The sequence below is a fragment of the Rhizobium phaseoli genome, from assembly GCF_010668805.1.
GTDB lineage: Bacteria > Pseudomonadota > Alphaproteobacteria > Rhizobiales > Rhizobiaceae > Rhizobium > Rhizobium phaseoli_A.
On the sequence record NZ_WUFT01000001.1, the window covers coordinates 1 to 113,502 of the forward strand.

Genomic DNA, 113,502 nt, shown 5'->3' on the forward strand with positions numbered 1-113,502 from the left:
GGCCCATGAGCCCAAAACAACGAAGGAGAAACGCAGGACCTTGACCACTACGACCAGCACAAACGATACCTAAAGGCGGGTCACTTCTCGGTGGAAACGCCGGGTCAGCTCTCAGTGGAAATCAACAACCGGCCCTTTCGCACCAATCCTTCAAGAGCTTCATGGCCCGCTTATCGTCTGCCAACGTGCGAGCCTTGACGTGTGACATCGCCAGAAACTTCTCGTGATGAAGGTCGATTGGTGTTCTGTGCCCGCGCGCCAATTGAGAAAAATCCGTAGCGAGACGTAAGCGATCGTGGTCGAATACTTCAATGCCATCCGCGTCAATGGCGATCGGTCGACCTGCAAGAGACTCCGCCTGCCAATCGATCTCCTCATCTATCTCGTCTCGCTGCGTCGGATCGAAAGCACGCTTACGCTCGTCGGCAAACCGAACGGCCTGCTGCATTGCCTGCTCGCGGCTTACTGATCGGGCGGCCTCTAACGAGAGCGATGGGTTTTCCACATGTGCGATGGTGGCTTTGAGGTCCGCTATGACATCCCATTTGAGCCGGTTCGCTTCTTTGAGGCTGTCTGTCCCGAGCGATTTCTTCAGTTTGGTGCCAAGTTCCGCACGCAGCTTTTTCGGCACGTTCACTACAACGCGCCACTGGTTGCCATGAAGTTCCAAAAACATGCGATCAGATGAGAACGCCAAGAATGCCTCCGAGTACCCAGGAAAGTACCCACATCTAGTCCCACAGGTGTCTGAATTTCAATAATTATTTGACATAGAAGAGAGATTTCTTGGGCGGGGTTGTCTCCCGCTTAGCTCCACCAGCCTACGCTCTTCGAGCTTCGGCTCGGCAAGCCGGAAGGCTTGACGCGACGAAGGCGAGAAGGAAGCGAAGGCTGCCGCGCCGAAGTTGCGAAGCAACGTAGGCGGGCTATGATACTTCCATGAAGTATGTCTACATCCTCCATAGTGTCGAATTTCCAGATCGCTATTACGTTGGCGTGACCGGCGACCTGAAATCGCGCCTGTCAAAACACAACGCCGGAGCGGTCTCTCACACCTCGAAATATGCCCCTTGGTCGCTTAAGACCTATCTCGCTTTCTCCGACGAGGCGCAGGCCTTTGCTTTCGAGAAGTATCTGAAGTCGGCTTCGGGCAGAGCTTTCACAAAGAAACGACTCTAACCTCCCCGCGTCGCCCCCGGCAGGCCGCTACCACAGCCCGCCGGCGCCTCGCGCTTACATCTCGACGATAGCGGCTGTCACCCGCTTCACCACCGGCAGCACCAAGAGCAGGACGGGAAAGGCGATTGTCCAGGAAAGTGCCCAAGCGGAGGGCCACATGGCAAGGGCCGGCGCGGTCAGGCCCTGTACTCGCAGGATGCTGATGGCCGAGACGACTGATGTCATCAGCAGCGACAGAATGAGCGGCATGACGACGGAATTGTAACGTTTGGGAAGTTTGCCTTTGGGCATTTTGATCTCCGTAAGATGCCGATCAGAACAAATGCGCAGCGCCGACCGGCGGATTGCGCGTTGATTGACGTAAACGCTTACGGAGCTTCGATCTGAAGCAACCCTGTCTCTATGGCCGAAATTGTCTTGCCGTTCAAGTCCAGCTCCACTCCCGCCTGGTCGTCTTTGCCAATTCCTCAATGAAAGGAATTATTCTTGTTGCCGCATCTCAGCGATTCGGCCCCAGGACCCTTGAGCAATGACCAGAGCAAGACGCCGCCGTCTCATTCGCACCCGACGGACCATGACCGGGATTGGCCTCGTCGGCTCGATTTCTTTTCTGGCCGGCATGACCGATGCGACCGGCCTGCTGCTGACCGGCGATTTCGTTTCCTTCATGACCGGCAATACGACGCGGGCGGCGCTGGCCTTGAGCGAGGGCAATCTTTATCACGCGGCGGTGCTGGTCTCCGCCATTCTCGTTTTCGTGCTCGGCAATGCGGCCGGCATCGTCATCGCCCATGTCTCCGAGCGCCGCATTTTCGTGGTGCTCGGTTGTGTCGGTCTCGTCCTGGCGCTCGCCTCGGTGATGACGATGCAGGGCCTGTTGCTCGCCCGCTTCTACATGATCGTTTTCGCCATGGGCATGGTGAACGCCGCCGTCGAACATATCGAAGGCTTGCCGATCGGGCTGACTTATGTGACTGGCGCCTTGTCGCGTCTCGGCCGCGGTATCGGCCGCTGGATCATCGGCGATCGCCATATCGAATGGACGATCCACATCGTGCCCTGGGGCGGCATGGTGCTCGGCGCGATCGCCGGCGCCGTGCTGACGCGGCAGACCGGCGCGCAGGCGCTGTGGGCGGTCTCCCTCTTCGCCATGGTGCTCGCACTTGCCGCGATGTTCATCCCCCGGCCGCTTCAGCGGCGCTTCAACCAGAAGATCGCACCGCATCGATCGGCCGTCGCGCGGGCGAAATAGAGCCGTCGCATTCCTGTTACCGTCGAATCGGATAGGAAGGGCCGCCGCCCATACTCAAGGAGTAGGTCTTGTTCCTGATTTCGAAGCTTGTCTGGATTTTCGCGCAGCCGCTGTCGCTGGCATTCTTCCTCGTCTTCCTTGCCTTGCTTGCCGGCCTGTTGCGCTGGCGCACCTTGGGTATCCTTAGCGCAACGGGTTCGGCGCTCATCCTCTTCGTCACGCTCTACACCACGGCCGGCAACCTCATGATGCAGGGCCTTGAGCAGCGCTTCGCCAAGCCAGCCGCCGATCCGGAGAACCTGCAATGCATGATCGTGCTCGGCGGCGCTTTCGAAAACGAGGTGAACACGGCGCGCCACGGCATAGAATTCAACGCAGCCGCCGACCGCTTCGTCGAAGCCCTGCGGCTCGCGCAGAAATTTCCGCAGTCGCGCATTCTGGTGTCGGGCGGCGACGGCTCGCTTTCGGGCATCTATGAAGGCGATGCGGCGGCATCCGAGCGTTTCTTCCCGCTCTTCGGCGTCGGCAGGGATCGTCTGATCGAGGAGAAGCAATCGCGCACCACCTTCGAAAACGCCGTCAATACCAAGGAATTCCTTGCAGGCCAGGGGCTTGCCAATTGCCTGCTGATCACCTCGGGTTTTCATATGCCGCGTTCCGTCGGCATCTTCCGCAAGCTCGGCATCGATATCGTGCCCTGGCCGACCGATTATCGCACCGACGGTGAGGTCAGGCCGGGGTTGGATTTCACCCAGCCGAACCTCAATGCGCAGAACATGGCGACGGCGATCCGCGAATGGTACGGCCTGGTCGGCTATTATCTCGCCGGCCGGACGTCGGCGCTCTATCCGGGCTGAGTTACTTTTTTGAAATGGTAACGAATTTCGTGCCGCGCACGCGCGCCGTCACGGTGCAGGGATCGCCTTCGGTGCGGTCGCAAAAACGCGGATGCATCTTCATCGCCAGCACCATGTTGCCGAAGCGCTGGACGAAGTCGTAGCCATAGATCTGCGCCGTCGCGATCATGAAATAACCGCCTTCCGCCACCTGCAGATAAAAATTATAGGTGCAGCCGTCGTCATTGCACTGCGGCCCCTTCTGCCCATCGCAGGTCAGCTGGCCCTCGTTGACCACTGCATCGGTCAGGCCGTCATTGTTGATGTCCTGCCGGATGATGAAGCCGTCGGAAAATTCGGCGGTCTTGCACTGCTCCTGGAAATGTTTCTTCTCGTAGATCTCCGGATCGGAAATCAGCGATTGCTGGCCGAAGGCGACAGCCGGCATGACGAGCAGCAGGGCGATATTCAGAACGGCGAGCACCAGCGGTTTCACGGCTTTCCTCATTTGGATAAAAGGCTCTGCAGCCTGATGCATGTCGCCCGAATGTGTGCGGCGGATTTGGGACGACGGCATGCATCGAATAAAGACTTCGGCTTTATGGCGCCGCCGCCTTGCGCCGCCCTTGCCATCGTGGTTCTTTCGGCAAAAACATAAGCCGGTTCCGGGGTCCGCATGTCCTTGCTCGTCTATCTCGATTATGCCGGCATTGCGCTGTTTGCCGCGACAGGCGCGCTTGCCGCCTCGCGCAAGCAGTTGGACCTGATCGGCTTTCTATTTTTCGCCATGGTGACGGGAACGGGCGGCGGCACCGTGCGCGATATCGTGCTCGGCCGCGTGCCGGTCTTCTGGGTGCTGAACCCCGGCTATATCCTCGTCTGCTGCGCCATGGGCGTCGTCGTTTTCTTTACCGCCCACCTGCTGGAATCGCGCTATCGGCTGCTGATCTGGCTGGATGCGATCGGTCTTGCCGCCTATTGCGTGCTCGGCGCCGCCAAGGGCCTTGCCGCCACCGGTTCGCCGACCATCGCGATCGTCACCGGCACGCTGACGGCGACCTTCGGCGGCATTCTGCGCGATCTGATGGCAAACGAGCCTTCGGTGCTGCTCAGGCCGGAAATCTACGTCACCGCAGCCCTGATCGGCGCCGGTGTGTTCACGCTCGCCAATGGCCTGGGAATGCCGCTCTATCTGGCGTCTGCCTGCGGCGTCGTGGCGGCCTTTGCGGTGCGCGGCGGAGCCTTGTGGTTCGGCTGGACTTTTCCGACCTACAGGCACAAGCCCGGCCGGCATCCCGACGATGTGATGTGAAGCGGCGGCGTCGTCAGCCCTGCTTTGCCCGCAGGCGGATCACCACGTCGACATGGGCGATTTCCATCCCCTCCGGCGGCTCCGGCAGGTTGGCGATCGTCAGGTTGCTGACGGGAATATCGAGCACCTCGTTTTCGCCTTCGACGAAGAAATGGTGGTGGTCGGAAACATTGGTGTCGAAATAGGTCCTGGCGCTCTCGACGGCGAGAACGCGGATGAGACCGGCTTCGGTGAACTGATGCAGCGTGTTGTAGACGGTTGCCAGTGACACCGGCACGCCGGCGGCAACAGCCTCCTCATGCAGTTCCTCGACGGTCAGATGCCGGTCGCCCTTAGCAAACAGGAGGTCGCCAAGCGCGACACGCTGGCGGGTGGGGCGCAGGCCCGCGCCGCGCAGCCTTACCTCTATGGCGATCGGGAGTGCACCCGTCATCAAAACCAACTCCGGTTATTCCTGCATAAATCAATCATGTTTCTTCAAGCGGTATAACTTTTGCACCGGAGCCTTTCAATAGTTCAATGGGGACAAGAGCCTGATAAACGCGGCCAAAACGGGCTTTTGACGCAAATAGGTCTGGTCGCAGCCCTGGCCTTCCTGTATGCGACCACCAAATAATAGCGCAAGCTTGGTCCGAGACCGTGAATGAAGCTGCCTTGCTCGTGCTTCATTTTCTGAAGAACTTGGACTACACCACATCCATGGGCTCACGCGGGAGGGAAAAGAAACTTTATGACGACCAGACAGTCCAGCTTCTCGTACGACGAACTCATCGCCTGCGCACATGGCGAGCTGTTCGGGCCCGGCAATGCGCAGCTTCCCCTGCCGCCCATGCTGATGGTTCACCGCATCACCGATATTTCCGAAACGGGCGGGACCTTCGACAAGGGATACCTCAGGGCCGAATACGACGTACGCCCTGACGATTGGTATTTTCCCTGCCATTTCGAAGGCAATCCGATCATGCCGGGCTGCCTCGGCCTTGACGGCATGTGGCAGCTGACCGGTTTCTTCCTGGGCTGGCTCGGCGAGGCAGGCCGCGGCATGGCGCTGTCAACCGGCGAAGTGAAATTCAAGGGCATGGTCCGGCCGCAGACGAAGCTGATCGAATACGGCATCGACTTCAAGCGTGTCATGCGCGGCCGTCTGGTCCTCGGCACGGCCGACGGCTGGCTGAAGGCCGACGGCGAGACCATATACCAGGCGGCCGATCTTCGCGTCGGTCTCTCGAAAGACAAGACGGCCTGAACCGTATCTCAAGCGGCTCACGAAACAAAAAAGGTTTGATCAGATGAGACGGGTAGTTGTCACGGGTCTGGGTATCGTGTCCTCGATCGGAAACGACGCCGCCGAAGTCACCGAATCCTTGCGGCAGGCAAAGTCGGGTATCTCCTTCTCCAGCGACTTCGCCGAGCACGGCTTCAAGTGCCAGGTCTGGGGCAGCCCCAAGCTCGGTTCGGCGGAGCTAACCGAACTGGTCGATCGCCGCGCCATGCGCTTCCTGTCGCAGGGCGGCGCCTGGAACCATGTCGCCATGAAGCAGGCACTTGCCGATTCCGGGCTGGAAGAGAAGGACTACGCTCAGAACGAGCGCACCGGCATCATCATGGGCTCCGGCGGTCCGTCGACCCGCACCCTGATCGAGGCGGCCGAGATCACCGTGAAGAACAACAGCCCGAAGCGCATCGGCCCCTTCGCCGTGCCGAAGGCGATGTCCTCCACCGCATCGGCCACGCTCGCCACCTGGTTCAAAATTCACGGCGTCAATTATTCGATCTCGTCGGCCTGCTCGACATCGGCGCATTGCATCGGCAACGCCGCCGAGATGATCCAGTGGGGCAAGCAGGATGTGATGTTCGCCGGCGGCCACGAAGATCTCGACTGGACGATGTCCAACCTCTTCGACGCCATGGGCGCCATGTCCTCCAAGTACAACGATACGCCCGATACCGCCTCGCGCGCCTATGATGTCAACCGCGACGGTTTCGTCATCGCCGGCGGCGCCGGCGTGCTGGTGCTCGAGGAACTGGAGCACGCCAAGGCCCGCGGCGCCAGGATCTACGCCGAAATCGTCGGCTACGGCGCAACCTCGGACGGCTACGACATGGTGGCCCCCTCGGGCGAGGGCGCCATCCGCTGCATGCGCCAGGCGCTCGCCACCGTCAAAGGCGATGTCGACTATGTCAACACCCACGGCACCTCGACGCCGGTCGGCGACAGCAAGGAAATCGGCGCCATCCGCGAGGTATTCGGCGCCAAGATCCCGCATATCCAGTCGACCAAGTCGCTAACCGGTCATTCGCTGGGTGCAGCCGGCGTACAGGAATCGATCTATTCCCTGCTGATGATGCAGCATGGCTTCATCGGCGAAAGCGCTCATATCTCCGAGCTCGATCCGGAATTCGAAGGCGTGCCGATCGTGCGCAAGCGTATCGACGATGCGAAGGTCGACATCGCTCTCTCCAACTCCTTCGGCTTCGGCGGCACCAACGCCACGCTGGTCTTCCAGCGCTATAACGGATAACAACATGTCGGGAATCATGCAGGGTAAGCGCGGCCTCATCATGGGCGTCGCAAACAACCATTCGATCGCCTGGGGGATTTCAAAAGCTCTCGCCGCACAGGGTGCGGAACTCGCCTTCACCTATCAGGGCGATGCGCTGGGCAAGCGCGTCAAGCCGCTGGCTGCCGAAGTCGGCTCGGATTTCGTGCTGCCCTGCGATGTCGAGGACGTCGCCTCGGTCGATACCGTGGTCGACGCGATCAGCGAGCGCTGGGGCAAGCTCGATTTCATCGTCCACGCCATCGGCTTTTCCGACAAGAACGAGCTGAAGGGTCTCTACGCCGATACGACGCGGGAGAATTTCAGCCGCACCATGGTCATTTCCTGTTTCTCCTTCACCGAGATCGCCAAGCGCTGTGCTCCGTTGATGGAAGACGGCGGCGCGATGCTGACCTTGACCTATAATGGTTCGACGCGCGTCATCCCGAATTACAACGTCATGGGTGTCGCCAAGGCAGCGCTCGAGGCTTCGGTGCGTTATCTCGCCGCCGATTACGGTGCGCGCGGCATCCGCGTCAACGCCATATCGGCCGGCCCGATCCGGACGCTGGCCGGCGCCGGCATCTCGGACGCTCGCGCAATCCTCTCCTGGAACCAGCGCAATGCGCCGCTGCGCAAGACCGTGACCATCGACCAGGTCGGCGGTTCGGCCCTCTACCTGCTTTCAGACCTTTCCGCCGGCGTCACCGGCGAAATCCATTTCGTCGACGCCGGCTTCAACGTCACCTCCATGCCGACGCTGGACGCGCTGCGCAGGGCGGACGTCGACTAGCTGCTACCTCGATTTGAAACTCAAAAGGCCGTGCGCAGATGATGCGCACGGCCTTTTTTCTTTCGACCGATGAAAGGGAAAGGTTCGAGGCCTGACCCTTACTTCTTCGCCCACAGCACCTTGAAGCGGGCGTTGCGGCAGGTTTCGCCGCTTTCCCTGAAATTCGCCGACAGAACCGGCTCGTAGGGCAGGCCGCGATTGGCGACCAGCATCAGGCGGCCGCCGCCGCGAAGCGCGGATGCGGCGGTCTCGATCATTGCCTGGCCGAGCGCCGGATCGGCGGCGTGCCCTTCGTGGAAAGGCGGGTTCATGATGACGAGATCGTATTTGTCCTTGACCGGCTCGCCCGCCAGATCGTGCCAGAAGAAGCGCGCAGGCGCCTTCGGGCAGTTCTCCGCCAGATTACCCCTCGCAGCCTCCAGAGCCGCGTGATCGGCCTCATAGAGGTCGAGGCGGGTCAATCCACGCGATCTCTGCGCCATCTCGACGGAGAGATAACCCCATCCGGCGCCGAAATCCGCAACGTCGCCGGCAAAATCCTGCGGCAGCCGCGAGGCGAGCAGTTCCGACCCGGCATCGATCCGGTCATGCGAGAACATGCCGGCAGTCGCATGGAAGCGGCCGTCGACGCGCGCCGGCGCCTTTGCCAGCTTGGAGACGATCTCGTCGGCATCGGCAGGGCGGCCGAACCAGAAGGCGACACCGTGATATTTCGGCATATGGTCGATTGCGAGGTTGAAACCTTCGAGGCGCTTGCGCAGCGGCTGGATGCCGTCTTCCTTGGCGCCGGCAACGACGATCAGGCCGCCGACCCGCGTGCGGGCGATTGCCGCGGCGAGATTGGCCTCGTTCTCGCCCTTGTGCTTCGTGCAGAGCACCAGGGCGGCATCGTAGTCCTCGCCGTCGATCTCGGGCTTTGCTTCGATCCGCTGCGCCAGCAGCTGCCGGTAGAGCGGCCGGAAGCCCTGGACGGCGCTGAGCGAGGCGGCAAAGCCGTCCGGCAGCGCAAAGCCGGCCTCGGCGCCGAGGAAGAGCACGCGCTCGCCCTCGCTGGGCGCCGCGACTGTGCCGCTGGCAAAGGGATGGAACAGGGTCTTCAGCGTCTCGCGGCTCATGGGTCTCGTCTCGTTAAAAGCATGTCGCGCAAAAGTGTTGAGCGGTTTTGCGACCACGACATGCGCAAAACCAGGATACAAAAAGGGCGCGGAAGAATTCCCGCGCCCGGAACTAAATCTGGAAGGCGCGGCTTATTCGGCCGCTTCTTCCTTCTTCTTCTCGTTCGGGATCTCCTGGCCGGTGGCCTGGTCGACAACCTTCATCGACAGGCGAACCTTGCCGCGTTCGTCGAAGCCGAGCAGCTTGACCCAGACCTTGTCGCCTTCCTTGACGACGTCCTGCGTCTTGGCAACACGCTCGGAAGCGAGCTGCGAGATGTGAACGAGGCCGTCGCGGGCACCGAAGAAGTTGACGAAGGCGCCGAAGTCGGCGGTCTTGACAACCGTGCCTTCGTAGACCTGGCCGATCTCGGGCTCGGCAACGATCGAGTGGATCCACTTGCGGGCCGCTTCGATCTCCTTGCCGGAGGAGGAGGCAATCTTGACGGTGCCGTCGTCCTCGATGTTGATCTTCGCGCCGGTCTTTTCGACGATTTCGCGAATGACCTTGCCGCCGGAGCCGATGACTTCACGGATCTTGTCGACCGGGATGTTCATGACTTCGATGCGCGGAGCGAATTCGCCGAGCTGGCCGCGGCTTTCGGTGATGGCCTTCGACATTTCGCCGAGAATGTGGGCGCGACCGCCCTGGGCCTGGCCAAGGGCGACCTTCATGATCTCTTCGGTGATACCGGCGATCTTGATGTCCATCTGCAGCGAGGTGATGCCGTCGGCGGTCCCTGCAACCTTGAAGTCCATGTCGCCGAGGTGGTCTTCGTCACCGAGAATGTCGGAGAGCACGGCGAAGCGATCGCCTTCCAGGATCAGACCCATGGCGATACCGGCAACCGGCTTTGCCAGCGGAACGCCGGCGTCCATCAGAGCGAGCGAAGTACCGCAGACGGTCGCCATCGAGGACGAGCCGTTCGACTCGGTGATTTCGGAGACGACGCGGAGCGTGTAGGGGAACTGCTCAGGCGTCGGCAGCATCGGACGGATCGCGCGCCATGCGAGCTTGCCGTGGCCGATTTCGCGGCGGCCCGGGGAGCCCATGCGGCCGGTTTCGCCAACCGAGTAGGGAGGGAAGTTGTAATGGAGCAGGAAGCGCTCCTTGTACATGCCCGTCAGGCTGTCGACATACTGCTCGTCTTCGCCGGTGCCAAGCGTGGCAACGACGATCGCCTGCGTTTCACCGCGGGTGAACAGCGCCGAACCATGGGTGCGCGGCAGGAGGCCGACTTCCGAAACGATCGGACGAACGGTCGACAGGTCGCGGCCGTCGATGCGGCTCTTGGTGTCGAGGATGTTCCAGCGAACGATCTTCGCCTGCAGGTGCTTGAAGACGGCGCCGATGACTTCGGCGCTGTACTTGGGCTCGACGCCTTCGGGGAAGAAGTGAGACTTGACCTTTGCTTTGACGGCATCGACGGCTGCATAGCGATCAGCCTTCTGGGTGATCTTGTAGCCTTCGCGCAGTTCAGCTTCAAAATGCTTGAGCATTTCGGCTTCGAGTTCGGAATGGTCTTCCGGCTGGAAATCACGCGGTTCCTTGGCGGCAACTTCGGCGAGCTTGATGATCGCGTCGAGAACCGGCTGGAAGCCCTTGTGGCCGAACATGACGGCGCCGAGCATGACGTCTTCGTTCAGTTCCTTGGCTTCGGACTCGACCATCAGAACGGCGTCGTAGGTGCCGGCGACGACGAGGTCGAGGCTCGATTCGTCCATCTCGTCGAGATGCGGGTTGAGAACATATTCGCCGTTGATGTAGCCGACGCGCGCACCGCCGACCGGGCCCATGAAGGGAATGCCGGAGAGCGTGAGCGCTGCAGACGCAGCAACCATCGACAATACGTCGGGATCGTTTTCAAGGTCGTGCTGAACGACGGTCACGACGACCTGCGTGTCGTTCTTGTAGCCTTCCGGGAACAGCGGGCGGATCGGGCGGTCGATCAGGCGGGAAACCAGCGTTTCCTTTTCAGACGGACGACCTTCGCGCTTGAAGTAGCCGCCGGGGATCTTGCCGGCTGCGTAGGTCTTTTCCTGGTAGTTGACCGTCAGCGGGAAGAAGTCCTGGCCGGGCTTCGGAGCCTTGGCGGAAACGACGGTGGCGAGAACCACGGTTTCGCCATAGGTGGCGAGAACCGCGCCGTCGGCCTGACGGGCGATTTTGCCGGTTTCGAGCTTCAGCGGCCGGCCGGCCCACTCGATTTCGACTGTGTGCGTATTAAACATGACTTGTCCTTCAATGCGGGAGCACGCGCCATCGCCGATATCAAGGCGCAGCGCACAGTCGACCGCAAATAATGTGACGTATCACGGGCAAGACAACGGGAGGCTTTTCATCCTTGGGTTCCTCGATAAATCCGAGGTTCCCTGAGAAAACCAGGCCAAAGCCTCGAGAAGCCTTGGCCGAAAGCATCCGGCAATCCTGCCCCATGACAGGTCAACGGTTGGTTTGGCAGAACCGGCCCATCCGGGTCCGCCGGTCTTTTCCACCGCTTGAAGATAGGGCGCGGCTGGAACATTTCATCGGGAACCATGTCCCGAAACAGATCCGGCGGGCACTCCGAAAGCGCCCGCCGGACAATCTTAGCGGCGGATACCCAGGCTGGAAATCAGCTTGGAATAGCGGCCTTCATCCTTCTTCTTGAGATAATCAAGAAGCGAGCGGCGGCTCGAAACCATCGTCAACAGGCCACGGCGGGAATGGTTATCCTTCTTGTGGTCCTTGAAGTGTCCGGTCAGGTTGTTGATGCGTTCGGTCAGGATCGCGACCTGGACTTCCGGAGAACCGGTATCGCCTTCGACGGTTGCGTATTCCTTGATCAGCGCAGACTTGCGCTCAGCAGTGATCGACATCGGGTGATCCTTTCTAAGAGAGGAGATAAAGGTCGCCAAAAGCCGGGATGTCGTCCAGCTTTGGCCGTGAATGCGAGCAGGCGAACCTGACGCTGGCGCTGCCTATAAACCAAATAAGCAGCAATGGAAAGAGGGGAGCTCCCGCGGCGGTTTTCAGCGGCCCGCCATGGCCTCGCGGATCATTGCATCGTAACCTGCAGGATCCTGCAGCATGGCGAAATGGCTGGCGTCTTTCAGGATCACGAGCTTTGCGCCCGGAATTTCTTTCGCCATCATTTCAGTATGGTCGAGCTTCACCGCCTCGTCATGGTCGCCGATGGCGAGCGTGACCGGCACCGTGATCTTTCCAAGGTCTGCTGCCGTCCAGCTCGGCTGTGTCGCCCACATCTCCGAGATCTGGGTGACGAAGGCGTCGTACTCGTTCGGTGTCGGCGACAGCTTCCGATAATAGTCGCCGGCGACGGCGATGTAGTCGTTGAAGGTCTTGTTGCTCATCACATCCGGCTTTACGCCGTCGATGGTGACGTTTGCCGCCTGGGCGATGACGCGCGTCAGCTTTTCCGGATGGTTCATCGCCATGTCGATGCCGATGATGCCGCCGTCGGACCATCCCACAAGCGTCACCTTGCCGATCTTCAGATGGTCGAGAAGCGCGACATAATCTGAGGTCATCAGATCGTAGCCGAAGGGCTGCTGGCTGCGCGTCGAGCGCCCATGCCCGCGGCTGTCGGCAACGATGACCAGATGATCCCTCGCGAAATTGGCGATCTGATGACCCCAGACCTCGGCATTTCCAAGACCGCCATGGATGAAGAGGATCGGGTCGCCTTCACCATATTCGGCGTAATACATCTTGATGTCGTTCACATCGGCCATGCCGCTTGTCTTCGGCACGGGCATTGCAGGAAAGGCCGGGAGCTCGGCCCAGCGCTCGGCGGATTGGGCGCCGGCAGCAGTGAGGAACATCGAAAAGAACGTCAGTATTCCGATAGCGATTACGCGCATGGTCTTCCCCTCGGGCCGCCATGGCCCCCTCGGGCCGCCATGGCCCGAAAGGAAGATATCGCATCGTTATCGACAGGCAATCGCCTTCGCGAACAATCAGCTCAGCCGAAAACGCGCTTCGGGCGAAACTCGCCCTGGCCGATCTCGCCGATCGCGATCAGCCTGCCGCGGGCCGTCGCATAGGCTTCGCTTTCGGCAATCGGCGCATCGCGGCCGCGCACGAGGATCGGATTGCCCATCTTCAGCCGGTGCGCCTGGTCGTCGTTGATGACGAGATGGGGAAGGGCCGACAGCGCCTCGCAGGTGTTGATCAGCAGCGCATCGAGGGCCGCAAGCCGCTCGTCCGAATCTTCGATCGCCTCCAGCGCCACGAGGTCTGCGAGCGGCACCATGGCCTCTTCCGCAAACGGCGCGACGAAGGTGCGCCGCAGCCCGGACACGTGGCCGTAGCAGCCGAGTTCCCGGCCGAAATCGCGGGCAAGCGCCCTGACATAGGTGCCTTTGCCGCATTCGACTTCGAAATGCGCGGTATCGGCATCCGGGCAGGCGAGCAATGTCAGCCGGAAGATATCGACTTCGCGCGAGGGGATTTCGACAACTTCGCCTTCGCGCGCCAAATCATAGGCGCGTTCACCCGATATCTTGATCGCCGAAAACTGCGGCGGTACCTGGCTGATGGTGCCGATATAGCTGGGCAGGATATCGCGGATCTGCTGTTCGCTCGGGCGCGTGTCCGAGCTTTCGGTCACGTCGCCCTCGAGATCGTCCGTCGCGCGCTCCTCGCCCCAGCTGACCGTGAATTCATAAATCTTGCGGCCGTCCATCACGTAAGGAACGGTCTTCGTCGCATCGCCGAGCGCGATCGGCAGCATGCCGGAGGCGAGCGGATCGAGCGTGCCGGCATGACCGGCCTTTTGCGCCTTAAAGAGCCACTTGATCTTGGAAACGGCTTCCGTCGAGCCGAAATCCACCGGCTTGTCGAGGATCAGCCAACCGGAAATCGGCCGGCCCTTGGGTTTGCGTGGTTTGGACATGCGTCTCTTCTGTTTATTGTTCGTCATTATCGCCGTCGAGGTCGCGTTGCACCTCGGGCGAACGCAGCAGCTCGTCGATTTTCTTGTAGTTGTCAAAGCTGGTATCGTCGCGGAAGCGCACCTCCGGCATGTATTTCATCTGCCGAAGCTGCTGCCCGAGCCTGCCGCGGATATACCGCGCATTCCGGTTCAACGCCTCGATGACGATGCTGTGGTCGGATACGCCGAGCGGCGTCACATAGGCGGTGGCCATCTTGAGGTCGGGCGACATGCGCACTTCCGAGATCGAAATCACGGTCGCTTCGATGACGTCGTCGCGCACTTCGCCGCGCTGCAATACCTGGGTGATCGCGGCGCGAACCTGTTCGCCAACGCGCAGCATGCGCTGCGAAGGCGCGGAAGAAGTCGATCTGGTCATTGTTATCTCTATTCGCCGATGCGGCTGGGAATCGAACCCGTCAAAGGAGAGCGTCCATGAACCTTTTGGCAGAAAAGGTCAAGTCGCAGGTACCCGAAAGCCATCCGCCGGCTGGCGAATGGCTTTCGGAAAGCTGATGCTGCGCTTCAGGCGCGGCGGTTTAGAGCGTGCGCGTGATATGTTCGACGCGGAAGCACTCGATGACGTCGCCGGCGCGCATATCCTCGTAGTTTTCGAAGGCCATGCCGCACTCCTGACCCATCGGCACTTCGGACACTTCGTCCTTGAAGCGCTTGAGGGTCTTGAGCTTGCCTTCGTGAACGACGACGTCGTTGCGGATGAGGCGGACGCCTGCGCCACGCTCGACCTTGCCTTCGACGACACGGCAACCTGCGACCTTGCCGACCTTGGTGATGTTGAACACCTCGAGGATTTCGGCATTGCCGATGAAGGTTTCGCGGCGTTCCGGAGATAGGAGGCCCGACATCGCTGCCTTCACGTCATCCACCAGGTCGTAGATGATGTTGTAGTAGCGGATTTCGATGCCTTCGCGCTCGGCGAACTGACGTGCCTGCGTGTTTGCACGAACGTTGAAGCCGATGATGGCGGCGTTCGACGCTTCGGCGAGCGAGATATCCGACTCGGTGATGCCGCCGGCGCCCGAATGGACGATGCGGGCGCGGACCTCGTCGGTACCGAGCTTCTCCAATGCGCCGGCAATCGCTTCGATCGAGCCCTGCACGTCACCCTTGATAACCAGCGGGAACTCCTTGATGCCGGCGCTCTGGCGCTGCATCATCATCTGTTCCAGCGAACCGCGCTGTCCCGACTGGCGGGCAGCCGCCTTGTCGCGGGCAAGACGCTGACGATATTCCGAGATTTCGCGGGCACGGCTTTCGCTTTCGACGACGGCGAACTTATCGCCCGCCTGCGGCGTGCCGGAAAGACCGAGAACCTCGACGGGGGTTGCCGGACCGGCTTCCTTCACATGGTCGCCCTTGTCGGTGACAAGCGCGCGCACGCGGCCCCAGACGTCGCCGGCGACGATGATCTGGCCCGGACGCAGCGTGCCCTTCTGGACAAGCACGGTCGCGACCGAACCACGGCCGCGATCGAGCTGGGCTTCGATGACGGTACCTTCAGCAGTCCGGTTCGCGTTGGCCTTGAGATCGAGAATTTCCGCCTGCAGCAGGATCGCCTCGAGCAGCTTGTCGAGGTTCTTGCCGGTCTTGGCCGAAACTTCGACGTCGAGCACTTCACCGCCCATGGATTCCACGAAGACTTCGTGCTGCAGCAGCTGGTTGCGGACCTTCTGCGGATCGGCTTCGTGCTTGTCGACCTTGTTGATCGCAACGATGATCGGGACACCGGCCGCCTTGGCGTGGTTGATCGATTCGATCGTCTGCGGCATCACGCTGTCGTCGGCTGCGACGACCAGGATCGCGATGTCGGTCGCCTGCGCACCGCGGGCACGCATTGCCGTGAAGGCGGCGTGACCAGGCGTATCGATGAAGGTGATCTTCTGACCGTTCTGCTCCACCTGATAGGCGCCGATATGCTGCGTGATGCCACCGGCTTCGCCGGAAACTACGTTGGCATGACGGATGGCGTCGAGCAGTGAGGTCTTGCCGTGGTCGACATGGCCCATAATGGTGACGACGGGCGGGCGCGAAACCAGTTCGCCATCCTCGTCGGACACGTTGAAGATACCGAGTTCGACGTCAGATTCCGACACGCGCCTGACGGTATGGCCGAATTCGCCGGCGATGAGTTCGGCAAGGTCGGCGTCGATGACGTCGCCCGGCTTCATCATCTGGCCTTCCTTCATCAGGTACTTGATGACGTCGACCGCGCGTTCGGACATGCGCTGCGACAGTTCCTGAATGGTGATGGTCTCTGGCAGAACCACCTCACGGGAGATCTTCTCGCGGGTTTCCTGCATCTGACCGCGGCGGAATTTCTCCTGCCGGCGGCGCATCGCCGAGAGCGAACGCCCGCGGGCATTGTCGTCGCCGTCGACGTTGGCAGTGGAGATCGTCAGCTTGCCGCGACGACGCTCTTCATCTGTCTTCGGACGCGTGGTGACCGGCTTTGCCGGTTCCGGGCGAACGACACGGCCACGGACCGGACCGCTGCGCGCGGCACCCCGATCTTCTTCTTCCTTTTCGTCGCGACGGCCGCGAACGGCGCCGGGAACAGCAGCGCCCGCTGCCGGACGGGCAGCAGCCGGTGCTCCGGCCGCATCGGGCCGGCGCACAGCAGGTGCCGACGATGCGGTTGGCTGCGGGGCGTCGGCGCTTGCTTCGGCCGGAGCCGGCGCTAGGGCTGCTGGTTCAGCAACGGCGGCGGGTGCCTCAGCCTGCCGGATAGCCTCTTCAGCGGCCCTGCGGGCAGCTTCCTCCGCTTCGGCTGCCCTACGGACAACCTCTTCGGCGGCACGGCGCTTTTCATCCTCGGCGCGGCGGATCGCATCCTGGGCATCACGCGCCTGGGCGTCGGCAAGCGCACGGCGGCGGGCGTCCATTTCCTCCGGCGACAGATGGTTCAGCACCACCGGACGCGGACGATCGTTCTGGCGCGGCGCCTGGTGGGACTGCTGCGGACGTTGGTTCGTCTGGCTGTTGTTGCCCTGCTGGATCCGCGGTGCCGGTGTCGGCTGCTGCGGGCGCGCCTGCACAGGCGCAGGCGCCGGTTCGGCAGCACGCACAGGGGCCACCGGAGCGGCAGGTGTGATCGGCTTTTCGTCTTCCGGGCGCATCGGGCGCCGCTTGCGGGTCTCGACGACAACCGCCTTGGTGCGACCTCGACCCATATCCTGGCGAACGGTGCCCTGGCTCATCCCCGATGGTTTCAGGGAAAGCGTCTTTTTGCCCGTCACGCTGATTGTCTTGTCGTCGTTACTATCGGTCATTCGTTCCCGTTCCTTCGGACAGGGAGCGATGACTAGATCAGACCCTGTCGTTCAATACTGTCGATCAATGAGGATGCGACCGGCCGATGCCGGTGACCGCCTCATTGTTTTTGCCGGCCAGCGTCGCCCGCTGCTGCCCGGGACTGACCGCCAATACGGTACTGTTCGAGCATCTTTGCGCGCTTCACTACACCCTCACCCGCCTGCCCCGCAAGCACTGCGGCATGGATAAAAGCATTCTGGCCCATCAGGCCTTCCATTTCGCTCTCCGAGAAGAGACGGAAGGAAGGTATCTCCTCCTCGGTCTCCATTCCGAGGTGCCAGGCCTTGCGGGCCTGGTCGATTTTTCGGACGCCGTCGTCCGCTGCATCAGTCGCATGGAACACCGCAAGCGCTGCCCCGCTTCTGACTGCGGCATCCACTTTCGAGGATCCGCTGACGAACTGGCCGGCTTTCCGCCCCATGTTCATCATCTGCATCAATTGCGCCGCGAGCAGCCGATCGACGCTCGCGCCGAGATCGTCCGCCGCCTTCACATCCATTTTCAGCGCGCGGGCGAAGAGTTTCTTCGCCACTGCCCTGTCGACCAGCGACCGGTCGATCTTCACCCAGCATCCGCGTCCCGGAAGCTCGCGCTTCAGATCGGCGACAATAGTTCCATCGGGAGCGGCAACGAAGCGGATCAGCTCTTCCGGCGATCCGCTTTCGCGCGTCACGATGCACATGCGTCCGTTCACGTCATAACCTGCAAGATCGTCGTCCTCATCAGGGAGAGCGTCCGGCTCATGCGCGGTCATCATACTTCCTGTTCGGCTTCGGTGACCTCTTCTTCGGTCCCCTTAGCCAGGTCCTCTTGCGTGATCCAGCCGGCCGAAAGGCGGGCCTGGACGATCATCTGTTCGGCTTCGACGCGCGAGACGTCGAACTTCGAGAACAGGCCTTCGAACTTCTTCGTTTCGCCGTTCTTGCGTTCCGACCAGCCGACGAGGTCGTCGGCGGCACAACCAGCAAAGTCCTCGATCGACTTGATGCCGTCTTCGCCGAGCGCCACCATCATCTGGGCGGTGATGCCGTTGATTTCGCGCAGCTCGTCCTGAACGCCGAGCGCCTTGCGCTTCTCGTCCATCTCGGCTTCGAGACGCTCGAGGAATTCGCGGGCACGCTGCTGGATTTCCTGCGCCGTCTCTTCGTCGAAACCGTCGATCGAGGAGATTTCGTCGAGATCGACATAAGCCAGTTCTTCGACCGCGGCAAAGCCTTCAGAGGCCAGAACCTGGCCGACCATTTCATCGACGTCGAGTGAATCCATGAACAGGTTGGTGCGCTCGTTGAATTCCTTCTGGCGGCGTTCCGATTCCTCGGCCTCCGTCATGATGTCGATGTCCCAGCCGGTCAGCTGCGAGGCGAGCCGGACGTTCTGGCCGCGGCGGCCGATCGCAAGCGACAGCTGCTCGTCGGGAACGACGACTTCGATACGCTCGGCATCCTCGTCGAGAACCACCTTGGCGACTTCGGCCGGCTGCAGGGCGTTGACGACGAAGGTCGCCGGGTCCTGGCTCCACGGAATGATGTCGATCTTCTCGCCCTGAAGCTCGCCGACGACCGCCTGAACGCGCGAACCGCGCATACCGACGCAGGCGCCGACCGGATCGATCGAACTATCGTTCGAGATCACGGCGATCTTGGCGCGCGAGCCCGGATCGCGGGCGACCGACTTCACCTGGATGATGCCGTCGTAGATTTCAGGCACTTCCATGGTGAACAGTTTCACCATGAACTGCGGATGCGTGCGCGACAGGAAGATCTGCGGGCCGCGCTGTTCGCGACGGACATCGTAGACATAGGCACGGACGCGATCGCCATAGCGGACGTTTTCGCGCGGGATCATTTCGTCGCGGCGGATGATGCCTTCGCCACGGCCGAGATCGACGATGACATTGCCGTATTCGACGCGCTTGACGGTGCCGTTGACGATTTCGCCGACGCGATCCTTGAATTCGTCGAACTGGCGGTCGCGCTCGGCTTCACGCACCTTCTGCACGATCACCTGCTTGGCGGACTGTGCGGCGATACGGCCGAAATCCATCGGCGGCAGCGGATCGGCGATGAAATCGCCGAGTGCGGCGTCCGGATTGCGGTCGCGGGCAAGCTCCAGCGGGATCTGCGTCGAATAATCCTCAGCCTTGTCGACGACTTCGAGCAGGCGCTGAAGACGGATTTCGCCGGTCTTCGGATTGATATCGGCCCGGATGTTGGACTCGGTGCCGTAACGGGAGCGTGCCGCCTTCTGGATGGCGTCGGCCATTGCGGCCAGCACGATCTCGCGGTCGATGACCTTTTCGCGCGCCACTGCATCTGCGATCTGCAGAAGTTCGAGCCGGTTCGCACTGACTGCCATTGTCTTGTTTCTCCGTCTTTACTCCAGGGTTCCCGTCCCTGTAGCGGTCTGTTGATCGGTTATTCCTGGTCGTCCGCTTCGTTCTGGTTGGCGGCCTCGGCTTTCGCCAGCTTGTCGGCGCGCAACGCGTCGCGGATCAGGTCGTCGGTCAGAATGAGCTTCGCATCGCTAAGCGCCGTGAAGGGAATGGTGACCTTCTGCTCTTCCCCGTAAGCGACCTGGTCACGCTCGAGCGTGAAACCATCGACGCCTGCTTCGACGATCTTGCCGCGGAAGCGCTTGCGATTGTCGATCAAGATCGACGTCTCGCATTTCACAAGGTGGCCCTGCCAGCGGACGAAATCGGATTTCCGCACCATCGGACGGTCGATGCCGGGCGAAGACACTTCGAGATGATACTCTTTATCGACCGGATCTTCCACATCGAGGACAGGAGAAATCGCCATCGAGACTTCTTCGCAATCCTGAACCGTCATCGTCCCGTCGTTGCGTTCGGCCATCACCTGCATCGTCACGCCGTTCTGGTTCAGCATACGGACGCGGATAAGCCGGAAGCCGATGCCGATGAGGACGGGTTCGATGATATCGGCAAGACGCTGGTCGAGCCCGGTTTCGGTAATCAGCCGCGGCTCAAGTTCGTTGCCTGCGTTTGTCATGTCCGACAAGCGGTGCGCTCCTCGCAATTTGATGCTTTTTAGGGATCGCGCTAATAAAAAAGAGCGGGTCCTTGCGGCCCACTCTTCATCAAGCGATCAAGAATTTGAGAGCCATATAGTCGGGTTTTTCCGAAATTGCAAGGTCTGCGGCTGATTCCGCCAATTCGTGTCGGGCGACGCCGGCGGGCCTATGGCCAGCGCCGATCTTGCGCATATATTGCCGTTGCGGCGCAATAACAAAAGCGGAGAAATCGTGGCCTACACTTCGTCGACATTGGCGCCTCTGCGGCACGATACCTACCGCACCATCTGGTTCGCCAGCCTGTCGTCGAATTTCGGCGGCCTGATTCAGGCGGTCGGTGCTGCCTGGATGATGACGACGATCAGCGCCTCGGAGGATATGGTCGCGCTGGTGCAGACCTCGACGGCGCTGCCGATCATGCTGTTTTCGCTGATATCGGGTGCGCTCGCCGACAATTACGACCGCCGGCGGGTCATGCTGACGGCGCAATGCATGATGCTGACGGTCTCGGCTCTGCTGACGATCTTCGCCCTTCTCGGCTGGATCACCCCCTGGCTGCTGCTCTTCTTCACCTTCCTGATCGGTTGCGGCACTGCGCTCAACAATCCCTCCTGGCAGGCCTCGGTCGGCGACATGGTACCGCGCGCCGATCTGCCGGGCGCCGTCACGCTGAACAGCATGGGGTTCAACATTACCCGCAGCGTCGGCCCGGCGATCGGCGGCGTTATCGTCGCCGCAGCCGGCGCCGCTGCGGCTTTCGCGGTGAACACCGTGAGCTACCTCGCGCTGATCTATGCCCTGCTGCGCTGGCGCCCAGGCACGCCGGTCTCGACCCTGCCGCGGGAGGCGCTCGGCAGCGCCATCTTCGCCGGCCTGCGTTATGTCTCAATGTCGCCCAATCTCGAAAAGGTTCTCCTCAGGGGCCTGCTCTTCGGCATCGGCGCCAGCTCGATCCTGGCGCTGCTGCCGATCGTCGCGCTCGATCTCGTCGGTGGCGGCCCGCTGACCTATGGTTTCATGCTCGGCGCCTTCGGCATCGGTGCGATCGGCGGCGCCGTGCTGAATGCGCGACTGCGTCAGATGCTCTCCAGCGAGATGATCATCCGCCTGTCTTTCTCCGGCTTCGCGCTGAGCGCCGTCATCGCCGCCTTCAGTCCAAGCGCTATGCTTACCTCTGCCGGACTGCTCGTCTCCGGCGCCTGCTGGGTCTCCGCACTCTCGCTCTTCAACACCATCGTCCAGCTGTCGACGCCGCGCTGGGTTGTGGGACGCGCGCTGTCGCTCTACCAGACCGTTACCTTTGGCGGCATCGCCGGCGGCAGCTGGCTATGGGGTATTGCCGCCGATCGATACGGCGTCGCTGATGCGCTGCTGATGTCGTCGGTCGTGATGTTGCTCGGCATCGTCATCGGCCAGCGTTTTTCCATGCCGGCCTTCGCCTCGCTCAATCTCGATCCGCTGAACCGCTTCACCGAGCCGGCTCTCAGTCTGGACATCACGCCGCGCAGCGGACCGATCGTCATCCAGGTCGACTATGAGATTGGAGATGACGACCTGGCCGAATTCATGGAGTTGATGGGCGAACGGCGCCGTATCCGCATCCGCGACGGCGCCCGCAACTGGGCGCTGATGCGCGATCTCGAAAATCCCGGGCTGTGGACGGAAACCTACCATACGCCGACCTGGGTCGAATACATCAGACACAACCAGCGGCGGACGCAGGCCGATGCCGAAAACACCGACAGGCTGCGCGCGCTTCACCGCGGTGAAGGCCCGCTGCATGTTCACCGGATGATCGAACGCCAGGCGATCCCGCCCGGTGACGATGTCTTCCACAAGGCGCCGATCGATCTGCATCATTGAGAACAGCCATGCATAACTTCAGGCTTGCCCGCCAATCCGATCTTGCCGCCATCGTCCGGCTTCTGGCCGACGACGATCTCGGCGGCACCAGAGAGATCGTTTCGGATGCCGTCGACGCGCGTTACCTCGCGGCCTTTGCCGCGATCGAGGCGGATGCCAATCAGCTTTTGGCCGTTGCAATCGATGCGGCCGATCGGATCGTCGGCTGCCTGCAGCTGAGCTTTATTCCCGGCCTGTCGAGGACAGGCATGTGGCGCGGCCAGATCGAAAGTGTGCGTGTCGCAAGCGATCGTCGCGGCTCGGGCCTCGGCGCAGAATTCATCGAATGGGCGATCGCCCAATGCGCCGCGCGCGGCTGCGGTATCGCGCAGCTGACATCGGATAAGACGCGGGCGGATTCGATCCGCTTCTATGAGAAGCTCGGTTTTGTCGCCAGCCATGAAGGGCTGAAGCGCACGCTCTGAAGCGGATTACTTCAGCTTGCCCTTCATCGTCGCTTCGGGAAAGCAGGTCGGCTTCATGCCGTTTTTTGCCTGCCACTGGCCGATCGAACGCCGGGTCTTGTAGCCTGGCAGACCATCGGAGCCGCCGACATCGTAGCCCTGCCGCTCCAGTGCTTTCTGCATGGCGGCGACATCCGAGCGCAGCATCTTGCCGACATCGCCCCATCGCCCCTGGAAGGGGCCGCCATTATCGGCGATCCGGTCGGCGAGATTGCCGATGTAAAGCGCGTAGAGATCGGAATTATTGTATTCCTTGATGGTGTAGAAATTCGGCGTGACGATGAATTCAGGCCCGTCGCGGCCGGCCGGCACCAGCATCATGCCCTCAGCCTTCATCTCGCCCGAGGGAAAACCCTTGCCGGAGATGCGCTCGATGCCGAGCGAGGCCCAGTGCGACAGCGGCTTTGCGAGATCCGGCCCTTCCTGCGCGCAGGAGACCGCCTCAGGTATCGACACCTCGAAGCCCCAGTCGCGGTCGCGCTGCCAACCTTTCTTGACCAGGAAATTGGCGATCGAGGCGAGCGTATCCGGCACCGAGGTCCAGATGTTGCGATGGCCGTCACCGTCGAAATCGACGGCATATTTCAGATAGCTGGTCGGCATGAACTGCGGCTGGCCGAGCGCGCCCGCCGAAGAACCCTTGAAATCGGCGGGCGTCACGTCGCCGCCGTCGAGAATATGCAGCGCCGCCACCAGCTCGGTGCGGAACATCTCCTTGCGCGTCGACATGAAGGCCTTGGTCGCCAGTACCTCGACCGCCGAATTCGGGATCTTCGCCGCGCCGAAGCCGGTTTCCCGCCCCCAGATAGCGAGCACGATCGAACCCGGCACACCATAGGTCTTCTCGATCCGCTTCAGCGTCGAGCTATATTGCGCGGCAAAGCCGCGCCCCGTTGCGGCAAGCCTCTTCAGATGGTCCTCGTTGAAATAGGGACCGGGCGAGGAAAATTCCGCCTGCGTCTGCTTCTGCTCCTTCGGCGGCGGGAAACCGGGCGGGGCGAGGTCGGGCAGGTTCCAGTTCAGCGTGATGCCGGAGAAGGCGGCCTGGAAGGTCTTCTCCGAAATGCCGTTTGCCTTCGCCTCCGGCCACAGGTCCTTCTGTACCCAGCTCTCGAACTGCGCCTCGACATCGGCTTTCGATGGGGCTGCGAGGGCGGGGAGGGGGATGAGAGCGAGTGTCAAAGCAAGTGCGCATAGTCGCAGCCGTCGTGGAACACCCCCCTCTGTCCTGCCGGACATCTCCCCCACAAGGGGGGAGATCGGCAAGAGGTGCGGGCTTCCGACAATCTTGGTCGTCAGCGAAGCGGCTTCGGCCAATTGTAGTCGTTGATCAAGGCAAGAGGGCGCTCCCATCCGATCTCCCCCCTTGTGGGGGAGATGCCCGGCAGGGCAGAGGGGGGTATCTTTCGGCATACGCAAGCCTTTCATATCACCGTCCGTGCCCGAAGTGCTGCGGCCAGAGTGCCCTCGTCGAGATAATCGAGTTCACCGCCAACCGGTACGCCATGCGCCAGCCGGGTGATCTTCACGTTAAGCCCCTGCAACTGGTCGGTGATGTAATGCGCCGTCGTCTGGCCCTCGACGGTGGCGTTGACCGCGATGATCAGTTCCCGGATGCCGCCTTCGCCGATCCGGTCGATCAGTCCGCGAATATTGAGATCGTCGGGCCCGATCCCGTCGAGCGGCGACAGCGTACCGCCGAGCACATGATAGGCGGCGTTCATCGCCCCTGCGCGCTCCAGCGCCCAGAGGTCCGATACATCCTCGACGACGATGATGATGGATTGATCGCGCTGCGTGTCGGTGCAGACGGTGCACGGATCGACCGTATCGACATTGCCGCAACGCGAGCAGATCTTCACCTTGTCATAGGCCTCGCCCATCGCATTCGACAGGGGCCCTAGCAGCTGGTCCTTCTTCTTGATCAGATGCAGCGCCGCCCGGCGCGCTGAGCGCGGCCCGAGGCCCGGCACCTTCGCCAGAAGCTGGATCAGTTTTTCGATTTCGGGGCCGGTGACTCGTTTTGCCATGCGCCGTTCTTAACTGATATGGAACGAAAACGGAATCGCGGAAGAATCGGCCGTCTCATGAAAATCCTGGCGCTGTGCACCGGCAATCCAGAAAGACTGCCGGGCAAAAGCTATAAGACCGGCATCTTCAAACATGCCGTCAACGGCGCGGTAATGATCGATGCCCAAGGCCTTGTCGGTGATGCGATCTGCAACCGCAAACACCACGGCGGCATCGATCAGGCGGTTTATATCGAAGGATCACTGACGCTCGACTGGTGGAGCGGTGAGCTCGGCCGGCCATACGAACCCGGCACTTTCGGCGAAAACATGGTGATATCAGGTCTCGACAATCGCCACGTTTCCGTCGGCGATCGTTTCATGTCAGTCGATCTCGTCCTCGAAGTCAGCGCATGCCGTATCCCCTGCGCCACCTTCGCCGCCAAAATGAACGATCCGAAATTCGTCAAGCGCTATACCGCCGCCGCCCGTCCTGGAATTTACTGCCGCGTAATCAGGGGTGGTGTGGCCGAGGCCGGAATGCCGGTGGAACACCGACCCTTTGCCGGAGAGAAGGTCAAGATGCCGGAACTGATGGAGACCTGCGGTCGGCGGCTTTCGGAGGCGGACCGGGCGCGATACCTCGCTGCTCCTATTCACTACAAGCTGCGGGCGATGTTAGAGAGCGAATACTGACGAGTATCGGAATGTATCGTCGAGATGCTCGGCCTTGTCGAACCATCGAGAAAATGTGGTCGTGCAAATACTCTACAGCGGCAGGCGCTATTTGCACTCTGCGCGCGCAGCAGTGGCTTCACTTCTTACACGAGTCGAATTTGACGTAATCCGGCAATATAAAAATGCGATCTCGTTCTAGGTCATTTAGCAATTCCGGCCGTTGGACTTTAATTCCTATATAGTTGCCGCAACCCATCGAAAACGCACTTAAGTTTCCAAACGTTATATACTTTATGTCCTCACCTTCGCGAATCATTGTTACGGGGATAATATCGTCCTTAAATGCATAGCTAGGCTGGCATTGCCGTACGGCATCAAATTTGTCATTCGGCTGCAGTGGATCTATTTCCAGGTCACACATCAGTCCCCATGCGCCGCAAGAAATCCGGCCCTCCACCGACCAGACAACGACTTCCTGCCGACGCGCTTCAAAGTGGACGGAATATGCAGCACTGTCGGAATGAATCGGGACGAAGCGTTGAGTATAGGAAATCTCAGCACCGTCGCCCAAATCGCGTTTGAAAACCTGCATGTCCGTCAGGCAATCATCCGCCCATGCGATGGATGACGTTAGAACGAGGGAGCTCAAAAAACAGACGTCGAAAATCCGCTTCATCAGAAACCAATTGGTGCGTCGATCTAAAAACCTGTGGAATGCGCTATCAGAACGGCAGTTTGAACCCGGGCGGGATTGGCAGGCCGGCGGTCAGCGCCTTGGTCTTTTCCGCGGCGAGGGCCTCGGCCTTGTCCTTAGCGTCCTTGTGGGCGGCGACGATCAGGTCCTCGAGGATCTCGACATCGTCTTCCTTGAACAGCGACGGGTCGATCTTCAGGCTCTTCAGCTCGCCCTTGCCCGAGATGAGCACGGTGACGAGGCCGCCGCCGGCCTTGCCTTCGGCCGTGAGCTCGGCGATCTCCGCCTGCATCTGCTCCATCTTGGCCTGCATTTCCTTGACTTTGCCCATCATGCCCATGATGTCGCGCATCGTCTCGCTCCTTGTTGAAACTCTAGAACTCTATGTCGTCGCCAGGCAGGATGTCGCCTTCCTCGGATTCGGCAGCGGCCGGTGGTGTTGCCTCGCCTTCCTCGTCCGGGTCGGGCGCCCGCACGCGCACGTCGATGATTTTCGCGCCTGGAAAATGCGCCAGGATCGCTGCCACGTCAGGGTCCTGACGGGCGTCGATGACGTGCTGTTCCCGGGTCCTGGCCTCTGCTTCCACCAGTGTCGGCTTGCCCTCTTCGCGGCTGAGGCTGACGATCCAGTGAATGCCGGTCCATTCCTTCAGCTTGACGGCAAGCTCGTTGAGCAGCGTCGTCGGCGCGCCGTCGGTCAGGCTGACGTCAAGGCGGCCGGGCTCGATCCGGACGGGACGCACAAAGGTGCGCACCATCGCCTTCAGCTTCGGATCGCGCTTCTCGGCGGCAAGATCGACGATATCGCTGACCGAATTGACCTGGACGAGCGGCTTTAACGCTTCCGCCGGTTTCGTCTCGATCCGCCCGATCGGCATCGTCTGTGGCTGGCTGCTCGGCACGGCGCGCAACATTGCGACCGGTGCGGACGCCTGCGGCTTGCCAGGTGCAATCTCCGGCGCGCGTGCCGCGACACTGCTTTGATAGGGAACCCGCGTGCCGCTGCCGCCGCCATTGCCTGATGGCGAGGAAGAGGGCCGCGGGCCGGCATTGTCGCCGGAAAATTCGCCAAGCCGCCGCGCCGCGTCTTCAGGCGACGGCAGATGCGCCGCATGCGCCAGCCGGATCAGCACCATTTCGGCCGCACCCGCCGTCCGCGACGAGCCTTCCGTTTCCGGAATGCCCTTCAGCAGCATCTGCCAGATGCGCGACAGCGTCGTTACCGCAACGCCCTTGGCGAATTCCGCCGCCTTGGTGCGCTCGACCTCGCTGAGCGAGGGATCGTTTGCCGCATCCGGCACATATTTCAGCCGCGTCACCAGATGGGTGAAATCGGCAAGATCGGTCAGCACCACCACCGGATTGGCGCCGGCCTCGTATTGGCTTTGGAATTCGCCGAGGGCGGCGGCCACGTCGCCTTGGACGACATGCTGGAAGAGATCGACGATGCGGGCGCGGTCGGCGAGACCGAGCATCCCGCGCACGGCGTCCGCCTGCACCGCACCTGCGCCATGGGCGATCGCCTGATCGAGTAGCGACAGGCCGTCGCGCGCCGAGCCTTCGGCGGCACGTGCGATCATCGCCAGCGCGTCTGGTTCCGCCTCGATGCCTTCCTTGGCGGCGATCGTCGAAAACAGCCCGACGAGATCCGACGCGCTGATGCGGCGCAGGTCGAAGCGCTGGCAGCGTGACAGCACGGTAATCGGCACCTTGCGGATCTCGGTCGTGGCGAAGATGAACTTCACATGCTCCGGCGGCTCTTCCAGCGTCTTCAAGAGGCCGTTGAAGGCCTGCGTCGACAGCATGTGCACTTCGTCGATGATGTAGACCTTGTAGCGCGCCGAAACCGGCCGATAGCGCACCTGCTCGATGATCTCGCGGATATCGTCGATGCCGGTATGGGAGGCGGCATCCATCTCGATCACGTCGACATGCCGGCCTTCCATGATCGCCTGGCAGTGCTCGCCGGGTGTGCGTAGGTCGATCGTCGGCTTGTCGATATCGGCTGTCTTGTAGTTCAGCGCCCGCGCCAGAATGCGCGCCGTCGTCGTCTTGCCGACGCCGCGCACGCCGGTCAGCATGTAGGCCTGGGCGATGCGGCCGGTCTCGAAGGCGTTGGTGAGGGTGCGGACCATCGGCTCCTGGCCGACCATCAGGTCCGTGAAATCCTTGGGGCGGTATTTGCGAGCCAGCACCCGGTAGCCGGTGCCCGTCGAGGCGGCATCTTTTGATTGTCGCTCGGTGTCGCTCATCGCCCTGCTTGTCGCCCGGATCGTCGGGCACTTCGTGGAGAGAAGGTGGGAGGCTGGCACGATGACCCGTGCCGGGCTCGTTAGGGCTGCTTCCTTCCGGACCTGACCCGGTTGGCGAGTGGCTCGTCCACCACCAACCTCCCGAATGCACATATCGGCAATATCGTCATCAAAAGCAAGCCAACATGATAAAAAACTGCTAGTCCTTGGAAAAGACAGGAGGAATGCCCTTGAACGGCTTTATGCTCGACTCCCGGCTGGAAAATGACAGCGTCAGCATCATGATCACCGGCCTCTGTGATCTGAGATTGTCGAGGGATGCCCGCTGGCCCTGGCTCATTCTGGTGCCGCGCCGGGCAAGCATCACCGAAATCTTCGAGCTGACGCCGCTCGACCAGGTGCTGCTTGCCTTCGAGACCGAGCTCACCGCCACGGCGCTGAAACAGATCACCGGCGCTGCAAAAATCAATATCGGGGCTCTTGGCAATATCGTCCGCCAGCTTCATGTTCATGTCATTGCCCGCTTCGAAGGCGATGCCAACTGGCCGGGTCCCGTCTGGGGTTTCGGACGCGCGGAGCCCTACGAAGACGGAAAGAGAGACGAATTCACAGCGAAGCTGCGGGAAGCCCTTTCATCATGAGTCATTCGCTTTTCGATTCGGATGTGCCGCATCCGGAACCCAGCAATCTCACGGCTTTTGCCGCCAACGACCTCAATCGCGATTCCGAACATCGCGACGAACGCTCCGTCGAAAAAGCGCTGGCCAAGGAGGGCACGCATATCTTCGCCTTCGCCGGCGACAAGCTGGTGCTGAAGCATGACGGCCAGGTGCTCGATCCGCTCTTTGCCCGCTACGAGCTGCAGGAGCTTCGGCCGAATTGGGACGAGACGGTGCTTCTCGGCTACCGCAAATCAGGCGAGCCGCGCCTTGCCGTTCCCGTCGGCATCGACGTCGACGATCTCACCAGCCAGTACAAGCCTGCCGACGGCCGCACGCTGTTTCGCGAAATGCTGATCGACGAGGTGCTGCTCGGCGAATTCGCCCAGGCCGCAAGCCTCATCCGCTGGAATGGCGACAACCGCTTCTGCGGCCGCTGCGGCTCGGCGATGGAGATCCATATCGGCGGCTACAAGCGTGTCTGCGCCGCCTGCGAGCATATGATCTTCCCCCGCACCGACCCTGTCGTCATCATGCTGACGATCGATGAGAGCCGCGACCTCTGCCTGCTCGGCCGCAGCCCGCATTTCGCGCCCGGCATGTATTCCTGTCTCGCCGGCTTCGTTGAACCCGGTGAAACCATCGAGAACGCCGTGCGCCGCGAAACGCTGGAAGAATCGGGCATCCGCACCGGCCGCATCCGCTACCACGCCTCGCAGCCCTGGCCGATGCCGCATTCCCTGATGATCGGCTGTTACGCCGAGGCCAGATCCACCGAAATCACCCGCGACGAGACGGAGTTGGAGGATTGCCGCTGGTTCACCCGCGAGGAAACGATCGAGATGCTGGAACGCCCGAGCGCAACAGGCAAGGCCTCTCCGCCGAAAGGGGCGATCGCCCACCGCCTGATGCGCGACTGGGTGGAGTGGAAGCGGTAGCGTAATGCCGATCGCCCGCTCGGAACGGCTGCTGACGCTGCTCCAGACGCTCCGGCGTTACCGGCGGCCGGTGACCGGCATCGTGCTTGCTGAGGAAACCGGCGTCAGCCTGCGCACGCTCTATCGCGACATTGCCAGCCTGCAGGCCCAGGGTGCGATGATCGAAGGCGAAGCCGGCATCGGCTACGTGCTGAAGCCGGGTTTCATGCTGCCGCCGATGATGTTTTCCGAAGAGGAGCTGGAGGCGCTGGTGCTCGGCTCGCGCTGGGTCGCCCGCGCCGCCGAACCGCGTCTTGCCGGCGCCGGCGCCGATGCGCTGGCCAAGATTGCCGCCGTGCTGCCGGCCGATATGCGGGAGATGATCGATTCGGCGGCCCTTTTCGTCGGTCCCAAACGCCGGGACGAAGACAAGGCGGATGTTTCGGCCATCCGCAGGGCGATCCGCCTGGAGCGGATCCTCGAACTGCATTATGGCGACGAGCAGGGCCGAATTTCCCGCCGCCGCGTCTGGCCTTTCGCGCTCGGCTATTTCGAGCATGTGCGCGTCCTCATGGCCTGGTGCGAACTGCGCCAGGATTTTCGCCATTTCCGCACCGACCGCATCATCGACATGACTCTGCATGAGGTGCGTTATCCGCGCCGCCGCACGGTTCTTCTCAAGGAATGGCGCGAGCAGGACGTGCCGCTCGAGAACTGAAACGCTGCTGCCATAAACTGTCAGCAGTCGAGGTTATCATCAGTACCAATCCACCAGGAAGGAGTACTGATCATGGCAACGCCTCCCGCCATTCATTTCGCCAACGAGCGTTTTACAGCTGAGACATTTGCCGATGTGATTTCGGCCGAAACTTTTGCCGACGTCCGCCAATCGGCGCGCTCCGGCTTGCTGCGGCTGGTCATGGGCTTTCTTCGGAATCCCAGGGGAAACCGCCCGAAACTCGATCTTGAATCGACACCGGATTCCTTGAAGCGCGATCTCGGCTTCCTGGACGGGCGCGGCCCGCGCCGCGAGGATCGTTTTCCGCTGTAAATTACTGCATCACCATTGACCTTCGGCCCGACGGAAACGAGGCGCGGCAGTCGCCGAGCCTCCCTATCCTGCTGCCATCCATTGGCAGCAGCGGGGCCCCCCTTCGCCATTTCCTAAACGGGAGAACCGAAATGACCAGCCCCAATCTGATTATCCTCTACGTCAAGGACCCGGGCGAAAGCGCCGGCTTCTATCGCAACCTCCTGAACCGCGAACCGGCCGTGGAGGCACCAAATTTTGTCGCGTTTCCGCTCGAGGGTGGCTTCACCCTCGGCCTCTGGCGGCGCAGCAAGGTCGAGCCGCAGCCCTCCGCCATCGGCAACCGCGGCGAAGTGGCCTTCATGGTGGCGGGGGAAAATGCCGTCGCCCGGCAGTATGAGGATTGGCGCGGCCGCGGCCTGCCGATCGCCCAGGAACTGACCGAACTGGATTTCGGCCCGACCTTCGTCGTGCTCGATCCGGACGGTCATCGGCTGCGCGTCTGTGAGCCGGATAAATAATATGACCGATGCGGGGCTTGTTAAAGCAGGCCTCGCATCGCATGCCCCTTGTAGACGCCGAGGATGCGCACCTTCTCGGAGAAGAACCGCAGTTCTTCCAATGCCCGCCGCACGTTCGGATCATTCGGATGGCCTTCGATATCGGCGTAGAACTGCGTCGCCACGAATCGTCCGCCGAGCTGATAGCTTTCCAGCTTGGTCATGTTGATATTGTTGGTGGCAAACCCGCCGAGCGCCTTGTAGAGCGCGGCCGGAATGTTGCGGACGTTGAAGACGAAGGTGGTGACAACCTTTTCGTCCGCCGAAGTCCGTTGCGCCCATTCCTCGTCGCGCGACAGCACGACGAAGCGGGTGACGTTGTTTTCAGTATCCTCGACATTTTCGGCAATGATCTCGAGCCCGTAGAGATCGGCGGCAAGCCGCGGCGCCAAGGCGGCCATCGAGCGGTCGCCGGTTTCCTTCACCAGCTTTGCTGCGCCCGCCGTATCGCCGGCGATCACAGGCTTCCAGCCATTGGCCCGAACGATCTTGCGGCACTGGCCGAGCGCGTGAATGTGGCTGTGCACCGTGCGGATCTCGTCCTTGGTCACCCCCGGCAGCACCATCAGCTGGAAGCGGATCGGCATGAAATATTCGCCGATGATGTGCAGCCGCGATTCAGGCAGCAGATGGTGGATATCTGCGACGCGCCCGGCGATGGTGTTCTCGATCGGGATCATCCCGATATCGGCGTCGCCATTGTCGACCGCCGTGAACGCATCCTCGAAGGTCTGGCAGGGCAGCGGCTCCATGGTCGGAAACATGTCCCGGCTGGCCATGTCGGAATTGGCGCCGAATTCGCCCTGGAAGGCGATCCTGTTGGTCTTGATGTTCATGATGGTTCCGTCAGTTCGACTTTGCGGAGAGGATGCGCCGCGCTATTTCGAGGTCGGCCGGAGTATCGACACCGAGCGGAACCGTGTCAACGATCTCAACGTCGATGCGCATGCCGGCCTCCAGCGCCCGCAGCTGCTCCAGCGATTCGCGCCTTTCGAGCGTTGAAGGCCCGAGCGCGACGAACCGTTCCAGCGCCGCGCGCCGATAGGCATAAAGGCCGATATGGTGGTAGAGCGGACCCTTGCCGTAAGGTGCGGTCGCACGCGTGAAATAGAGCCCGCGCAGTCGGGTGTCGGAAACCGGCGAACCGACAACCTTGACGATGTGCGGCGCGGTTTTATCAGCTTCATTGTCGATTTCAGTCGTCAGCGTGCCGATATCGACCGCCTCGTTCTCGAGCGGGCGCAAAGCCGCGCGCACGGTTTCCGGATCGATCGTCGGCAGATCGCCCTGGACGTTGACGATGAATTTCGCCTTGCCGGCAGGATCGACTTTCTGCAGCGCCTCGAAGATTCGATCGGAACCCGATTGATGCTCGCTGCTGGTCATGACGACTTCGAAGCCGGCGGCAGAAACGGAATCGAACACCCTGATGTCGTCGACGGCGACGACGACGCGGCCGATGGCTGCCTCCCTGGCGCGCATCGCCACCTGGACGATCATCGGCAGCCCGCAAATATCGGCGAGCGGCTTGCCCGGAAGCCGGGTGGAGGCCATCCGCGCCGGGATCAATACAAGCACGTCATCTAAATTTGAATCACTCATTGGTCGGGCCTTCTATTCCGGGCTGAAAAGTGTCAAAAAGTCTCACGCACAAGACCATTTAGACAGTTGCAACGATCAGCCAAAAGACATAGGTTCCGCGCGATTTCAAGATGGTCGGGTTATGGTCTGCCGGCTGCAAGGGGAGCATTGCAGATGAATTCATACGTCAATACGGCCGTTGGGGCGCTGCTCGGAACGATTTTCGTTCTGATGTCGGTCTCCATCGCGTCCGAAGGGATCTTCCATTCCGAAGCACCGGAAAAGGAAGGTTTCGCGATCGTTGCAGAAGAGGCGCCCGCCGCTGGTGGCGAAGCTGCGCCTGCCGCTGCTGCCGTCCCGATCGCGCAATTGCTTGCTTCTGCCGATGCCAAGGCCGGTGAAACGGTTTTCAAGAAGTGTCAGGCCTGTCATGACGGCACCAAAGGGGGACCGAACAAGGTCGGTCCCAACCTCTTTGGTGTCGTAGATCGCCCGATCGCCTCGCATGAGGGCTTTGCCTATTCCGCTGCCATGAAGGATTTCTCCAAGGGCAGCAGCGAGAAGTGGACCTTCGAATTTCTCAACAAGTTCCTGACGGCGCCGAAGAAGGATGTTCCCGGAACGGCGATGGGCTTTGCCGGTCTGCCGAAGGATCAGGATCGCGCCAACGTCATCCTCTACCTGCACACGCTCGCCGATTCGCCGGTGCCGCTGCCGACCGCGACGCAGTGACGCGGACGGAATAATCGCATGTCATCGAAGCCCGGCCCGCGAAGCCGGGCTTTTTGTTGTGCAAAGAGTGTTTCAGGCACCCAGGAAATAGGCCCAGAGTGACACCGTGATGGCGCCGAGCGCCGTCGTCACCGTGATCGTCGAGGCAGCGATGCTATGACCGACGCCGAAGCGGTTGGCGATCAGCCAGGCATTGACGCCTGTGGGCACCGAAGAGGTCAGCACGATCGCCGCCGTCCATTCGGGGCTGAGGCCGAGGAGATGGCTTGCCGCCCACACGCAGCCGGGCAGCATCACCAGCTTCAAGCTCGACGTGACGCTGGCGATGCCGAGATTGCCTGAGATGCCGTATTTCTCCAGCGCCATGCCGAGCGAAATCAGCGCCGCCGGACCGGCAATGCCGGCGATCTGTTTGACGACCGTTGCCAGGGTTGCAGGCATGGTGAGACCGGAAAGATGCATAGCCATGCCGGCCGCAAGCCCGATTACCAGCGGATTGCGGACGAGATTGACGGCGATCTGGCGAAGCATGAGCACCATGCTGCGATCGCTTTTGCCGGCGATCTTGCGCTCGGCATGCTCCATCAGCACCGTGCCGGCGACCATCATCACCGGCAGATGCACGGCAAGCAGGATCGACAGCGCCACCAGCCCCTCATCGCCGACGGTCCGCTCGACCAGCGGCAGGCCGATGAAGATATTATTGGCGAAGGCGGAGGAAACGCCGGCCAGCACGCCGATCCGTTCGTCACGGCCGAAGAGGCGTGTGGCGGCGATATGGCCGGTCGTCCAGGTGATGGCAACGCCGGAGAAATAGACGATCCACAGCCGGAAAGGCGAGGCGCCATGAAAATCCGCCTCGGCAATGGTGCGGAAGAGCAGCAGCGGCACGGCGATCTTGAAGACGAATTCACTGAGCGCTTCGCCGACATTCGATGCCATCAAGCCGCTGCGGACGATCACCCAGCCGATAAGGATCAGGATGAAGATCGGAAGAACGTCGAGAATGATGGCTGACATGAGGAGGCTGCTTTGTGCGGGGGAGTATCAACCTCTACTGCATAATTCCTCAAATCGGAATCGATTTAAGGAGAAAATTATCCAGCAATTCAAAGTTCTACAACGCTGCGCCTCTGAGAAGGGAGTGGCGTTACAGCAGCAAACCGTCTGCATTGAAACCCAATCGCCAATATCCGCAAAGCAAAAAAAGCGGGCACAGCCCGCTTTTCCGCTCCGGTCTTGCCGGATATCCGATCGCGAAGCCGCCAGTTCATCCGTGGTCAGCATCGCGCCGGTAAGATCGAGGGGATCATCCCCCGTGCGCCCGGCTGCAACTGAAAGCTGCTCATGCCGGTCTTCTTGCGACTATTTCTAGATTTTGAAGATGACATGGGCATGACGAATAGGCGGCAGTTTTGCGAAGAAATAGCGGTGCCATCCACCATTTATCCTTCCAAACTGCGGAAATTTCGCTAAGACCGGACCCCGGCTATCACAAATCCGGGACTCCCCATTTCATGACAAGATTCGATGTTCTGACAGTCGGCAACGCAATCGTGGATATCATTGCCCGTTGCGACGACCAGTTCCTCATTGACAACGAGATCACCAAGGCGGCGATGAACCTCATCGATGCCGAGCGCGCCGAACTGCTGTATTCGCGCATGGGACCGGCGCTCGAAGCCTCCGGCGGCAGCGCCGGCAACACGGCCGCAGGCGTGGCTAGCCTCGGCGGCAAGGCGGCCTATTTCGGCAATGTCGCCGCAGATCAGCTGGGTGACATCTTCACCCACGACATCCGCGCCCAGGGCGTTCACTACCAGACCCGGCCAAAGGGCACCTTCCCGCCGACGGCCCGTTCGATGATCTTCGTCACCGAGGACGGCGAGCGTTCGATGAACACCTATCTCGGCGCTTGCGTCGAGCTCGGGCCTGAAGACGTCGAGCCCGACGTCGTGGCCAACGCCAAAGTCACCTATTTCGAAGGTTATCTCTGGGATCCGCCGCGCGCCAAGGAAGCGATCCTCGATTGTGCCCGCATCGCCCATGAAAACGGCCGCGAAATGTCGATGACGCTGTCCGACAGCTTCTGCGTCGGCCGCTACCGCGGCGAATTCCTCGATCTGATGCGTTCCGGCAAGGTCGATATCGTCTTCGCCAATCGCCAGGAAGCGCTGTCGCTCTATGAAACCGACGATTTCGAAGAGGCGCTGAACAGGATCGCGGCCGATTGCAAGATCGCCGCCGTGACGATGAGCGAGGACGGCGCCGTCATCCTGAAGGGCCGCGAGCGTTATTACGTCGATGCGATCAAGATCAGGGAAGTTGTGGATACGACGGGTGCCGGCGATCTCTTCGCCTCCGGCTTCCTCTACGGCTACACGCAGGGACGCTCTCTGGAGGATTGCGGCAAGCTCGGTTGCCTCGCCGCCGGCATCGTTATCCAGCAGATCGGCCCGCGCCCGATGTCCTCGCTTTCAGAGGCCGCCAAACAGGCGGGGCTTATTTAAAGGCTTCGCCGGGATAGGCGCCCCAGATCTCCGATTGCGCCACCCAGCCAGAGGCGCCGTCGGTTTCGGCGCGGCACCAGTCGCCGTTGCATTCGCCGATCGTCACCATCACGCCGGGTTCCAGCTTGGCGACGATCGATGCGGAGGTCTGCGCCTCGCGCCGCAGATTGACAAAGACGCCCTTGCCCTTCGTCTTCATCCACGGGGCGGCGATCGCCGCACGCTGGCCTGACAGCAGCGACTGGTTGACCCAGCCTTCGGTGCCGTCGGCATCGCGGATGCGGCGCCAGTTGTCGTATTCCTGGATGATCTCCACCGGCAAGCCGGATTTCAGGTACATCCACGAAACGGCATAATCCGTTCCCGGGCCGATGCGCAGATTGACGCGCTTGGATTTCAGCGTGACGAAACGCGGCAATGGCAATCCGCTTGGTCCCTTGGCGGCCTGCGCATAGGCAAATTCGACGGTTCCCATGGATGCGGCCAGAGCGATGGCAAGGGCGAGGCAGGACTTCAGGACTTTGCTGCGCATGGAAGTTTCCGTTTGCTCGAATTCGCGGGCAGGCCCGGCCTGTTCGCGGTCCGGGCTCTGACATTCCCCGGCTGCACCGCGAGTTTTGTTTGTCTTCGCGTGCGGGTCTGGTAGAAAATGCCCGGATGGGAAAATTATCACCCCTCTTGGTTAAAGACCTCTGAACAAGGCACCACAGGCAGCCATGACAGCGAAGAAAAAACCGAAGGTCTACATCACCCGCAAGCTGCCCGATGCCGTCGAAACCCGCATGCGGGAGCTCTTCGACGCCGAGCTGAACATCGACGACGCGCCGCGTTCCGCTCCCGAGCTTGTCGCCGCGGTCAAGACCGCCGACGTGCTGGTGCCGACCGTCACCGATCGCATCGACGCGGCGCTGATCGATCAGGCGGGACCGCAGATGAAGCTGATTGCCAGCTTCTCCAACGGCACCGATCATATCGACGTCGAGGCGGCGGCGCGCAAGGGCATCACCGTCACCAACACGCCGAACGTCCTGACCGAGGATACCGCCGATATGACCATGGCGCTCATTCTCGCGGTTCCGAGACGGCTCGGCGAAGGCGCGCGGGTGCTGACCGACAAGCCCGGCGAATGGGCCGGCTGGTCTCCCACCTGGATGCTCGGCCGGCGCATTCACGGCAAACGCATAGGCATTGTCGGCATGGGCCGCATCGGCACGGCGGTGGCCCGCCGCGCCAAGGCTTTCGGCCTGTCGATCCATTATCACAACCGCAAGCGCGTCAATCCGGCCGTCGAGGACGAATTGGAGGCGACCTATTGGGAAAGCCTCGACCAGATGCTTGCCCGCGTCGACATCGTTTCGGTCAATTGCCCGTCAACGCCGGCGACCTACCACCTGATCTCGGCCCGCCGGCTGGCGCTGCTGCAGCCGACAGCCTATCTCGTCAACACCGCGCGCGGCGACGTCGTCGATGAAGCTGCGCTGATCAAGGCTCTGAGGGAGGGTCGGATCGCCGGCGCCGGCCTCGACGTCTTCGAAAACGAGCCCGCCGTCAACCCGAAGCTCGTCAAGCTCGCCAATGAGGGCAAGGTCGTGCTGCTGCCGCATATGAGTTCGGCGACGATCGAAGGCCGCATCGACATGGGCGACAAGGTCATCATCAATATCCGCGCGTTCATCGACGGCCACAGGCCGCCGAACCGGGTGCTGCCGGGCCGTTGAGAGACGCTCCGTGGTGGTATCAGGCGGCTCGGATCGGGGGCGCAAGAACCTTGCGCATCTCGACGAACGTCGTTCTGGCAAAGCCGGGATGCGCCTTCTCGGCGGTTCTGGAAAACCCCCAGGCCGCAAACACGGCGTGATTGTCGGTAAGCTCGATGCGGGTTTCCAGTCGCAAAGCGGGAAGACCGAGCCTCGCTGCCGTCAGTTCGGCGATCGCCAGCAGCCGCTTGCCGAGGCCCTTGCCCTGCACCTCAGGCAGAACGGCGAGCTTGCCGACATAGAGACAATCGGCCTCCGGCCGCAGGAACAGGCAGCCGATCAATTTCTCGCCGTCGATGACGACATGGCCGATCTCGGCCCTGGCCTTTTCCGCCAGTGAGCCCGCCGTCAGCGTGAGCGCCGAGGATGGCGGATCAATCCTGCCGTTCATCGAAGCGAAGGAGGCAAGGATCAGTGCGAGCAGCTCGTCCCAGCGCTTGAAACGATGATCAAGAGGAATAATCGTCATCCCGCCTGTCTTTCTGTCGTGCGGCGTCTTCCGTAGCGCACAGTGTCGAACCGGGCCTTGAGCGCGTCGTAGAGCAGCAGCCGCCCGACCAGCGGCTCCCCGGTGCCGGTGACGAGCTTGATTGCCTCCATCGCCATCATCGTGCCGATGACGCCGGTCAGCGCGCCGATGATACCGGCCTCGGCGCAGGCCGGAATTAGTCCCGTCGGCGGGGCCTCCGGAAAGAGGTCGCGATATCTGGGGTTGGGCGTCCCGTCCTCGGCGCTCTCATAGGGCTTGAGAACCGTCAGCGAGCCATCGAAACGCCCGACGGCGCCGCTGACGAGCGGAATGCGTACTTGCTCCGCCGCATCGGCGGCGGCGTAACGCGTGTCGAAATTGTCGGAGCCGTCGATCAGCAGATCGAAGCCGGACAGTTGCCGGCGGGCGGTCTCCGGGGAAAAGCGTTCCTCGAAGCGGATCAGCCGGACATGCGGATTGAGCCTGGCGATGGCCGAGGCGGCACTCTCCGTCTTCAACTCGCCGATCGTGCCGGAATCATGGATCACCTGGCGCTGCAGGTTCGACAGCGACACCCGGTCGTCGTCGACGATGCCGAGCGTGCCGATCCCGGCGGCTGCGAGATATTGCAGCACCGGCGCACCGAGACCGCCGGCGCCGATCACCAGCACACGGGCGGCTTTCAATCGCTGCTGGCCGGCACCGCCGATCTCGGGGAGCAGGATGTGGCGGTGATAGCGGGCGATTTCGTCCGGGCTGAGCGGTTCCATGGCGCCGACAGTATCATGGCGCCCGGCGCCGGGAAAAGCCGCCTCTGTCATTCGAAAGCTTTCCCGTCGGCAACCGTGAAGAACTGTGCCCTGTCACCGAGCGCCGAAAACATCGCGCGATCCGTTCCGGTCATGAAGGCCTGGCCGCCGAGCCCGTCGATGAGGTCGAACAGCGCGGCGCGGCGGCCCTCGTCGAGATGCGCGGCAATCTCGTCGAGCAGCAGGATCGGCGCATGATCGGTGAGATTGCCGACGAGGCGTGCATGTGCAAGCACCAGGCCGACAAGCAGCGCTTTCTGCTCGCCGGTGGAACAACGTTCCGCCTCCATCGCCTTCTCGCGGTGGTGCACGATGAGGTCGGCCCGGTGCGGCCCCTCCAGCGTGCGCCCTGCACCGGCATCGCGGTAGCGGCTCTCTGCCAGCATTGCCGCATAGTCGTCCTCGAGGTCGACCGAGGGGCGCGAAAACTGACCGTCCATGAAGCCGGAGAGCTGCAGCGCTGCCGAAGGGAAGGGTGAACTCTCGGGCCTTTCCTCGATCAACCGGGTCAGCATGCCGAGCATCTCTTGCCGGGCGAGCGCCATGGCGATGCCGAGGCTGGCCATTTGCTGTTCGATACCGGCGAGCCAGGAGGGATCGAAACGGCCTTCATCCAGCAATTTGTTGCGGCTGCGCATGGCACGCTCGAAATCGCTGGCGCGGCGGCCATGGGCGGGATCGAGCGACAGTACCAGCCGGTCGAGAAAGCGGCGCCGGTCGGAGGAGGCGCCGGTAAAGAGGCCGTCCATCGCCGGTGTCAGCCAGAGAAGGCGCAGATGGTCGGTCAGTTCATCGACGGTCTTGGCGGGGGTGCCGTTGATCCGCAGTCTGCGCGCGTTGGTCTCCTCGCTTGTTTCGACGCCCGTGCCGATCTCGACTTCGCCTTCCATGCCGTCGAGCGCGGCGAAGATCGAAAAACCGCCGGCTGCACCGACACGGGCAATGTCGCCATAGGCGGCGCGCCGCAGACCGCGGCCGGGCGAAAGCAGCGAGACGGCCTCCATGAGATTGGTCTTGCCGGCGCCGTTGTCTCCCGTCAGCACGGCGTGCCGACCGTCAAGGGCAAGGGCCGCCGCCGCATAGTTGCGGAAATCTGTCAGCTTCAGACGGGAAAGAGCAACCTTGTGCGGCATCGAATGTCCGGAATCGTGAAGCGTGACAGCTAAGCCTAAGCGGCGTTGATGGCAAGGCTTGCAGTGTCGTTGCCGAGCGTTGTCGCCGCTGCCGGTCGGTGCGCGACAAACGCCGAGCCCGGCTCTACGCGGGGGCCAACTCTCGCTGAAAATACAACCTTTGGAGGAGCGTCCGACATTGCCGCGGCACTATGGACGGCGGCATTTGTCGATCCCTTCGAACCCCGGATATACGGGGTTTCGCCACAATCGGCTCACGCGACTGACGTAACGTAAGGCCGAAAAATGCAAGTTGAATTTTGCAACTGCAGGGTTGAGTTATCCTGCAAAACCGATATGGTAAACAAACTGTTTATGTATCAGAGAGTGATGAAGTGCCAGATCCGGTTGATATTATCGTTGGTCGCAACGTAAGGCAGTTTCGCGCCCTTCGCCGTGTTTCCCAGCTCGAGCTTGGCGAAGCACTCGGACTGACTTTCCAGCAGATTCAGAAATACGAAAAGGGGACGAACCGCGTTTCCGCCAGCAAGCTGCATCAGATCGCGGTTTTTCTTGATGTTGAGATCTCTGCTCTTTTCGAGGGAGCCGGCATATCGCAATTCGGCAGCCGCATCGAACTCAGCCCCGACGCCTATGCGCTGGCGCTGAGCTACGACAGACTGAGCTCGCCGGCAGGCAAGGAGGCGGTCAAGACCATCGTCACCCTGATGACTGGCGAAGCGGCCGAAACCGCCGCCTGATTCACCGAGCGTCACGCAAAGCATAAGCTGCCCGGATCCGGATGATATCTGGACACATACAGCCGTGCGGCAAGATTTAGTGAATGTCGCATTCGTGCAGCGCCATCAGCAGGTCATCCTGCGTCTGGTGGCCGGCATGATAGAGGTCGATCGCGATGCTGGCGACGGAAAGCCCCTGCTGGCTGCGAAGCTTGATGTTGCGCTCGGCGCACCATGTGTAGAGGGCGCCGGCGAGAACGTCGACGTCGTCGGACTGGGAGGAAAAGGCTGGCGCCATGGCAGATACCCTTGGTTTAATTGTTCCCGCTAGAGCGCCGCGTATCGAAAATCGATCCTGATTTTCGGGTTCTGCGCTGACGGCAGAGACTGAATTCATTTGGAAAACTTGCAAGCGACATCACGTGGCTGCGTTAACGCAAGTCGTGTTCCCATGCGTCGCCGTGTCGAACTGGGACAAGTCGGCGGGGACGCACGGCAAATGTCTCAAATCGGGATCTGCTGAACGAAAAAGCCGGAGACGTTTCCGTCCCCGGCCTTGGAAATGGTGATGTCGATTGCGGCGAAAGCCCGTCGCATCAGATTGGAGTCATGCGACGCGCTTGAGGCTTTTGTTTTTATGCATGTCGCTCTCCCGGAACCGCTGTGCACTTCCTGATGATATGCATTAGCCTTCGAAGAATTCCTTCATCCGGGCGAAGAAGCCGGTCGATTCGGGATTGTTCTCCTTCGAGGAAAGCTGCTCGAATTCCTGCAGCAATTCGCGCTGGCGCTTGGTGAGCTTTTGCGGCGTCTCGATCTGGATCTGGATGTAGAGGTCGCCCGTCTGCGCCGAACGCAGCACCGGCATGCCCTTGCTCTTCAGGCGGAACTGTTTGCCGGCCTGCGTGCCTTCGGGCACGCTGACGCGCGACTTGGTGCCGTCGAGCGTCGCCACGTCGAAAGTTCCGCCGAGAGCGGCCGTCGTCATCGAGATCGGAACGGCGCAATAGAGATCGGCTCCATCGCGCTGATAGAACTCATGCGGTTTGACGGACAGGAAGATATAGAGGTCGCCGGCCGGCCCGCCGCGGGCGCCGGCTTCACCCTCGCCCTGCAGGCGGATGCGTGTACCGTCCTCAATGCCGGCCGGAATATTGACCGAGAGCGAACGCTCTTCCGTCACTCGGCCCTGGCCGTGGCATTTCGGGCAGGGATCGGGAATGATCTGGCCGCGGCCGTGGCAGGTCGGGCAGGTCCGCTCGATCGAGAAGAAGCCCTGTGCGGCGCGCACGCGCCCGCTTCCCTGGCAGGTACCGCAATTCTTCGGTTGCGTGCCGGGCTTGGCACCCGAACCCGAACAGACGTCGCAGGTGATCGAGGTGGGAACGCGGATTTGCGCCGTCTTGCCGGCAAACGATTCTTCCAGCGTTATTTCCATGTTGTAGCGAAGATCGGCGCCGCGTTCGCGGCCGCCCGACGAGCGCTGGCGCGCACGCCCTCCGCCCATCATCTCGCCGAAGATATCTTCGAAGATGTCGGAGAAGCCGCCGCCGCTGGCAAATCCGCCGCCACCGCCGCCCATGCCGCCGTGCTCGAAGGCCGCGTGGCCATAACGATCATAGGCCGCCCGCTTCTGCGGGTCCTTGAGCATCTCGTAGGCTTCGTTGATTTCCTTGAACTTGCGTTCGGCGTCCTTGTCATCCGGGTTCTTGTCCGGATGGAATTTCATCGCCAGCTTGCGGAAGGCGCTCTTCAGCTCTTTCTCGTCCGCCGTCTTGGCTACACCCAGAGTTTCGTAATAGTCCGCTTTTGCCATTAAGGATTAAACCCCGGAAATGGATTTTCCGGCTGCCATGGTGAGCAGCCGGATCAGGTGTTGAAGCATAACCACGTCGTCGCGGATTACGCGGACTTCTTGCGGTCGTCGTCCTTGATTTCCTCGTAGTCGGCATCGACGACATTGTCGCCGCCTTCCGCGGAGGCATCGCCGGCAGCGCCACCTTCGGCCTGCTGCGCTTCATAGATCGCCTGGCCGAGCTTCATCGACACTTCCATCAGCGTCTGGGTCTTCGCCTTGATGTCGTCGGCATCCGGCTCGGATGCTTCCGAAGCTGTCTTCAGCGCAGCGATCGCATCCGAGATCGCGGTGCGGTCGGCCTCGGAAACCTTGTCGCCATAATCCTTCAGAGACTTTTCCGAGGAGTGGATCAGGCTTTCGGCCTGGTTCCGGGCTTCGACGGACTCGCGACGCTTCTTGTCTTCGCTGGCATGCGCTTCGGCATCCTTCACCATCTTCTCGATGTCGGCGTCGGAAAGGCCGCCGGAAGCCTGGATGCGGATCTGCTGTTCCTTGCCGGTGCCCTTGTCCTTGGCCGAAACCTGCACGATGCCGTTGGCGTCGATGTCGAAGGTGACTTCGATCTGCGGCATGCCGCGCGGCGACGGCGGCAGGCCGACGAGGTCGAACTGGCCGAGCAGCTTGTTGTCGGCAGCCATTTCACGCTCGCCCTGCGAAACGCGGATGGTAACGGCTTGCTGGTTGTCTTCGGCAGTCGAGAAGGTCTGGCCCTTCTTCGTCGGGATCGTCGTGTTGCGTTCGATCAGGCGGGTGAAGACACCACCCAGCGTCTCGATGCCGAGCGACAGCGGCGTCACGTCGAGAAGCAGCACGTCCTTGACGTCGCCCTGCAGAACGCCGGCCTGGATGGCAGCACCAAGCGCCACCACTTCATCCGGGTTAACGCCCTTGTGCGGCTCCTTGCCGAACAGCTGCTTGACGACTTCCTGTACCTTCGGCATGCGGCTCATGCCGCCGACGAGAACCACTTCGTCGATTTCGGCGGCGGTGACGCCGGCATCCTTGAGCGCTGCCTTGGCCGGCGCGATCGTGCGCTGGACGAGATCGTCTACCAGGCTCTCGAGCTTGGCGCGGGTCAGCTTCAGCGTCAGATGCTTCGGACCGGAAGCATCAGCGGTGATGAACGGCAGGTTGATTTCGGTCTGCTGCGAGGACGAAAGTTCGATCTTCGCCTTCTCCGCAGCTTCCTTGAGGCGCTGCAGGGCAAGCTTGTCGTTCTTCAGGTCGATGCCGTTGTCGCGCTTGAATTCGCCGACGAGATATTCGACCAGACGCATGTCGAAGTCTTCACCGCCGAGGAACGTATCGCCGTTGGTGGACTTCACTTCAAAGACGCCGTCGCCGATCTCGAGGATCGAGATATCGAAGGTGCCGCCACCAAGGTCGTAGACGGCAATTGTCTTGCCTTCTTTTTTATCGAGGCCGTAGGCGAGTGCGGCAGCGGTCGGCTCGTTGATGATGCGCAGAACTTCAAGGCCGGCGATGCGGCCGGCATCCTTGGTTGCCTGGCGCTGCGCGTCGTTGAAATAGGCAGGAACGGTGATGACGGCCTTCTCGACCTTTTCGCCGAGATAAGATTCGGCAGTTTCCTTCATCTTCTGAAGGATCATCGCGGAAATCTGTGCGGGCGAGTAGCCCTTGCCATTGGCTTCGACCCAGGCGTCGCCATTGTCACCCTTGACGATGGTAAAGGGAACGAGGTGCTTGTCCTTCTCGACGGTCGGGTCTTCGTAGCGGCGGCCGATCAGGCGCTTGACCGCAAAGAGTGTATTCGTCGGGTTGGTGACCGCCTGGCGCTTGGCCGGCTGGCCGACGAGGCGTTCGCCGTCCTCGGAAAATGCCACCATGGAAGGGGTCGTGCGGGCACCTTCCGCATTCTCGATAACCTTCGCGTCCTTGCCGTCCATGACTGCGACGCAGGAATTCGTCGTTCCAAGGTCGATACCAATTACTTTTGCCATGTCATTCTCTCCTTGAAGCAAGCTGTCGGAACCCCGAGAAGGCATTTCCCTGACAGCCCCTTACGGGATGGGTCTACTTGATATTACGCAATCGTGATTGCGGTGATGCGGCGTATATAAGGAGCGGTTTTCTGGACTGCAAGGCGAGAAATCGCCCGGAATCCAGCAAAACGAATGTGTTGCATTCATTTTTTATAGTCACCGGGAAGGAGGTCGCCCCCTGTCCGGAAAGCCGCCGATTTCTGATGCCTGTCATCCTCACGTGCGAAGCGCTTTCGGAACAACGACCTGCATCAAAACCAAGACCAAAGTGCGTCGCTGAACCAATTCCGACACAACACGCTTCCGAGCATCGGGCCGGCGCTGCGCATGCAGCAAAGCTCTCACTGGCCCATGATCAGATCGAGCAGCGTTGTGCGCCGCGGCTGGACGGACGAGGTTGTCGGCGGCGCCCCGACATCGCCCGGTGGAACCATGCCCTCGTAGCCTGAACCGCCGCCTTCGGCAATGTCTCCAGGCGGAACCGGGCCGTTACCGGAGGTCGCCGGCTGCTGTCGGGCAGGCGCTTGCGGATAGCGGTTTGCATTGTCGTTGCCGCCGAAGACGCCGGAAATGATCCCGCCGATCGTCGACGGCGACGCTTCGGCCGTCATCGGCTGTCCGCTGCCCGATTGTCCAGCGCCCGGCGCCGATTGCGCCATCGGCTGACCATTGTTCGGATCGGCGATCAACTGGCCGTTGCCGAAGAGTGGCGCCGGCGAAAGACCCTTGTGGGCGGCGACCATGAATTCCTTCCAGGCCTTGGCGGGCAAGCCGCCGCCGGTCACCTTCTTCATCGGCTTGCCGTCATCATTGCCGAACCAAACCCCCGTGGTGAGGTTGCTGGTGAAGCCGACGAAGAGCGCGTCGCGCGAATTCTGCGTCGTGCCGGTCTTTCCTGCCGCCTGCCAGCCGGGGATCTTGGCGCTCTTGCCGGTGCCGTTGTCGATCACGCCCATCATCATCGCATCCATTTCGGCGACGATCTGCTCGGACAGCACACGCGGCGGGCTGTCATAGGTATTTTCGTAGAGAACCTTGCCTTCGGCGGTCGTCACCCGCCGGATGACGTGCGGCGTCGCCTTGTAGCCGCCATTCATGAAGGCGGCATAGGAGGCGGTGAGTTCCATCAGCGAGACCTCGGACGTGCCGAGCGCGATCGAGGCGTTCGGCTGCAGCTCGCTTTCGATGCCGAGCCGGTGGGCAAGCTTGATCACCTGATCCGGCCCGTCATACATCACCAGCTGGGCGGCCACCGTGTTCAGCGACTTGGCAAGTGCGGTGGCCAGCGTCACTTCGCCATTGTATTTCTTCTCGTAATTTTCGGGCGTCCAGTCGCCGATCCGGATCGGCGCGTCATTGAACACCGAATAGGGCGTCAGCCCCTTCTCGAGTGCGGCAGCATAGACGAAGGGCTTGAACGAGGAGCCCGGCTGGCGCTTGGCCTTGACGGCGCGGTTGAACTGGCTCGTCGCATAGTCTCTGCCGCCGACGAGTGCCCGGATCGCACCGGTGCCGTCGATCGACACCAGGGCCGCCTGCGAAGCGTCGAGCTTCCCGCCCTCCTTGTCGAGCACGTCGACCAGCGATTGCTCGGCTTTCTTTTCCAGCGACTTGTCGATGGTCGTATCGACGATCACGTCTTCCTTGACGTCGCCGATCAGGCCCGGCAGTTCGTCCATCACCATGTCGGCGACGTAGTGTCCGGCCCCTGACCAATAGCTCTTGGCCGAAGCCGGGGTCTGCGACATCGCGGTCTTGACTTCGGAATCGGTAATGAAGCCCTGCTCGCGCATTGCCGCAAGCACAAGCTGGGCACGCGCATTCGCGGCTTCCGGGTCGCGGGCCGGCGACAGTCGCGACGGCGCCTTGAGCAGGCCGGCAAGCACCGCGGCCTCGCCGAGGTTCACGTCACGCGCCGATTTATTGAAATAACGGCGTGAAGCCGCCTCGACGCCATAGGCGTTCGATCCGAAGAACACCCGGTTGAGATACATCGCAAGGATCTGGTCCTTGGTGTATTTCTGCTCCAGCCAGAGTGACAGCAGCACCTCCTGCACCTTGCGTTCCAGCGTCCTTTCAGGCGAAAGGAAGAGGTTCTTGGCAAGCTGCTGCGTCAGCGTCGAGCCACCCTGCACCATGTGGCCGGCCGTGAAATTGGTCACGATCGCCCGCCCGAGACCAAGCGGATCGACGCCGAAATGCGAATAGAAACGCCGATCCTCGATGGCGATGACGGCTTCCGGAATATAGGGCGACATGTTTTCGAGCGGCAGCGCTTCGCCGCCGGTGGCGCCGCGATTGGCGATGACGCTGCCGTCGACGGCGGTGATCTTGACGTTCGGCGGCCGTTCCGGGATCGCCCATGTGCTGGCGCTCGGCATGCGCGAGCCATAATAGACGACAAGCCCGGCAACGCCGATGCCGGCCCAGATGAACAGCACGACGCACCAGTAGATCACCCGGCGCAGGAAGCCGAAAAAGCCGCCACCTTCGCGCTCCCGCGGCTCGCGCCGGCGCCGCGGGGCAGGGCGCTCCGGCGGCTTGGAGCCGCCGCGCCGTGGAGATCGGCTTCCGGCAATGCGATCGTCGGCATCGAGCGAAAATGCGTCATCGTCGCGCGCCGGGCGGCCGTTGAAGGACGGTTCGATTCTATCGCCTGATCTGCTTCTGCCTGCCATCGCCGACCGGTCACACCCCATGTTCGATCGCGAAGCGTGACTTCGCACAACGGCACTCTTGCAGGCGCCGTCACCCGACTGAACTGTAAATGCGGCGATTTAACGGGGTGTTAATTATGGAAAGCAAAGCAGAACGCGGCGATAAAGCGCTTCGGGTCGTTCCGGCTTTTTACGCTGCGCTTTAACTCTTTCATTTACGCATGTCGTTATCCCAAAACCGCTGCACACTTTTGGGCGACATGCATTGGCGCTCAGAACTGGCGGGCCTCGTAATCGTCGAGCGTTTCCGGATCCTGCTTATATTCCCATTCGCCCAGATGAAAGCGACGCCAGATCTGGCCGGAAGGGTTGAGGTTCGCCCCATCGGTAAGTCGCACAGGAAGGAGTGGGTTGTGTTTGTGCCAGACGGTAACATCTATCGCGGCTGCCCGAGCGCCGAAAAGCCCCAGGAAAGCCAAGTAGTCTTGCGTCATCAGGGTCCAGCCTCGAACGGATCAAAATCGATCCGACGTCTCAAAACTGCAACAAAGAATCCCGCAAGACAAGAGCATCAAGCGTGCTCTCAGATCAAATTGTCGGTGGCTTTGTTGCAAGCAGGGATGTCAGTCATGGCGACTGTCAAAAAATCTCACTTTCGACGGGACGGAGCAAAGCCGCCGGATGATTTTTATCGGCGTTGCGCCGAAATGCGTGCGCCGCACATCTTCTGTCTGGTCGGTGGAACTAATAGGCTCCGCGATGGTTTAGAATGACGCGGGACAACCCCTCACGTCCCGCGCCCGGATCGGCCGTCTCCCCTCAACACGCGCCGATCGACATCAGGCCCGGTGCATCCCTCTCGGGAGCGCCGGGCTTTTTTTGATTGTTCACCGGCGGCCGGGAAAACCTCGAAAGGGACTGTGCTGCGGCCGCCCTTCCTATCTTATTGGTCGCAGGAGGGATCGCCGGGTCGGCAATCGAAATTCCTGCGATCGGGCCTGCGATCCCCATCTCTCCGTTCGTCCCGTCGATTGTCGTCGCGTCCGTCCTGGTCGCCATTTCGGTTGCGCCAGTCTCTGTCGCGATCCCGATTGCGCCCATCTCGGTCGCCGTCTCGGTTGCGATCCCCGTCGCGCCAGTTCCGATCGCGATCCCGGTTGTCTTGATCGCGATTGTCGCGATCCCGAATGTCGCGATCCCGATTGTCGCGGTCGCTGTAATAGTCGTCCGGGCCGCGGCTCCAGCGGTCGCGCTGGCGATAGAAATCGCGGTTGCGGTAGTAGCGATCCCAATAATTGTCGACGCTGAAGCGGATGACCGGGATGCCGAGCGGACGGTAATATTGCGGACCGACATAGATACGGCGCTGCTGGTAGAGAGCCTGCACATATTGGCCGGAGACCCAGCCGCGGCCGCCGTAGAACTCAACGTCGCACCAGTTGACGTCGGAAAGGCAGCCGCGGATCTCGACGGAAGAACCGGCGGGTATGACCGCGACGGCGGGATATCGGGTGCTCGGACCGGCGCGCATGTTGACGTTCGCCGTCGAATAGCCTTCGGCAGCCTGCGCGATCACAGGCGCCAGCAGGAACAGGCCGGCCGCGGCGATTTTAGCAAACAGATTTTTCACGCTTTTTTCACTCCTCGCAGGCGTAGTTTGGGGCAGCACCTGGCTGCGCTTGCCCGGCATATGCCATCTGAAACGACAAGGTTAAGCGACGCCCGCACGTCTGAGACCGTCATCATTATCCTTGCCTTTCAATGGCTTATATGCTGGCTGCGATGAACGTAGCTTGAACGGGGAAATTGTTGCCGACGCCTCGAACCCGTGCAGTGCTTCGGATAATCCGGCGATCCCAGCGCTCCGTGCGACGTTAACGATCCGTTAACCTTTCGGAGGCAGTCTGACTGCTATACCCGCTTCTCATTGACCACGGATGAACTGGCACTGAGCAAGCGTATGACGAAAGGCCGGTTTTAACCGGCCTTTTTGTTATTGCGTTTCCCTCAGGCGGCGAGCGCCTGGAGAATCCGGACCCAGGAACGGATACCCTTGTGGTAGGAGACAAGCTCGTATTTCTCGTTCGGCGAATGGATGCGGTCATCGCTGAGGCCGAAGCCGACGAGCAGCGATTCCATGCCGAGCATCTTCTGGAAGTCGCCGACGATCGGGATCGAGCCGCCCATGCCGATGACGATGGCGGGTTTCGGCCACTCGTCGGAGAGCGCGGTCTTCGCTTTGGTCAGAACGGGCGAATCATAGGAGAGATGAATCGCCGGCGAGCCGCCATGCGGATGGAACTCGACCGAGCAATCGGCCGGAATCTTCGAGCGGACATAGCTGCGGAAAGCCTCGCGGATGGCGGCCGGATCCTGCGTGCCGACGAGGCGGAACGAAACCTTCGCCGAAGCCTTGGCGGCGATCACCGTCTTGAAGCCTTCGCCGGTATATCCGCCCCAGATGCCGTTGATTTCGGCGGTCGGCCGCGCCCAAGTGAGTTCGAGCACCGAACGGCCCTTTTCGCCCGAGGGAACGGAAAGGCCGACTTCGCCGAGAAAGCTCTCGGCGGTCTTGCCCAGCGTCTCCCATGACGCCTTGATGTTTTCAGGGGTTTCCTCGACGCCGTCGTAGAAGCCGTCGAGCGTGATGCGGCCGGTCTCGTCATGCAGGCCGGCGAGAGCCTCGACGAGAATATGGATCGGGTTGGCGGCAGCGCCTCCGAACAGACCGGAATGCAGGTCGCGATCGGCGGCCGTCACGGTTACTTCCTCGCCGACAAGGCCGCGCAGTGCGGCGGCGATCGCCGGCGTGTCGCGGTCCCACATGCCGGTATCGCAGACCAGCGCATAGTCGGCCTTGAGCTCGGCGGCATTGGCTTCGAGGAAGGGTTTCAGCGACGGCGAACCGGATTCTTCCTCGCCCTCGAAGAGGATGGTGACGCGGCAGGGAAGCGCGCCGTGAATCTCCTTATAGGCGCGGCAGGCCTCGAGGAACGTCATCAACTGGCCCTTGTCGTCGGACGTGCCGCGGCCGGTCAGGATCTTGCGGCCGTCGCCGACATCCTTGATCGATGGCTCGAAGGGGTCGTTTTCCCAAAGCTCGATCGGGTCGACCGGCTGAACGTCGTAATGGCCATAGAACAGAACGTGCGGCGCCTCGGTGGACGCGCCGGCATGATGGGCGACCACCATAGGATGGCCAGGAGTGTCGCGCACCGAGGCTTCGAAGCCGAGTGTCTGGAGGTAGACGACGAGCCATTCTGCGGCCTTGCGGCATTCGGCCTTGTAGGCGGGATCGGTGGAAATCGACTGGATGCGCAGCAGTTCGAACAGTTTTTCGAGGCTTGATGAAAGGTTCTGATCCGCGCGCGAAAGCACCGGTTGTATATCGGTCATTTTCGACTCCTTTTCGAAATTTGGCCGGACGATAGACCAAACCGGGAAAGCAGGCGAGGCGGAAAACGTAAAAATCAGGGGCGCACGCAAGCGTGCTGAAGTGACGGGGATCGGTCTTATGGAGGGCCGCCACACGATAATAAAGAAAGACCTAATTCAATTTACAGTTAATTAGCACAACCTAAATAGCATCGGCCAAAACCAGCTGTTCGGGGGCGCAGATGTTTTCGGTCATTGCATGTATTCGCGACAATCACGATTGGCGGCTGGTCGTGGTGGCCGCCGCGGTCTGCCTAGTTGGCGTCATGGCGGCGATGCTGCTGTATTCCCGTGCCCAGGACTGCGACGCCGGACGCCGCAAGCTCTGGATCGGCGCGTCGGGCTTTGCCTTCGGCACCGGCGTATGGGCAACGCACTTCATCGCGATGCTCGCTTATGACGGCGGCACGCCGATCAGCTACGCGCTCGACCCGACGCTGCTTTCCTTTCTCCTTTCGGTGGTCGGCTCATGGGTGGCGATCCTCGCCGCTTCGCAACGTGAGGCAAGATTTTCCTCCATCCGCGGCGGCGTTCTGATGGCGTTCGGCATCGCTTCCATGCATCTGACCGGCATGCAGGCGATCGAAGCGCAGGCGGTTATCCTCTACGATCCTCTGATGACACTGACGGCGGTCCTTGCCGGAATGCTTCTGTCGAGCGCCGCTTTCCATATCTTTTTCAGCCTGAAGGGGATGAGGCGTCTCCTCACCTCATCGCTGGTCTTCGTCCTCGCCATCTGCACTCTTCATTTCATTTCGATGGGCAGCATTACGCTCGTGCCGGACCCCGGCATGGAGGTTCCCACATCGGTTCTCGACACGAGGGTGCTTGCGGCGATCGTCGTGGTGGCGGCGACGGCTCTTATCCTGGTCGCACTTGCCGTGGTCTTCGTCCAAAGCCATCTGACGGATCTGCGCGGGCTTGCCAATGCCTCGCAGGAGGGGCTGCTGATCCTGCGCGAAGGCCGGATCATCGATGCCAACGAGCGGTTCCAGGCCCTATCAGGCTGGAAGCTTGCCGATCTCGCGGGCAAGGCGCCCTCGGATGTGCTGACGGTCGTTCAGGGACCCCGGGAGAACCGGCCGGGCGAGACACTGCTGAACAGCCGCACCGGTCGAGAGATTGCCGTAGAAGCGACCTCCAGCAAGATCGTTTATCGTGGCCGCAATTGCGAGGTGCTGGCGGTGCGCGATCTCACCGAGCGCAAGCAGGCCGAAGAGATGATCGAGCATCTCGCCCACCACGACGTGCTCACTGATCTGCCGAACAGGTCGCTGTTCGACACTCGCATCCGGCAGGCGCTGCAGGTGGCGGAACGAAAGAACACCGAGGTGGCGCTGTTCTGTCTCGACCTCGATCGATTCAAGGCCGTCAATGACATCTTCGGCCACGCTGAAGGCGACCGCATTCTCCGCAAGGTTGCCTCTATCCTGCGCCGGGTGGCCGGTGAGAGCGATACGATCGCCCGGCTCGGCGGCGACGAATTCGCTATCATCCAGTCTGCTGGGCAGCAGCCGGCGTCGGCGCAAAAGCTTGCGGCTGATATCATCGACGAATTCGCCGCCGAGATGGACACGGCCCGTGACCCCACAGCCGTCGGCGTCAGCCTCGGCATCGCACTCTATCCAAGAGATGGGAGCACGGCCGAAGAACTCTGCAACAATGCCGATACCGCACTCTACCGCGTCAAGCATGACGGTCGCGGCAGGGCCTGTTTCTTCGACGCGGAAATGGACGAAGCGGCGCGGAACCGCCGCCAGATCGAAAGCGACCTGCGCCACGCGATCATCCGCAACCAACTCCATGTCAACTATCAGCCGATCCTCAATGCGCGGAGCGGCGAGATCAGCGGCTACGAGGCCTTGATGCGCTGGCACCGGCCGGGCCACGGCATGACCGAGCCCGACATTTTCATCCCCGTCGCCGAGGAAAGCGGTTCGATCGTTCAGCTCGGCGAATGGATATTGCGGCAGGCCTGCATGGAGGCCGCGCGCTGGCCCCAGCCGCTGACGATTGCAGTCAATGTTTCACCGGTGCAGTTCATGCTGCCCAACCTGTGCGAGCGGATCGAGGCGGTGCTTGCCGAGACCGGGCTCGCACCCGATCGGCTGGAGCTCGAGATCACCGAGGCAGCCCTGATCCGCGATCGCGACCGGGTAATGGCAATGCTGCAGCGCCTGCGAAGGTTGGGGGTGCACATTGTCATGGACGATTTCGGCACCGGCTACTCTTCGCTTTCGAACCTGCGCTCGTTTCCTTTCGACAAGATCAAGGTCGACCGCAGCTTCACCGGGGTGCTGGAGCATGACGCGGCGGCGCGATCGATCGTGCGCGCTATCATCGGTCTCGGCCACAGCCTCGGCATGCCCGTCGTCACCGAGGGTGTGGAAACGGAGATGCAGCGCCAGATCGTCGTCGAGGAAGGTTGCGCACAGGTGCAGGGCCTGTTGCTCGGCAAACCGGATATCGAGCCGAGCTTGAAGCCAGCCGTTAGTAAGAGCGTTCGGACGGAGCAGGCGGGACCCGGCATGTCGCCGCGACGGCGCACACGCCTTGTCAGCGAATAATCTCAGCGAATAATCCCGGTCAGAGCGCCTTGGCGTTTTCCAGAAGCCGGCGGATATATTCAAGTGTCAGCTCGCGCTCGAAAACCCGAAAACCTTTAAACAGCGCAAGGTCGGCCTCACGCGCGGTCTCGATCGCCTCGGCCTCCATGGCGCTGGCCTTCGGCGTCAGGAACAGCAGTTGTGCCCGCTTGTCGGATGGATGCGGCCGGCGTTCGATCAACCCGTCGCGGACCATGCGCGAAAGCGTGTTGGCCATGGTCGCCTGCTCGATATCGACCCGCTCGAGAAGCTGTTTCTGGGTCAGCCCGTCTTCGGCCCAGAGTTCCAGCAGAATGGGGAACTGGCCCGGAGAAAAACCGAGCCCGACCGCGCGCTGGTGCAGCGAGCGGGCAAAACCCTTCGCCAGCTGGCTGGCAAGGTAGGCTCCCGAATCCATGCGGTTAAATCCCATGATTGCAAGTTAGGCTCAAAACCATGCCGGAGACAATGCAGCAAATCGCATGCGATGCTTCAAAATATGCAAGCCACGATAATAATTTCGAGTGCCTGGGAAAAACAAAAGTCGCCATGGCCTGGAGGTTGGCCATGGCGACCTTAAAGTGGGGACAAAGGCCCGGAGAGGGGGATAAGGCCTTTGTCCAAGCCTGACGCGGCGGGGGACAAGCCGGTAATCAGACCCGCGGCGCGATCAAGCGCCGGTGACATGAATTTGTGCCTGTGAATGTGGTTTTTCAAGGGAGGGCGACCGTTACAAATCGGTAACAGTTTGGTGAGCGGAATCTCCGCTGCGCAATTCCGCAATTCGGAATGCGGTTTAAGGAAAAAATTACGCATCCATTCAAAGTGGTGCAGCGTCCTTTGCGCCTCTGAATAGACGTGCGTAACCCTTTTCGCGCGCCGAACTTTTTATGGACCTCGTCCCGTGCCCGCGCTATCCATGCACCCATGAAAAAAGGCGATCACCTCTTCCTAATCGATGGTTCCGGATTCATCTTCCGGGCGTTTCATGCACTGCCACCGCTGACCCGCAAGACCGATGGCCTGCCGATCGGCGCTGTTTCCGGTTTTTGCAACATGCTGTGGAAGTTGTTGAGGGATGCGCGCAACACCGATGTCGGCGTGACGCCGACACACCTTGCCGTCATCTTCGATTATTCCGCCAAGACGTTTCGCAAGGATCTCTACGATGCCTATAAGGCGAACCGTTCCGCCCCGCCGGAGGAGCTCATCCCGCAATTCGGCCTGATCCGCCAGGCGACCCGCGCCTTCAACCTGCCCTGCATCGAGACCGAAGGTTTTGAGGCCGACGACATCATCGCCACCTATGCCCGCCAGGCTGAGGCATCCGGCGCCGATGTCACCATCGTCTCCTCCGACAAGGACCTGATGCAGCTCGTCAGTCCCAATGTCCATATGTATGACAGCATGAAGGACAAGCAGATCGGCATTCCCGACGTCATCGAGAAATGGGGCGTGCCGCCGGAAAAGATGATCGACCTGCAGGCGATGACCGGTGATTCCGTCGACAACGTTCCCGGCATTCCCGGCATCGGCCCGAAAACCGCCGCCCAGCTTCTTGAGGAATACGGCGATCTCGACACGCTGCTCGAACGCGCCACCGAGATCAAGCAGGTCAAGCGCCGCGAGACCATCCTTGCCAATATCGATATGGCGAGGCTCTCGCGCGACCTCGTGCGGCTGCGCACCGATGTGCCGCTCGATCTCGATCTCGACGCGTTGGTGCTGGAGCCGCAGAACGGCCCGAAGCTGATCGGCTTCCTCAAAACGATGGAATTCACGACGCTGACGCGCCGCGTCGCCGAAGTCTGCGATTGCGATGCCAACGCCATCGAACCGGCGATCGTCAGCGTCGAATGGGGTAAATCCGCCCACGGCCCCGATCTCGATGCGGCCGAGCCGGCCCCCGTTGCCGGCGGTATCCCCGAAGTCTCGGGTGACGCGGTGCCGGTGCCGGCCCGTGCGAAGGCGAAGTCCGCCGTCGAAGGCGCCTTTTCGCCCGCCGATCTTGCCAAGGCGCGGGCCGACGCCTTTGCGACGCTGCCCTTCGATCATTCGGCCTATGTGACGATCCGCGATCTGGCGACGCTCGACCGGTGGATCGCCGATGCGCGCGATACCGGCCTTGTCGCTTTCGATACCGAGACCACGTCGCTCGATGCGATGCAGGCCGAGCTTGTCGGCTTTTCGCTGGCGATCGCCGACAATGTGGCCGATCCCACCGGCACCAAGATCCGCGCCGCCTATGTGCCGCTCACCCACAAGAACGGCGTCGGCGATCTGCTCGGTGGCGGCCTTGTCGAAAACCAGGTCGCCATGCGCGATGCCTTGCCGCGGCTGAAGGCATTGCTGGAGGACGTGGCGGTTCTCAAGGTCGCCCAGAACCTGAAATACGACTATCTGCTATTGAAGCGCTACGGCATCGAAACCAGGAGTTTCGACGACACGATGCTGATCTCCTACGTGCTCGACGCCGGCACCGGCGCCCATGGCATGGACCCGCTCTCGGAAAAATTCCTCGGTCATACGCCGATCCCCTACAAGGACGTCGCCGGCAGCGGCAAAGCGAACGTCACCTTCGATCTCGTCGATATCGACCGCGCCACCCATTATGCCGCCGAAGATGCCGATGTGACGCTGCGCCTCTGGCTGGTGCTGAAGCCGCGGCTGGCGGCGGCAGGACTGACCAGCGTCTATGAACGGCTGGAACGGCCGCTGCTGCCGGTGCTGGCGCGCATGGAAGCGCGCGGCATCACCGTCGACCGGCAGATCCTCTCGCGCCTCTCCGGCGAACTGGCCCAGGGTGCGGCGCGGCTGGAAGACGAGATCTATGTGTTGGCCGGCGAGCGGTTCAATATCGGCTCGCCGAAGCAGCTCGGCGATATTCTGTTCGGCAAAATGGGTCTTGCCGGCGGGAGCAAGACCAAAACCGGGCAATGGTCGACCTCCGCATCGGTGCTCGAGGATCTGGCTGCCGCCGGTTTCGAGCTGCCGCGCAAGATCGTCGACTGGCGCCAGGTCACCAAGCTGAAATCCACCTATACCGACGCGCTCCCGGGCTATGTCCATGCGGAAACCAAACGGGTCCACACCTCCTATTCGCTGGCATCGACGACGACGGGGCGCCTGTCTTCCTCCGAGCCGAACCTGCAGAACATTCCGGTGCGCACCGCCGAAGGCCGCAAGATCCGCACCGCTTTCATCTCGACACCCGGCCACAAGCTGATTTCTGCCGACTACAGCCAGATCGAACTGCGCGTGCTTGCCCATGTGGCTGAGATCCCGCAGCTGACCAAGGCCTTCGAGGATGGCGTCGACATCCACGCCATGACCGCGTCGGAAATGTTCGGCGTGCCGGTCGAGGGCATGCCGGGCGAGGTGCGTCGCCGCGCCAAGGCGATCAATTTCGGCATCATCTACGGCATCTCGGCCTTCGGGCTTGCCAACCAGCTATCGATCGAGCGTTCGGAAGCCGGCGACTACATCAAGAAGTATTTCGAACGTTTCCCGGGCATCCGCGACTATATGGAAAGCCGAAAGGCCATGGCGCGCGACAAGGGTTATGTCGAAACGATCTTCGGGCGGCGAATCAACTATCCGGAAATCCGCTCTTCCAACCCGTCGGTACGCGCCTTCAACGAGCGTGCGGCGATCAACGCGCCGATCCAGGGCTCGGCTGCCGACGTCATCCGCCGGGCGATGATCAAGATGGAGCCGGCGCTTGTTGAAGTCGGCCTTGGCGATCGCGTCCGCATGCTGCTGCAGGTGCATGACGAACTCATCTTCGAAGTCGAGGACGAGGATGTCGAGAAGGCCATGCCGGTTATCGTCTCGGTCATGGAAAACGCCACCATGCCGGCGCTCGAAATGCGCGTGCCGCTGAGGGTCGATGCACGTGCTGCCAGCAATTGGGACGAGGCGCATTGATCCATGTCGCTCAAACTGTGCGTCTTGGGTAAGCGAATGCAGAAAACGACGGCCTGATAGGCGGCGCATCATCAGAGTCGATGCGCCGCATTCGGGTCCTCTCAGAAAATTGGCAAAGATTTTTCCGGTTAACTCAACTCACTGAAATCGCAACGATTTAGCGACGGGAGCCGTATCGGAACGATACGGCGGGAAGGAACTTATTAACCTTCCTTTTCTATCCCGGTAGGGTCGTAATTTGTTAGGCATGAGTGAGTAGCGGACGCATGCGTTTTCCCAGAACCAATTTGACGGACGCCGGGGACTTTTCCAGCGAGATTGAAACCGAGCTTCCGGAGGTAAATCCCGGTGAAAAGCCGGCGGCACCGATCTGGCAGAGCAATTTTTCCCTCGCGCCGAACGTCCGTTTTACCCGCACGCCGGAAACGCTGATCAGCAAGCGGCGGGCGCCGAATGAGCTTGTTCGCGATGATTCGCAGATTGGACAGCAGGCGATACGCATCGAGCCGGTCGCCGTCGACGTACCGTTCGATGTCTATCTGCCCGAGCCCTACGAACTTTCCACACCGCAGGTGATCGAACTGCAACCGTCACCCTTGCCCGAAGTGCCCGCCGCGCCTGCCTTCCGTGCCAGTGCCGAGCTTTCTTCCATTTCGGATTTCGCCTTCTGGGAAGTCATGGCCTTCGAAGAAGGCGAGCCGGTTCGCGCGCCTGCCTCGATCTCGTTCCCGAAGGTCGAGACTGCGCCCGAATCGATCACCTCGCTGTTCCGCATCATGGAATGGCGCCCCGGCCGGCCGGCCCCCGCGCCCGTCGCCTCCCGCCCGGTTCAGCCGGCCGCCGCGGTTTCCGCAAAGCTCGCCGTCCGCCCTCCGGCCGCAATATCCCTGGAACGGCCTCGGCGCATTACGGTCGAGGCACCGGTCGTACCTTCCCCTCAGGCTGCGTCAGCCCCCCAGATTGCGCCAGCGCCTCAGATCGCGTTGGCCCCTGAGGCTGCGCCGGCACCCCGTTCTACACCGCCCGTCGCTGCGGTCCTGCCCTCGCCGCGTCGTGTGACAAGACCCGAAAAAATCGACGCCTCAGGCTATGAATTCCCGCCGCGCGCGCTCCTGCAGGAGCCGCCAGAACGCCTCGGCGAGATCATGTCGCAGGAGACGCTGGAGCAGAATGCCGGGCTTCTGGAAAGTGTGCTTGAAGATTTCGGCATCAAGGGCGAGATCATCCACGTCCGTCCCGGTCCGGTCGTCACCCTCTATGAATTCGAGCCGGCGCCAGGCGTGAAATCGTCGCGTGTCATCGGCCTTGCCGATGATATCGCCCGCTCGATGTCGGCGCTCTCGGCCCGTGTCGCCGTCGTGCCCGGCCGCAACGTCATCGGCATCGAATTGCCGAACGTCACTCGCGAAACCGTCTATTTCCGCGAGATGATCGAGAGCCAGGATTTCGAGAAGAGCGGCTACAAGCTGGCGCTCGGTCTCGGCAAGACCATCGGCGGCGAGCCGGTTATTGCCGAGCTTGCCAAGATGCCGCATCTGCTCGTCGCCGGCACCACTGGCTCCGGCAAGTCGGTCGCCATCAACACGATGATCCTGTCGCTGCTCTACCGCCTGACGCCGGAACAGTGCCGGCTGATCATGGTCGACCCGAAGATGCTCGAGCTTTCCGTCTATGACGGTATCCCGCATCTGTTGACGCCCGTCGTCACCGATCCGAAGAAGGCGGTGATGGCGATGAAATGGGCCGTGCGCGAAATGGAGGAGCGTTATCGCAAGATGTCGCGCCTCGGCGTCCGCAATATCGACGGATATAACGAGCGCGTGGCCCAGGCCCGCGACAAAGGCGAGACGATCCATGTCATGGTCCAGGTCGGCTTCGACAAGGGCACCGGCGTCCCGATCGAGGAAAGCCAGGCACTCGACCTGACGCCGATGCCCTATATCGTCGTCATCGTCGATGAAATGGCCGACCTGATGATGGTCGCCGGCAAGGAGATCGAAGGTGCGATCCAGCGCCTCGCCCAGATGGCCCGCGCCGCCGGCATCCATCTGATCATGGCGACGCAGCGCCCATCGGTCGACGTCATTACCGGCACGATCAAGGCGAACTTCCCGACCCGCATCTCCTTCCAGGTGACCTCGAAGATCGACAGCCGCACCATTCTCGGTGAACAGGGCGCCGAACAGCTGCTCGGCCAGGGCGACATGCTGCATATGCAGGGCGGCGGCCGGATTTCCCGCGTCCACGGTCCCTTCGTCTCTGACGTCGAGGTCGAAAAGGTCGTTGCCCATCTGAAAACCCAGGGCCGCCCCGAATATCTCGACACGGTCACCGCTGACGAGGAGGAAGAGACCGAAGAGGAAGAAGCCGGCGCCGTCTTCGACAAGAGCGCCATGGCCTCCGAGGATGGCAACGAACTCTACGAACAGGCGGTCAAGGTCGTCATGCGCGACAAGAAGTGCTCGACCTCCTACATCCAGCGCCGCCTCGGCATCGGCTATAACAGAGCCGCCTCACTGGTGGAACGCATGGAAAAGGAAGGCCTAGTCGGCCCGGCCAACCACGTCGGCAAGCGCGAGATCGTCTCGGGACGGGGTGACGGCGATTGATCGGGCGCGGAGTGCGCTACGCACTCCGATACAGCTCCTCCGCCAATCGGAGCGTCTCGTTGATGAATGCGGTCTTTCCGCCAGTGTAGAAGTCCCAATCGCGGTCTGCCTCCGCAGCCAGGCGGCGTTTTAGATGGGCATAGGCTTTGGCCCTTTCGGCGTGGTCGCGGAGATAGTCGCGAAACAGGATGCGGTCGCGATGGGCGCGATTGTCGGGGCCGCAGAGATAGAGCTTGAACCCGTAACCGTCACGATCCCGGGTGAAGGCCCATCGTTTCTCTCCAGCATCGCCGTGGAAGACGAAATCGGCAGCGCGCACCGCGTCGATCGCCGACGGCAGAACGTCGTCGGAGATCACGACGACATCGACGTCGATCTTCGGCTTCGCCGCCAGACCGGGCACCGACGTACTGCCGATATTATCGATGGACAGCACGAGATCGCCGAGCAGGATGGTGATCTCGGCGCCGATGTCGGCAAACAGCAGCGGCCAGGAAGGATCGTAGTCGACCACTTTGATGGCGCGCATGCTTCCTTCCGATCTCGGTCAGTGAATCTCGGCGAGCAGCCCGTCGAGGATCGTGACCATCTTCTGCTTCGCCTCTTCGAGCGAGCCGCTATTGTCGAGATCCGCCACGTCGTAGTCGCCGCGCACCGTCAGCGGCCCGCGGGCAAGCCTGGCCATGATATCCTCATGCGTCTCGCGCCCGCGCGCCTCCAGCCGGCTGGCGAGCACTTCCGGGCGAGCGGTGACGTTGATCACCTTGAGCCGCGGGAAAGCCGCCTGGAAACGGTGCAGCGCCGAGCGCGAGCCGTTGGCGACGACGACATGGCCGCGCGACAATGCCACCGAGACCTCGGCCGGAATACCGTACTTCAAGCCATGCGCCTCCCACCAGACGGCGAAGGAGCCCGACTGCTCCATCGCGGCAAACCCTTCGAGGGAGACGGAAAGATGGTCTTCGCCGCCGGCATCGCGGTGGCGGGTGATGACGCGGCGGGTGAAATGAACGTCGGCGCGGCCGGCGAAATGCCGCGCGGCGAGGTTCATCAGCGTGTCCTTGCCGGCGCCGCTCGGCCCGACGACGACGACCATGATGCCACGCTCGGCTCCGGCTCCTGGATGGGGTTCGTGCGGGCTCATGCGACACGGCGTCCCTGGCGCCAGACGGAGCGTGTCACCGGCACGCCATGCGAACGGTGGACGCGGACGAGATCGGCGCGCAGCCCGGTGGCGATCCGGCCGCGATCGTCGAGGCTGACGGTGCGGGCGGGCGTTGATGTCACCATGGCGATCGCCTTCGGCAGGGTAATGCTCTCGACCTCATCGGCGAGGATGAAGGGCGCATGCAGCAGGCTGAGCGGCACGTAATCGGAGGACAGCACGTCGAGCACGCCCATCTCGGCAAGGTCACGGGCGGCGATATTGCCGGAATGGGACTTGCCGCGCACGATGTTCGGCGCGCCCATCAACACGCTCATGCCGTGTTCGTGCGAGGCGCGGGCGGCGTCGACGCTGGTCGGGAATTCGGCAAGCCGCACGCCGTTGTCGATCGCTTCGCCGACATGGGAGAGCGTCGCATCGTCATGGCTTGCCACCGTGATGCCGCGCTCGGCGCAGACCTTGGCGATGGCGTTGCGATGCGGCGTCGAGTTGCGCGCCGATTCCGCCTGGCGCTTGGCGACGAAACGCGCGAAGACCTCGTCGCTTAAACCCCGCTTCTTCTGATAGTAGAAGATATATTGATCCATCGTCTGGAATTGACGCTGGCCGGGGGCATGATCCATCAGCGAGACGAGCCGCACATGCCGATCGTTTTCGAAATCGGCGAAATGTTCGAGCACATTGTCGGCCGAGACCTCGCAGCGCAGGTGGATCAGATGCTCGGCGCGCAACCGGCCTTCCTTCTCCGCCGACTGGATGGCATCGGCCATCTCGCGCATCTCGCCATGTTCGAAGCCGCCGTCCTCGTCCGCGCCCATGCGCAGGCAGTCGAACACCGTCGTGATGCCTGAAGTGACGATCTGGGCGTCATGCGCCTGAATTGCGGCGGTCTGGTTCCAGCGAATGCCGGGACGCGGCTGATAATGGCCTTCAAGATGATCGGTATGCAACTCCACGAGGCCGGGAATGACGTAGTCGCCCTCGAAATCTTCGCCGGCTACCGAGTTACCTTCGGAAATGTCGGCGATCTTGCCGTCGCGAATGAGAATCGATCCAGAGAGGATGTCATCTTCAAGAACGATGCGGGCGTTGGAAAACACGGTCTCTTTGCTCATCTCGTCTGGTCTTTCAGCTTTTGGCGCCGGCAAGCGGCAGCCAGGAATGAACTTTGAACGGGGCGCCGCGCGTTTCCTCAATGAAGACGGCAAGGCCGGAAATGGGCAGCGGCCGGCCGGTGAAATCGGCAAAACGCTCGGTCAGGATCGCTTTCATCACCGCGGCGCGTGTCTCGGGCACCTGGCCGGTGAGTGTCATGTGGAAGCCGAAATCCTCCATCACATAGGGATAACCCCAGCGCTGCAGATGGGTGCGCTGGCTGTCGCTGAGCTTCTCCGGGTTGCGCCGCGCCATATCGGCTTCGGAAAGCGCTGCGCGGAACGGTTCGAAGGACCTTACCACCTTCGCGGCGAAATCCTGAAGGGGTTGATGAAGAGAACCGGGAACGAGGGCAAAAAAGCGGCCGAGCTGTCCGAGCACGAGGTCGGGAATCTCGAAAGCTTCAGTGCGCGCGGCAAAATCCTCAGCAACGGCCATGAGATCCTTCTCGGTGACCGAGCCTGCGAGCGAAAACGGTGCCTTGATCGTCGCGTGAAAGCCGTAGCGGCGCGGGTCGGCGGTCAGCTCGAACTGCTCTGCCGCGCCGAGCTGCGCATCATCAGGCGCAGGATAGGTCTCGCCGGTGAACGCATCGCGGCCGAGCCAGAGCGAGGCGGCGCCGGTCAAGGGAGCGTCCTTCGGCGGCGAGAAATAGAGAGCGTAGCGCAAGGCTTTTATCCTGGGGATCGTCGAAACGGGGAGCGCAATGTGCAGTGATTTGGCGGCAAACCGCAAGCAGGTTCCCGGCTAAAAGATTTCCGTGACAGAATGATGATGGCGGCAACGCCACCGCCTTTCGAGCCGATATATCAGTGGGTCTTCGTGCCCATCAGCTGGTGGCGCAACGCGTTCGAGGCGGCGTCGAAAATGAACACGACGATCAGGATCAGGATGACCATGTAGGCGACATTTTCCCAGTTGGCGTTGGTGCGCATGGCCTCCCATAATTTGAGGCCGATGCCGCCCGCGCCGACCGCGCCGATAATCGTCGCGCCTCGCACGTTCGATTCCCATTGGTAGAGCGTCTGGCTGACGATGACCGGAACGATCTGCGGCATAATGCCGTAACGATGAACGAGCACGCTCTGGGCGCCGGTCGATTTGATGCCTTCGCGCGGCTTGTTGTCGATATTCTCCAGCCCTTCGGAATAGAGCTTGCCGAGCGTGCCGGTCTCGGTAAGGAAGATCGCGCCGCTGCCGGCAAGCGGGCCGGGGCCGAAGGCACGCGTCAGGAATAGCGCCCAGATCAGCATGTCGACCGAGCGCAGGAAATCAAAGAAGCGTTTCAGGATCTGATTGAGCAGCCGGTTCGGCGTGATGTTGCGCGCCGCCAGGAAGGCCAGCGGGAAGGCGGTGAGCGAGCCGAGCAGCGTTCCGAGGAATGCCATGACAATCGTCTGGAAAAGCTTGGTCCAGACGTCCCCGTGCTGCCATTCGCTGTTATTCCAGATGTCGTCGAAGGCGAGCGACAGGTTGGACTGGTCGGGCTTGATGCGCGGGCCGGAGACGATCAGGCTGATGACCTCGCCGACCGGCTTGTCGAAAAAGGACGATTGCGTGTCCAAGATGAAATTCGCCCAGCCGATGAAACGCTTGCGGATCTTCACCCGGTCGACTGAGATGCTGACATCGCCGGCAAAGCCGAGATCGGCAAGCACGTTGTCGTCATAGACGGTCATCCAGTGGGGTACCGGCCCGACCACCTTAGGCGCACCGCTCGAAACCTCGACGGGAACGCTGATGCCATGCGCGGTGACGATCGTCTCGCTCTTCGAGACGGTGACGGTGCGGCTGGTGCCGCTGATCGAAACCGCGATGCTGCCATCGGGATTGTTGACCAGCCAGTCCGGATGCGGATTGTCGCCGAGTGGCGAGAAGCGCGGATACCGCACCTCGATCGAGCCGTCATCCCCGATACGGAATTCCGGCTGAACGTCGTAGCTCACCCATTGGCTGAGATAGATGCCGACGCGCTCCCAATGGGCTTCGGCGAAAAGCTTGGGCAGGTCGAAGAACCAGACGGCATAGAGGCTGTAGAGCAGCGTCGCGATCAGGATCATCAGCCCGCCGAAACGCTGGCGGAACGACCGGTGGAAAAATTCCGGATAGCGCGCTTCGATTTCGTTCATACGGTTTGCGTCGATCACCGTCATGGCGGCCTCAATGTTGCAGAAGGAAGGCGTGCTCGCCGACGAGGCGGCGGCGCAGCCATGCCGAGAATTGGTCGACGGCGACGATCGTCACGAACAGCAGCAGAACGAGCGCCATCGTCTTGGCGCCGAAGCCGCGCGAGATCGAAAGCTTCAACTCCTCGCCGATGCCGCCGCCGCCGACGGCGCCGATGATGGTCGAGGCGCGCACGTTGATCTCGAGGCGTAAGAGCGCATAGGAGGTGAAATTCGGCAGCACTTGCGGCAGAGCGGCGAAGCGCACGCGCTCCCACCAGTTGGCGCCGACGGCTTTCATGCCCTCATCGGGCTTCATGTCGATATTCTCGGCCACTTCGTAGAAGAGTTTACCGAGCGCGCCGATCGTGTGCAGGGTGATGGCGATGATGGCAGCCACTGGCCCGATCGACAGGATCGCGGAAAACAGGCCGGCGATGACGATCTCGGGGAAGGCGCGCAAAAATTCCATCAGGCGCTTGGCGAAGATGCGCAGCGGCCATGAACTCGTCAGGTTGCGGGCGGCAAAGAAGCTCAAGGGCACGGCAAAGACGAAGGCGACGATCGTCGAGATCAGCGCCACGTTGATGGTGACGATCATCAGCTCGAAATATTCGGGAATGTAGAAAGCGCCCCAGACGTAGACGCGGCCCTTGTCGAAATTGAATTCCTCGCCGCCCTTGTCGTTGACGCTCGCAATGTCGAACAGCGCGCGCCAGACATCGTTCCAGTCCTTGGGAATGAGCCAGCTCAAAAAGTCGAAAAGATGCGGCAGGCGGTCGAAGAAATGGCCGGCATTGCTCTCGTCGGCGAAGCGGACGGAACTGACGAAGGCCGCAATCAGGATAACCAGGCCAAGGATAGTGTAGAAGCGGCGCCTGGAGACCATCCGCTCCCAGGCGGTGCCGATCTCCTTTGCACTCTGCATATGCGGCTGTGTATCGGCAACAGTCATGGACGCCTCGCCCGGTCAAAGATAAAGGGCGGCCGTTTCCGGCCGCCCTCGCATTCAAAAAGCCGATCAGCCGCCGATGGCAGCTTTGCGGACTTCGACGACGGCATTGTAGAAGTCGTGCTTGACCGGGGCGTAACCCTTGTAGTCGCCGCCTTCGATAGCGGCGAAGCACTTGTGATCCTTTTCCGGCAGAGCCGTGAAGAAGGCGGCCAGCTTCGTCTGCCAGTCCTGGCCGAGGGCGTTGCGAACGACGAGCGGGCCGTTCGGGATCAGCGGCGAACGCCAGACTTCAACCAGCTTGTTCGGATCGACGGCGCCCTTGTCGACTTCCTTGCGGAAGGTGCCGGAGGTGTAGCCGTCCTTGAATTCGCCGATGCCCGAGCTATCGTCGACGGCGACGTCGACCTTGCCGTCATAGGCTGCAAGCAGGTTGTTCTCGTGGCCGCCGTTGAACTGCGTCGAGGCGAAGAACTTGTCGTTCGGCATGCCCGTGTCCTTGGGGATCTGCGTCAGCGGAACGAGGTAGCCGGAAGTGGAATCCGGATCGGCGTAACCGAGCTTCTTGCCCTTGGCGTCCTTGATGTTCTTGATGCCGGAGGACTTGAGCGCGAGACCGACCGAGTAGTAACCCGTCGAGCCGTCCTTCTGCTGCGTCGTCAGGATCGGCGTAACAGCTTTCTCGTCCTTGATGTAGATGGCTGCGTAGCCGGAAGCGCCGAGTTCGGCGAAGTCGAGCGTGCCGCCGAGCAGGCCCTGGATGACGCCGTCATAATCGGCGGCCGGGAACAGCGACACCTTCTCGAAGCCGAATTCCTGCTTCAGGTGGTCGGCAAGGCAGGCATAGTTGCGCAGGCGGTCGGTTTCGTTTTCGCCGCCGAGGATGCCGATGCGGAATTCCTTGAGATCTGCCGCATGGGCAGCGCCGGCGAGCGCAAAGAGCGCCGTTGCCGCAAAGAGTGCTTTCTTCAACATGTGGTCTCTCCTATTGACCGGTGCCCCCGGTCTTCCGTTACGAAGAAGTGTGCCCTTGACGCGGGCGCTCGATCGCGGCCGTCTCGCTCAGAGACCGGCCAGCGCCAGCGGTTGGATGCCGGCGGATTGATTGTCTGCCCGCTCGGGAGCGATATGGATCGATGTCGAGGTCATCGTTTCGTCGATGCCGGCGCCATCCTTGTCCGTCCCGTAGATTGCCTTCACCGCCTCGGCGGTCAGTTCCGATCCCTTGCCGTCGAAGACGACGCGGCCGCCGGCCATGCCGACGATGCGCTCACAATAGTTGCGGGCGGTATCGAGCGTGTGAAGGTTGGTGATGACGGTGATGCCCTCGCGCTCGTTGATATCGCGCAGCGCATCCATGACGATCTTGGCATTCAGCGGGTCGAGCGAGGCGATCGGCTCGTCGGCGAGAACCATCTTCGGGTTCTGCATCAGCGCCCGTGCAATTGCTACGCGCTGCTGCTGGCCGCCGGAAAGCGTGCCGGATGCCTGCAGCGCCGTCTGCTCGATGCCGAGGCGTTCGAGCGCTGCGATGGCATGCACACGTTCCTCGCGGCTGAAGATGTTGAGCAGGCTCAGAAGCGTCGAGCGGTGATTGAGGCGGCCGAGCATGACATTGGTGAGTACGTCGAGGCGCGGCACCAGGTTGAACTGCTGGAAGATCATCGCGCAATCGCGCTGCCAGTTGCGCAGCGCCCGGCCGCGAAGCCCGGAGACCTCGACGCCGGCGAAATGAATCGAGCCGGAACTCGGCTCCTGCAGCCGGTTGATCATGCGCAGCAGCGTCGACTTGCCGGCGCCGGAGCGGCCGATGATGCCGACCATCTGGCCCTGAGGAATGTCGAGCGTGACGGAATCGACGGCGAGCTTTTTTCCGAAACGACGTGTGACATTCTTCAGCTCGAACATCATGCTTTCCCTTTGCACTCAAGGCCGTGGTCAGCATCGCATTAGTCCCGCTTGATGAAGCTCGAATGTCATATTTGTGTAAGTTCTGTCACATATCTCCGCGCTTGTTCCGCATCTATATCGCAGGTTTAGCCGCCGTAGCGGGCCAGGAAATCTTCCGCGCTCAGGTTGCGGAAATCCTGCAGCGCCAGGCGCAGCCGGTCGTGTTCCCAATCCCACCAGGAAAGCCCGTCCATGCGTTCGCCGACCTCTTTTGGAAAACGCTCGCGGATGAGTTTGGCCGGCACGCCGCCGACGATCGCATAGGGAGCGACGTCCTTCGACACCACCGCGCCAGCGCCGATCACCGCGCCATTGCCGACGGTGACGCCGGGCAGGATGGTCGCCCCATGGCCGATCCAGACGTCGTTGCCGATCGTCACCCGGTTTGCCCGCCGCCAGGCGAAGAAGTCCGTTTCCATGTCGCCGTCCGGCCAGTAGTCGGCGGCGCGATAGGTGAAATGATGCAGCGTCGCCCGCCAGGTCGGATGGTTGGTGGCGTTGATGCGCACGGCAGCGGCGATATTGACGAACTTGCCGATCGTCGCACACCAGACGGAGCCATCCTGCATGATGTAGGAATAGTCGCCGAACGCGGCCTCGCTGATGCGGCAGCGTTCGGAGACCTCCGTATAGCGCCCAAAGGTGGAATCGCTGACGGATGCCGTCTCATGGACATAGGGCTCGATGCCAAGCTTGCGGCTCATGCGGCGATCTTTCCAGGTGAGAACAGCTGGACGTCGAGGATGCGGTCGGCGACCGCCTCGCGGACTTCCTCGTCGTGGAAAATGCCGAGAAGGGCGACACCCGCCTTCTTCTTCTCCTCGATCATGCCGACGACGACGGCACGGTTCCTGGCGTCGAGCGAGGCTGTGGGTTCGTCGAGAAGCAGGATCGTGTGTTCGGTGATGAAGCCGCGGGCGATGTTAACGCGCTGCTGTTCGCCGCCGGAGAAGGTGGCGGGCGGCAGCTGCCAGAGCGCTTCCGGCAGGTTGAGCCTGGCAAGCAGGGCGCCCGCCTTTTCCCGTGCCGCGACGGCGTCTTCGCCGCGCGCCACAAGCGGTTCGGCAACCACGTCGACCGCCGCGACGCGCGGCACGGTGCGCAGGAACTGGCTGACATAGCCGAGCGTATGGCGGCGCACATTGAGCACGGTGCGCGGATCGGCGGCGGCGAGATCGACGATACGCCCGTCGTGGCGGATCAGGATCTGACCAGTGTCGACGGCATAATTGCCGTAGATCATCTTGAGCAGCGAACTCTTGCCGACGCCCGAGGGGCCGCCGAGCACGACGCATTCGCCTGAGGCGACCGAGAAGGCGACATTGGAGACGACGGGCAGCCGGATGCCGTCGCGCAGGTGCATGGTGAAGCTTTTCGAGACTTCGGAAACGACGAGGGGCGTTGGCATGTTATCTTCTTTTCTGGTTTCGGACCGTACGCTCAGACTTGCAGGATCGAGGAGACGAGCAGCTGCGTGTAGGGTTCGCGCGGGTCGTCGAGCACCCGGTCGGTGAGCCCGTGTTCGATGACGTGGCCGTCCTTCATCACCATCATCCGGTGTGAGAGCAGGCGGGCGACGGCGAGATCGTGGGTGACGATGATCGCCGACAGGCCGAGATCGTTGACGAGGCCGCGCACCAGATCGAGCAGGCGTGCCTGCACCGAGACGTCGAGACCGCCTGTCGGTTCGTCCATGAAGACCAGGCGTGGGCCGGTGACGAGGTTGCGGGCAATCTGCAGGCGCTGGCGCATGCCGCCGGAAAAGGCGCGCGGCTGGTCGTCGATGCGGTCGGCGTCGATTTCGACGCGCTCGAGCCAGTCGATCGCCGAAGCACGGATCTTGCCATAATGCCGATCGCCGATCGCCATCAGCCGTTCGCCGACATTGGCGCCGGCCGACACCGACATGCGCAGGCCATCGGCCGGGTTCTGATGCACGAAGCCCCAGTCGGTGCGCATCAGGAAACGCCGCTCGGCCTCGTTCATGCGGTAGAGATCGCGGTAGCTGCCGTGGCGCATGTGATATTCGACGCTGCCTGTGCTCGGCAGCAGCCGGGTGGAGAGGCAGTTGAGCAGCGTCGTCTTGCCGGAGCCAGACTCGCCGACGATGGCGAGCACTTCGCCCGGCCAGAGCTCGAAGGAGACGTCGCGGCAGCCGATGCGGTTGCCGTAGAATTTCGAAACGTCGTGGACTTTGAGAAGCGGAATATCGCTCATTCTGCAGCCTCCCGGGCCAGCATTTCGCCGGCATGCCCGTGGGCGCGGCGGTCTTCGCAATGATCGGTGTCGGAGCAGACGAACATGCGCCCGCCCTTGTCGTCGAGAACCACCTCGTCGAGATAGACATCCTCGGCGCCGCAAAGGGCGCAAGGCTTGTCGAAGCGCTGGATATCGAAGGGATAGTCCTCGAAATCCAGGCTGACGACGTCGGTATAGGGCGGAACCGCATAGATGCGCTTCTCGCGTCCGGCGCCGAAGAGCTGCAGCGCGTCCGACATGTGCATCTTCGGATTGTCGAATTTCGGCGTCGGCGACGGGTCCATGACGTAACGGCCGTGCACCTTCACCGGATAGGCATAGGTCTTGGAGATGCGGCCATTATGGGCGATGTCCTCGTAGAGCTTCACATGCATCAGGCCGTATTCTTCGAGAGCATGCATCTTGCGGGTTTCGGTCTCGCGCGGCTCGAGGAAGCGCAGCGGCTCGGGGATCGGCACCTGGTAGACCAGCACCTGGCCGACCCTGAGCTTCTCTTCGGGAATGCGGTGGCGCGTTTGGATGATCGTCGCATCGCCGGTATGCGTCGTCACCGCGACATTGGCGACCTTCTGGAAGAAGGCCCGGATGGAAACGGCGTTGGTCGTGTCGTCGGCACCCTGGTCGATGACCTTCAGCACGTCGTCGGGTCCGATGATCGAGGCCGTCACCTGCACGCCGCCGGTGCCCCAGCCGTAGGGCATCGGCATTTCGCGCGAAGCGAAAGGCACCTGGTAGCCGGGAATGGCGATCGCCTTCAGAATGGCGCGGCGGATCATCCGCTTGGTCTGTTCGTCGAGATAGGCGAAGTTGTAGCTGGCCAGATCGCTCATTCGGCGGCCTCCTTCATGTCTTCGCCGCTGCTGCGGGCGGCCTCGAATTCGCGGCGCATGCGGCGGACGAGATCGAGTTCGGCCTGGAAGTCCACGTAATGCGGAAGCTTCAGGTGCTCGACGAAGCCGGTCGCCTGGACGTTGTCGGCATGCGAGATGACGAATTCCTCGTCCTGTGCCGGGGCGGAGATATCCTCGCCGAGCTCTTCGGCGCGCAATGCGCGATCCACCAGCGACATTGCCATCGCCTTGCGCTCGCTCTGGCCGAAGACCAGACCGTAACCGCGGGTGAATTGCGGCGGCGCCTTGGCCGAACCCTTGAACTGATTGACCATCTGGCACTCGGTGACCTGGATCGTGCCGAGCGAGACCGCGAAGCCGAGTTCCGGCACGTCGAATTCCACCTCGACCTCGCCGATGCGGATCTCGCCGGTGAAGGGGTGGTTGCGGCCATAGCCGCGCTGGGTGGAATAACCGAGCGCCAGCAGAAAACCTTCGTCGCCGCGGGCAAGCGCCTGCAGGCGCAGATCGCGGGTCATCGGGAATTCCATCGGCTCGCGGGTCAGGTCGCCGATTTCGTGATCCTCAGGCATGTCGCCGTCGGCCTCGATCAGGCCTTCCTCGCCGAGGATTTCGGAGACCCGCATGACGGGGCCGGTTTCGGCGGCGCGCTGCGTGGGCGCCTCGACCGTTTCGTCCTCAAGCAGCGAAGGATCGAGCAGGCGATGGGTATAATCGAAGGTGGGCCCCAGAAGCTGGCCGCCCGGCAGATCCTTGTAGGTCGCCGAGATGCGGCGTTCGATCGTCATATCAGCCGTGTCGAGCGGCCTGGAATAGCCAAAACGCGGCAGCGTCGTGCGGTAGGCACGCAGCAGGAAGATCGCCTCGATCATGTCGCCGCGCGACTGGCGGACGGCAAGCGCTGCGAGCGTGCGGTCGAAAAGCGAGGCCTCGGCCATGACTCGGTCGACGGCGAGCGCCAGCTGCGCCACGATCTGTTCGATACCGATCGCCGGCAGCGAACGGTCGCCGCGGCGGCGGTCGGCCAGCAGGCGGTGGGCATTGGCGATGGCGGCCTCGCCACCCTTGACGGCAACATACATGAGCTCAGATCTCCGTTGCTGTGATCTTGGTGGTGCGCGGCAGGCAGAGAAAACGTGTCGCCGACGTCAGCACGATGTCGATGCCGCGCGGAAAGAGCGCGCGGTTCTCGGTCCAGAGCCGCAGGAAGGTCTCCGGCAGGCCGACAGGCGCGATTTCCGCCACGCTCTGGATGCCGGGACCCATCAGCGCCAGCCTGCGTCCACCCTCGAGTTCGGCGAGTTCAATGACGAGCGTCGTCGAGCGGTCGGGATATTCCTGCGTGCCTGCGGCGAAGAGGCCGAAGGGGCAAAGCGGGATGCCCGCTTCCGTGAAGGCGAAGCGTGCCTCGGCCTTTTCACCGGTCAGCGGCGCGCCGGTGTGGAAGCCGAGCCACTCCGGCACGGCCGATTTCGCCAGCCCCTGGGACAGCCAGACAGGCGTGTCGTGGTCACAAAGCGTCAGCGCGATGGCGCCGGCGGCAATGCCGAACGGCACAGGCGGCGCGACATCGGGCCGCACGGTCTGGATCGTGCCGGGGCGGGCCATGCCGTCCATCAGCATTTTGAAGACGCTCTGGGCGTGGAAGACCGGGTCGGCAAAGCCGCCGGTGAGGGCTTCTGTCTTCAGTCCCATCAGTTGTCTCCCCTGACCATGGTGAAGAAATCGACGCGGGTCGCTGCCGTCTCGTCCGCCTTGCGGCGTTCGGCAGCGGCGATCCGCTCAGTGATCGGCAAAAGCAGTGCCTGTTCGACGAAATCCTTCGTTGCTTCCTCCTGCCAGAGCGCGTCGAAAATCGCCGCAAGCCGGGCCTTCTCGCGATCGGTGCCGAGCGCCTGCGCATGGCCGATCGAGCCGGAGCCGAGCCGGACAGTGGCCCGCGTCACTGTGACTTCGCCAAGATTGAAGGGAGCGCCGCCGCCGCCGATGCGGCCGCGGACCATCACCAACCCGGTCTCCGGTCCGCGCACCGGATGTGCCGCGGGCTTTTCCGGCAACTCGTTCCAGACCGCCGAAAGTTCGCTCAGTTGCGCGCGCGCCAGCAGATCGGCGGCGCGTTTGCGCCCGGATGCTGTCTGTGGCGCAGCGTCTGTCCTGTCCGCTGATATCATTGTCGCTTTCCTCAAATGTCTATTGATATAGACAACCATACAAGATATACCTACGCTTAAATCGATGTCGTGACAAGCGTGTGACATCGGACGTGGGAATTGGGGGGCGCAATGGCGGGATTGAAGCAGGTGCAAAGGCAGACCGGCGTGGCGCTCTGGCGCCAGATCGCCGATCGGATCCGCGAAGCGATCGGCAGCGGAGCCTATGACGAAACGGGAATGGTGCCGCCGGAAACGGTCCTGGCGCTGCAATTCGGCGTCAACCGGCATACGGTGCGCAGCGCTTTGGCCGCCTTGGCGCAGGAAGGCATCGTCCGTGCGGTACAAGGTCGCGGCACGCTGATCGAACGCAAGGAGCGGCTGAATTTCCCGATTACCCGGCGCACGCGGTTCACCGCCGGCATCGGCGATCAGGCGCGCGAGACACGCGCCCTTCTGCTCGACGAGGTGAAGGAAGAGGCCAGCGCCGATGTCGCCCGCTGGCTGAAACTCAAGCCAGGGGAAGAGGTGATTCGGCTGGAAACACTGCGCCATGCCGACAGGCGGCCGGTTTCAAAGGCGACGAGCTGGTTTCCTGCCGGGCGTTTCGCCGGGATCGGCGCGGCCTACCGCAAGCACGAATCGATCACCAAGGCTTTCGCCGAACTCGGCCTGTCGGACTATGTCCGGGCAACGACCGAGGTGACGGCCGCTCATGCGAACACGGCCGATCTGGCCGATCTGGAACTCACCCCCGGCGCGATCCTGCTGATCGCCAAGGCGATGAACACTGATCTGGACGGCGTGCCGGTGCAATATTCGATCAGCCGGTTTGCGGCCGATCGGGTGCAGTTCACCATCGAGAATTGAGAACAGCCTTCCCTGTCGGAACAGGGAAGGCTGTTGCATTCAGTGCGCGCCGGACATATCGCCGAGCACTTCCTTCGACGCGACGGTGGAATCCGCCTTCAGCTTGTAGACCATGGGAACGCCGGTCGCGAGATTGAGGGCAAGCACGCCTTCTTTGCTCAGCTTGTCGAGTACCATCACCAGCGAGCGCAGCGAATTGCCATGTGCGGCAACCAGCACCTTCTCGCCGTTGAGCACGCGCGGCAGGATTTCGGTGAGGTAGTAGGGCCAGACGCGGGCGCCGGTGTCGCGCAGGCTCTCGCCGCCCGGAGGCGGCACGTCGTAGGAACGGCGCCAGATATGCACCTGTTCCTCGCCCCATTTGGCGCGGGCATCGTCCTTGTTGAGGCCGGAAAGATCGCCGTAGTCGCGCTCGTTCAGCGCCTGGTCGCGGATCGTCGGCAGATCGGGCTGGCCGACCTTGTCGAGGATGAGCTTCAGCGTGTGCTGCGCGCGCACCAGCACCGAGGTGTAGGCGACGTCGAATTTGATCCCGTATTCGGCGAGCGCCTTGCCGCCGGCATTGGCTTCCTCGATGCCGAGCGCCGTCAGATCGGGATCCTTCCAGCCGGTGAAGAGATTCTTCAGGTTCCAGTCACTCTGGCCGTGGCGAACGAGGACGAGGGTACCGCTCATGAATATGCCTCCGAGATGTCGTTATTGGGAAGAAAGCCCGAGCACGTCGAGCATGGAATAGAGACCCGGCTTCTTGTCGCGCGCCCAGAGCGCGGCCTTGATGGCGCCGCGCGCAAAGATCGACCGGTCGGCAGCGCTGTGCGACAGGGTGACGATCTCGCCTTCGCCGGCAAAAAGCACCGAATGCTCACCGATGACGGAGCCGCCGCGCAGCGTCGCAAAACCGATCGTGCCGGCTTGCCGGGCGCCGGTATGACCGTCGCGCACCCGCACCGATTTCGCAGCCAGATCGATACCGCGCCCCTTGGCCGCGGCCTCGCCGAGGAGGAGGGCGGTGCCGGAAGGTGCGTCCACCTTGTGCTTATGGTGCATTTCCAGGATTTCGATATCCCAGTCCTCAGGCTCGAGCGCGCGGGCGGCCTGCTCGGCGAGCACGCTGAGCAGATTGACCCCGAGGCTCATATTGCCTGACTTGACGATACGGGCATGGCGGGCCGCAGCAGTGATCTTGGCATCGTCGTCGCCCGAACAGCCTGTGGTGCCGACGACATGGACGATGCGGGCCTGAGCGGCCAGCCCCGAAAACTCCACTGTTGCGGCAGGCGAGGTGAAGTCGAGTACGCCTTCGGCCTCCAGAAAAGCATTGAGCGGATCGTCGCCGATGATGACACCGGTCGGGCCGAGACCGGCGATCTCGCCGGCATCCTTGCCGATAAAGGGCGAACCGCTGCGCTCGACCGCGGCATGGAGTGTGGCGCCCTCGATGGAATGGATGAGCCGGATCAGCGTCTGCCCCATGCGCCCGGCTGCGCCAACCACCACCAGTTTCATCGCAGCATCGCTCATTTCAGGCTCACCAGGTCAGTTTGAATCGGAGGCCGAAGGCCTCTGCAGATTGTTGAGGCGAGCGTAAAGGCCGTCACTGACCTTCGCAAGCGTCTCGTGATTGCCTTCTTCGACGACGCGGCCCTGCTGCATAACGACAATCTTGTTGGCGCGCACCACGGTCGAAAGCCGGTGGGCGATGACGACGACAGTGCGCCCGGTCATCGCTTCGTCGAGCGCCTTCTGCACGGCCGCTTCAGATTCGGTGTCGAGGGCAGACGTCGCCTCGTCGAGCAGCAGGATCGGCGCATTGCGCACCAGCGCACGTGCAATCGACAGCCGCTGGCGCTGGCCGCCCGAAAGCGTCACGCCGTTTTCGCCGACCGGCGTGTCGTAACCCTGCGGCTGGGCTGAGATGAAATCATGCGCATAGGCAAGCCTGGCCGCGTCTTCCACCTCGGCATCGGTGGCTTCCGGCCGGCCATAGCGGATATTGTCGCGGATCGTGCCCTCGAACAGGTAGGGCTGCTGCGAGACATAAGCGAGCTGATGGCGCAGCGATTTCTTGGTGATGTGGGCAATGTCCTGCCCGTCGATCAGGATCTCGCCCTCGCGTGGATCGTAGAAGCGCGGAATGAGGTTGATGACGGTGGATTTGCCGGCCCCCGAAGGACCGACCAGCGCCGTGGTCGCGCCGCCCTCGGCGACGAAGCTCACACCGCTCAGCACGCTCTCACTGCCATAGCCGAAAGAAACATTGCGGAATTCGATCCGGGCTTGCGTCACCGTCAGCGGCTGGGCATCCGGCAGGTCGCGCTGGCGCGGCTCCATGTCGAGCAGTTCGTAGATCATCCGCGCATTGACGACGGCGCGCTCCATCTGCACCTGCAGGCGGGCAAGCCGGCGGGCCGGGTCATAGGCAAGCAACAGCGCCGTGACGAAAGAGAAGAAGGCGCCCGGCGGCACATTGTAGTAGATCGAACGATAGGCGGCATAGGCCAGCACGCTGGCAACGGCAAAACCCGCGAAACTCTCGGTCAGCGGAGACGTGCGTTCCGAAAGCCGGGCAATCCGGTTCGCCCTGTTTTCGGCACCCTTGATGAGTTTGGTGACCTTGCGTTCCAGCTCGTCTTCCATCGTGAAGGCTTTCACGATGGCGATGCCCTGGATCGTCTCCTGCATGGCGCCGAGAACGTAGCTGTTCAAGTGCACCGCCTCGCGCGTTGCCGAGCGCAGCCGCTTGGAAACATAGCGCAGCGCATAAAGCAGCGGCGGGGCCATGATGAACACCGCAAGGCTGAGCAACGGATCCTGGAGGATCATCACGGCGAGCAGCGAAACGAAGGTCAGCAGATCGCGGACCGTCGAGGTGATCGTCAGGTTGAGCACGTCGCGGATGCCGCTGACGTTCTGGCTCACCTGCGCGGCGATATGGGCAGAGCGCGCCTCGCTGAAGAAGCCGACCGAAAGCGTCATCAGATGCGAGTAGAGCCGCCGCTGGTAACGGGCGACGATATCGTTGCCGACCTTGGAAAGCGCCACCGCCTGGCCGTAACTGGCAAAACCGCGCAACACGAAAGCGATGAAAATCGAAAGACAGATGATCCAGACGACGTCGGCGCGCCGGTTGGCGAAGGCCTCGTCGATGATCGCCCGCATGATCCAGGCGGTAAACGCCGTCGAAAGCGCCACCACGATCAGGCAGGCAATCGCAAAGACATAGCCCCAGAGATGATCGCGGCCGTTTTCAGCGATGATGCGCTTGAGGATGCCGGTTACGGTATCGCTGCTGACGCTCTGCGTTTTGCTTTCCGCCGCTTCCAAAAATCGGGTTTCCTGTCTCGGACCAAACGCGGCGCAGGGGCGACGCGTACTTTTGCCGGCTCTATAAAGAGTTGGGACTGGTTTGGCTAGAGCGCTGCCCGCCCGGTTGGCCCCCCACCGGGCTCAGCGGCGCCAGCGGCGGCCTTCCGTCGAGACGCCGAAATTCGCCGGCATGCGGGCATAGGAGGAAAGCCCGGCAAGCGCTGCCAGCGGATGTGTCACCACATAGGTCGGAATGGTGCGAAGCAGCGCCGTATGCGGCGCCTTGTCCTCGAAGGCCAAGCGGAATTCCGGCCTCTTCAGCGCCGGGAGGATCTTCTGCGAGATGCCGCCTGAGAGATAGACGCCGCCGCGGGCCATGAACACCATCGCCATGTCGCCCGCCACCCGGCCGAGATAGGTGGCAAACAGCGAGACGGTCTCGATCGCTGCCTTGTCGCTGCCGGCAAGCGCGTGGGAGGTGATGTCGGCCGGATCCTTCATGGTCGGCTGGATGCCGTCGACCACGCAGATGGCATTGTAGAGGTTGACGAGGCCCCGCCCGCAAAGGATCTGCTCGGCGGAGACGCGGCCTTCGATCGTCTCGATATGGGGAAAGATTTGATAGTCGCGTTTGCTGCGCGGTCCGAGATCGACATGGCCGCCTTCGCCGGGAACCGGGATCCAGCTGTGCTGGGCATGCACCAGCCCGCCGACGCCGAGCCCGGTGCCGGGTCCGAGCACGACGCGGGACGCGATCATGTCGCCGGTGGCGTCGCCGATGCGTTCGCGGTTCTCATCCGAAAGGGCGGCGACTGCCAGCGCCTGCGCCTCGAAATCGTTGACGACGAGCACGTCCTCCATGCCGAGGCCCTCGATCATCGTCTTTGGCCGCACCACCCAGTCGCAATTGGTCAGCGGGATCTCGTCGTCGTTGATCGGCCCGGCGACGGCAAGGATCGCCGAACGCGGCTGCACGGCTGTCTTGTCGAGCACGCCTTGCTGGATCGCTTCGTCGATCGTCGCGAAATCCGCCGTGCGCACGTTCGGAAACTGCTTCGGCTCGGCATAGGCATCGGTCAGGATGGAGAAGCGGGCATTGGTGCCGCCGATATCGCCGATCAGGATCGGGAAAGGCAGCGGAGCGGTGCTGTTGTTCGGTTTTGGCATGGCCGGTTCCGTGCTGATCAGGCTTCGAGTGTGGGAAGAAGTTTTATAGCGGTCGCATGGTTGAGCGCCATCGGAATATCGTAAAAGATCGCGAGCCGCATCAGCGCCTTGACGTCGACATCGTGCGGCATCGGCGTCAACGGGTCGACGAAGAAGATCAGGGCGTCGACCTCGCCGGTCGAAATCAGCGCACCGATCTGCTGGTCGCCGCCGAGCGGTCCGCTTTTCAGCCTGGTGACGTCGAGATCCGGGGCGGCGTCGAGCACCCGCCCGCCGGTCGTGCCGGTGGCGACGATCTTCCAGCGAGAGAGAATATCCCGGTGGGCGCGGGCGAAATCCGCCATGTCGTCTTTCTTCTGGTCATGCGCAATCAATGCAAGGCATTTGCCGCCGGCCATGAACCTAATCTCCGCCCAAGCAATTCAATCGATTTGACCGCTTCTATACCAAGAATTTGCGATTTGAAAGACAGCCCACTGTCCCTCCGCCTCGGCCATTCTCATTGGATCGACGGCTTGTCGTTCGGAACCGGGCCGACATCCGGCAGTGTCTCATCGGGATCGGTGGCCGGCTCTGCTGCCGGAGCGGCAGTCAGCGCGCTTGCGGCGGACGGCCCGCCATAGGTGGCGGCCTGCATCGAGGTGACGGCAGCGGCATCGAGCACGGCGGCGCAGGCTTTCGGTAGGTCGGAAACCATCATCTCGCGCGGCGGCTTCGGCGGCTTGGCGCCGGGCTTCGGCGGTTTCGGCGGCGCCCAGGGGCCTGGCGTGAACCACCAGGCGAGCGATTTGTCGCAGCCGTCGCCGGCGGCAACAGGGGCCTGCGGCGTGCATCCGGCCGCACCGGCCGGGCATTTGATGCGGATGTGGAAATGCGAGTCATGGCCGTATTCCGGCCGAAGCTTGCCGAGATTGGTGCGATCTCCCGTCCAGGTGTCGCACATCTTCTTCTTGATCGCCGGGTTGACGAATATGCGCTGCACCTCGGGATAGCTTGCCGCCAGCATCAGCAGCCGTGCCCGCGATTGCGTCCACACGTTCGGGTCGACGGTCAGGAATTTGTCCTTCTGCAGCATGGTGGTGAAGGGCAGGTCCTCGCGCTCCTTGGCCGTCATGCGGCGCGCCGGCATCGGCGTGAACCAGACGTCGGCATCGAGGCCGATCTGGTGCGAGGCATGACCGTTGAACATCGGCCCGCCGCGCGGCTGAGCGATGTCGCCGACGAGAAGGCCCGGCCAGCCGGCATATTTGGCCCCGTCCTCAGAAAGACGTTCGAGCAGCGAAATCATCGCCGGATTGCCCCAGCGGCGATTGCGCGAAAGCCGCATCGCCTCCCAGGTCGGCCCGTCTGTGGGAAGCGCCACCGCCCCCGTCATGCAGCCCTTGGCGTAAAAGCCGATCGGCTGTGCCGATCCCTGGGTCGGCAGGCTGACGGCACCGAACTGGCCCTTGGCGCTGCCGGGGCTAGGCGTCTTCTGCTCAGCGCCGACATCGCCGGCGGCAAGGCTTGCGCCGATTGCGCCGGCAAGCGTCAGTTTGCCGAATGTCCTGAAAGCCTGCGCGAAGCCGAAAGCCATACTATTTCCTTGAACCGCTGCCGAAGTGATTTGCGTCGAATCTATCGTGAAAAGCGATTTTGGTGAATCGATGATTTGGCTGGCGAGGATCGAAGCAGGCGGTGACGGATCGCCGCAGCGCCCGCCCGATCCCGCTGACGCCTTCAACCTTGACGCGGCCGAGCCAGGTCAAATTTTCGCGTGCCCGGCAAAAACCAAACTCTCTCCTGTTTTTCGCCGGTATTTTTCGTATGGTCGAACCCGTCAATAATCAAGGGAAAGCGTGAATGGCTCTGTGGTCGAAGATCGGTGTATCTCTATCGCTTGCGGGGGCCTTGGCGCCCATGACGGCAACGGGTCAGGACCAGCCCTTTCAGATCGGCAGCTCCGTCATCAGCGAGATGAAGTACAAGCCGGGCTTTGCGCGTTTCGACTATGTCAATCCTGATGCACCGAAAGGCGGAGATCTGCGTCTTTCAGCAAGCGGTGCCTTCGACACCTTCAACCCTCTGCTGGCAAAAGGCCAAACAGCGATAGGTCTGTCGCTCGTCTACGACACGTTGATGAAGCCGGCCGATGACGAACTCCTGGTCTCCTACGGTCTGCTTGCCGAGGGGCTGTCCTATCCCGCTGACGTCTCCAGCGCGACCTTTCGCCTGCGCAAGGAAGCGAAATGGGCAGATGGTCAGCCGGTAACGCCCGAAGACGTCATCTTCAGCCTGGACAATACCAAGGAATTGAACCCCCTCGCCGGTAACTATTACCATCACGTCGTCAAGGCGGAAAAGACCGGCGACCGGGACGTCACCTTCACCTTCGACGAGAAGAATAACCGCGAACTGCCAAACATTCTTGGCCAGTTGATGATCGTGCCGAAACATTGGTGGGAAGCGGCCGGACCGGATGGCAAGCCGCGCGACATTACCAAGACGACGCTGGAGCCGGTGATGGGTTCCGGGCCTTACAAGATTGCTTCCTTCTCGCCCGGCGCAACGATCCGTTATGAACTGCGTGACGACTATTGGGGCAAGGATCTCAATGTGAATGTCGGCCAGAACAATTTCCGCAAGGTCATCTACACCTATTTCGGCGATCGGGATGTGGAGTTCGAAGCCTTTCGCGCCGGCAATAGCGACTATTGGCAGGAGACTACGGCTGCCCGCTGGGCGACGGGATATGATTTTCCTGCAGTGAAGGAAGGACGCGTCAAAAAAGAGGAGGTTGCAAATCCGCTACGCTCCACCGGCATCCTGCAGGCGCTCGTGCCCAACATGCGGCGCGACCTCTTCAAGGACGAGCGGGTCCGCGAGGCGCTGAACTACGGCCTCGATTTCGAGGAGCTGAACCGCACCGTTGCCTTTAACAGTTATAAGCGCATCGACAGCTATTTCTGGAACACCGAGCTTGCTTCCTCCGGTCTGCCGCAGGGGCGTGAGCTCGAATTATTGCAAGGCCTGAAAGACAAGATTCCGCCGGAGGTCTTCACAACGCCGTACACCAATCCCGTTGGCGGCGATCCGCAGAAGAGCCGCGACAACCTCCGCAAGGCGATTGCCCTTCTGAAAGAAGCCGGTTGGGAGCTGAAGGGCAACCGCATGGTCAATACCAAGACCGGCCAGCCGATGAGTTTCGAGATATTGTTGTCGAGCCCCATGTTGGAGCGCTGGGCGGTGCCCTATGCCAGCAATCTCAAGAAAATCGGCATCGATGCGCGGGTACGTACGGTCGACGCTTCGCAAGCCGTCAACCGCGAACGCAGCTTTGACTACGATATGATCTGGAATGTCTGGGCGGAGACGATGAATCCGGGCAACGAGCAAGCCGACTATTGGGGATCCGGCTCGGTCAACCAGCAGGGTTCTCGCAACTACGCGGGCATTGCCAACCCGGCCGTCGATGAACTCATTCGCATGATTATCTTCGCGCCGAACCGCGACGAACAGGTCGCTGCGATCAAGGCCATGGATCGCGTCTTGCTTGCAAATCACTACGTCATCCCGCTGTTTTACCGTGATACCTACAACATCGCCTATTGGAACACCGTCACGCATCCGGCCGAGTTTCCGGCCTACAGCCTTGGTTTCCCCGATGCCTGGTGGTCGACCTCGGCAAAATGAGCGGGCTTGCAATAGAGGGGTCCTGGGCTCCAAATGGCACGAGCGAATCACGACACGCCGGCAGGGCCGGCAAGGGAAGGCTGACGGATTGAGCGGCATTGGACTGGACGGCGGGCAGACAGAAAAAACATTCCCGGAGGCTGAAGGCTGATGGGCGCCTATATCTTTCGCCGCCTGCTTTTGATGATCCCGACCATCATCGGCATCATGGCGATTTCCTTCACCGTCATTCAGTTCGCCCCCGGCGGTCCCGTCGAGCAGGTGATCGCCCAATTGACCGGTCAGGCCGACAGTGCCGATCAGCGCCTGTCCGGCGGTGGCGATCTTCTCGGCGGTGGCGGCAATGACGAAGGCTCTAAATATCGCGGCGCCCAGGGCCTCGATCCGGAACTGATCGCCAAGCTCGAAAAGCAGTTCGGCTTCGACAAGCCGCCGCTGACGCGGTTTGGCGAAATGATGTGGAATTACATCCGCTTCGATTTCGGCGAGAGCTTCTTCCGCAATACCTCGGTGCTCGAACTCGTCAAGGAGAAGCTGCCGGTGTCGATCTCGCTCGGCATCTGGATCCTGATCTTCTCCTACGCCATCTCCATTCCGCTCGGCATCCGCAAGGCGGTCAAGGATGGATCGACCTTCGATGTCTGGACGTCGGGCATCATCGTCGTCGGTTACGCGGTGCCGAGTTTCCTCTTCGGCATTCTGCTGATCGTGCTTTTTGCCGGCGGCTCCTTCTACGACTGGTTTCCGCTGCGCGGCCTGATCTCCGATAATTTCGACCAATTGGCCTGGTGGCAGAAGCCGCTCGACTATTTCTGGCACCTCACCTTGCCGCTGATCTCGCTTTCGCTATCGGCCTTTGCGACGACGACGCTATTGACCAAGAACTCGTTCATCGAGGAGATCAAGAAGCAATATGTCGTCACCGCCCGCGCCAAGGGCCTCAACCAGCGGCAGGTGCTCTACGGCCATGTCTTCCGCAATGCCATGCTGATCATCATCGCAGGGTTTCCCGGCGCCTTCATCTCGGCTTTCTTCACCGGCTCGCTGTTGATCGAGAACATCTTCTCGCTGGATGGCCTCGGCCGTCTCGGCTATCTCTCGGTCATCAACCGGGATTACCCGATCGTCTTCGCCACGCTCTACATCTTCTCGCTGCTCGGCCTCGCGGTCAGCCTGGTTTCCGACCTGATCTACACCTGGATCGATCCGCGCATCGATTTCGAGCGGAGGGATGTCTGATGGACGCCGCCGCAAATACTGCTGTTGCAGCACCCGTGAAGCCGCCGCGCAAGGGCCTGCTGTCACCGACCAACATCCGCCGCTGGCAGAATTTCCGGGCGAATGGCCGCGGTTACTGGGCGCTGTGGCTGTTTCTGCTGCTGTTCGTCCTCAGCCTGTTTGCCGAGTTCCTCGCCAACGACCGGCCGATCATCGCCTCCTACAAGGGCGAAATCCTCTTGCCGGTTCTCATCGACTATCCCGAGGAGAAGTTCGGCGGCTTTCTCGCCGAAACCGACTACCGTTCCTCGGTGATAGCGGATGAGATCAATGCCAATGGCTGGATGATCTGGCCGCCGATCCGCTATTCCTACCGCTCGGTCAACTCAAACATTCCGCATTCGGCGCCGACTGCCCCCTTCTGGCTGATGACCAAAGAGGAACGCTGCGCCGGTTATCCTGAAGGCGTGAACGATCCGGATTGCACGCTGGGCAATCTCAACTGGCTCGGCACCGACGACCAGGCCCGCGACGTGCTGGCGCGCGTCATCTACGGTTTCCGCATATCGGTGCTCTTCGGCCTGGTGCTGACCATCTGCTCGGCGATCATCGGCGTGACCGCCGGTGCGGTGCAGGGCTATTTCGGCGGCTGGACCGATCTGCTGTTGCAGCGTTTCATCGAAATCTGGTCGTCGATGCCGGTGCTTTATATCCTGCTCATCATCGCGGCCCTGCTGCCGCCAGGCTTCTTCGTGCTGCTCGGCATCATGCTGCTCTTTTCCTGGGTCGGCTTTGTCGGCATCGTGCGCGCAGAATTCCTGCGTGCCCGCAATTTCGAATATGTCCGCGCCGCCCGCGCACTCGGCGTCAACAACCGCACCATCATGTGGCGCCACCTGCTGCCGAATGCCATGGTCGCGACGCTGACCTTCCTGCCCTTCATCCTCTCAGGCTCGATCACGACGCTGACCTCGCTGGATTTCCTCGGCTTCGGCATGCCGCCGGGCTCTCCTTCGCTCGGTGAAATGATCGCCCAGGGCAAAAGCAACCTGCAGGCGCCATGGCTCGGGCTGACGGCCTTCTTCGCCATGTCGATCATGCTGTCCCTGCTGATCTTCATCGGCGAAGCCGTGCGCGATGCCTTCGACCCGAGGAAGACATTTCGATGAGTGACATGACAGAACCGCTCCTTTCCGTCCGCGATCTCTCGGTTGCCTTTCATCAGGGCGGCGAGACCTCGCTCGCCGTCGATCACATCTCCTTCGATATCGCCAAGGGTGAGGTCGTGGCGCTGGTCGGCGAATCCGGCTCCGGCAAGTCGGTCTCGGCCAACTCGATCCTGCGGCTTTTGCCTTATCCCTCGGCGAGCCATCCCTCCGGCGAAATCCTGTTCAAGGGCAAGGACCTTCTGAAGGCCTCGGAACGGGCGTTGCGCGAGGTGCGCGGCAACGACATCACCATGATCTTCCAGGAGCCGATGACCTCGCTCAATCCGCTTCATTCGATCGAGAAGCAGATCGCTGAGATCCTGGCGCTGCACCAGGGGCTCACCGGCCAGCCGGCGCGCCAGCGCATATTGGAATTGTTGAACCAGGTCGGCATCCGCGAGCCGGAGAAGCGATTGAAGGCCTATCCGCACGAGCTCTCCGGCGGCCAGCGCCAGCGCGTCATGATCGCCATGGCGCTCGCCAACCGGCCGGAATTGCTGATCGCCGACGAGCCGACCACGGCGCTTGACGTGACCGTGCAGGCGCAGATCCTCGAGCTGTTGCGGCAGTTGAAGGCCGTGCACGGCATGTCGATGCTGTTCATCACCCATGACCTCGGCATCGTCCGCAAATTCGCCGATCGCGTCTGCGTCATGACCAAGGGCAAGATCGTCGAAACCGGAACGGTGGAGGAGGTCTTCGCCAATCCGAAACACGAATACACCCGCCATCTTCTCGCCTCCGAACCGCGCGGCGAGCCGCCGTTTGCCGATCCGTCAAAACCGATGGTGATGGAAGGTTCCGACATTCGCGTCTGGTTCCCGATCAAGGCGGGGCTGATGCGCCGCGTCGTCGATCACGTCAAGGCGGTCGACGGCATCGATCTTTCGCTGCGTGCCGGGCAGACGCTCGGCGTCGTCGGCGAATCCGGTTCCGGCAAGACCACGCTTGGCCTGGCGCTCACCCGGCTGATTTCCTCGCAAGGGCGGATTTCCTTCGTCGGCAAGGATATAGCCGGCTATTCGTTCAGCGAGATGCGGCCGCTGCGCAACCAGCTGCAGGTGGTCTTCCAGGATCCCTACGGGTCGCTCAGCCCGCGCATGTCGGTCGGCGATATCGTTGCCGAAGGGCTGAAGGTGCATGAGCGCTCGTTGACAGCGGAAGAGCGCGACCAGCGCGTCTGCTGGGCGCTGGAGGAGGTCGGCCTCGATCCCCTGACCCGCTGGCGTTATCCGCACGAATTCTCCGGCGGTCAGCGCCAGCGCATCGCCATTGCCCGGGCGATGGTGCTGAAACCGCGCTTCGTCATGCTCGACGAGCCGACCTCCGCGCTCGACATGAGCGTGCAGGCTCAGGTGGTCGATCTCCTGCGCGATCTGCAGAAGAAGCACGATCTCGCCTATCTCTTCATCAGCCACGACCTGAAGGTGGTGAAGGCGCTCGCCAACGACGTCATCGTCATGCGCTTCGGCAAGGTGGTCGAGCAGGGCCCGTCATCGGAAATCTTCCGCGCGCCGAAGGACGAATACACCAGGGCGCTGATGGCCGCCGCCTTCAACATCGAGGCGGTGTCGACCCCCGCCGTGCAGCAGTAAAGATGATCATGCCGACACCTCCCGTTCTCGTCGATATCAAGTTCAATGCCGAAGGCGTCGCCCGCGTGTTGAAGACGGCCTTTTCCGATCGCGGCAGCATCAATCTTGCTGATCCCGCCGATCGGAAGCGTGATCTCCGCGAGGCCGAGTATGCGCTTCTCTGGAAGCCGGATGCCGACCTTTTCGCGCGGGCGCCGAACCTCAAGGTGATCTTCTCCGGCGGCGCCGGCGTCGACCATATCATCGGCATGAACGGCCTGCCCGAGATCCCGATCGTCCGTTTCGTCGACCGCAGCCTGACGACCCGCATGAGCGAATGGGTGGTCATGCAATGCCTGATGCATCTGCGTGCCCAATATTCCCATGATATCCATCAGCGGCGGCGCCAATGGGCCAAGCTGATCGCGCCGGAGGCAGCGGAGGTGACGGTCGGCGTCATGGGCCTCGGCATTCTCGGCTTGGATGCGGTCGCCAAGCTGAAGGTGATGGGATTTAACGTCATCGGCTGGTCGCGCACCCGCAAGGAGATCGACGGCGTCGAAACCTTCGATGCCGGCGCGTTGGACGGCTTCCTGGCAAGCACCGACATCCTGGTCGGCCTCCTGCCGCTAACCCCTGAGACGACAGGCTTCTATGATAGCGGGCTATTTAAGAAGCTGCGTCGCAACGGCGCGCTCGGGCGCCCGGTCTTCATCAATGCCGGCCGCGGCAAGAGCCAGGTCGAAGCCGATATCGTTTCTTCAATCCGCGACGGCACCCTCGGCGGTGCTTCCCTGGACGTGTTCGAGGTGGAGCCGCTTGGGCTCGACAACCCGTTGTGGGAACTGGAGAACGTCTTCATCACGCCGCACGACGCGGCGGTCTCCGAAGAAAACGCGCTGTTCCGCCATGTCGAGACGCAGATCGCCCGTTTCGAGCGTGGCGAGCCGCTGCAATTCCTGGTTGACCGCGCCGTCGGCTATTAGGCGTCGGGAACCTTCCAGACAGCCACCCGTTTCCCTGTGGAATTCTCGGGCCGGATCGGCCCGTCAAGACAGCGGAAGGAGACGATGATGGCGCATCAGACGGAAACACGCTGGGAAAAGTCTGACGGCAAGCTTCATAAGGAAGAGCAGATCCCGCCGGTGAAGGCGAGGCAGGGGCGTACGGGTTATCGCATCCTGCTGGTGCTGCTCGCCGCGCTGGTGCTGGCTTTCGTGGTCTGGATCCCGGTCGAGATCTGGGGCAAGCGCGAAGCAAACGAGGTGGCGCCCCAGCAGCCCGGCCAGCAGCTGCAGTCGCAGCAGCCTGATACGACATCTGCGCCGACGCTGCAAAAAGGCACGGCAGTTCCGACCGAGACTCAAAACACGACGCCGGCCGCCCCGGGTGTCACGCCTGCAGCACCGGCCCAACCCGCAGCGCCGGCCCAATAAGCATTCGTAAATGACCTCTTGCATCCCGCCGCCATGCGCGCTGCGGGATGCATGTTGTTTTATCTGGACTTTGTCTGTCGATTTTTCGATAAGAAGGCGCACGAGCCGGTTCGTGCGCCGGCCCGGACTTGGCAATAGTCGGGAATTTGGCAGCACCTGACCGGAGTGGACAGGGGCAGGAATTTTATGGCCAGGACCGATATTGCAAGACGCGTCTACAATCACGCCTGGAAACTCGATCCGATCGTTCGCAGCCTGATCGATACCGACTTCTATAAGCTTCTGATGCTGCAGATGATCTGGAAGCTTTATCCCGACGTGAACGCGTCTTTTACCCTTATCAATCGCACCAAGCGCGTGCGCCTTGCCGATGAGATCGACGAAGGCGAATTGCGCGAACAGCTCGATCATGCCCGCACGCTGAAACTCGCCAAGAAGGAGATGATCTGGCTGGCGGGTAACAGTTTCTATGGCCGCGCCCAGATCTTCGAGCCGGAATTCCTCGCCTGGCTTTCCAACTTCCAGCTCCCCGAATACGAGCTGTCGAAGAAGGACGGGCAATATGTGCTGGATTTCCACGGGGCCTGGAAGGAAACTACCATGTGGGAGATCCCGGCGCTTGCTATCGTCAACGAGCTGCGGTCGCGCTCGGCGATGAGGGCGCTCGGTCCCTTCACCCTCGATGTGCTCTATGCCCGCGCCAAGGCGAAGATGTGGTCGAAGGTAGAACGGCTGAAGGAATTGCCGGGCTTGCGCATTTCCGATTTCGGCACTCGCCGCCGTCACAGTTTCCTCTGGCAGCGCTGGTGCGTCGAGGCGCTGAAGGAAGGCATCGGCCCCGCCTTTACCGGCACCAGCAACGTCTTGCTGGCGATGGATTCCGATCTCGAAGCGGTCGGCACCAATGCCCACGAATTGCCGATGGTGGCTGCCGCCCTTGCGCAAACCGACGAGCAGCTGCGCAACGCCCCCTACAAGATCCTGCGTGACTGGAACAAGCTCTATGGCGGCAATCTTCTGATCGTCCTGCCGGATGCTTTCGGGACGGCTGCTTTCCTGCGCGACGCGCCGGAATGGGTCGCCGACTGGACCGGCTTCCGCCCCGACAGCGCGCCGCCGATCGAAGGCGGTGAAAAAATTATCGACTGGTGGAAGAAGATGGGCCGCGATCCGCGCCAGAAGCTGCTGATCTTCTCGGATGGTCTCGATGTCGACGCCATCATCGATACCTACCGGCATTTCGAAGGCCGCGTGCGCATGAGCTTCGGCTGGGGCACGAACCTGACCAACGATTTTTCCGGTTGTGCGCCGATCGAAATATCCGGCCTCAACCCAATCTCGGTCGTCTGCAAGGTCAGCGACGCCAACGGCCGTCCGGCGGTAAAACTCTCCGACAATCCGCAGAAGGCGACGGGCGATCCGGCAGAGGTCGAGCGCTACCTGAAATTCTTCGGCGCCGAGGACAGGATCGATCAGACCGTTCTGGTGTAGGCGAGCGACAATGCGCCGCCATCCCGTGGCGCATTGTATTGCCCCGCCATCGCATCCTCGATCGACCAGCCGAAGCGCCAGGCGTCGAACATCGAGTACCATTCCTGGAAATCGGTGATTGGAAGAATATCCGGCTTCGACATCGGATTGTCGGCCAGGCTGCGGCCACGCGCACGGTCTCTTACGCCACGCTCCTGCATCTCAAGCAGAGTCTCGAACATCATTACCCCCGTCCAATTCGAAGGCTTTATGCAATCATCCTAATAAAGCATTGTCGAGTCCGGATTCGACAATTGGGGTTTTTCACAGGATTAGCCCCAAATCGCTAGTTTTCCACGATCCCCGGCGGAATCCCGTCAGGATTATCCGACCGCGTTCACGGCTAGCATGACGGGGAGGCCCGGCTTCCTGGCTGGGGTCCGCCACCGAGCCTCCCGGCTGACCGAATCTCGAAAATCGGCAGCATCGACAGATGCCGCTTTCCACTCGGGCCGATCCAATCATGATGATCGGCAGAGTTGACCAACGGTTACTATCCACCGATGTCGTCTCAATTCGAGGCGACCCAGTCGCTCTCTCAGGCTTTCAGGCCGCCAACCTGCGAAACCGGGTTCTGATCCGGTCGAGGTAATAATGGCCGGGAGATGGCGCCACCGTCATCGCATGAGCTTCCGAGGAGGGAACGCCACCGAACAGACGCTCCTCGCCATTCTTGAAACAAATCCTCAGCCGTCCGTCGTCCTGGCTGAAATAGACCGATTTGATGATCTTCGACTTTACCGAAAGTTCTTCCACCTGTTTAATCTCCGTTTTTTAGTTTGGCAGAAAGATAAACCCAAACGTGCAAAGACGCGGTGAAGCGGCATGGTAAAAAATCAGGAATCTTGCCCAGGTTGTCGGGGCGTCAATCGGATACCGTCGCCACACCTCGATACGGCCGATTGATGGCTTCTGCAGGGTTTCGGTACTGGAACTTGCTGAAAAGAAAGATCGACGTTTGACAGCACCATGTTTTGATGACGATATCTTCCATCCAGAGGCGAGGGATGGCAGAGGTGCAATGTTAGGTGAAGCGATTTCCTTTGTAAGGCGTAATCTGTCTTTTGTGTGTATTGTTGTTGCAGCCAATTGCGCGCTGGTCGCTTTTGATGACTACAGCGGTGGAAACAAAAGTAATTCAGCGCAATTTTTCGTTTCTTTGTCTTTTGCATTCTTCATTCAGAATGCAATATTAAATGGAGACGGGAAAGTTTCAAACCTGACCAGCGGCATGCGTGGGTTTGGTGGCTACATTTGGAAGAACTTGCTTATCATGCTCGTCGGGATGGGAATCGGGATTGGTGGCCCTGTCGCATTCGGCGCCGCTTCTCTATCAAAGAACGTATTTCTACTCTTATGTCTTGCTGTGATCGCAATCATCCTTCCGCTGCTCCTTGCTCTTGTCGGAACCTGGCCCATTGCCGGAATTGCGGGCTCCAAAAGCGGGCTTTCAGCTGCCTTCAGCCGGGGGAAACGCGGTTTGGTTCCCACCTTTTTACGGCTGTTTGCCGGACTTTTTCTGCCCTTCATCTGCGCTTTGATATTGATGACGGCAGCAACATCGATGTCATACGAAGCCGATAGCATCTTCTCGGACGGAAAACTGAACCTCATCGCTTTGGCAGTACTGGTGATTTGCCAATGGGCGTCGATATTCGGCCTGTGCTACGTTTCGATCGTCCTGGCTCGCAAACTGCTGAGTTCCGAGGCTCCGCGGCCTCCTATCGGAGGACGTCAAATGAATGCGGTCGCAGCGACGAGCGTCTCGGAAATTTTCGAATAGGGCCTACAGCGCCGCATGTCTTTTCAGAGGACGCTGTGACACTCTGAATCTACGCGTCGGCCCGAAAATAGATTCCCATCTTCGGGCCGACGCGTTGCTTCGTCATGCTGAGCCGCCGCTGGGCATTCCAATATCTGCAAGTCCGGGAAATCTCGGCAGAGGCGTTGAGGCTGCTACCATACACAATGGATCGTCACGAAGGCTGGCATGGCCCTGCGAAGGAAGGAATCCGCGGCTTTAGCGAGATATGGCGGACAGGGTGGGATTCGAACCCACGGTACGCTTTCACGTACACACGCGTTCCAGGCGTGCGCCTTAAACCACTCGGCCACCTGTCCTTCTTTGGCGTTCGCGCCTGGATAGGAGCAAATCGTCGGAACGGCGCGATATATACCGATGAATTTTTGTCGATCAACCGAAATCTAACAGTTTTTTGACTTCTTCCGATAAAACTCGCCTCGACCCGTCCATTGTGCTTCACCTCATCGACGACTATGTAATTCTCAAGGTGGAGAATGGCGCGGCCGGCCGGAATTGTCCGGCATAACGAGCGTCGGAGGAATTGATGCGTTTCCTGTTGCGTCTGGCCAGCCTTGTCGCGCTTGCGGCGGCCGTTATTGCCGGGACCATCGATTCGATCCAGTCGGTTGCGGCGTCCGCAGTGGTGGTGACGCCGATCTCCGATGCCTGGCAGGATGTGAGCCCGGCAACCCTCACATCGCTGCAATCATCCCTTTCCTACTATGTCCATCCGCGGTTCTACACCTTCATCTTCCAATGGCTGATGCTCCAGCCGGCCTTTGCCGTTTTCTTGGTGATCGCGCTGCTTCTCTGGATGATCGGCTATAAGAAGCCGCCGGTGGCTGGTCGCTTCACCGCATAGGCAAGCCGCTTGCCCCCACGACCCGGCCGGAAATTCGATCGGTAGCCAATGGTTCCACAGCCCCGAAATGGCTGCTGAATTGGCTGGAAATTTCGCATCCGGGCGGCGGAAATGTCTAAAAATCAGTCCCGGAGAACGGATTTTCGGCAATCGCTGCAAATCTTTACCAGCTGAAAAATTTCTGGTGAATTTTTCCGTGAGCCATGCAAGGATGCGCGCAGCCAGGCCTCCGGGGGGAGGTCGGTGGTTCCGCAGACATGTCCGAAAAGGACTTGCGGGAGGACCCCTAACGAATAGCAACAACAGGGCTGCACAATGAAAAAATCCCTTCTCACTCTCCTTGCCGTGGCTGCCATGTCGACGACGGCGCTCGCTGCCGATGTCAAGCCGGCGCTGGTTTACGGCACCGGCGGGAAGTTCGATAAGTCCTTCAACGAAGCGGCCTATAACGGCGCCGAGAAATTCAAGGCCGAGACCGGCATTGCCTATCGCGACTTCGAGCCGACGGGCGACACTCAGGGTGAACAGGCCATCCGCAACTTCGCAAGCCGCGGTTTCAATCCGGTGGTCGCCGTTTCCTTCGCCTGGACTTCGGCCATCGAGAAGGTTGCAGCCGAATTCCCCGACACCAAGTTCATCATCGTCGACTCCGTCGTCGATAAACCGAACGTCCGTTCGGTGGTCTACAAGGAAGAAGAAGGCTCTTACCTCGTCGGTATTCTCGCCGGCATGGCATCGAAGACCGGCAAGGTCGGCTTCGTCGGCGGCATGGACATTCCGCTGATCCGTAAGTTCGAATGCGGCTACGAGCAGGGCGCCCGCGCCGCCAAGGCCAATGTCGAAGTTTTCCAGAACATGACCGGCACCACGGGTGCAGCCTGGAATGACCCGGTTCGCGGCGGCGAGCTCACCAAGAACCAGATCGATCAGGGCGCCGATGTCATTTACGCGGCAGCTGGTGCTACCGGCCTCGGCGTTCTGCAGACGGCCGCCGATAACAAGAAGCTTTCGATCGGCGTCGATTCCAACCAGAACCATCTGCATCCGGGCTCGGTCCTGACCTCGATGGTCAAGCGCGTCGATCTCGCCGTTTACAACGCCTATATCGACACCAAGAACGACAAGTTCACCGGTGGCGTCCAGGCGCTCGGCGTCAAGGAAGAGGGTGTCGGCGCAGCGATCGACGACAACAACAAGTCGCTGATCACGCCGGAAATGCAGGCGGCCGTCGACAAGGCCAAGGCCGATATCATCGCGGGAACCGTCAAGGTTCACGATTACACTTCGGACAACGCTTGCCCGAAGTGATCCGCGCCCGGAAGTGATCGACGATTGAGATCGGGCGTATGGCGGAGGGGATTTTCGCCATACGCCCTTTTCTTATTTGGAGCCTGCAGTGACAGATAAGCCCGCTATCGAGCTTGTCGGCATCGATAAGAAATTCGGTGCCGTCCATGCCAACAAGGACATCAACCTCACCGTCGCCAGGGGGACGATCCACGGCATCATCGGCGAAAACGGCGCCGGCAAATCGACGTTGATGTCGATCATTTACGGTTTTTACCATGCCGATAGCGGCGAGATCCGCGTCAACGGCAATCCCGTCACTATCCGCGACAGCCAGGCGGCGATCGCCACCGGTATCGGTATGGTGCACCAGCATTTCATGCTGGTCGACAATTTTACGGTCCTCGAGAACATCATGCTCGGCGCCGAAGGCGGCATGCTGCTGGCGAGAGGCGTTGCATCGGCCCGCGCCGAACTCAAGCGGCTGGAAACGGAATACGGCCTCGAGGTCGATCCGGATGCGCTGATCGAAGAGCTTCCGGTTGGCCTGCAGCAGCGCGTCGAAATCCTGAAAGCGATGTATCGCGGCGCCGAGATCCTGATCCTCGACGAACCCACCGGCGTGTTGACCCCGGCCGAGGCCGATCACCTCTTCCGCATTCTCAAGGTGCTGCGCGACCAGGGCAAGACGATCATCCTCATAACCCACAAGCTGCGCGAGATCATGGCGATCACCGATTCGGTCTCGGTCATGCGCCGCGGCGAGATGGTCGCGACCCGCAAGACGGCGGAAACGACGGTGGAGGAGCTTGCCGAGCTGATGGTCGGTCGTCGCGTGCTGCTGCGCGTGCAGAAAGGCGAGGCGAAGCCAGGCGCCGCTGTGCTCTCCGTCCGCAACCTTTCGGTCAAGGACAATCGCGGCGTCACCATGGTCGACAACGTCTCCTTCGACGTGCGGGCCGGCGAGATCGTCGGCATTGCCGGGGTTGCCGGCAACGGCCAGTCCGAATTGCTGGAGGCGATTGCCGGCATCCGCAAGCCGGCCTCCGGCGAAATCCTTCTCGACGGCCAGACGATCGACAAGGCCGATCCCGCCCGCCTGCGCGAACTCGGTCTTGCTCATATTCCCGAAGACCGCCACCACATGGGCCTAGTGCTGAAATTCGAAGAATACGAAAATTCAGTGCTCGGCTATCACCGGCGCCCGGGCTACAGCAAAGGCCCGCTGCTCGATCTCGAAGCGATCCGCAAGGATGCAATGGGGATGATCGAGAAATACGACATCCGCCCGCCGAACCCGCGGCTGAAGACGGCGAACTTTTCCGGCGGCAACCAGCAGAAGATCGTCGTTGCCCGCGAGATCGAACGCGACCCGAAGATGCTGATCATCGGCCAGCCGACCCGCGGCGTCGATATCGGCGCCATCGAATTCATTCACCGCCGCATCATCGAAATGCGTGACGCCGGCAAGGCGATCCTGCTCGTCTCCGTCGAACTCGATGAAATCCGCTCCCTTTCAGACCGTATCCTTGTCATGTTTGCCGGCCATGTGGTCGGCGAGAAGACGCCCGATGCCGGTGAACAGACCCTCGGCCTGATGATGGCCGGCATTGCCGCGTGAGGCCTTTATGAGCACTGCTTCCGTTCCGCTACCAAACTGGATCAACTACGGCCTCATTCCGCTTTTGAACCTCGTCGTCGCCTTCCTGATCTCCGGTTTTGTCGTCTGGCTGATCGGCGAAAGCCCGCTCGACGCGCTGTCGCTGCTGATCGAGGGTGCGCTTGGCAACGGCGAAGGCATCGGCTTCACGCTCTACTATGCGACGAGCTTCATTTTTACCGGCCTCTCCGTCGCGGTGGCAATCCATGCCGGCCTCTTCAACATCGGCTCCGAAGGCCAGGCCTATGTCGGCGGTCTCGGCTGCGCGCTGGTGGCACTGGCGCTCGATCGTTACGTACCCTGGTATGTGACGATGCCGATCGCCATCATCGGCGCAGGTCTCTTTGGCGCGGCCTGGGCCTTCATCCCTGCTTTCCTCCAGGCTAAGCGCGGCAGCCATATCGTCATCACGACGATCATGTTCAACTATATCGCCGCCGCCCTCATGGTGTATCTGCTGGTGCACGTCTTGATCGTGCCAGGCAAGATGGCGCCTGAAACCCGCACCTTCCTTGAGGGAGGGCAGCTTCCAAAGCTTGGTTGGCTGATGACGATGTTCGGAGCCAAGCTGGGTGCTGCGCCGTTCAACGTCTCCTTTATCATCGCCCTTCTTGCCGCCTGGTTTGTCTGGGTCCTGATCTGGCGCACCAAGCTTGGCTTTGAAATGCGCACTCTGGGTGTGAGTTCGACGGCCGCCGAATATGCCGGCATTCCCTATGCTCGTATCGTTATCATCGCCATGCTGATCTCCGGCGCGCTGGCCGGCATGATGGCGCTGAACCCCGTCATGGGCTCGTCGGCCCGCCTGCAGGTGGAATTCGTCGGTGGTGCCGGCTTCGTCGGCATCGCGGTCTCGCTGATGGGTCGCAATCATCCGCTCGGTATCGTCTTCGCTGCGATCCTGTTCGGCATCCTCTACCAGGGTGGCGACTGGATTTCCTTCGAAATGCCGAACATCACCCGCGAGATGATCCTTGTCATCCAGGGTCTGGTGATCCTCTTTGCCGGCGCGCTGGAATACATGTTCCGGCCGGCGGTGGTGCGCCTCTACCAACAGTTCAAGCGCGGTTAAGGAGCGGGCGATGGATTATTATGACATTTTCATCAGCGTTCTGAGCTCGACCATTCGCCTGTCGATCCCGCTGATCTTCACCGCCCTCGCCGGTCTGTTTTCGGAACGTGCCGGCATCTTCGATATCGGCCTTGAGGGCAAGATGTTGGGCTCGGCCTTTGCGGCTGCCTGCATCGCCTATCTCACCGATTCGGCCTGGCTTGGGCTTGGCGCCGGCATCGTCTGTTCGGTGGCACTCAGCCTGGTGCATGGCTTCGCCTCGATCACCAACCGCGGCAACCAGATCGTCTCGGGCGTGGCAATCAACTTCTTTATCGCGGGCATCACCATCGTTCTCGGCCAGGCCTGGTTCGGCCAAGGCGGGCGCACGCCGCAGCTCTCGCCGGATTCGCGTTTCGCGCCGATCGTCCTGCCGGGTGCCGATGCCGCCCGCGGCATACCGATCCTCGGCCCGCTCTATGCCAATGTCATATCGGGTAACAATATCCTGACTTACCTTGCCTTTCTTGCCGTGCCGTTTTCCTGGTGGGTGCTTTACCGCACCCGCTTCGGCCTGCGGCTGCGCGCCGTCGGCGAAAACCCGGGTGCGGTCGATACCGCCGGCATCTCGGTCGCCTGGCTGCGCTACCGCGCCGTCATGTGCGCCGGCATCCTCTGCGGCTTTGCCGGCACTTATCTGGCGATCGCCCAGTCCGCCGCCTTCATCAAGGACATGTCGGCCGGCAAGGGCTACATCGCGCTCGCCGCCCTGGTGTTCGCCAAGTGGAAGCCGGTGCCGGTCATGTTTGCCTGCCTGCTCTTCGGCTTCCTCGATGCATTGGCCAACTTCATGCAGGGCAAGCAGGTGCCGCTGATCGGCGAAGTGCCGGTGCAGGTCTTTCAGGCGCTGCCCTATATCCTCACCTGCGTCCTGCTTGCCGGCTTCATCGGCGTCGCGACACCGCCGAAGGCTGGCGGCGTGCCCTATACGAAGGAGCGTTGATATGTCCCACGACCTGTTCGAAGCCGCCCGCGGCGCCATGGCTTTTGCCCATGCGCCCTATTCGAAATTCCCGGTCGGTGCGGCGATCCGCGCCGAAGACGGCAAGGTCTATACCGGCGCCAACATCGAAAACCTGTCCTTTCCGCAAGGCTGGTGTGCCGAGCCGACGGCGATCGGCGCCATGATCATGGGCGGCGCCAAGAAAATCGTCGAGATGGCGGTCATTGCCGAGAAGCTGCCGCTCTGCCCGCCCTGCGGCGGCTGCCGCCAGAAGATCTCCGAATTCGCCTCCAAGGAGACGAGGATCTATCTCTGTGATGAGACGGGCGTGCAGAAGACCATGACGATGGAAGAGCTTCTTCCCTTCAGCTTCGAAACCGAACTCGGATGAAGGCGACAGTCAACCTGCTCGCCGCATTGCTCGGCGGCATCAAGCCGCGCCACGGCATCGTGCTCGGCTCCGGGCTCGGCTCGCTGGTCGGCCAGCTGGACGGCGCCGTGCGTGTCCCCTATCGCGACCTGCCGGGCTTTCCGGTCAGTGCCGTCTCCGGTCACGCGGGCGAAGTCGTCGCCGGCCGTCTCGGCGGCGTGCCTGTCGTCATGCTCTCAGGCCGTGTGCATTATTACGAGAAGGGCGATGCCAGCGCCATGCGCCTGCCGATCGAGGTGCTGAAGACGCTCGGCGTCGAAGCGCTGATCCTGACCAATTCGGCCGGATCGCTGCGCGACGACCTGCCGCCCGGTTCGGTGATGCAGATTACCGATCATATCAACTATTCCGGCATGAACCCGCTGATCGGCGAGGAAAGCGATCATCGTTTCGTCGGCATGACCAATGCCTATGATGCAGGCCTTGCCGCGGCGATGCAGAAAGCAGCGGCGAAGCTCGAAATCGAGCTGGCGCGCGGTGTCTATATGTGGTTCTCCGGACCAAGCTTCGAAACGCCGGCCGAAATCCGCATGGCCCGCATCCTCGGCGCCGATGCCGTCGGCATGTCGACGGTGCCCGAGGTCATCATCGCAAGAATGCTAGGCCTGAGGGTTGCCGCCGCCTCGGTTATTACCAACTATGGGGCTGGCATGACCGGCAATGAGCTCAGCCATGACGAAACCAAGGACATGGCGCCCGTCGGCGGCGCCCGTCTCGCCGCCATATTGAAAGACATGATTGCGGCCAGAACAGGATGATTTTAGGCCGGGTCGGCCTAAAATCTGAATCCTGTTCTACATTAAATAGAGAGAGCATGATGTCATGAGAAAACCGCTCACACTTTTCGGCATCATGCTCTAGAGGAAGTGAAGATGAATAGTCATTCCATCCGGGAAACGGCGGCTGTCGCCCTTTCCCTTCTCGATCTCACCAATTTAAAGGATGATTGCACCGAGGCGCAGATCGATGTGCTCTGCGCCCGCGCCCAGACGCCCTACGGCAACAGCGCTGCAATCTGCATCTGGCCGCGCTTCGTTGCGCAGGCCCGCAATATCCTCGGCACCGGCCATGCCGTGCGCATCGCCACCGTCGTCAACTTCCCCTCCGGCGATATGGAAGTGGCCGACGTCGCCGCCGAGACACGCGAGGCGATTGCCGACGGCGCCGACGAGATCGATCTGGTCATCCCCTATCGCAAGCTGCTCTCCGGCAATGAGAAGGCAGTGACCGACATGGTCAGGGCTGTGCGCGCCGAATGCACCGGCCTTGTCCTTCTGAAGGTCATCATCGAGAGCGGCGAGTTGAAGGATGCGGTATTGATCCGCCGCGCCTCTGAACTTGCCATCGACGCCGGCGCCGATTTCATCAAGACGTCTACCGGCAAGGTCGCCGTCAACGCGACGCTCGAGGCCGCCGATATCATGATCCGCGCCATTCGCGAGAGCGGCCGCAAGGTCGGCTTCAAGCCGGCCGGCGGCATTGGTTCGGTGGCCGATGCGGCGCTCTATCTGAGTCTTGCCGAAACCATCATGGCGCCCGACTGGGCGATGCCGTCGACCTTCCGTTTCGGCGCCTCCAGCCTGCTTGACGATATCCTGGCGGTCTTGAGCGGAACACAGTCTGCACCGGCTGCGGCGTCGAGCTATTGAGATGATCCCGCAGGAGATCATCCGGGCTAAGCGCGATGGCGACGAGCTCGACCCCGACGATATCCGGTCCTTCATCGCGGCACTCGCTGCCGGACAATTGTCGGAAGGCCAGATCGGCGCCTTCGCCATGGCCGTCTGGTTCAAGGGCATGTCGCGGGCCGAGACCGTCGCCCTGACGCTGGCGATGGCCGACTCCGGCGACCGGCTGCAATGGGCCGATATCGACCGCCCGATCGCCGACAAACATTCGACCGGTGGCGTCGGCGACAATGTTTCGCTGATGCTGGCGCCGATCGCTGCGGCCTGCGGCCTCGCCGTTCCGATGATTTCAGGGCGCGGCCTCGGCCATACTGGCGGCACGCTGGACAAGCTCGAATCCATTCCCGGCTATATGATTACCCCGGATGCGAACCTGTTCCACAAGGTGGTGAAGGAGGCCGGATGCGCCATTATCGGCCAGACCGGGGCCTTAGCGCCTGCCGACGGCAGGCTCTATGCCGTGCGCGATGTGACTGCCACCGTCGATTCCATTCCCCTCATCACCGCCTCCATTCTGTCGAAGAAACTTGCGGCCGGGCTTCAGACGCTGGTGCTGGACGTCAAGGTCGGCAACGGCGCCTTCATGGCCGACCGTGCCCAGGCCGAGATCCTGGCGCAGTCGCTGGTCGAGGTCGCCAATGGCGCAGGTGTCGCGACCTCGGCGCTGATCACCGACATGAACCAGCCGCTCGCCGATGCCGCCGGCAATGCGGTCGAGATGCGCAACTGCCTGGATTTCCTGGCGGGTGGCAAAGCAGACACGCGGCTCGAAACCGTCGTTCTTGCCTTCGCCGCCGAGATGCTGGTGAAATCGGGCATTGCGCCTTCCCTTGATGAAGGCGAGGCGATGGCGCGTCGGGCGCTGTCATCGGGACAGGCGGCAGAGGTTTTCGCCCGCATGGTCTCGATGCTCGGCGGCCCGGCCGATCTCCTTGAAAACCCGCACAAATATCTGGCCAGGGCGCCTGTGGAAAAACCTGTCCCCGCCGCCCGATCTGGCTGGCTTGCCGCCTGCAATGCCCGCGGTATCGGCATTAGCGTCATCGATCTCGGCGGCGGAAGACGTCATCCGGCCGACCGGATCGATCATCGCGTCGGCTTCTCCGAGCTCCTGCCGCTTGGCACCCGCGTCAGCGCCGGTGAACCGATCGCTCTGGTCCACGCCGCCAATGAAGCGGCGGCGGAACGGGCAGCGGCGGCACTTGCCGCGCACTGCCGCATCACTGAGGAAAAGCCGGAGTTGGGGCCTGTGATTTCGACCCGGATCTGATCGCTTTACTGCTTCAGGCTGAGCGAACCGTCGGCGACGGAATAGGAGGCGAGCTTCTGCAGGAAGCTCATGCCGACCAGCGTCGTCGTCAGCGCTTCGTCCTGGAGAACGAAGGCTTCGACATCGCGCACGCGGATGCCGCCGATTTCCACCCGGTCGAGCATCACATGCGCCGCCTTCGTCTGGCCGTTCGCGGTGTTCACCCCGTAGCGGAAATCAAGCTGGTTGGCGGTGAAGCCCAGTCGGCGGGCGAGCGTCTCGTTGAGCGCGACATAGGTGGCGCCAGTATCGATCAGGCCTTGCACCAGCTTGCCGTTGATCTTGAAGCCGCCGGTATAATGGCCCTGCGCGTCCGCCTGCAAACGGATCGCATTGCTGCCTGAGACCGGCGCGGGTGCCGCGGGCTTGTCATTCTCGGTTGATAGGTAATTGGCGGAAAGCGCGTCAGCAGACTGCTGGCCGGTGTCTCCGAAGAAGGAAGGCACCTGTGTTGCGAGCACCGCGGCGATGCTGGCGAATAGGACGGTACGCACGAGCATGAAACAGAAATCCTTCCTGTATAAACCCCGCTTCATGCAGGGCCTCATGCTTCGGAATTGCTAAACCTCAAGTGCTGACAAGTTGCTAATATCGCCAACAAAAAGGCCCGGAATGAACCACCGGGCCTTCAAGTCTTTCGATTTGGTAAACGAAAGCTGAAATTACTTGGTGCCGTACATGCGGTCGCCGGCATCGCCGAGGCCGGGCATGATATAGCCCTTCTCGTTGAGATGGCTGTCGATCGACGCGGTGAACACCGGAACATCGGGATGCGCGGCGCGGAAGTTGCGGATGCCTTCCGGAGCGGCAAGCAGGCAGAGGAAGCGGATATTGTGGGCGCCGCGTTCCTTGAGCTTGTCGATCGCGGCGATCGACGAATTGCCGGTTGCAAGCATCGGGTCGACGACGATGATCAGCCGCTCGGCCACGTCTTCCGGAGCCTTGAAGTAATATTCGACCGGCTGCAGTGTTTCGTGGTCGCGGTAAACGCCGATATGCGAGACGCGGGCTGAGGGTACGAGATCGAGCATGCCTTCGAGCAGGCCGTTGCCAGCGCGCAGGATCGAGGCGAAGACCAGCTTTTTGCCTTCGAGGATCGGCGATTCCATCGTCTGCAGCGGCGTCTCGATTGTTTCCATCGTCAGTTCGAGATCGCGGGTCACTTCGTAACACAGCAGCGTCGAGATTTCGCGCAGCAGCCGCCGGAAACTTCCCGTCGATGTCTCCTTGCGCCGCATGATGGTGAGTTTGTGCTGCACCAGCGGGTGATCGATGACCGTGACGCCGTCCATGGGGAAGCCTTTCATTTTCTATCGACTGTTTCTTTCACGGAAATCGGCCCAACTGCAAGAGTGGCGGCCAATTTGCACCGATCATCCCCAGCCTCGCTCCACATTTGGCTCTCAAAGTCGGGCGAGCAGGGCCTTGCGTGTCTCTTCGTCGACGAAGGCCGCCTCGATTGCCGTGCGTGTCATCGCATCGATCTCATCGTCGCTGAAGCCGAAAGCCTCGGCGGCAAGTTCGTATTCCCGCGCAAGCGAGGTATGAAAGAACGGCGGATCGTCCGAGCTTATCGTCACCCGCACGCCGGCGTCCTTCAGCCGGCGCAGCGGATGCGAAGCGAAATCGGGAAAGACCTTAAGCGCGATATTGGAGCCCGGGCAGATCTCGAGCACGGTGCCGAGATCGGCAAGCCGCTTCACCAGGTCGAGATCCTCGATGGCGCGCACACCATGGCCGATTCGCGAGGGGCGCACCGCATCGAGTGCGTCGGCGACACTGAAGGCGCCGCAGACCTCGCCGGCATGGATGGTAAGCCCAAGGCCGGCATCGCGGGCGATATCGAAGGCCCTGGCATAGTCGGCCACGCGCCCCATCCGCTCTTCGCCGGCAAGGTTGAAGCCGGTTATCAGAGGGTTGCCGGCCTTTGCCGCGTATTCAGCAGCGCCGATCACGCTCTCCGGACCAAAATGCCGCTCGCCGGTGACGATCAGCCGGGCCTCGATGCCGCTCTTTTCCCGAGCCCGCCGGATGCCTTCGCAGATACCCGATATATAGGCGTCGGCACCCAACCCGATGCGTTTGCCGTGGTCGGGCGAAACGATGAGTTCGCTGTAGATGGTATTGATGCCGGCGAGTTGGTCGAGATAGGTTTCGGTCAGATGCGCATAGTCCTCTTCGCTCCTGTAGACCTCGGAAACCTTGTCGTAACATTCGAGGAAGCTTGCGAAATCATGCCAGACATAGACGCCGCCGCGAAGCTCGCCGCTGATGTCGACGCCGTATTTGTGCGCCTGCGCCTCGGTCAATTCAGGAGGTGCCGCACCCTCCAGATGGCAGTGCAGCTCGACCTTCTTCAAATGCGACGTCACAGAAAACTCCTTCCATGCGGTCCGGCCGGAATGCCGAGATGGCCAGCTAAACTCTCGCCGATATCGGCATAGCTGCGGCGCACGCCGATCGAACGCGACCGGATGCCCGGGCCATAGGCGATGACGGGCACGCGCTCGCGCGTATGGTCCGTGCCGCGCCAGGTCGGATCGCAGCCGTGGTCGGCGGTGAGCACGACGAGATCGCCTGGCTTCAGCTTCTTGTGGACTTCGGCCAAGCGGGCATCGAAGGCTTCGAGTGCCGCGGCATAACCCGGCACATCGCGGCGATGGCCGTAAATCATGTCGAAATCGACGAAATTGGTGAAGACGAGATCGCCGTCCTCGGCCTCGTCGATGGCTGAGAGCGATGCATCCATCAGCGCCTCGTTGCCATTTGCCTTGATGACCCTGGAAATGCCCTGATGCGCGAAGATGTCGCCGATCTTTCCGACAGCATGCACGTGCCGGCCGTGTTCGACAAGTCGGTCGAGCAGCGTCGGCTCCGGCGGCAGCACGGAGAAGTCGCGCCGGTTTCCGGTGCGCTGGAAGGTCGAGGGAGACTGACCGATGAAGGGCCGGGCTATGACGCGGCCGATATTATAGCGATCGAGCAGCCCGCGGGCCAGACGGCAGAAAGTGAGCAGGCGATCGAGGCCGAAATGCCCTTCGTGTGCTGCGACCTGGAAGACCGAATCCGAGGAGGTGTAGCAGATCGGCTTACCGGTGCGGATATGGTCCTCGCCGAAGCGGGCGATGATTTCCGTTCCCGAGGCATGGCAGTTGCCGAGAATGCCGGGCACATCGGCCTCCCTGCACAATGCCTCGATGAATTCGGCAGGAAAGGCCTCGCCCTCCATCGGGAAATAACCCCAATCGAAACTGACAGGTGTTCCTGCGATCTCCCAATGACCTGATGGCGTATCCTTGCCGCGGGAAATTTCGGTGGCGGCGCCATAAATGCCGTAGATCTTCTCGGGAACGGGCATGCCGGCTGGGAACCGGCCGGAGGCCGATCGGGCGATCTGCATCAGCCCGAGTTCCGACAGGTTGGGAAGGCAAAGCGGTCCGCTGCGCAATCCGGCACGGTCTGCGGCTCCGGCTGCGCAGAACTCGGCGATATGGCCGAGCGTATCGGCGCCCTCGTCGCCATAGGCCGCAGCATCCGGCGCTCCGCCGACGCCGAAAGAATCCAGAACGAAAAGAAAGGCACGCGCCATTTTACACCCGAGAGAGCCGATCGCCGGCCCCAGGGACGTCGGAGCGGCAGAGCCTCAGCCATATAATGCTGCGGCCGGCTTGGCAAATTCGGGAAGAGGGAAGAGGGCGTCAGCAGTCACCGCAGGGGATCGAGTCGCCTTGCCGCTGGCGGTAGAAATAGCTGCGGCTGATGGTGATCGTGCGCATGCCGTCCGGCAGGAAGTTCGGCGCAAACAGGAACATCGTATAGGGGATGCTGAGCTCGGTGCGAACAAGGAAGCTGCTCGCTGTCTTCATATCAGACGGCACATTGCTTACGGCGGTGTTCTTGGCATAGGGCGCGGTCCCGTCCTGCGCCCAGGACCAGAGCACTTTTGCATTGGCGCTGGCGTCGATTGTAATTCCGGTGATCTTCAGCGTCAGCGACGTGTTGTTGTAAGGCACGAAGATCGCGGTTGCGACCGACGGCATCTGTGCAAGCGTGCTCTTCGTGACGGATTGCTGCTGGGTGACGAGGTCGGCCACCGTGCCTGCGGCGCGTGTCAACCGCTTGCTGACGCTGAGGCCGATCGTGATCTCGAACGCGCCGATATAGAGCATGACGAGCACGGGAAAGAGGATCGCGAATTCGATCGCTCCGGCGCCCTTGCTGTCTCGGGCCAGCCGCCGCGCCGTCAATACCAGTCTGCTGAACGGGTTGCGCAACGCCATTATGGATACTGCTCGTTCTGCAAGGCCGCGGTCGCGACGATCAGATATTCCCGCGGCATCGAACCGTCGGAGGGACGTATCGTCGTGATATAGGGCCGGACCAGATCAGCGGTGATTTCCCAGCGATAGTAGGCGCGGACCATGTTGATGGTGCCTGCGCCGCCCGGCGCATATTTGAAGGCCGCCGTGTTGAGGTCGGCATATCTGTCGGTCGAAAGCTTGGGAATCGTCGTCGGAATGGCCGAGAAGCTGCTGAATGTCTGTACATCCAGGTAGAGTTTGCTCGGCGTAGCCACTTCGCTCGTCGAGCAGCGGATCAGGATCGAAATCTCATCGCAGAAAGCCTGGCGGAATTGCGTCTGGTTCATATCGGTCGTGCGGCCGAGATTATAGGTGATCTGCCCGGTTCGCATCTTGCGGCTCATCGTATCGACGGCGTTCGACACGAGTTCCTCGGCGGCAAAGGCGACGAAGGTTTCGAGGATGGCGAAAATCACCAGGAAATAGGGAATGGCGAGCAAGGCGAATTCGATCGCCGCGGAACCTTCGCTCGAGCGGCGGAGAGCGCGAAACCGTGAAAAACGGAACGGCGCGGAGACGCGCGCTTTATCCATCTTCTGATCAATTACCGTCATTGCCTGGACCCGAGCGACATTCTCTGTCCGCCACACTAGGGTCCGTTCGTTGATTTTCCGTTTCAGTTTGACGCGACGATTTTAACGATTGGCCGAAGGTAAGCCAATCAGGGCGAGGTGGTGGCGGTGGTCGCCTGCTGCGCATGCTGCTCGCAGTTCGGCGTGCAGGACAGCACAGAGCGTTCGGTCTGCCGGTAGACGCGCACCGTATTGCCCTCATCGATCGACACCAGAATACGCTCGTCGAGGATCGCATTGCCATCGGCATCGAGCAGCACCAGATTGGTCGTGCCGAAGCTGCGCCCTGTGAGAACGATGGTCTTGGCGTCGGCGACGGTCGCATCGGCGACCTTGGCATTGCCGACGATGACCTTGCTGACAGGGCGGTCGAGCTTCAACACGCGCGCGTGATCCATATAGACGCGCAGCATGTCATCGTCTGCGGCCGCGGAAACTCCCGAAATACCGAAAACGGCGATCATGCCGGCAAAGAAAATGGTTTTGCCGCTCGATGACATTTGGTCCTCTTTCACGATCACAGCGCAATATCTGCATAGAATGGAAAAAAATGGTGAACGAAGCCTTAAGCTCGCCTCCCTGTTCCAGGGTGAGGCGCAATGATCCGATTTGGCACGACCTCAGGGCCGCACACGCTCCGGTTGGAAGTAAGGCCTGTGCTATTATCGGATGAATCCGATGGTTATTCCGGGAAGATTGTTAAATATTGAAGTAGTCACGTAAGAAAATACTTACCTTACAAGGGGCTGGTGTCTCGTTGACGCCTCGTTAACTCTTTTCTTTAAGCCGATGGAAACGCCCATTCGCTAGGTTGATGCCATCCGATCAACGGCAACAGTTGGCGGAAGTGCTGAACATCAACTGGAGTTAGGAGTTACCATGACCAAGCTTTTTAGCCGTTTTCTGAAGGACGAATCCGGCGCGACTGCAATTGAATACGGCCTGATCGCTGCCCTCATTTCCGTAGCGCTGATCACCGGCGCAACGGCGCTCGGCAATAGCATCAGCACCACGTTCAACAATCTGAGCACCAAGATGAACACCGGCGTTACGGCGTCGAACTAAAAATAGGGGCAGCCACTTGGCGCCCTTATGATACGGCCGGATCGGCTCCGACTGATCTATAGAGCGGGCTCACAGGCTGAACGGCCGTGAGCCTTTTCGCATATCGTTATGACGGGGGTATACGCATGATCGCCGCTGCAGTGTTTGTGATATTGCCACTCTGCCTCGCCATGGCGGCCTTTTCCGATCTGTTCACCATGACGATCCCGAACCGCGTTTCGTTGATCCTTATTGCCTCCTTCTGCATCCTCGCGCCGCTCTCCGGCCTGGGCTGGGAGATGATCGGCATGCATCTTGCGGGCGCGGTAATCGTTTTCAGTGCCTGCTTTGCCCTTTTTGCCTTCCATGTGATGGGCGGCGGAGATGCCAAGCTGTTGAGCGCCACCGCGCTCTGGTTCGGTCTCAACCAATCCCTCGCCTTCCTGATGGTCGACGTTGCCATGATCGGCGGTCTGATAACCTTGCTGATCCTGCTGGTGAGAGCGCAAGCGAACACCATCCTAGCCATCGGGCTGCCGGTGCCGAATTCGGTCCTGCTGGCCAAGAAGATCCCCTACGGCATCGCCATCGCGATCGGCGGCTTCATGGCTTTCCCTGACTCGCCGCTCTTCCTAGCCGCGCTGGAAAGCCTGAAATAACGGCATTTTAAATGACCGTTAACTTAAAATGTAAGCGTTCCATTAACCATAATTATACCAATTGCTAGCATTCTGCAGGGCGAACATATCGTGCCCTGAGGAATGATCGATGAAACCGGCCCGCCTTATAATTCTTGCTGTCGCCGTGGTGGCAGCCGGCCTCGCCGGCCTCCTGGCGATGCGCATGGCAGGCAGTGGCGGTGTCGTTACCCAGGTCCAGTCGGTCATCGAGAAGGAACCGACCGTCAATGTCCTGGTCTCGAGCGGCAATCTGGCGGTCGGCGAAAGGCTGGCCGACCAGTCGGTCCATTGGATGGCCTGGCCGCAAGGCGCCGTTGTCCCGGGCCTCATCACCGAAGCCGACAAGCCGGATGCGATTAAGGATCTGCAGGGTGCCGTCGTGCGCCTGCCGATCTTCGAAGGCGAACCGATTCGGCCGGAAAAGGTCGCCGATTCCAGCAGCCGCATCCTTTCCTCGCTGTTGCCGGCTGGCAAGCGCGCCGTTGCGACCGAGATATCGGTGGCAACAGGTGCCGGTGGTTTCATTCTGCCGAACGACCGCGTCGATGTCATTATGGTTCGCAAGGGCACTGAGGCCAACAAGCTCATCACCGAGACCGTGCTGAGCAATGTCCGCGTCCTGGCCATCGACCAGCAGATTCAGGAAAAGGACGACGGCTCGAAGGCCGTGGTCGGCACCACCGCCACGCTCGAGCTGACGCCCGATCAAACGAAGGTTCTCGCCGTCGCCCAGCAGATGGCGGATCGGCTGTCGCTGGCGCTGCGTTCCGTCGCCGATGCGCAGGAGCAGGATACCAGTGCCGCCGACTATCTACTGAGCGGCGACAACGGCAGTGCGAGCATCCAGGTCATCAAATCGGGCGCCATCGTCACCGATGCCAGCGCAGCGCCGAAGGCGGAGTAAAAGGACGTGCAAATGGGCAATTCTTCGCGGCGCGCCGGACTTCTCCTGACAGGCTGCCTCTCGCTGGCAGTCGCCGTCTCCGGTATAGTGCCGGCCTCTTTCGCGCCGCTTCTGGGGCCAGGCGAGGCGCGTGCCGAATCCGAAAACCTGATCCGCATCTCGCAGACCGGCCCCGATGCCCATCGCCGCCTGAAGCTCGGGCTGAACAAGGCCGTCGTTGTCGATCTACCCGAGGATGCGCATGATATTCTCGTCTCCGATCCGACCATGGCCGATGCCGTCACCCGCACCTCGCGGCGCATCTATCTGTTTGGCAAAAAGGTCGGCCAGACGAATATCTTCGTCTTCGGCGCCGGTGGGCAGGAGATCGTCAATCTCGACATCGAGATCGAGCGCGACGTTTCCGGCCTCGAAGTCAATCTCCGCCGCTTCATTCCAGACTCCAACATCAACGTCGAAATCGTCTCCGACAACATCGTGCTGACCGGCACCGTGCGCACCCCGCAGGATGCCACACAGGCGGCCGATCTGGCGCAAGTCTTCCTCAAGGGCGGCGAAGCGACGACCAGAAGCGAGACGGCATCCGGCACCGGCGGCGACAGCTCGGTGGCGCTCTTTGCCGAAGCCCGTCAGAGCTCGCAGGTTGTCAACCTGCTGCAGATCGAGGGCGAGGACCAGGTCACCCTCAAGGTGACGATCGCCGAGGTCCGCCGCGAGGTGCTGAAGCAGCTCGGCTTCGACAATCTGGTTTCCAATTCCTCCGGCATGACGGTCGCCCAGCTCGGCAGCCCCAGCGCCGACAGCGCCACATCCGTCGTTGGCGGCGGCCTGGCGGCGCTCTTCAAGAGCACGATCGGAAAATACGACATTTCGACCTACCTCAACGCGCTGGAGCAGGCCAAGGTCGTCAAGACACTCGCCGAGCCGACGCTGACGGCAATATCGGGCCAGGCCGCGACCTTCAATTCCGGCGGCCAACAGCTTTATTCGACAACCGACAACAACGGCAACGTCACCGTCGTGCCGTTCAACTACGGCATCAACCTCGCCTTCAAGCCGGTCGTTCTCTCATCGGGACGCATCAGCCTGCAGATCAAGACCAATGTCTCCGAACCGGTGGCCGGCAGCGGCAGCGCGACGTATCAGCGCCGCTCGGCGGAGACTTCGGTGGAGCTGCCCTCGGGCGGTTCGATCGCGCTGGCCGGCCTGATCCGCGACAACGTTTCCCAGACGATGGGCGGCACGCCTGGTGTCTCGAAGATCCCGCTGCTCGGCACCCTCTTCCGTCAGAAGGGTTTCGAGCGTCAGGAAACCGAGCTCGTCATCATCGCGACGCCCTATCTGGTGCGTCCGGTGGCGCGCAATCAGCTTAACCGGCCGGACGACAATTTCAGCCCTGAGAATGACGGTGCAACCTTCTTCCTCAACCGAGTCAACAAAGTCTATGGCCGCCGCGAGGCGCCCGTTGCCGACGCGCAGTTCCACGGCTCAATCGGGTTCATCTACAAATGAGCGGCGCACGGTCGGCAGCAATGGAAGAGAACAGGGATCAGGTGATGGCCCATATCAATTCGACGACACCCCGCCTCGCAATCTCGAAGGCGCTTCTAGCCACGGTTGCCATGTCGCTGGCCGCCCTTTCCGGATGCGCCGGCCCACATGACCAGCTGACGACCGGCGGTATTCCCGACGACTATCGCGCGCGTCACCCGATCATCGTGACCGAAGCGGAGCAGACGGTGGACATTCCCGTCGCCTCCACCGATCGCCGCCTGACCAATGCCCAGCGCGACCTCATTCGCGGTTTTGCCGCAAACTACATCGCGCGCGCCTCGGGCCCGATTTACGTGCTGTCGCCGCAAGGCTCGCCCAATTCGGCGGCAGCCTATCAGCTGCGCAATCAGGTCCGTGCCGAGCTGGCGAGGAGGGGGATTGCAAGCTCGAAAATTGTCAACACCTCCTACGCCGCGGTCGGTCCCGGCGATGCGGCACCGATCCGGCTGAGCTTTACCGGCACCGCGGCGATCACCACGCAATGCGGCCAATGGCCGAAGGACATCTCGAACGATTTGACCAACCAGAATTATTATAATTTCGGCTGCGCCTCGCAGAACAACCTCGCCGCCCAGATCGCCAACCCGGAGGATCTGGTAGCGCCCCGCGGCATGACCCCGATCGACGCGCAGCGCCGCAACAACGCGATCCAGGAATATCGGACGACGACATCGACGATCGAAGAGGTCGCCGGCAGCGACAGCAGCTTCTGAGGCGGAACGGGACGATGAGCGCGATAGAGTACGAAATCAAGAATCAAAGCGAGCTTCGCCACGCCGAAGAGGCGGTGCGCATGGCGGATCTGGAAAACATGCGGCCGCTGCCGCGCATCTCCGTGCATGCCTTCTGTGAGAGCGAGGGTCTGCAGCAGGTCATGGAACGCTGCGCCAATGATCGGCGCGTGGCCAAGGTCAGCATGCGCATCACCAGCGGCGGCATTGCCGCTGCCGCCAATATGTTCTCCGGCGCCCCGACGCCGAACCTCATCATCCTCGAGACCAAGGCGAATGCCGGAAACCTCCTCTCCGAACTCGCGCCGCTCGCCGCCGTTTGCGATCCGACGACCAAAGTCGTCATTATCGGCTACTACAACGATATCGGGCTGTATCGCGACCTCATCCGCAACGGCATCTCCGAATATATGGTCCAGCCCGTTGCCATGCCGGATATCCTGGCGTCGATGGCCTCGATCTTCGTCGATCCGGAAGCTGAACCGCTCGGCCGCAGCATCGCCTTCATCGGCTCGAAGGGCGGTACCGGCGCCTCGACCATCGCGCATAATTGTGCCTTCGGCATTTCCAACCTCTTCTCATCCGAGACGATCCTCGCCGATCTCGACCTGCCCTATGGCACGGCGAACATCGACTTCGATCAGGATCCGGCGCTCGGCATCGCCGAAGCGGTCTTCGCACCCGATCGTCTCGACGAGGTCTTCCTCGACCGCCTGCTGACGAAATGCTCCGAACATCTCTCTTTGCTTGCGGCGCCCTCGCTGCTCGACCGCGCCTATGATTTCGACGGCCAGGCTTTCCAGCCGGTGCTCGATGTTCTGCAGCGCAGCGCCCCCGTCACCGTGCTCGACGTTCCGCATGCATGGTCGGAATGGACACGCTCGGTGCTGTCGAGCGTCGACGAAGTCGTCATCACAGCGGTTCCCGATCTCGCCAACCTGCGCAATGCCAAGAACATGCTGGACGCGTTGCGCAAGATGCGGCCGAACGACAAGCTGCCGCATCTGGTTCTCAATCAGGTCGGCATGCCGAAACGTCCGGAGATTTCGCCGTCGGATTTCTGTGAGCCGCTGGAGATCGATCCGATCGCCATCATTCCCTTCGACATCCATCTTTTCGGCAATGCCGCCAATAGCGGCCGGATGATTTCGGAAGTCGACCCGAAGTCGCCGACGGCGGAAACCTTTTCGCAGATATCGCACATCGTCACCGGCCGTGTCGCGATCAAGAAGGCGAAGAAGGGCGGACTGCTGGGCCTCCTGAAGCGCAAGTAGCAAGTAGAACAAGCAGATTGGATTAAGCGGCATGTTTGGAAAACGCGGAAACGAAGGTTCCGGAAAGGTCGGAGGGGCGATTGCTCCCCCGCCGCCGGCTCCGGCCGCTGCCCCTGCGGCCTCTGCCCCCTCGATTCTGGTCGAACCCGTACGCGAGCCTGCACGCCAGCAGGTGACGCCGCCGCCGATGCAGACGCCGCAGCGTAAGCGCCCTGCTCGAACCGATGAATATTACGACACCAAGGCGCAGGTCTTTTCCGCGCTGATCGATACGATCGATCTCTCGCAGCTTTCCAAACTCGACGGTGAAAGCGCGCGCGAGGAAATCCGCGACATCGTCAACGACATCATAACCATCAAGAACTTTGCGATGTCGATCTCCGAGCAGGAAGAACTGCTCGAGGATATCTGCAACGACGTCCTCGGCTACGGTCCGCTGGAGCCATTGCTGGCGCGCGACGATATCGCCGACATCATGGTCAACGGCGCCGGCCAGACGTTCATCGAAGTCGGCGGCAAGACGATCGAATCGGAGATCCGCTTCCGCGACAATGCGCAGCTTCTTTCGATCTGCCAGCGCATCGTCAGCCAGGTCGGCCGCCGTGTCGACGAATCGAGCCCGATCTGCGACGCCCGCCTGCCCGATGGCTCGCGTGTCAACGTTATCGCCCCGCCGCTGTCGATCGACGGGCCGGCGCTCACCATCCGCAAGTTCAAGAAAGACAAGCTGACACTCGATCAGCTCGTCCGTTTCGGTGCGATCACGCCGGAAGGCGCGACCGTGTTGCAGATCATCGGGCGTGTGCGCTGCAACGTCGTAATTTCGGGCGGCACGGGCTCGGGCAAGACGACGCTGCTGAATTGCCTCACCAACTATATCGACAGGGATGAACGCGTCATCACCTGCGAGGATACCGCCGAACTGCAGCTGCAGCAGCCGCATGTCGTGCGGTTGGAAACGCGCCCGCCGAATATTGAAGGCGAGGGCGAGATTACCATGCGCGATCTCGTCAAGAACTGCCTGCGTATGCGTCCCGAGCGCATCATCGTCGGCGAAGTGCGCGGACCTGAAGTTTTCGACTTGCTGCAGGCGATGAACACCGGTCACGACGGCTCGATGGGCACTATCCACGCCAATACGCCGCGCGAATGCCTGAGCCGTATCGAATCGATGATCGCCATGGGGGGCTTCACCCTGCCGGCAAAGACGGTGCGTGAGATCATTTCCAGCTCGGTCGACGTGGTCATCCAGGCGGCGCGCCTTCGCGACGGCTCGCGCCGCATTACCCAGATCACCGAGGTGATCGGCATGGAAGGCGACGTCATCATCACCCAGGACCTGATGCGCTACGAAATCGAAGGCGAGGATGCGGCCGGCCGCCTGGTCGGCCGGCACATGTCGACCGGCGTCGGCAAGCCGCATTTCTGGGATCGCGCCCGATACTTCAACGAGGAAAAGCGTCTTGCCGCTGCCCTCGACGCGATGGAAGCGAAAACGAAGGATTAGGCGAGATGTTCGGGTTCGATCCGATAGTGCTGGCAATCGTCGTCCTCGCCGCCATCTCCGCGGCGGCGGTCGCCTATGCCCTGATGTTTTCTCGGATCGAGGCCGACAAGAAATCGGCAAGCCGCATCAACCGCGTCAAATCGGCCGAAAGCGACCGGGTCAAGGTCAAGGCCGCACGCGACCGGGTGCAGGAAATGTCGAAACGCCGGAAATCGGTGCAGGACAATCTGAAGGATCTGGAAAAGCGCCAGCACGAAAAGACCAAGAAGACCCTGACGATGAAATCCCGGCTGGTGCAGGCCGGCCTAACCATCACGGTCGGGAAATTCTATCTCATCAGCGCCGTCTTCGCGGGCGTGCTGCTGCTCATGGCTTTCATCATCGGTGTATCGTTGATGGTGATATTCGGTATTGCCGTGGTCGCCGGTCTCGGCCTTCCGCGCTGGATCGTCGGCTTCCTGATCAAGCGCCGCCAGAACAAGTTCCTCAACGAACTCCCCAATGCGCTTGACGTCATCACCCGCTCGATCAAATCGGGCCTGCCGCTCAACGATGCGATCCGTCTTATCGCAACTGAAGGCACCGAGCCGGTCAAGAGCGAGTTCCGGCGCGTGATCGAGGCGCAGCAGGTGGGCCTCAGCATCCCCGATGCCTGCGCCCGCATGACGACCCATATGCCGCTCCAGGAAGTCAGCTTCTTCGCCATCGTCATCGCTATCCAGTCGCAGGCTGGCGGCAATTTGTCGGAAGCGATCGGCAACCTTTCCAAGGTGATACGCGAGCGCAGGAAAATGAAGGCCAAGGTCTCGGCGCTTTCGATGGAAGCCAAGGCGTC

The 113,502-nt window shown here is 61.5% G+C and carries 112 protein-coding genes, 1 tRNA gene and 1 other RNA gene (1 of these 114 only partly in view); 48 read left to right on the top strand and 66 right to left on the bottom strand.

The genetic code is table 11. From position 1 onward, the window contains the following. Positions 1-121: 121 nt before the first annotated feature. The gene (locus GR197_RS00005; protein ID WP_246724427.1) at positions 122-697 is read right to left on the bottom strand and encodes a DUF6538 domain-containing protein; all 576 of its coding nucleotides are present in this window, start codon (positions 695-697) and stop codon (positions 122-124) included. A 242-nt stretch (positions 698-939) separates the two neighbouring features. Between GR197_RS00005 and GR197_RS00010 the strand changes: the two genes are divergently transcribed. Then, entirely contained in the window at positions 940-1,179 is a 240-nt protein-coding gene (locus tag GR197_RS00010; protein ID WP_164006013.1) for a GIY-YIG nuclease family protein, read from the top strand. Positions 1,180-1,233: 54 nt separating this feature from the next. Here the strand turns inward: GR197_RS00010 and GR197_RS00015 are convergent, their stop codons facing one another. Further along, the gene (locus tag GR197_RS00015; protein ID WP_164006014.1) at positions 1,234-1,470 is read right to left on the bottom strand and encodes a DUF2798 domain-containing protein; all 237 of its coding nucleotides are present in this window, start codon (positions 1,468-1,470) and stop codon (positions 1,234-1,236) included. A gap of 238 nt (positions 1,471-1,708) precedes the next feature. On the opposite strand from GR197_RS00015, the gene GR197_RS00020 reads away from it, so the two are divergent. Together GR197_RS00020 and GR197_RS00025 are read left to right on the top strand one after the other, a co-directional pair. Next, positions 1,709-2,431 carry a YoaK family protein gene (locus GR197_RS00020; protein WP_164006015.1) on the top strand — a complete coding sequence of 241 codons (723 nt, stop codon included), beginning with the start codon at positions 1,709-1,711 and terminating at the stop codon, positions 2,429-2,431. Positions 2,432-2,499: 68 nt separating this feature from the next. Continuing rightward, complete coding sequence (locus GR197_RS00025; RefSeq protein ID WP_164006016.1) at positions 2,500-3,288, top strand: YdcF family protein; 789 nt, start codon at positions 2,500-2,502, stop codon at positions 3,286-3,288. A gap of 1 nt (position 3,289) precedes the next feature. Here GR197_RS00025 and GR197_RS00030 read toward each other — a convergent pair whose 3' ends face one another. Next, positions 3,290-3,763 carry a hypothetical protein gene (locus GR197_RS00030; RefSeq protein ID WP_164006017.1) on the bottom strand — a complete coding sequence of 158 codons (474 nt, stop codon included), beginning with the start codon at positions 3,761-3,763 and terminating at the stop codon, positions 3,290-3,292. A 180-nt stretch (positions 3,764-3,943) separates the two neighbouring features. On the opposite strand from GR197_RS00030, the gene GR197_RS00035 reads away from it, so the two are divergent. Then, a complete protein-coding gene (locus tag GR197_RS00035) occupies positions 3,944-4,579 on the top strand; it encodes a trimeric intracellular cation channel family protein (RefSeq protein WP_164006018.1) in 636 nt (211 codons plus the stop codon). Positions 4,580-4,592: 13 nt separating this feature from the next. Here the strand turns inward: GR197_RS00035 and irrA are convergent, their stop codons facing one another. Continuing rightward, positions 4,593-5,012: an iron response transcriptional regulator IrrA gene (irrA, locus tag GR197_RS00040; RefSeq protein ID WP_164006019.1), complete on the bottom strand. Its 420-nt coding sequence runs from the start codon at positions 5,010-5,012 to the stop codon at positions 4,593-4,595. 297 nt (positions 5,013-5,309) lie between these two features. On the opposite strand from irrA, the gene fabA reads away from it, so the two are divergent. From fabA to fabI, 3 genes are read left to right on the top strand one after another with little or no spacing between them, the layout of a single operon-like run. Next, positions 5,310-5,825, top strand: coding sequence for a 3-hydroxyacyl-[acyl-carrier-protein] dehydratase FabA (fabA, locus tag GR197_RS00045; RefSeq protein ID WP_007634186.1), 516 nt, complete (start codon positions 5,310-5,312; stop codon positions 5,823-5,825). Between the two features lie 43 nt (positions 5,826-5,868). Beyond that, positions 5,869-7,101, top strand: a complete 1,233-nt coding sequence (gene fabB, locus GR197_RS00050) for a beta-ketoacyl-ACP synthase I (protein ID WP_164006020.1) — start codon at positions 5,869-5,871, stop codon at positions 7,099-7,101. A 4-nt stretch (positions 7,102-7,105) separates the two neighbouring features. After that, positions 7,106-7,912, top strand: a complete 807-nt coding sequence (gene fabI, locus GR197_RS00055) for an enoyl-ACP reductase FabI (RefSeq protein WP_164006021.1) — start codon at positions 7,106-7,108, stop codon at positions 7,910-7,912. Between the two features lie 98 nt (positions 7,913-8,010). On the opposite strand, the gene GR197_RS00060 is transcribed toward fabI, so the two are convergent. The 10 genes from GR197_RS00060 to rimP all read right to left on the bottom strand — a co-directional run bounded on the left by GR197_RS00060 (position 8,011) and on the right by rimP (position 20,356). Then, positions 8,011-9,027, bottom strand: coding sequence for a class I SAM-dependent methyltransferase (locus GR197_RS00060; protein WP_164006022.1), 1,017 nt, complete (start codon positions 9,025-9,027; stop codon positions 8,011-8,013). A gap of 132 nt (positions 9,028-9,159) precedes the next feature. Continuing rightward, positions 9,160-11,298 (bottom strand): polyribonucleotide nucleotidyltransferase, encoded by a 2,139-nt coding sequence (pnp, locus tag GR197_RS00065; RefSeq protein ID WP_164006023.1) that lies wholly within the window; start codon positions 11,296-11,298, stop codon positions 9,160-9,162. A gap of 357 nt (positions 11,299-11,655) precedes the next feature. Further along, complete coding sequence (rpsO, locus tag GR197_RS00070) at positions 11,656-11,925, bottom strand: 30S ribosomal protein S15 (protein WP_007634179.1); 270 nt, start codon at positions 11,923-11,925, stop codon at positions 11,656-11,658. Between the two features lie 153 nt (positions 11,926-12,078). Then, a complete protein-coding gene (locus tag GR197_RS00075; RefSeq protein WP_164006024.1) occupies positions 12,079-12,930 on the bottom strand; it encodes an alpha/beta fold hydrolase in 852 nt (283 codons plus the stop codon). Positions 12,931-13,031: 101 nt separating this feature from the next. Further along, positions 13,032-13,964, bottom strand: a complete 933-nt coding sequence (truB, locus tag GR197_RS00080) for a tRNA pseudouridine(55) synthase TruB (protein ID WP_164006025.1) — start codon at positions 13,962-13,964, stop codon at positions 13,032-13,034. A 13-nt stretch (positions 13,965-13,977) separates the two neighbouring features. Beyond that, complete coding sequence (rbfA, locus tag GR197_RS00085; protein ID WP_164006026.1) at positions 13,978-14,382, bottom strand: 30S ribosome-binding factor RbfA; 405 nt, start codon at positions 14,380-14,382, stop codon at positions 13,978-13,980. A gap of 160 nt (positions 14,383-14,542) precedes the next feature. After that, the gene (gene infB, locus GR197_RS00090) at positions 14,543-17,293 is read right to left on the bottom strand and encodes a translation initiation factor IF-2 (protein WP_164006027.1); all 2,751 of its coding nucleotides are present in this window, start codon (positions 17,291-17,293) and stop codon (positions 14,543-14,545) included. A gap of 101 nt (positions 17,294-17,394) precedes the next feature. Beyond that, positions 17,395-18,093: an RNA-binding protein gene (locus GR197_RS00095; RefSeq protein WP_204329994.1), complete on the bottom strand. Its 699-nt coding sequence runs from the start codon at positions 18,091-18,093 to the stop codon at positions 17,395-17,397. Next, entirely contained in the window at positions 18,090-19,691 is a 1,602-nt protein-coding gene (gene nusA / locus GR197_RS00100; RefSeq protein WP_164006029.1) for a transcription termination factor NusA, read from the bottom strand. The genes GR197_RS00095 and nusA overlap by 4 nt, the downstream gene beginning before the upstream one ends. A gap of 59 nt (positions 19,692-19,750) precedes the next feature. After that, on the bottom strand, positions 19,751-20,356 hold the full coding sequence (gene rimP, locus GR197_RS00105) for a ribosome maturation factor RimP (protein WP_012559489.1): 606 nt from the start codon (positions 20,354-20,356) through the stop codon (positions 19,751-19,753). A 244-nt stretch (positions 20,357-20,600) separates the two neighbouring features. Here rimP and GR197_RS00110 point away from each other — a divergent pair, with 244 nt between their 5' ends. Next, a complete protein-coding gene (locus GR197_RS00110) occupies positions 20,601-22,232 on the top strand; it encodes an MFS transporter (RefSeq protein WP_164006030.1) in 1,632 nt (543 codons plus the stop codon). Between the two features lie 8 nt (positions 22,233-22,240). Next, positions 22,241-22,696, top strand: a complete 456-nt coding sequence (locus tag GR197_RS00115; RefSeq protein ID WP_164006031.1) for a GNAT family N-acetyltransferase — start codon at positions 22,241-22,243, stop codon at positions 22,694-22,696. A 6-nt stretch (positions 22,697-22,702) separates the two neighbouring features. Here the strand turns inward: GR197_RS00115 and GR197_RS00120 are convergent, their stop codons facing one another. Together GR197_RS00120 and recR are read right to left on the bottom strand one after the other, a co-directional pair. Then, positions 22,703-23,974: a lytic murein transglycosylase gene (locus GR197_RS00120; RefSeq protein ID WP_164006032.1), complete on the bottom strand. Its 1,272-nt coding sequence runs from the start codon at positions 23,972-23,974 to the stop codon at positions 22,703-22,705. A 185-nt stretch (positions 23,975-24,159) separates the two neighbouring features. Continuing rightward, positions 24,160-24,765, bottom strand: coding sequence for a recombination mediator RecR (gene recR / locus GR197_RS00125; protein WP_012559493.1), 606 nt, complete (start codon positions 24,763-24,765; stop codon positions 24,160-24,162). A gap of 18 nt (positions 24,766-24,783) precedes the next feature. Between recR and GR197_RS00130 the strand changes: the two genes are divergently transcribed. After that, positions 24,784-25,440, top strand: coding sequence for an MOSC domain-containing protein (locus GR197_RS00130; protein ID WP_164006033.1), 657 nt, complete (start codon positions 24,784-24,786; stop codon positions 25,438-25,440). 118 nt (positions 25,441-25,558) lie between these two features. On the opposite strand, the gene GR197_RS00135 is transcribed toward GR197_RS00130, so the two are convergent. From GR197_RS00135 to ffs, 4 genes are all read right to left on the bottom strand, one after another. Then, entirely contained in the window at positions 25,559-26,014 is a 456-nt protein-coding gene (locus GR197_RS00135) for a hypothetical protein (protein WP_164006034.1), read from the bottom strand. A gap of 130 nt (positions 26,015-26,144) precedes the next feature. Further along, on the bottom strand, positions 26,145-26,468 hold the full coding sequence (locus GR197_RS00140; protein WP_007634163.1) for a YbaB/EbfC family nucleoid-associated protein: 324 nt from the start codon (positions 26,466-26,468) through the stop codon (positions 26,145-26,147). A 22-nt stretch (positions 26,469-26,490) separates the two neighbouring features. Then, positions 26,491-28,368: a DNA polymerase III subunit gamma/tau gene (locus GR197_RS00145; RefSeq protein ID WP_164006035.1), complete on the bottom strand. Its 1,878-nt coding sequence runs from the start codon at positions 28,366-28,368 to the stop codon at positions 26,491-26,493. A gap of 45 nt (positions 28,369-28,413) precedes the next feature. Then, positions 28,414-28,510, bottom strand: an RNA gene (gene ffs, locus GR197_RS00150) — signal recognition particle sRNA small type. An 88-nt stretch (positions 28,511-28,598) separates the two neighbouring features. Between ffs and GR197_RS00155 the strand changes: the two genes are divergently transcribed. The 5 genes from GR197_RS00155 to GR197_RS00175 all read left to right on the top strand — a co-directional run bounded on the left by GR197_RS00155 (position 28,599) and on the right by GR197_RS00175 (position 31,495). Beyond that, complete coding sequence (locus GR197_RS00155; RefSeq protein ID WP_164006036.1) at positions 28,599-29,009, top strand: HIT domain-containing protein; 411 nt, start codon at positions 28,599-28,601, stop codon at positions 29,007-29,009. Continuing rightward, the gene (nudC, locus tag GR197_RS00160; RefSeq protein ID WP_164006037.1) at positions 29,006-29,965 is read left to right on the top strand and encodes an NAD(+) diphosphatase; all 960 of its coding nucleotides are present in this window, start codon (positions 29,006-29,008) and stop codon (positions 29,963-29,965) included. Before GR197_RS00155 ends, nudC begins: the two co-directional genes overlap by 4 nt. A 4-nt stretch (positions 29,966-29,969) precedes the next feature. Next, positions 29,970-30,662: a helix-turn-helix transcriptional regulator gene (locus GR197_RS00165; RefSeq protein ID WP_164006038.1), complete on the top strand. Its 693-nt coding sequence runs from the start codon at positions 29,970-29,972 to the stop codon at positions 30,660-30,662. 72 nt (positions 30,663-30,734) lie between these two features. Further along, entirely contained in the window at positions 30,735-30,995 is a 261-nt protein-coding gene (locus tag GR197_RS00170; RefSeq protein ID WP_164006039.1) for a hypothetical protein, read from the top strand. 131 nt (positions 30,996-31,126) lie between these two features. Next, positions 31,127-31,495 (top strand): VOC family protein, encoded by a 369-nt coding sequence (locus GR197_RS00175; RefSeq protein WP_164006040.1) that lies wholly within the window; start codon positions 31,127-31,129, stop codon positions 31,493-31,495. Between the two features lie 20 nt (positions 31,496-31,515). Here the strand turns inward: GR197_RS00175 and GR197_RS00180 are convergent, their stop codons facing one another. Both GR197_RS00180 and GR197_RS00185 read right to left on the bottom strand, forming a co-directional pair. Next, the gene (locus GR197_RS00180; protein WP_164006041.1) at positions 31,516-32,370 is read right to left on the bottom strand and encodes a prephenate dehydratase; all 855 of its coding nucleotides are present in this window, start codon (positions 32,368-32,370) and stop codon (positions 31,516-31,518) included. A 10-nt stretch (positions 32,371-32,380) separates the two neighbouring features. Further along, positions 32,381-33,136: a 3-deoxy-manno-octulosonate cytidylyltransferase gene (locus GR197_RS00185; protein WP_164006042.1), complete on the bottom strand. Its 756-nt coding sequence runs from the start codon at positions 33,134-33,136 to the stop codon at positions 32,381-32,383. A gap of 153 nt (positions 33,137-33,289) precedes the next feature. Between GR197_RS00185 and GR197_RS00190 the strand changes: the two genes are divergently transcribed. After that, the gene (locus GR197_RS00190) at positions 33,290-33,847 is read left to right on the top strand and encodes a c-type cytochrome (RefSeq protein WP_164006043.1); all 558 of its coding nucleotides are present in this window, start codon (positions 33,290-33,292) and stop codon (positions 33,845-33,847) included. 72 nt (positions 33,848-33,919) lie between these two features. On the opposite strand, the gene GR197_RS00195 is transcribed toward GR197_RS00190, so the two are convergent. Next, a complete protein-coding gene (locus tag GR197_RS00195; protein WP_164006044.1) occupies positions 33,920-34,867 on the bottom strand; it encodes an AEC family transporter in 948 nt (315 codons plus the stop codon). Positions 34,868-35,364: 497 nt separating this feature from the next. On the opposite strand from GR197_RS00195, the gene GR197_RS00200 reads away from it, so the two are divergent. Beyond that, a complete protein-coding gene (locus tag GR197_RS00200) occupies positions 35,365-36,357 on the top strand; it encodes an adenosine kinase (RefSeq protein ID WP_164006045.1) in 993 nt (330 codons plus the stop codon). On the opposite strand, the gene GR197_RS00205 is transcribed toward GR197_RS00200, so the two are convergent. Then, a complete protein-coding gene (locus tag GR197_RS00205) occupies positions 36,350-36,889 on the bottom strand; it encodes an SH3 domain-containing protein (RefSeq protein ID WP_164006046.1) in 540 nt (179 codons plus the stop codon). The two genes, GR197_RS00200 and GR197_RS00205, sit on opposite strands and share 8 nt — an antisense overlap. Before the next feature lie 184 nt (positions 36,890-37,073). Between GR197_RS00205 and GR197_RS00210 the strand changes: the two genes are divergently transcribed. Continuing rightward, complete coding sequence (locus GR197_RS00210) at positions 37,074-38,075, top strand: 2-hydroxyacid dehydrogenase (RefSeq protein WP_164006047.1); 1,002 nt, start codon at positions 37,074-37,076, stop codon at positions 38,073-38,075. Between the two features lie 19 nt (positions 38,076-38,094). On the opposite strand, the gene GR197_RS00215 is transcribed toward GR197_RS00210, so the two are convergent. Genes GR197_RS00215 through recF form a run of 3 tightly spaced genes read right to left on the bottom strand, consistent with a single transcriptional unit; the run spans position 38,095 to position 40,525 of the window. Next, positions 38,095-38,583 carry a GNAT family N-acetyltransferase gene (locus GR197_RS00215; RefSeq protein ID WP_164006048.1) on the bottom strand — a complete coding sequence of 163 codons (489 nt, stop codon included), beginning with the start codon at positions 38,581-38,583 and terminating at the stop codon, positions 38,095-38,097. Beyond that, the gene (locus tag GR197_RS00220) at positions 38,580-39,404 is read right to left on the bottom strand and encodes a molybdopterin-synthase adenylyltransferase MoeB (protein WP_164006049.1); all 825 of its coding nucleotides are present in this window, start codon (positions 39,402-39,404) and stop codon (positions 38,580-38,582) included. Before GR197_RS00220 ends, GR197_RS00215 begins: the two co-directional genes overlap by 4 nt. Then, a complete protein-coding gene (gene recF / locus GR197_RS00225) occupies positions 39,401-40,525 on the bottom strand; it encodes a DNA replication/repair protein RecF (RefSeq protein ID WP_164006050.1) in 1,125 nt (374 codons plus the stop codon). The genes GR197_RS00220 and recF overlap by 4 nt, the downstream gene beginning before the upstream one ends. A gap of 374 nt (positions 40,526-40,899) precedes the next feature. Here recF and GR197_RS00230 point away from each other — a divergent pair, with 374 nt between their 5' ends. Next, complete coding sequence (locus GR197_RS00230) at positions 40,900-41,265, top strand: helix-turn-helix domain-containing protein (protein ID WP_164006051.1); 366 nt, start codon at positions 40,900-40,902, stop codon at positions 41,263-41,265. Between the two features lie 76 nt (positions 41,266-41,341). On the opposite strand, the gene GR197_RS00235 is transcribed toward GR197_RS00230, so the two are convergent. From GR197_RS00235 to GR197_RS00265, 7 genes are all read right to left on the bottom strand, one after another. Next, positions 41,342-41,542, bottom strand: coding sequence for a hypothetical protein (locus GR197_RS00235; RefSeq protein WP_007634143.1), 201 nt, complete (start codon positions 41,540-41,542; stop codon positions 41,342-41,344). Positions 41,543-41,929: 387 nt separating this feature from the next. Further along, positions 41,930-43,060: a molecular chaperone DnaJ gene (gene dnaJ / locus GR197_RS00240; protein WP_007634142.1), complete on the bottom strand. Its 1,131-nt coding sequence runs from the start codon at positions 43,058-43,060 to the stop codon at positions 41,930-41,932. An 86-nt stretch (positions 43,061-43,146) separates the two neighbouring features. After that, positions 43,147-45,063, bottom strand: a complete 1,917-nt coding sequence (gene dnaK / locus GR197_RS00245) for a molecular chaperone DnaK (RefSeq protein WP_164006052.1) — start codon at positions 45,061-45,063, stop codon at positions 43,147-43,149. A gap of 383 nt (positions 45,064-45,446) precedes the next feature. Then, positions 45,447-47,783: a transglycosylase domain-containing protein gene (locus tag GR197_RS00250; protein ID WP_164006053.1), complete on the bottom strand. Its 2,337-nt coding sequence runs from the start codon at positions 47,781-47,783 to the stop codon at positions 45,447-45,449. Between the two features lie 251 nt (positions 47,784-48,034). Further along, on the bottom strand, positions 48,035-48,256 hold the full coding sequence (locus GR197_RS00255; protein ID WP_164006054.1) for a hypothetical protein: 222 nt from the start codon (positions 48,254-48,256) through the stop codon (positions 48,035-48,037). Between the two features lie 449 nt (positions 48,257-48,705). Then, positions 48,706-49,392 (bottom strand): SH3 domain-containing protein, encoded by a 687-nt coding sequence (locus GR197_RS00260; RefSeq protein ID WP_164006055.1) that lies wholly within the window; start codon positions 49,390-49,392, stop codon positions 48,706-48,708. Positions 49,393-49,769: 377 nt separating this feature from the next. After that, positions 49,770-51,158 (bottom strand): dipeptidase, encoded by a 1,389-nt coding sequence (locus tag GR197_RS00265; RefSeq protein WP_164006056.1) that lies wholly within the window; start codon positions 51,156-51,158, stop codon positions 49,770-49,772. Positions 51,159-51,379: 221 nt separating this feature from the next. On the opposite strand from GR197_RS00265, the gene GR197_RS00270 reads away from it, so the two are divergent. Continuing rightward, positions 51,380-53,764 carry a bifunctional diguanylate cyclase/phosphodiesterase gene (locus tag GR197_RS00270; protein ID WP_164006057.1) on the top strand — a complete coding sequence of 795 codons (2,385 nt, stop codon included), beginning with the start codon at positions 51,380-51,382 and terminating at the stop codon, positions 53,762-53,764. A gap of 19 nt (positions 53,765-53,783) precedes the next feature. On the opposite strand, the gene GR197_RS00275 is transcribed toward GR197_RS00270, so the two are convergent. Further along, positions 53,784-54,200: a MarR family winged helix-turn-helix transcriptional regulator gene (locus tag GR197_RS00275; RefSeq protein WP_164006058.1), complete on the bottom strand. Its 417-nt coding sequence runs from the start codon at positions 54,198-54,200 to the stop codon at positions 53,784-53,786. 509 nt (positions 54,201-54,709) lie between these two features. On the opposite strand from GR197_RS00275, the gene polA reads away from it, so the two are divergent. After that, positions 54,710-57,709 (top strand): DNA polymerase I, encoded by a 3,000-nt coding sequence (polA, locus tag GR197_RS00280; RefSeq protein WP_164006059.1) that lies wholly within the window; start codon positions 54,710-54,712, stop codon positions 57,707-57,709. A 266-nt stretch (positions 57,710-57,975) separates the two neighbouring features. Beyond that, positions 57,976-60,318, top strand: coding sequence for a DNA translocase FtsK (locus tag GR197_RS00285; protein ID WP_164006060.1), 2,343 nt, complete (start codon positions 57,976-57,978; stop codon positions 60,316-60,318). Between the two features lie 16 nt (positions 60,319-60,334). Here the strand turns inward: GR197_RS00285 and GR197_RS00290 are convergent, their stop codons facing one another. The 15 genes from GR197_RS00290 to phnG all read right to left on the bottom strand — a co-directional run bounded on the left by GR197_RS00290 (position 60,335) and on the right by phnG (position 72,986). Next, the gene (locus GR197_RS00290) at positions 60,335-60,847 is read right to left on the bottom strand and encodes a GrpB family protein (RefSeq protein WP_164006061.1); all 513 of its coding nucleotides are present in this window, start codon (positions 60,845-60,847) and stop codon (positions 60,335-60,337) included. Positions 60,848-60,865: 18 nt separating this feature from the next. Then, complete coding sequence (phnN, locus tag GR197_RS00295) at positions 60,866-61,462, bottom strand: phosphonate metabolism protein/1,5-bisphosphokinase (PRPP-forming) PhnN (protein ID WP_164006062.1); 597 nt, start codon at positions 61,460-61,462, stop codon at positions 60,866-60,868. Beyond that, entirely contained in the window at positions 61,459-62,598 is a 1,140-nt protein-coding gene (locus tag GR197_RS00300) for an alpha-D-ribose 1-methylphosphonate 5-triphosphate diphosphatase (RefSeq protein WP_164006063.1), read from the bottom strand. Before GR197_RS00300 ends, phnN begins: the two co-directional genes overlap by 4 nt. Positions 62,599-62,611: 13 nt before the next feature. Further along, positions 62,612-63,307, bottom strand: a complete 696-nt coding sequence (locus GR197_RS00305) for a DUF1045 domain-containing protein (protein WP_164006064.1) — start codon at positions 63,305-63,307, stop codon at positions 62,612-62,614. Between the two features lie 140 nt (positions 63,308-63,447). Next, positions 63,448-64,791 carry a phosphonate ABC transporter, permease protein PhnE gene (gene phnE / locus GR197_RS00310; RefSeq protein WP_164006065.1) on the bottom strand — a complete coding sequence of 448 codons (1,344 nt, stop codon included), beginning with the start codon at positions 64,789-64,791 and terminating at the stop codon, positions 63,448-63,450. Positions 64,792-64,798: 7 nt separating this feature from the next. Then, positions 64,799-65,758 (bottom strand): phosphonate ABC transporter, permease protein PhnE, encoded by a 960-nt coding sequence (phnE, locus tag GR197_RS00315; protein ID WP_164006066.1) that lies wholly within the window; start codon positions 65,756-65,758, stop codon positions 64,799-64,801. A gap of 66 nt (positions 65,759-65,824) precedes the next feature. Beyond that, positions 65,825-66,730: a phosphonate ABC transporter substrate-binding protein gene (gene phnD / locus GR197_RS00320; RefSeq protein WP_007634127.1), complete on the bottom strand. Its 906-nt coding sequence runs from the start codon at positions 66,728-66,730 to the stop codon at positions 65,825-65,827. A gap of 87 nt (positions 66,731-66,817) precedes the next feature. Next, positions 66,818-67,663 (bottom strand): phosphonate ABC transporter ATP-binding protein, encoded by an 846-nt coding sequence (phnC, locus tag GR197_RS00325; protein ID WP_204329996.1) that lies wholly within the window; start codon positions 67,661-67,663, stop codon positions 66,818-66,820. 128 nt (positions 67,664-67,791) lie between these two features. After that, on the bottom strand, positions 67,792-68,409 hold the full coding sequence (locus GR197_RS00330) for a DapH/DapD/GlmU-related protein (RefSeq protein WP_164006068.1): 618 nt from the start codon (positions 68,407-68,409) through the stop codon (positions 67,792-67,794). Beyond that, a complete protein-coding gene (gene phnL, locus GR197_RS00335) occupies positions 68,406-69,113 on the bottom strand; it encodes a phosphonate C-P lyase system protein PhnL (protein WP_164006069.1) in 708 nt (235 codons plus the stop codon). Before phnL ends, GR197_RS00330 begins: the two co-directional genes overlap by 4 nt. A 32-nt stretch (positions 69,114-69,145) precedes the next feature. Then, positions 69,146-69,922: a phosphonate C-P lyase system protein PhnK gene (gene phnK, locus GR197_RS00340; protein WP_164006070.1), complete on the bottom strand. Its 777-nt coding sequence runs from the start codon at positions 69,920-69,922 to the stop codon at positions 69,146-69,148. Beyond that, complete coding sequence (locus GR197_RS00345; protein WP_164006071.1) at positions 69,919-70,794, bottom strand: alpha-D-ribose 1-methylphosphonate 5-phosphate C-P-lyase PhnJ; 876 nt, start codon at positions 70,792-70,794, stop codon at positions 69,919-69,921. The genes phnK and GR197_RS00345 overlap by 4 nt, the downstream gene beginning before the upstream one ends. Continuing rightward, positions 70,791-71,897, bottom strand: a complete 1,107-nt coding sequence (locus GR197_RS00350; RefSeq protein WP_164006072.1) for a carbon-phosphorus lyase complex subunit PhnI — start codon at positions 71,895-71,897, stop codon at positions 70,791-70,793. Before GR197_RS00350 ends, GR197_RS00345 begins: the two co-directional genes overlap by 4 nt. A 4-nt stretch (positions 71,898-71,901) precedes the next feature. Further along, the gene (gene phnH, locus GR197_RS00355; RefSeq protein ID WP_164006073.1) at positions 71,902-72,510 is read right to left on the bottom strand and encodes a phosphonate C-P lyase system protein PhnH; all 609 of its coding nucleotides are present in this window, start codon (positions 72,508-72,510) and stop codon (positions 71,902-71,904) included. Next, positions 72,510-72,986: a phosphonate C-P lyase system protein PhnG gene (phnG, locus tag GR197_RS00360; RefSeq protein WP_164006074.1), complete on the bottom strand. Its 477-nt coding sequence runs from the start codon at positions 72,984-72,986 to the stop codon at positions 72,510-72,512. The genes phnH and phnG overlap by 1 nt, the downstream gene beginning before the upstream one ends. Positions 72,987-73,097: 111 nt before the next feature. Between phnG and phnF the strand changes: the two genes are divergently transcribed. After that, positions 73,098-73,835 (top strand): phosphonate metabolism transcriptional regulator PhnF, encoded by a 738-nt coding sequence (gene phnF, locus GR197_RS00365; protein ID WP_164006075.1) that lies wholly within the window; start codon positions 73,098-73,100, stop codon positions 73,833-73,835. Positions 73,836-73,874: 39 nt separating this feature from the next. Here phnF and GR197_RS00370 read toward each other — a convergent pair whose 3' ends face one another. The 6 genes from GR197_RS00370 to mepA form a co-directional block, all read right to left on the bottom strand. Beyond that, on the bottom strand, positions 73,875-74,510 hold the full coding sequence (locus GR197_RS00370) for a 2,3-bisphosphoglycerate-dependent phosphoglycerate mutase (RefSeq protein ID WP_164006076.1): 636 nt from the start codon (positions 74,508-74,510) through the stop codon (positions 73,875-73,877). 21 nt (positions 74,511-74,531) lie between these two features. Next, positions 74,532-75,356 carry a 4-hydroxy-tetrahydrodipicolinate reductase gene (gene dapB / locus GR197_RS00375; RefSeq protein ID WP_164006077.1) on the bottom strand — a complete coding sequence of 275 codons (825 nt, stop codon included), beginning with the start codon at positions 75,354-75,356 and terminating at the stop codon, positions 74,532-74,534. 15 nt (positions 75,357-75,371) lie between these two features. Further along, a complete protein-coding gene (locus GR197_RS00380) occupies positions 75,372-77,159 on the bottom strand; it encodes an ABC transporter ATP-binding protein (RefSeq protein WP_164006078.1) in 1,788 nt (595 codons plus the stop codon). Positions 77,160-77,282: 123 nt separating this feature from the next. Next, on the bottom strand, positions 77,283-78,308 hold the full coding sequence (locus GR197_RS00385; protein ID WP_164006079.1) for a glucokinase: 1,026 nt from the start codon (positions 78,306-78,308) through the stop codon (positions 77,283-77,285). A gap of 17 nt (positions 78,309-78,325) precedes the next feature. Next, positions 78,326-78,706: a methylglyoxal synthase gene (locus GR197_RS00390; RefSeq protein WP_164006080.1), complete on the bottom strand. Its 381-nt coding sequence runs from the start codon at positions 78,704-78,706 to the stop codon at positions 78,326-78,328. Between the two features lie 101 nt (positions 78,707-78,807). Further along, entirely contained in the window at positions 78,808-79,884 is a 1,077-nt protein-coding gene (gene mepA / locus GR197_RS00395) for a penicillin-insensitive murein endopeptidase (protein WP_164006081.1), read from the bottom strand. Between the two features lie 266 nt (positions 79,885-80,150). Between mepA and GR197_RS00405 the strand changes: the two genes are divergently transcribed. From GR197_RS00405 to pncB, 7 genes are all read left to right on the top strand, one after another. Next, the gene (locus GR197_RS00405) at positions 80,151-81,980 is read left to right on the top strand and encodes an extracellular solute-binding protein (RefSeq protein WP_164006083.1); all 1,830 of its coding nucleotides are present in this window, start codon (positions 80,151-80,153) and stop codon (positions 81,978-81,980) included. 150 nt (positions 81,981-82,130) lie between these two features. Continuing rightward, the gene (locus GR197_RS00410; protein WP_164006084.1) at positions 82,131-83,219 is read left to right on the top strand and encodes a microcin C ABC transporter permease YejB; all 1,089 of its coding nucleotides are present in this window, start codon (positions 82,131-82,133) and stop codon (positions 83,217-83,219) included. Further along, complete coding sequence (locus tag GR197_RS00415; RefSeq protein ID WP_164006085.1) at positions 83,219-84,367, top strand: ABC transporter permease; 1,149 nt, start codon at positions 83,219-83,221, stop codon at positions 84,365-84,367. Before GR197_RS00410 ends, GR197_RS00415 begins: the two co-directional genes overlap by 1 nt. Beyond that, positions 84,364-86,001 carry an ABC transporter ATP-binding protein gene (locus GR197_RS00420; RefSeq protein WP_164006086.1) on the top strand — a complete coding sequence of 546 codons (1,638 nt, stop codon included), beginning with the start codon at positions 84,364-84,366 and terminating at the stop codon, positions 85,999-86,001. The genes GR197_RS00415 and GR197_RS00420 overlap by 4 nt, the downstream gene beginning before the upstream one ends. A gap of 8 nt (positions 86,002-86,009) precedes the next feature. Beyond that, the gene (locus tag GR197_RS00425; RefSeq protein ID WP_164006087.1) at positions 86,010-86,966 is read left to right on the top strand and encodes a 2-hydroxyacid dehydrogenase; all 957 of its coding nucleotides are present in this window, start codon (positions 86,010-86,012) and stop codon (positions 86,964-86,966) included. 84 nt (positions 86,967-87,050) lie between these two features. Further along, on the top strand, positions 87,051-87,416 hold the full coding sequence (locus GR197_RS00430; protein ID WP_204329997.1) for a hypothetical protein: 366 nt from the start codon (positions 87,051-87,053) through the stop codon (positions 87,414-87,416). A 186-nt stretch (positions 87,417-87,602) separates the two neighbouring features. Beyond that, on the top strand, positions 87,603-88,907 hold the full coding sequence (gene pncB / locus GR197_RS00435) for a nicotinate phosphoribosyltransferase (RefSeq protein WP_164006089.1): 1,305 nt from the start codon (positions 87,603-87,605) through the stop codon (positions 88,905-88,907). On the opposite strand, the gene GR197_RS00440 is transcribed toward pncB, so the two are convergent. Together GR197_RS00440 and GR197_RS00445 are read right to left on the bottom strand one after the other, a co-directional pair. Beyond that, positions 88,889-89,128, bottom strand: coding sequence for a CrpP-related protein (locus tag GR197_RS00440; RefSeq protein WP_164006090.1), 240 nt, complete (start codon positions 89,126-89,128; stop codon positions 88,889-88,891). The two genes, pncB and GR197_RS00440, sit on opposite strands and share 19 nt — an antisense overlap. Before the next feature lie 364 nt (positions 89,129-89,492). Continuing rightward, a complete protein-coding gene (locus GR197_RS00445; protein WP_164006091.1) occupies positions 89,493-89,702 on the bottom strand; it encodes a KTSC domain-containing protein in 210 nt (69 codons plus the stop codon). A 265-nt stretch (positions 89,703-89,967) separates the two neighbouring features. Here GR197_RS00445 and GR197_RS00450 point away from each other — a divergent pair, with 265 nt between their 5' ends. Further along, positions 89,968-90,729 (top strand): hypothetical protein, encoded by a 762-nt coding sequence (locus GR197_RS00450; RefSeq protein WP_184376613.1) that lies wholly within the window; start codon positions 89,968-89,970, stop codon positions 90,727-90,729. Positions 90,730-90,977: 248 nt separating this feature from the next. On the opposite strand, the gene GR197_RS00455 is transcribed toward GR197_RS00450, so the two are convergent. Then, a tRNA-Ser gene (locus tag GR197_RS00455) sits at positions 90,978-91,067 on the bottom strand. Between the two features lie 227 nt (positions 91,068-91,294). On the opposite strand from GR197_RS00455, the gene GR197_RS00460 reads away from it, so the two are divergent. From GR197_RS00460 to deoA, 9 genes are all read left to right on the top strand, one after another. Continuing rightward, entirely contained in the window at positions 91,295-91,612 is a 318-nt protein-coding gene (locus tag GR197_RS00460; protein WP_164006092.1) for a hypothetical protein, read from the top strand. A gap of 315 nt (positions 91,613-91,927) precedes the next feature. Then, the gene (locus GR197_RS00465; RefSeq protein WP_164006093.1) at positions 91,928-92,920 is read left to right on the top strand and encodes a BMP family lipoprotein; all 993 of its coding nucleotides are present in this window, start codon (positions 91,928-91,930) and stop codon (positions 92,918-92,920) included. A gap of 88 nt (positions 92,921-93,008) precedes the next feature. Beyond that, a complete protein-coding gene (locus GR197_RS00470; protein WP_164006094.1) occupies positions 93,009-94,520 on the top strand; it encodes an ATP-binding cassette domain-containing protein in 1,512 nt (503 codons plus the stop codon). Between the two features lie 7 nt (positions 94,521-94,527). Beyond that, complete coding sequence (locus GR197_RS00475; RefSeq protein ID WP_164006095.1) at positions 94,528-95,631, top strand: ABC transporter permease; 1,104 nt, start codon at positions 94,528-94,530, stop codon at positions 95,629-95,631. 10 nt (positions 95,632-95,641) lie between these two features. Then, positions 95,642-96,613, top strand: coding sequence for an ABC transporter permease (locus GR197_RS00480; protein ID WP_164006096.1), 972 nt, complete (start codon positions 95,642-95,644; stop codon positions 96,611-96,613). Position 96,614: 1 nt separating this feature from the next. Next, on the top strand, positions 96,615-97,004 hold the full coding sequence (locus GR197_RS00485; RefSeq protein WP_007634088.1) for a cytidine deaminase: 390 nt from the start codon (positions 96,615-96,617) through the stop codon (positions 97,002-97,004). Beyond that, positions 97,001-97,801 carry a purine-nucleoside phosphorylase gene (locus GR197_RS00490; protein WP_164006097.1) on the top strand — a complete coding sequence of 267 codons (801 nt, stop codon included), beginning with the start codon at positions 97,001-97,003 and terminating at the stop codon, positions 97,799-97,801. Before GR197_RS00485 ends, GR197_RS00490 begins: the two co-directional genes overlap by 4 nt. Positions 97,802-97,915: 114 nt before the next feature. Next, the gene (gene deoC, locus GR197_RS00495) at positions 97,916-98,692 is read left to right on the top strand and encodes a deoxyribose-phosphate aldolase (protein WP_164006098.1); all 777 of its coding nucleotides are present in this window, start codon (positions 97,916-97,918) and stop codon (positions 98,690-98,692) included. Between the two features lies 1 nt (position 98,693). Beyond that, positions 98,694-100,001, top strand: a complete 1,308-nt coding sequence (deoA, locus tag GR197_RS00500; RefSeq protein ID WP_164006099.1) for a thymidine phosphorylase — start codon at positions 98,694-98,696, stop codon at positions 99,999-100,001. A gap of 5 nt (positions 100,002-100,006) precedes the next feature. On the opposite strand, the gene GR197_RS00505 is transcribed toward deoA, so the two are convergent. The 7 genes from GR197_RS00505 to GR197_RS00535 form a co-directional block, all read right to left on the bottom strand. Next, positions 100,007-100,576 (bottom strand): TIGR02281 family clan AA aspartic protease, encoded by a 570-nt coding sequence (locus tag GR197_RS00505; protein ID WP_164006100.1) that lies wholly within the window; start codon positions 100,574-100,576, stop codon positions 100,007-100,009. 126 nt (positions 100,577-100,702) lie between these two features. Next, positions 100,703-101,332, bottom strand: a complete 630-nt coding sequence (gene upp, locus GR197_RS00510) for a uracil phosphoribosyltransferase (RefSeq protein WP_003544477.1) — start codon at positions 101,330-101,332, stop codon at positions 100,703-100,705. A 111-nt stretch (positions 101,333-101,443) separates the two neighbouring features. Further along, on the bottom strand, positions 101,444-102,412 hold the full coding sequence (locus tag GR197_RS00515; protein ID WP_164006101.1) for an adenosine deaminase: 969 nt from the start codon (positions 102,410-102,412) through the stop codon (positions 101,444-101,446). Next, the gene (locus tag GR197_RS00520) at positions 102,409-103,629 is read right to left on the bottom strand and encodes a phosphopentomutase (RefSeq protein WP_164006102.1); all 1,221 of its coding nucleotides are present in this window, start codon (positions 103,627-103,629) and stop codon (positions 102,409-102,411) included. Before GR197_RS00520 ends, GR197_RS00515 begins: the two co-directional genes overlap by 4 nt. A 109-nt stretch (positions 103,630-103,738) precedes the next feature. Beyond that, positions 103,739-104,320: a TadE/TadG family type IV pilus assembly protein gene (locus GR197_RS00525; RefSeq protein WP_164006103.1), complete on the bottom strand. Its 582-nt coding sequence runs from the start codon at positions 104,318-104,320 to the stop codon at positions 103,739-103,741. Then, positions 104,320-104,955, bottom strand: a complete 636-nt coding sequence (locus GR197_RS00530) for a TadE/TadG family type IV pilus assembly protein (RefSeq protein WP_164006104.1) — start codon at positions 104,953-104,955, stop codon at positions 104,320-104,322. Before GR197_RS00530 ends, GR197_RS00525 begins: the two co-directional genes overlap by 1 nt. Before the next feature lie 107 nt (positions 104,956-105,062). Then, positions 105,063-105,473: a pilus assembly protein N-terminal domain-containing protein gene (locus GR197_RS00535; RefSeq protein WP_164006105.1), complete on the bottom strand. Its 411-nt coding sequence runs from the start codon at positions 105,471-105,473 to the stop codon at positions 105,063-105,065. 379 nt (positions 105,474-105,852) lie between these two features. On the opposite strand from GR197_RS00535, the gene GR197_RS00540 reads away from it, so the two are divergent. From GR197_RS00540 to GR197_RS00575, 8 genes are all read left to right on the top strand, one after another. Further along, a complete protein-coding gene (locus GR197_RS00540; RefSeq protein WP_007634070.1) occupies positions 105,853-106,038 on the top strand; it encodes a Flp family type IVb pilin in 186 nt (61 codons plus the stop codon). Between the two features lie 125 nt (positions 106,039-106,163). Further along, positions 106,164-106,676 carry an A24 family peptidase gene (locus tag GR197_RS00545; protein ID WP_164006106.1) on the top strand — a complete coding sequence of 171 codons (513 nt, stop codon included), beginning with the start codon at positions 106,164-106,166 and terminating at the stop codon, positions 106,674-106,676. A 109-nt stretch (positions 106,677-106,785) separates the two neighbouring features. Beyond that, positions 106,786-107,601, top strand: a complete 816-nt coding sequence (gene cpaB, locus GR197_RS00550) for a Flp pilus assembly protein CpaB (RefSeq protein WP_164006107.1) — start codon at positions 106,786-106,788, stop codon at positions 107,599-107,601. Positions 107,602-107,613: 12 nt separating this feature from the next. Next, positions 107,614-109,113, top strand: a complete 1,500-nt coding sequence (locus GR197_RS00555) for a type II and III secretion system protein family protein (RefSeq protein ID WP_164006108.1) — start codon at positions 107,614-107,616, stop codon at positions 109,111-109,113. Then, on the top strand, positions 109,110-109,868 hold the full coding sequence (locus GR197_RS00560; RefSeq protein WP_164006109.1) for a CpaD family pilus assembly protein: 759 nt from the start codon (positions 109,110-109,112) through the stop codon (positions 109,866-109,868). Before GR197_RS00555 ends, GR197_RS00560 begins: the two co-directional genes overlap by 4 nt. Before the next feature lie 14 nt (positions 109,869-109,882). Continuing rightward, entirely contained in the window at positions 109,883-111,160 is a 1,278-nt protein-coding gene (locus GR197_RS00565; RefSeq protein WP_164006110.1) for an AAA family ATPase, read from the top strand. Positions 111,161-111,191: 31 nt separating this feature from the next. Further along, positions 111,192-112,667 (top strand): CpaF family protein, encoded by a 1,476-nt coding sequence (locus tag GR197_RS00570; protein ID WP_164006111.1) that lies wholly within the window; start codon positions 111,192-111,194, stop codon positions 112,665-112,667. A 5-nt stretch (positions 112,668-112,672) separates the two neighbouring features. After that, a protein-coding gene (locus tag GR197_RS00575; RefSeq protein WP_164006112.1) for a type II secretion system F family protein crosses the window boundary here: on the top strand, positions 112,673-113,502 show its 5' portion. 178 nt of this gene lie beyond the right edge of the window; the window shows 830 of its 1,008 coding nt (coding positions 1-830); its start codon is at positions 112,673-112,675; its stop codon lies beyond the right edge, outside the window.

Bases quoted from the DNA above. Each gene is read 5' to 3' on its own strand.
- GR197_RS00010 (WP_164006013.1), top strand. From the start codon at position 940: ATGAAGTATGTCTACATCCTCCATAGTGTCGAATTTCCAGATCGCTAT.
- GR197_RS00015 (WP_164006014.1), bottom strand. From the start codon at position 1,470: ATGCCCAAAGGCAAACTTCCCAAACGTTACAATTCCGTCGTCATGCCG.
- GR197_RS00020 (WP_164006015.1), top strand. From the start codon at position 1,709: ATGACCAGAGCAAGACGCCGCCGTCTCATTCGCACCCGACGGACCATG.
- GR197_RS00035 (WP_164006018.1), top strand. From the start codon at position 3,944: ATGTCCTTGCTCGTCTATCTCGATTATGCCGGCATTGCGCTGTTTGCC.
- irrA (WP_164006019.1), bottom strand. From the start codon at position 5,012: ATGACGGGTGCACTCCCGATCGCCATAGAGGTAAGGCTGCGCGGCGCG.
- fabA (WP_007634186.1), top strand. From the start codon at position 5,310: ATGACGACCAGACAGTCCAGCTTCTCGTACGACGAACTCATCGCCTGC.
- fabB (WP_164006020.1), top strand. From the start codon at position 5,869: ATGAGACGGGTAGTTGTCACGGGTCTGGGTATCGTGTCCTCGATCGGA.
- fabI (WP_164006021.1), top strand. From the start codon at position 7,106: ATGTCGGGAATCATGCAGGGTAAGCGCGGCCTCATCATGGGCGTCGCA.
- GR197_RS00060 (WP_164006022.1), bottom strand. From the start codon at position 9,027: ATGAGCCGCGAGACGCTGAAGACCCTGTTCCATCCCTTTGCCAGCGGC.
- pnp (WP_164006023.1), bottom strand. From the start codon at position 11,298: ATGTTTAATACGCACACAGTCGAAATCGAGTGGGCCGGCCGGCCGCTG.
- rpsO (WP_007634179.1), bottom strand. From the start codon at position 11,925: ATGTCGATCACTGCTGAGCGCAAGTCTGCGCTGATCAAGGAATACGCA.
- GR197_RS00075 (WP_164006024.1), bottom strand. From the start codon at position 12,930: ATGCGCGTAATCGCTATCGGAATACTGACGTTCTTTTCGATGTTCCTC.
- truB (WP_164006025.1), bottom strand. From the start codon at position 13,964: ATGTCCAAACCACGCAAACCCAAGGGCCGGCCGATTTCCGGTTGGCTG.
- rbfA (WP_164006026.1), bottom strand. From the start codon at position 14,382: ATGACCAGATCGACTTCTTCCGCGCCTTCGCAGCGCATGCTGCGCGTT.
- infB (WP_164006027.1), bottom strand. From the start codon at position 17,293: ATGACCGATAGTAACGACGACAAGACAATCAGCGTGACGGGCAAAAAG.
- GR197_RS00095 (WP_204329994.1), bottom strand. From the start codon at position 18,093: ATGATGACCGCGCATGAGCCGGACGCTCTCCCTGATGAGGACGACGAT.
- nusA (WP_164006029.1), bottom strand. From the start codon at position 19,691: ATGGCAGTCAGTGCGAACCGGCTCGAACTTCTGCAGATCGCAGATGCA.
- GR197_RS00115 (WP_164006031.1), top strand. From the start codon at position 22,241: ATGCATAACTTCAGGCTTGCCCGCCAATCCGATCTTGCCGCCATCGTC.
- GR197_RS00120 (WP_164006032.1), bottom strand. From the start codon at position 23,974: ATGTCCGGCAGGACAGAGGGGGGTGTTCCACGACGGCTGCGACTATGC.
- recR (WP_012559493.1), bottom strand. From the start codon at position 24,765: ATGGCAAAACGAGTCACCGGCCCCGAAATCGAAAAACTGATCCAGCTT.
- GR197_RS00130 (WP_164006033.1), top strand. From the start codon at position 24,784: ATGGAACGAAAACGGAATCGCGGAAGAATCGGCCGTCTCATGAAAATC.
- GR197_RS00135 (WP_164006034.1), bottom strand. From the start codon at position 26,014: ATGCAGGTTTTCAAACGCGATTTGGGCGACGGTGCTGAGATTTCCTAT.
- GR197_RS00140 (WP_007634163.1), bottom strand. From the start codon at position 26,468: ATGCGCGACATCATGGGCATGATGGGCAAAGTCAAGGAAATGCAGGCC.
- GR197_RS00145 (WP_164006035.1), bottom strand. From the start codon at position 28,368: ATGAGCGACACCGAGCGACAATCAAAAGATGCCGCCTCGACGGGCACC.
- nudC (WP_164006037.1), top strand. From the start codon at position 29,006: ATGAGTCATTCGCTTTTCGATTCGGATGTGCCGCATCCGGAACCCAGC.
- GR197_RS00165 (WP_164006038.1), top strand. From the start codon at position 29,970: ATGCCGATCGCCCGCTCGGAACGGCTGCTGACGCTGCTCCAGACGCTC.
- GR197_RS00170 (WP_164006039.1), top strand. From the start codon at position 30,735: ATGGCAACGCCTCCCGCCATTCATTTCGCCAACGAGCGTTTTACAGCT.
- GR197_RS00175 (WP_164006040.1), top strand. From the start codon at position 31,127: ATGACCAGCCCCAATCTGATTATCCTCTACGTCAAGGACCCGGGCGAA.
- GR197_RS00180 (WP_164006041.1), bottom strand. From the start codon at position 32,370: ATGAACATCAAGACCAACAGGATCGCCTTCCAGGGCGAATTCGGCGCC.
- GR197_RS00185 (WP_164006042.1), bottom strand. From the start codon at position 33,136: ATGAGTGATTCAAATTTAGATGACGTGCTTGTATTGATCCCGGCGCGG.
- GR197_RS00190 (WP_164006043.1), top strand. From the start codon at position 33,290: ATGAATTCATACGTCAATACGGCCGTTGGGGCGCTGCTCGGAACGATT.
- GR197_RS00195 (WP_164006044.1), bottom strand. From the start codon at position 34,867: ATGTCAGCCATCATTCTCGACGTTCTTCCGATCTTCATCCTGATCCTT.
- GR197_RS00200 (WP_164006045.1), top strand. From the start codon at position 35,365: ATGACAAGATTCGATGTTCTGACAGTCGGCAACGCAATCGTGGATATC.
- GR197_RS00205 (WP_164006046.1), bottom strand. From the start codon at position 36,889: ATGCGCAGCAAAGTCCTGAAGTCCTGCCTCGCCCTTGCCATCGCTCTG.
- GR197_RS00210 (WP_164006047.1), top strand. From the start codon at position 37,074: ATGACAGCGAAGAAAAAACCGAAGGTCTACATCACCCGCAAGCTGCCC.
- GR197_RS00215 (WP_164006048.1), bottom strand. From the start codon at position 38,583: ATGACGATTATTCCTCTTGATCATCGTTTCAAGCGCTGGGACGAGCTG.
- GR197_RS00220 (WP_164006049.1), bottom strand. From the start codon at position 39,404: ATGACAGAGGCGGCTTTTCCCGGCGCCGGGCGCCATGATACTGTCGGC.
- recF (WP_164006050.1), bottom strand. From the start codon at position 40,525: ATGCCGCACAAGGTTGCTCTTTCCCGTCTGAAGCTGACAGATTTCCGC.
- GR197_RS00235 (WP_007634143.1), bottom strand. From the start codon at position 41,542: ATGGCGCCAGCCTTTTCCTCCCAGTCCGACGACGTCGACGTTCTCGCC.
- dnaJ (WP_007634142.1), bottom strand. From the start codon at position 43,060: ATGGCAAAAGCGGACTATTACGAAACTCTGGGTGTAGCCAAGACGGCG.
- dnaK (WP_164006052.1), bottom strand. From the start codon at position 45,063: ATGGCAAAAGTAATTGGTATCGACCTTGGAACGACGAATTCCTGCGTC.
- GR197_RS00250 (WP_164006053.1), bottom strand. From the start codon at position 47,783: ATGGCAGGCAGAAGCAGATCAGGCGATAGAATCGAACCGTCCTTCAAC.
- GR197_RS00255 (WP_164006054.1), bottom strand. From the start codon at position 48,256: ATGACGCAAGACTACTTGGCTTTCCTGGGGCTTTTCGGCGCTCGGGCA.
- GR197_RS00265 (WP_164006056.1), bottom strand. From the start codon at position 51,158: ATGACCGATATACAACCGGTGCTTTCGCGCGCGGATCAGAACCTTTCA.
- GR197_RS00270 (WP_164006057.1), top strand. From the start codon at position 51,380: ATGTTTTCGGTCATTGCATGTATTCGCGACAATCACGATTGGCGGCTG.
- GR197_RS00275 (WP_164006058.1), bottom strand. From the start codon at position 54,200: ATGGATTCGGGAGCCTACCTTGCCAGCCAGCTGGCGAAGGGTTTTGCC.
- polA (WP_164006059.1), top strand. From the start codon at position 54,710: ATGAAAAAAGGCGATCACCTCTTCCTAATCGATGGTTCCGGATTCATC.
- GR197_RS00285 (WP_164006060.1), top strand. From the start codon at position 57,976: ATGCGTTTTCCCAGAACCAATTTGACGGACGCCGGGGACTTTTCCAGC.
- GR197_RS00290 (WP_164006061.1), bottom strand. From the start codon at position 60,847: ATGCGCGCCATCAAAGTGGTCGACTACGATCCTTCCTGGCCGCTGCTG.
- phnN (WP_164006062.1), bottom strand. From the start codon at position 61,462: ATGAGCCCGCACGAACCCCATCCAGGAGCCGGAGCCGAGCGTGGCATC.
- GR197_RS00300 (WP_164006063.1), bottom strand. From the start codon at position 62,598: ATGAGCAAAGAGACCGTGTTTTCCAACGCCCGCATCGTTCTTGAAGAT.
- phnE (WP_164006065.1), bottom strand. From the start codon at position 64,791: ATGACGGTGATCGACGCAAACCGTATGAACGAAATCGAAGCGCGCTAT.
- phnE (WP_164006066.1), bottom strand. From the start codon at position 65,758: ATGACTGTTGCCGATACACAGCCGCATATGCAGAGTGCAAAGGAGATC.
- phnD (WP_007634127.1), bottom strand. From the start codon at position 66,730: ATGTTGAAGAAAGCACTCTTTGCGGCAACGGCGCTCTTTGCGCTCGCC.
- phnC (WP_204329996.1), bottom strand. From the start codon at position 67,663: ATGTTCGAGCTGAAGAATGTCACACGTCGTTTCGGAAAAAAGCTCGCC.
- GR197_RS00330 (WP_164006068.1), bottom strand. From the start codon at position 68,409: ATGAGCCGCAAGCTTGGCATCGAGCCCTATGTCCATGAGACGGCATCC.
- phnL (WP_164006069.1), bottom strand. From the start codon at position 69,113: ATGCCAACGCCCCTCGTCGTTTCCGAAGTCTCGAAAAGCTTCACCATG.
- phnK (WP_164006070.1), bottom strand. From the start codon at position 69,922: ATGAGCGATATTCCGCTTCTCAAAGTCCACGACGTTTCGAAATTCTAC.
- GR197_RS00345 (WP_164006071.1), bottom strand. From the start codon at position 70,794: ATGAGCGATCTGGCCAGCTACAACTTCGCCTATCTCGACGAACAGACC.
- GR197_RS00350 (WP_164006072.1), bottom strand. From the start codon at position 71,897: ATGTATGTTGCCGTCAAGGGTGGCGAGGCCGCCATCGCCAATGCCCAC.
- phnH (WP_164006073.1), bottom strand. From the start codon at position 72,510: ATGGGACTGAAGACAGAAGCCCTCACCGGCGGCTTTGCCGACCCGGTC.
- phnG (WP_164006074.1), bottom strand. From the start codon at position 72,986: ATGATATCAGCGGACAGGACAGACGCTGCGCCACAGACAGCATCCGGG.
- phnF (WP_164006075.1), top strand. From the start codon at position 73,098: ATGGCGGGATTGAAGCAGGTGCAAAGGCAGACCGGCGTGGCGCTCTGG.
- GR197_RS00370 (WP_164006076.1), bottom strand. From the start codon at position 74,510: ATGAGCGGTACCCTCGTCCTCGTTCGCCACGGCCAGAGTGACTGGAAC.
- dapB (WP_164006077.1), bottom strand. From the start codon at position 75,356: ATGAGCGATGCTGCGATGAAACTGGTGGTGGTTGGCGCAGCCGGGCGC.
- GR197_RS00385 (WP_164006079.1), bottom strand. From the start codon at position 78,308: ATGCCAAAACCGAACAACAGCACCGCTCCGCTGCCTTTCCCGATCCTG.
- GR197_RS00390 (WP_164006080.1), bottom strand. From the start codon at position 78,706: ATGGCCGGCGGCAAATGCCTTGCATTGATTGCGCATGACCAGAAGAAA.
- mepA (WP_164006081.1), bottom strand. From the start codon at position 79,884: ATGGCTTTCGGCTTCGCGCAGGCTTTCAGGACATTCGGCAAACTGACG.
- GR197_RS00405 (WP_164006083.1), top strand. From the start codon at position 80,151: ATGGCTCTGTGGTCGAAGATCGGTGTATCTCTATCGCTTGCGGGGGCC.
- GR197_RS00410 (WP_164006084.1), top strand. From the start codon at position 82,131: ATGGGCGCCTATATCTTTCGCCGCCTGCTTTTGATGATCCCGACCATC.
- GR197_RS00415 (WP_164006085.1), top strand. From the start codon at position 83,219: ATGGACGCCGCCGCAAATACTGCTGTTGCAGCACCCGTGAAGCCGCCG.
- GR197_RS00420 (WP_164006086.1), top strand. From the start codon at position 84,364: ATGAGTGACATGACAGAACCGCTCCTTTCCGTCCGCGATCTCTCGGTT.
- GR197_RS00425 (WP_164006087.1), top strand. From the start codon at position 86,010: ATGCCGACACCTCCCGTTCTCGTCGATATCAAGTTCAATGCCGAAGGC.
- GR197_RS00430 (WP_204329997.1), top strand. From the start codon at position 87,051: ATGATGGCGCATCAGACGGAAACACGCTGGGAAAAGTCTGACGGCAAG.
- pncB (WP_164006089.1), top strand. From the start codon at position 87,603: ATGGCCAGGACCGATATTGCAAGACGCGTCTACAATCACGCCTGGAAA.
- GR197_RS00440 (WP_164006090.1), bottom strand. From the start codon at position 89,128: ATGTTCGAGACTCTGCTTGAGATGCAGGAGCGTGGCGTAAGAGACCGT.
- GR197_RS00450 (WP_184376613.1), top strand. From the start codon at position 89,968: ATGTTAGGTGAAGCGATTTCCTTTGTAAGGCGTAATCTGTCTTTTGTG.
- GR197_RS00460 (WP_164006092.1), top strand. From the start codon at position 91,295: ATGCGTTTCCTGTTGCGTCTGGCCAGCCTTGTCGCGCTTGCGGCGGCC.
- GR197_RS00465 (WP_164006093.1), top strand. From the start codon at position 91,928: ATGAAAAAATCCCTTCTCACTCTCCTTGCCGTGGCTGCCATGTCGACG.
- GR197_RS00475 (WP_164006095.1), top strand. From the start codon at position 94,528: ATGAGCACTGCTTCCGTTCCGCTACCAAACTGGATCAACTACGGCCTC.
- GR197_RS00480 (WP_164006096.1), top strand. From the start codon at position 95,642: ATGGATTATTATGACATTTTCATCAGCGTTCTGAGCTCGACCATTCGC.
- GR197_RS00485 (WP_007634088.1), top strand. From the start codon at position 96,615: ATGTCCCACGACCTGTTCGAAGCCGCCCGCGGCGCCATGGCTTTTGCC.
- GR197_RS00490 (WP_164006097.1), top strand. From the start codon at position 97,001: ATGAAGGCGACAGTCAACCTGCTCGCCGCATTGCTCGGCGGCATCAAG.
- deoC (WP_164006098.1), top strand. From the start codon at position 97,916: ATGAATAGTCATTCCATCCGGGAAACGGCGGCTGTCGCCCTTTCCCTT.
- deoA (WP_164006099.1), top strand. From the start codon at position 98,694: ATGATCCCGCAGGAGATCATCCGGGCTAAGCGCGATGGCGACGAGCTC.
- GR197_RS00505 (WP_164006100.1), bottom strand. From the start codon at position 100,576: ATGAAGCGGGGTTTATACAGGAAGGATTTCTGTTTCATGCTCGTGCGT.
- upp (WP_003544477.1), bottom strand. From the start codon at position 101,332: ATGGACGGCGTCACGGTCATCGATCACCCGCTGGTGCAGCACAAACTC.
- GR197_RS00520 (WP_164006102.1), bottom strand. From the start codon at position 103,629: ATGGCGCGTGCCTTTCTTTTCGTTCTGGATTCTTTCGGCGTCGGCGGA.
- GR197_RS00525 (WP_164006103.1), bottom strand. From the start codon at position 104,320: ATGGCGTTGCGCAACCCGTTCAGCAGACTGGTATTGACGGCGCGGCGG.
- GR197_RS00530 (WP_164006104.1), bottom strand. From the start codon at position 104,955: ATGACGGTAATTGATCAGAAGATGGATAAAGCGCGCGTCTCCGCGCCG.
- GR197_RS00535 (WP_164006105.1), bottom strand. From the start codon at position 105,473: ATGTCATCGAGCGGCAAAACCATTTTCTTTGCCGGCATGATCGCCGTT.
- GR197_RS00540 (WP_007634070.1), top strand. From the start codon at position 105,853: ATGACCAAGCTTTTTAGCCGTTTTCTGAAGGACGAATCCGGCGCGACT.
- GR197_RS00545 (WP_164006106.1), top strand. From the start codon at position 106,164: ATGATCGCCGCTGCAGTGTTTGTGATATTGCCACTCTGCCTCGCCATG.
- cpaB (WP_164006107.1), top strand. From the start codon at position 106,786: ATGAAACCGGCCCGCCTTATAATTCTTGCTGTCGCCGTGGTGGCAGCC.
- GR197_RS00555 (WP_164006108.1), top strand. From the start codon at position 107,614: ATGGGCAATTCTTCGCGGCGCGCCGGACTTCTCCTGACAGGCTGCCTC.
- GR197_RS00560 (WP_164006109.1), top strand. From the start codon at position 109,110: ATGAGCGGCGCACGGTCGGCAGCAATGGAAGAGAACAGGGATCAGGTG.
- GR197_RS00565 (WP_164006110.1), top strand. From the start codon at position 109,883: ATGAGCGCGATAGAGTACGAAATCAAGAATCAAAGCGAGCTTCGCCAC.
- GR197_RS00570 (WP_164006111.1), top strand. From the start codon at position 111,192: ATGTTTGGAAAACGCGGAAACGAAGGTTCCGGAAAGGTCGGAGGGGCG.